The 113,842-nt window shown below is 68.1% G+C and carries 102 protein-coding genes (2 of these 102 cut by a window edge); 45 read left to right on the top strand and 57 right to left on the bottom strand.

Features of this window, described 5'->3' with window-relative positions; all coding sequences use genetic code 11:
• Positions 1-1,060, bottom strand: the 5' portion of a protein-coding gene (locus tag ACIBG5_RS36255; RefSeq protein WP_396396154.1) for an RNA polymerase sigma factor. It extends 158 nt beyond the left edge of the window; only the first 1,060 of its 1,218 coding nucleotides appear in the window; it begins with the start codon at positions 1,058-1,060; the stop codon falls past the left edge of the window.
• An 11-nt stretch (positions 1,061-1,071) separates the two neighbouring features.
• Positions 1,072-1,458 (bottom strand): YciI family protein, encoded by a 387-nt coding sequence (locus tag ACIBG5_RS36250; protein ID WP_396396153.1) that lies wholly within the window; start codon positions 1,456-1,458, stop codon positions 1,072-1,074.
• A 123-nt stretch (positions 1,459-1,581) separates the two neighbouring features.
• On the opposite strand from ACIBG5_RS36250, the gene ACIBG5_RS36245 reads away from it, so the two are divergent.
• Genes ACIBG5_RS36245 through ACIBG5_RS36235 form a run of 3 tightly spaced genes read left to right on the top strand, consistent with a single transcriptional unit; the run spans position 1,582 to position 3,152 of the window.
• Complete coding sequence (locus ACIBG5_RS36245; RefSeq protein WP_396396152.1) at positions 1,582-2,370, top strand: helix-turn-helix transcriptional regulator; 789 nt, start codon at positions 1,582-1,584, stop codon at positions 2,368-2,370.
• Between the two features lie 21 nt (positions 2,371-2,391).
• Positions 2,392-2,781, top strand: coding sequence for a VOC family protein (locus tag ACIBG5_RS36240; protein WP_396396150.1), 390 nt, complete (start codon positions 2,392-2,394; stop codon positions 2,779-2,781).
• The gene (locus ACIBG5_RS36235; RefSeq protein ID WP_396396148.1) at positions 2,781-3,152 is read left to right on the top strand and encodes a hypothetical protein; all 372 of its coding nucleotides are present in this window, start codon (positions 2,781-2,783) and stop codon (positions 3,150-3,152) included. Before ACIBG5_RS36240 ends, ACIBG5_RS36235 begins: the two co-directional genes overlap by 1 nt.
• A gap of 27 nt (positions 3,153-3,179) precedes the next feature.
• On the opposite strand, the gene ACIBG5_RS36230 is transcribed toward ACIBG5_RS36235, so the two are convergent.
• From ACIBG5_RS36230 to ACIBG5_RS36220, 3 genes are all read right to left on the bottom strand, one after another.
• Positions 3,180-4,280 (bottom strand): class I SAM-dependent methyltransferase, encoded by a 1,101-nt coding sequence (locus ACIBG5_RS36230; protein ID WP_396396146.1) that lies wholly within the window; start codon positions 4,278-4,280, stop codon positions 3,180-3,182.
• Positions 4,281-4,370: 90 nt separating this feature from the next.
• Positions 4,371-7,427 (bottom strand): ATP-binding protein, encoded by a 3,057-nt coding sequence (locus ACIBG5_RS36225; RefSeq protein ID WP_396396145.1) that lies wholly within the window; start codon positions 7,425-7,427, stop codon positions 4,371-4,373.
• Positions 7,428-7,586: 159 nt separating this feature from the next.
• Positions 7,587-8,081, bottom strand: a complete 495-nt coding sequence (locus tag ACIBG5_RS36220; RefSeq protein ID WP_396396144.1) for an AAA family ATPase — start codon at positions 8,079-8,081, stop codon at positions 7,587-7,589.
• 218 nt (positions 8,082-8,299) lie between these two features.
• Between ACIBG5_RS36220 and ACIBG5_RS36215 the strand changes: the two genes are divergently transcribed.
• Positions 8,300-9,289 carry an acyltransferase domain-containing protein gene (locus ACIBG5_RS36215; RefSeq protein WP_396396143.1) on the top strand — a complete coding sequence of 330 codons (990 nt, stop codon included), beginning with the start codon at positions 8,300-8,302 and terminating at the stop codon, positions 9,287-9,289.
• Between the two features lie 11 nt (positions 9,290-9,300).
• Here ACIBG5_RS36215 and ACIBG5_RS36210 read toward each other — a convergent pair whose 3' ends face one another.
• Positions 9,301-10,290 carry a hypothetical protein gene (locus ACIBG5_RS36210; RefSeq protein WP_396396142.1) on the bottom strand — a complete coding sequence of 330 codons (990 nt, stop codon included), beginning with the start codon at positions 10,288-10,290 and terminating at the stop codon, positions 9,301-9,303.
• Positions 10,287-15,011: a hypothetical protein gene (locus tag ACIBG5_RS36205; RefSeq protein WP_396396140.1), complete on the bottom strand. Its 4,725-nt coding sequence runs from the start codon at positions 15,009-15,011 to the stop codon at positions 10,287-10,289. The genes ACIBG5_RS36210 and ACIBG5_RS36205 overlap by 4 nt, the downstream gene beginning before the upstream one ends.
• Before the next feature lie 135 nt (positions 15,012-15,146).
• Between ACIBG5_RS36205 and ACIBG5_RS36200 the strand changes: the two genes are divergently transcribed.
• Genes ACIBG5_RS36200 through ACIBG5_RS36180 form a run of 5 tightly spaced genes read left to right on the top strand, consistent with a single transcriptional unit; the run spans position 15,147 to position 17,643 of the window.
• Positions 15,147-15,644, top strand: coding sequence for a Dps family protein (locus ACIBG5_RS36200; RefSeq protein ID WP_396396139.1), 498 nt, complete (start codon positions 15,147-15,149; stop codon positions 15,642-15,644).
• Positions 15,644-16,240, top strand: coding sequence for a sulfite oxidase-like oxidoreductase (locus tag ACIBG5_RS36195; RefSeq protein ID WP_396396137.1), 597 nt, complete (start codon positions 15,644-15,646; stop codon positions 16,238-16,240). Before ACIBG5_RS36200 ends, ACIBG5_RS36195 begins: the two co-directional genes overlap by 1 nt.
• Positions 16,210-16,959 (top strand): ferredoxin reductase, encoded by a 750-nt coding sequence (locus ACIBG5_RS36190; protein ID WP_396396136.1) that lies wholly within the window; start codon positions 16,210-16,212, stop codon positions 16,957-16,959. Before ACIBG5_RS36195 ends, ACIBG5_RS36190 begins: the two co-directional genes overlap by 31 nt.
• Before the next feature lie 5 nt (positions 16,960-16,964).
• Positions 16,965-17,222 (top strand): DUF6510 family protein, encoded by a 258-nt coding sequence (locus ACIBG5_RS36185; protein WP_396396135.1) that lies wholly within the window; start codon positions 16,965-16,967, stop codon positions 17,220-17,222.
• Between the two features lie 37 nt (positions 17,223-17,259).
• Positions 17,260-17,643, top strand: coding sequence for a nuclear transport factor 2 family protein (locus tag ACIBG5_RS36180; RefSeq protein ID WP_396396134.1), 384 nt, complete (start codon positions 17,260-17,262; stop codon positions 17,641-17,643).
• An 84-nt stretch (positions 17,644-17,727) separates the two neighbouring features.
• Here ACIBG5_RS36180 and ACIBG5_RS36175 read toward each other — a convergent pair whose 3' ends face one another.
• On the bottom strand, positions 17,728-18,645 hold the full coding sequence (locus ACIBG5_RS36175; RefSeq protein WP_396396132.1) for an NADP-dependent oxidoreductase: 918 nt from the start codon (positions 18,643-18,645) through the stop codon (positions 17,728-17,730).
• A 143-nt stretch (positions 18,646-18,788) separates the two neighbouring features.
• Entirely contained in the window at positions 18,789-20,480 is a 1,692-nt protein-coding gene (locus tag ACIBG5_RS36170) for a cytochrome bc complex cytochrome b subunit (RefSeq protein WP_396396130.1), read from the bottom strand.
• A 170-nt stretch (positions 20,481-20,650) separates the two neighbouring features.
• On the opposite strand from ACIBG5_RS36170, the gene ctaD reads away from it, so the two are divergent.
• Both ctaD and ACIBG5_RS36160 read left to right on the top strand, forming a co-directional pair.
• On the top strand, positions 20,651-22,387 hold the full coding sequence (gene ctaD, locus ACIBG5_RS36165; protein WP_396396129.1) for a cytochrome c oxidase subunit I: 1,737 nt from the start codon (positions 20,651-20,653) through the stop codon (positions 22,385-22,387).
• On the top strand, positions 22,380-22,712 hold the full coding sequence (locus tag ACIBG5_RS36160; protein ID WP_396396128.1) for a hypothetical protein: 333 nt from the start codon (positions 22,380-22,382) through the stop codon (positions 22,710-22,712). The genes ctaD and ACIBG5_RS36160 overlap by 8 nt, the downstream gene beginning before the upstream one ends.
• Here the strand turns inward: ACIBG5_RS36160 and ACIBG5_RS36155 are convergent.
• Positions 22,703-23,308, bottom strand: coding sequence for a uracil-DNA glycosylase family protein (locus ACIBG5_RS36155; RefSeq protein WP_396396127.1), 606 nt, complete (start codon positions 23,306-23,308; stop codon positions 22,703-22,705). The two genes, ACIBG5_RS36160 and ACIBG5_RS36155, sit on opposite strands and share 10 nt — an antisense overlap.
• Positions 23,309-23,688: 380 nt before the next feature.
• Here ACIBG5_RS36155 and ACIBG5_RS36150 point away from each other — a divergent pair, with 380 nt between their 5' ends.
• Positions 23,689-24,357 (top strand): sigma-70 family RNA polymerase sigma factor, encoded by a 669-nt coding sequence (locus ACIBG5_RS36150; RefSeq protein WP_396396125.1) that lies wholly within the window; start codon positions 23,689-23,691, stop codon positions 24,355-24,357.
• Positions 24,358-24,423: 66 nt separating this feature from the next.
• On the opposite strand, the gene ACIBG5_RS36145 is transcribed toward ACIBG5_RS36150, so the two are convergent.
• The 4 genes from ACIBG5_RS36145 to ACIBG5_RS36130 all read right to left on the bottom strand — a co-directional run bounded on the left by ACIBG5_RS36145 (position 24,424) and on the right by ACIBG5_RS36130 (position 27,852).
• Positions 24,424-25,287, bottom strand: a complete 864-nt coding sequence (locus tag ACIBG5_RS36145) for an alpha/beta fold hydrolase (protein WP_396396123.1) — start codon at positions 25,285-25,287, stop codon at positions 24,424-24,426.
• 149 nt (positions 25,288-25,436) lie between these two features.
• Positions 25,437-26,210 carry an SDR family NAD(P)-dependent oxidoreductase gene (locus tag ACIBG5_RS36140; protein ID WP_396396121.1) on the bottom strand — a complete coding sequence of 258 codons (774 nt, stop codon included), beginning with the start codon at positions 26,208-26,210 and terminating at the stop codon, positions 25,437-25,439.
• A 73-nt stretch (positions 26,211-26,283) separates the two neighbouring features.
• Entirely contained in the window at positions 26,284-27,333 is a 1,050-nt protein-coding gene (locus ACIBG5_RS36135) for a GNAT family N-acetyltransferase (RefSeq protein WP_396396120.1), read from the bottom strand.
• A 78-nt stretch (positions 27,334-27,411) separates the two neighbouring features.
• Positions 27,412-27,852 carry a DUF5709 domain-containing protein gene (locus ACIBG5_RS36130; protein WP_396396118.1) on the bottom strand — a complete coding sequence of 147 codons (441 nt, stop codon included), beginning with the start codon at positions 27,850-27,852 and terminating at the stop codon, positions 27,412-27,414.
• Between the two features lie 112 nt (positions 27,853-27,964).
• Here ACIBG5_RS36130 and ACIBG5_RS36125 point away from each other — a divergent pair, with 112 nt between their 5' ends.
• Positions 27,965-28,603 (top strand): TetR/AcrR family transcriptional regulator, encoded by a 639-nt coding sequence (locus ACIBG5_RS36125; protein ID WP_396396117.1) that lies wholly within the window; start codon positions 27,965-27,967, stop codon positions 28,601-28,603.
• A 145-nt stretch (positions 28,604-28,748) separates the two neighbouring features.
• Complete coding sequence (locus ACIBG5_RS36120; protein WP_396396116.1) at positions 28,749-29,486, top strand: SDR family NAD(P)-dependent oxidoreductase; 738 nt, start codon at positions 28,749-28,751, stop codon at positions 29,484-29,486.
• 30 nt (positions 29,487-29,516) lie between these two features.
• On the opposite strand, the gene ACIBG5_RS36115 is transcribed toward ACIBG5_RS36120, so the two are convergent.
• The 3 genes from ACIBG5_RS36115 to ACIBG5_RS36105 all read right to left on the bottom strand — a co-directional run bounded on the left by ACIBG5_RS36115 (position 29,517) and on the right by ACIBG5_RS36105 (position 31,619).
• Positions 29,517-29,837, bottom strand: a complete 321-nt coding sequence (locus ACIBG5_RS36115; protein ID WP_396396115.1) for a carboxymuconolactone decarboxylase family protein — start codon at positions 29,835-29,837, stop codon at positions 29,517-29,519.
• Positions 29,838-29,852: 15 nt separating this feature from the next.
• Complete coding sequence (locus ACIBG5_RS36110) at positions 29,853-30,683, bottom strand: oxidoreductase (protein ID WP_396396113.1); 831 nt, start codon at positions 30,681-30,683, stop codon at positions 29,853-29,855.
• Positions 30,684-30,758: 75 nt separating this feature from the next.
• A complete protein-coding gene (locus ACIBG5_RS36105) occupies positions 30,759-31,619 on the bottom strand; it encodes an aldo/keto reductase (RefSeq protein ID WP_396396111.1) in 861 nt (286 codons plus the stop codon).
• A gap of 103 nt (positions 31,620-31,722) precedes the next feature.
• Here ACIBG5_RS36105 and ACIBG5_RS36100 point away from each other — a divergent pair, with 103 nt between their 5' ends.
• Entirely contained in the window at positions 31,723-32,595 is an 873-nt protein-coding gene (locus ACIBG5_RS36100) for a helix-turn-helix transcriptional regulator (RefSeq protein WP_396396109.1), read from the top strand.
• A 38-nt stretch (positions 32,596-32,633) separates the two neighbouring features.
• On the top strand, positions 32,634-33,500 hold the full coding sequence (locus ACIBG5_RS36095) for an alpha/beta fold hydrolase (RefSeq protein ID WP_396396107.1): 867 nt from the start codon (positions 32,634-32,636) through the stop codon (positions 33,498-33,500).
• Between the two features lie 51 nt (positions 33,501-33,551).
• On the opposite strand, the gene ACIBG5_RS36090 is transcribed toward ACIBG5_RS36095, so the two are convergent.
• Positions 33,552-34,232 carry a hypothetical protein gene (locus ACIBG5_RS36090; protein WP_396396105.1) on the bottom strand — a complete coding sequence of 227 codons (681 nt, stop codon included), beginning with the start codon at positions 34,230-34,232 and terminating at the stop codon, positions 33,552-33,554.
• Between the two features lie 204 nt (positions 34,233-34,436).
• Positions 34,437-34,943: a MarR family winged helix-turn-helix transcriptional regulator gene (locus ACIBG5_RS36085; protein ID WP_396396104.1), complete on the bottom strand. Its 507-nt coding sequence runs from the start codon at positions 34,941-34,943 to the stop codon at positions 34,437-34,439.
• A 207-nt stretch (positions 34,944-35,150) separates the two neighbouring features.
• On the opposite strand from ACIBG5_RS36085, the gene ACIBG5_RS36080 reads away from it, so the two are divergent.
• The 5 genes from ACIBG5_RS36080 to ACIBG5_RS36060 all read left to right on the top strand — a co-directional run bounded on the left by ACIBG5_RS36080 (position 35,151) and on the right by ACIBG5_RS36060 (position 39,953).
• On the top strand, positions 35,151-35,732 hold the full coding sequence (locus ACIBG5_RS36080; RefSeq protein ID WP_396396102.1) for a hypothetical protein: 582 nt from the start codon (positions 35,151-35,153) through the stop codon (positions 35,730-35,732).
• Positions 35,733-35,879: 147 nt separating this feature from the next.
• Entirely contained in the window at positions 35,880-36,248 is a 369-nt protein-coding gene (locus ACIBG5_RS36075; RefSeq protein ID WP_396396100.1) for a muconolactone Delta-isomerase family protein, read from the top strand.
• Between the two features lie 243 nt (positions 36,249-36,491).
• Positions 36,492-37,520 carry a tetratricopeptide repeat protein gene (locus ACIBG5_RS36070; protein WP_396396098.1) on the top strand — a complete coding sequence of 343 codons (1,029 nt, stop codon included), beginning with the start codon at positions 36,492-36,494 and terminating at the stop codon, positions 37,518-37,520.
• A 13-nt stretch (positions 37,521-37,533) separates the two neighbouring features.
• Complete coding sequence (locus ACIBG5_RS36065) at positions 37,534-38,352, top strand: pentapeptide repeat-containing protein (protein ID WP_396396096.1); 819 nt, start codon at positions 37,534-37,536, stop codon at positions 38,350-38,352.
• A gap of 293 nt (positions 38,353-38,645) precedes the next feature.
• Entirely contained in the window at positions 38,646-39,953 is a 1,308-nt protein-coding gene (locus ACIBG5_RS36060; protein ID WP_396396095.1) for a threonine/serine exporter ThrE family protein, read from the top strand.
• A gap of 2 nt (positions 39,954-39,955) precedes the next feature.
• Here the strand turns inward: ACIBG5_RS36060 and ACIBG5_RS36055 are convergent, their stop codons facing one another.
• From ACIBG5_RS36055 to ACIBG5_RS36030, 6 genes are all read right to left on the bottom strand, one after another.
• Complete coding sequence (locus ACIBG5_RS36055) at positions 39,956-41,188, bottom strand: threonine/serine exporter ThrE family protein (protein WP_396396094.1); 1,233 nt, start codon at positions 41,186-41,188, stop codon at positions 39,956-39,958.
• A 15-nt stretch (positions 41,189-41,203) separates the two neighbouring features.
• Positions 41,204-42,553: a dipeptidase gene (locus ACIBG5_RS36050; protein ID WP_396396092.1), complete on the bottom strand. Its 1,350-nt coding sequence runs from the start codon at positions 42,551-42,553 to the stop codon at positions 41,204-41,206.
• 1 nt (position 42,554) lies between these two features.
• Entirely contained in the window at positions 42,555-43,001 is a 447-nt protein-coding gene (locus ACIBG5_RS36045; RefSeq protein ID WP_396396090.1) for a hypothetical protein, read from the bottom strand.
• Complete coding sequence (locus tag ACIBG5_RS36040; protein ID WP_396396088.1) at positions 42,998-44,461, bottom strand: APC family permease; 1,464 nt, start codon at positions 44,459-44,461, stop codon at positions 42,998-43,000. The genes ACIBG5_RS36045 and ACIBG5_RS36040 overlap by 4 nt, the downstream gene beginning before the upstream one ends.
• Before the next feature lie 169 nt (positions 44,462-44,630).
• Positions 44,631-45,767, bottom strand: a complete 1,137-nt coding sequence (locus ACIBG5_RS36035; protein WP_396396087.1) for an aminopeptidase P family protein — start codon at positions 45,765-45,767, stop codon at positions 44,631-44,633.
• Positions 45,768-45,795: 28 nt separating this feature from the next.
• Positions 45,796-47,301 (bottom strand): MFS transporter, encoded by a 1,506-nt coding sequence (locus ACIBG5_RS36030; protein ID WP_396396086.1) that lies wholly within the window; start codon positions 47,299-47,301, stop codon positions 45,796-45,798.
• 467 nt (positions 47,302-47,768) lie between these two features.
• Here ACIBG5_RS36030 and ACIBG5_RS36025 point away from each other — a divergent pair, with 467 nt between their 5' ends.
• Together ACIBG5_RS36025 and ACIBG5_RS36020 are read left to right on the top strand one after the other, a co-directional pair.
• Positions 47,769-48,299 carry a pyridoxamine 5'-phosphate oxidase family protein gene (locus ACIBG5_RS36025; RefSeq protein WP_396396084.1) on the top strand — a complete coding sequence of 177 codons (531 nt, stop codon included), beginning with the start codon at positions 47,769-47,771 and terminating at the stop codon, positions 48,297-48,299.
• A gap of 217 nt (positions 48,300-48,516) precedes the next feature.
• Positions 48,517-48,792 carry a DUF1876 domain-containing protein gene (locus tag ACIBG5_RS36020; protein ID WP_396396082.1) on the top strand — a complete coding sequence of 92 codons (276 nt, stop codon included), beginning with the start codon at positions 48,517-48,519 and terminating at the stop codon, positions 48,790-48,792.
• 65 nt (positions 48,793-48,857) lie between these two features.
• On the opposite strand, the gene ACIBG5_RS36015 is transcribed toward ACIBG5_RS36020, so the two are convergent.
• From ACIBG5_RS36015 to ACIBG5_RS36005, 3 genes are read right to left on the bottom strand one after another with little or no spacing between them, the layout of a single operon-like run.
• A complete protein-coding gene (locus tag ACIBG5_RS36015; protein ID WP_396396080.1) occupies positions 48,858-49,277 on the bottom strand; it encodes a hypothetical protein in 420 nt (139 codons plus the stop codon).
• Positions 49,278-49,282: 5 nt separating this feature from the next.
• Positions 49,283-50,065 carry a universal stress protein gene (locus ACIBG5_RS36010; RefSeq protein ID WP_396396078.1) on the bottom strand — a complete coding sequence of 261 codons (783 nt, stop codon included), beginning with the start codon at positions 50,063-50,065 and terminating at the stop codon, positions 49,283-49,285.
• Positions 50,062-50,874 (bottom strand): 2-oxo acid dehydrogenase subunit E2, encoded by an 813-nt coding sequence (locus ACIBG5_RS36005; RefSeq protein WP_396396076.1) that lies wholly within the window; start codon positions 50,872-50,874, stop codon positions 50,062-50,064. Before ACIBG5_RS36005 ends, ACIBG5_RS36010 begins: the two co-directional genes overlap by 4 nt.
• A gap of 253 nt (positions 50,875-51,127) precedes the next feature.
• Between ACIBG5_RS36005 and ACIBG5_RS36000 the strand changes: the two genes are divergently transcribed.
• A complete protein-coding gene (locus ACIBG5_RS36000) occupies positions 51,128-52,108 on the top strand; it encodes an Acg family FMN-binding oxidoreductase (RefSeq protein WP_396396074.1) in 981 nt (326 codons plus the stop codon).
• A gap of 334 nt (positions 52,109-52,442) precedes the next feature.
• Here ACIBG5_RS36000 and ACIBG5_RS35995 read toward each other — a convergent pair whose 3' ends face one another.
• Positions 52,443-52,742 (bottom strand): 2TM domain-containing protein, encoded by a 300-nt coding sequence (locus ACIBG5_RS35995; protein ID WP_396396072.1) that lies wholly within the window; start codon positions 52,740-52,742, stop codon positions 52,443-52,445.
• A 265-nt stretch (positions 52,743-53,007) separates the two neighbouring features.
• Here ACIBG5_RS35995 and gap point away from each other — a divergent pair, with 265 nt between their 5' ends.
• Positions 53,008-54,015 (top strand): type I glyceraldehyde-3-phosphate dehydrogenase, encoded by a 1,008-nt coding sequence (gene gap, locus ACIBG5_RS35990; RefSeq protein WP_396396071.1) that lies wholly within the window; start codon positions 53,008-53,010, stop codon positions 54,013-54,015.
• Positions 54,016-54,031: 16 nt separating this feature from the next.
• Here the strand turns inward: gap and ACIBG5_RS35985 are convergent, their stop codons facing one another.
• Genes ACIBG5_RS35985 through ACIBG5_RS35975 form a run of 3 tightly spaced genes read right to left on the bottom strand, consistent with a single transcriptional unit; the run spans position 54,032 to position 56,614 of the window.
• A complete protein-coding gene (locus ACIBG5_RS35985) occupies positions 54,032-54,835 on the bottom strand; it encodes an ABC transporter permease subunit (protein WP_396396070.1) in 804 nt (267 codons plus the stop codon).
• A 3-nt stretch (positions 54,836-54,838) separates the two neighbouring features.
• The gene (locus ACIBG5_RS35980) at positions 54,839-55,741 is read right to left on the bottom strand and encodes an ABC transporter ATP-binding protein (protein WP_396396068.1); all 903 of its coding nucleotides are present in this window, start codon (positions 55,739-55,741) and stop codon (positions 54,839-54,841) included.
• A gap of 12 nt (positions 55,742-55,753) precedes the next feature.
• Complete coding sequence (locus tag ACIBG5_RS35975; protein ID WP_396396067.1) at positions 55,754-56,614, bottom strand: universal stress protein; 861 nt, start codon at positions 56,612-56,614, stop codon at positions 55,754-55,756.
• Positions 56,615-56,775: 161 nt separating this feature from the next.
• Here ACIBG5_RS35975 and ACIBG5_RS35970 point away from each other — a divergent pair, with 161 nt between their 5' ends.
• Positions 56,776-57,828: a zinc-dependent alcohol dehydrogenase family protein gene (locus ACIBG5_RS35970; protein WP_396396066.1), complete on the top strand. Its 1,053-nt coding sequence runs from the start codon at positions 56,776-56,778 to the stop codon at positions 57,826-57,828.
• Positions 57,829-57,912: 84 nt separating this feature from the next.
• Here ACIBG5_RS35970 and ACIBG5_RS35965 read toward each other — a convergent pair whose 3' ends face one another.
• Complete coding sequence (locus ACIBG5_RS35965) at positions 57,913-58,788, bottom strand: universal stress protein (protein WP_396396065.1); 876 nt, start codon at positions 58,786-58,788, stop codon at positions 57,913-57,915.
• 188 nt (positions 58,789-58,976) lie between these two features.
• Here ACIBG5_RS35965 and ACIBG5_RS35960 point away from each other — a divergent pair, with 188 nt between their 5' ends.
• The 4 genes from ACIBG5_RS35960 (at position 58,977) to ACIBG5_RS35945 (ending at position 61,729) form a co-directional block, all read left to right on the top strand.
• The gene (locus ACIBG5_RS35960) at positions 58,977-59,537 is read left to right on the top strand and encodes a hypothetical protein (RefSeq protein WP_396396063.1); all 561 of its coding nucleotides are present in this window, start codon (positions 58,977-58,979) and stop codon (positions 59,535-59,537) included.
• 5 nt (positions 59,538-59,542) lie between these two features.
• A complete protein-coding gene (locus ACIBG5_RS35955) occupies positions 59,543-60,418 on the top strand; it encodes a universal stress protein (RefSeq protein ID WP_396396062.1) in 876 nt (291 codons plus the stop codon).
• A gap of 120 nt (positions 60,419-60,538) precedes the next feature.
• Complete coding sequence (locus tag ACIBG5_RS35950) at positions 60,539-61,471, top strand: universal stress protein (RefSeq protein WP_396396060.1); 933 nt, start codon at positions 60,539-60,541, stop codon at positions 61,469-61,471.
• A gap of 15 nt (positions 61,472-61,486) precedes the next feature.
• Positions 61,487-61,729, top strand: a complete 243-nt coding sequence (locus ACIBG5_RS35945) for a hypothetical protein (RefSeq protein WP_396396058.1) — start codon at positions 61,487-61,489, stop codon at positions 61,727-61,729.
• Between the two features lie 78 nt (positions 61,730-61,807).
• Here the strand turns inward: ACIBG5_RS35945 and ACIBG5_RS35940 are convergent, their stop codons facing one another.
• Both ACIBG5_RS35940 and ACIBG5_RS35935 read right to left on the bottom strand, forming a co-directional pair.
• Positions 61,808-62,422: a DUF4937 domain-containing protein gene (locus ACIBG5_RS35940; RefSeq protein WP_396396056.1), complete on the bottom strand. Its 615-nt coding sequence runs from the start codon at positions 62,420-62,422 to the stop codon at positions 61,808-61,810.
• A 73-nt stretch (positions 62,423-62,495) separates the two neighbouring features.
• Positions 62,496-64,871 carry a phosphoketolase gene (locus tag ACIBG5_RS35935; protein WP_396396054.1) on the bottom strand — a complete coding sequence of 792 codons (2,376 nt, stop codon included), beginning with the start codon at positions 64,869-64,871 and terminating at the stop codon, positions 62,496-62,498.
• A gap of 128 nt (positions 64,872-64,999) precedes the next feature.
• Here ACIBG5_RS35935 and ACIBG5_RS35930 point away from each other — a divergent pair, with 128 nt between their 5' ends.
• Positions 65,000-67,705 carry a GNAT family N-acetyltransferase gene (locus tag ACIBG5_RS35930; protein ID WP_396396052.1) on the top strand — a complete coding sequence of 902 codons (2,706 nt, stop codon included), beginning with the start codon at positions 65,000-65,002 and terminating at the stop codon, positions 67,703-67,705.
• Between the two features lie 79 nt (positions 67,706-67,784).
• Here the strand turns inward: ACIBG5_RS35930 and ACIBG5_RS35925 are convergent, their stop codons facing one another.
• From ACIBG5_RS35925 to ACIBG5_RS35895, 7 genes are all read right to left on the bottom strand, one after another.
• Positions 67,785-68,144 carry a hypothetical protein gene (locus tag ACIBG5_RS35925; RefSeq protein WP_396396050.1) on the bottom strand — a complete coding sequence of 120 codons (360 nt, stop codon included), beginning with the start codon at positions 68,142-68,144 and terminating at the stop codon, positions 67,785-67,787.
• Between the two features lie 264 nt (positions 68,145-68,408).
• Positions 68,409-68,855, bottom strand: a complete 447-nt coding sequence (locus ACIBG5_RS35920) for a pyridoxamine 5'-phosphate oxidase family protein (RefSeq protein ID WP_396396048.1) — start codon at positions 68,853-68,855, stop codon at positions 68,409-68,411.
• A 168-nt stretch (positions 68,856-69,023) separates the two neighbouring features.
• Positions 69,024-70,217 (bottom strand): acetate/propionate family kinase, encoded by a 1,194-nt coding sequence (locus ACIBG5_RS35915; protein WP_396396047.1) that lies wholly within the window; start codon positions 70,215-70,217, stop codon positions 69,024-69,026.
• Complete coding sequence (gene pta, locus ACIBG5_RS35910) at positions 70,214-72,292, bottom strand: phosphate acetyltransferase (protein WP_396396046.1); 2,079 nt, start codon at positions 72,290-72,292, stop codon at positions 70,214-70,216. Before pta ends, ACIBG5_RS35915 begins: the two co-directional genes overlap by 4 nt.
• Positions 72,293-72,390: 98 nt before the next feature.
• On the bottom strand, positions 72,391-72,975 hold the full coding sequence (locus tag ACIBG5_RS35905) for a CBS domain-containing protein (RefSeq protein ID WP_396396044.1): 585 nt from the start codon (positions 72,973-72,975) through the stop codon (positions 72,391-72,393).
• A gap of 241 nt (positions 72,976-73,216) precedes the next feature.
• Complete coding sequence (locus ACIBG5_RS35900; protein ID WP_396396042.1) at positions 73,217-73,741, bottom strand: DinB family protein; 525 nt, start codon at positions 73,739-73,741, stop codon at positions 73,217-73,219.
• Positions 73,742-73,899: 158 nt separating this feature from the next.
• The gene (locus ACIBG5_RS35895; RefSeq protein ID WP_396396041.1) at positions 73,900-76,653 is read right to left on the bottom strand and encodes a BTAD domain-containing putative transcriptional regulator; all 2,754 of its coding nucleotides are present in this window, start codon (positions 76,651-76,653) and stop codon (positions 73,900-73,902) included.
• A gap of 131 nt (positions 76,654-76,784) precedes the next feature.
• Between ACIBG5_RS35895 and ACIBG5_RS35890 the strand changes: the two genes are divergently transcribed.
• The 8 genes from ACIBG5_RS35890 to ACIBG5_RS35855 all read left to right on the top strand — a co-directional run bounded on the left by ACIBG5_RS35890 (position 76,785) and on the right by ACIBG5_RS35855 (position 84,659).
• On the top strand, positions 76,785-77,996 hold the full coding sequence (locus ACIBG5_RS35890) for a hypothetical protein (RefSeq protein WP_396396039.1): 1,212 nt from the start codon (positions 76,785-76,787) through the stop codon (positions 77,994-77,996).
• Entirely contained in the window at positions 77,993-79,183 is a 1,191-nt protein-coding gene (locus ACIBG5_RS35885) for a hypothetical protein (protein WP_396396038.1), read from the top strand. Before ACIBG5_RS35890 ends, ACIBG5_RS35885 begins: the two co-directional genes overlap by 4 nt.
• Positions 79,180-80,352 carry a hypothetical protein gene (locus ACIBG5_RS35880; RefSeq protein WP_396396037.1) on the top strand — a complete coding sequence of 391 codons (1,173 nt, stop codon included), beginning with the start codon at positions 79,180-79,182 and terminating at the stop codon, positions 80,350-80,352. The genes ACIBG5_RS35885 and ACIBG5_RS35880 overlap by 4 nt, the downstream gene beginning before the upstream one ends.
• The gene (locus ACIBG5_RS35875) at positions 80,349-81,554 is read left to right on the top strand and encodes a hypothetical protein (RefSeq protein WP_396396035.1); all 1,206 of its coding nucleotides are present in this window, start codon (positions 80,349-80,351) and stop codon (positions 81,552-81,554) included. The genes ACIBG5_RS35880 and ACIBG5_RS35875 overlap by 4 nt, the downstream gene beginning before the upstream one ends.
• Positions 81,555-81,632: 78 nt before the next feature.
• On the top strand, positions 81,633-83,201 hold the full coding sequence (locus ACIBG5_RS35870; protein ID WP_396396033.1) for a SpoIIE family protein phosphatase: 1,569 nt from the start codon (positions 81,633-81,635) through the stop codon (positions 83,199-83,201).
• Positions 83,188-83,553 (top strand): STAS domain-containing protein, encoded by a 366-nt coding sequence (locus tag ACIBG5_RS35865; RefSeq protein WP_132195136.1) that lies wholly within the window; start codon positions 83,188-83,190, stop codon positions 83,551-83,553. The genes ACIBG5_RS35870 and ACIBG5_RS35865 overlap by 14 nt, the downstream gene beginning before the upstream one ends.
• Positions 83,546-83,896, top strand: coding sequence for an STAS domain-containing protein (locus ACIBG5_RS35860; protein WP_396396031.1), 351 nt, complete (start codon positions 83,546-83,548; stop codon positions 83,894-83,896). Before ACIBG5_RS35865 ends, ACIBG5_RS35860 begins: the two co-directional genes overlap by 8 nt.
• Positions 83,897-83,909: 13 nt before the next feature.
• The gene (locus ACIBG5_RS35855; RefSeq protein WP_396396029.1) at positions 83,910-84,659 is read left to right on the top strand and encodes a hypothetical protein; all 750 of its coding nucleotides are present in this window, start codon (positions 83,910-83,912) and stop codon (positions 84,657-84,659) included.
• Positions 84,660-84,792: 133 nt separating this feature from the next.
• Here the strand turns inward: ACIBG5_RS35855 and ACIBG5_RS35850 are convergent, their stop codons facing one another.
• Complete coding sequence (locus tag ACIBG5_RS35850) at positions 84,793-85,608, bottom strand: alpha/beta fold hydrolase (RefSeq protein ID WP_396396027.1); 816 nt, start codon at positions 85,606-85,608, stop codon at positions 84,793-84,795.
• 217 nt (positions 85,609-85,825) lie between these two features.
• Here ACIBG5_RS35850 and hrpB point away from each other — a divergent pair, with 217 nt between their 5' ends.
• Positions 85,826-88,363 carry an ATP-dependent helicase HrpB gene (gene hrpB / locus ACIBG5_RS35845; RefSeq protein WP_396396025.1) on the top strand — a complete coding sequence of 846 codons (2,538 nt, stop codon included), beginning with the start codon at positions 85,826-85,828 and terminating at the stop codon, positions 88,361-88,363.
• The gene (locus tag ACIBG5_RS35840) at positions 88,360-88,878 is read left to right on the top strand and encodes a M1 family aminopeptidase (RefSeq protein WP_396396023.1); all 519 of its coding nucleotides are present in this window, start codon (positions 88,360-88,362) and stop codon (positions 88,876-88,878) included. Before hrpB ends, ACIBG5_RS35840 begins: the two co-directional genes overlap by 4 nt.
• A gap of 56 nt (positions 88,879-88,934) precedes the next feature.
• On the opposite strand, the gene ACIBG5_RS35835 is transcribed toward ACIBG5_RS35840, so the two are convergent.
• Complete coding sequence (locus ACIBG5_RS35835) at positions 88,935-89,801, bottom strand: LysR family transcriptional regulator (protein WP_396396021.1); 867 nt, start codon at positions 89,799-89,801, stop codon at positions 88,935-88,937.
• Between the two features lie 183 nt (positions 89,802-89,984).
• Here ACIBG5_RS35835 and ACIBG5_RS35830 point away from each other — a divergent pair, with 183 nt between their 5' ends.
• From ACIBG5_RS35830 to ACIBG5_RS35820, 3 genes are all read left to right on the top strand, one after another.
• Positions 89,985-90,719: an SDR family NAD(P)-dependent oxidoreductase gene (locus tag ACIBG5_RS35830; RefSeq protein ID WP_396396020.1), complete on the top strand. Its 735-nt coding sequence runs from the start codon at positions 89,985-89,987 to the stop codon at positions 90,717-90,719.
• A 31-nt stretch (positions 90,720-90,750) separates the two neighbouring features.
• Complete coding sequence (locus ACIBG5_RS35825; RefSeq protein WP_396396018.1) at positions 90,751-91,371, top strand: NADPH-dependent F420 reductase; 621 nt, start codon at positions 90,751-90,753, stop codon at positions 91,369-91,371.
• Positions 91,372-91,863: 492 nt separating this feature from the next.
• Positions 91,864-92,196, top strand: a complete 333-nt coding sequence (locus tag ACIBG5_RS35820) for a hypothetical protein (RefSeq protein ID WP_396396016.1) — start codon at positions 91,864-91,866, stop codon at positions 92,194-92,196.
• 146 nt (positions 92,197-92,342) lie between these two features.
• On the opposite strand, the gene ACIBG5_RS35815 is transcribed toward ACIBG5_RS35820, so the two are convergent.
• On the bottom strand, positions 92,343-92,738 hold the full coding sequence (locus ACIBG5_RS35815; RefSeq protein WP_396396014.1) for a nuclear transport factor 2 family protein: 396 nt from the start codon (positions 92,736-92,738) through the stop codon (positions 92,343-92,345).
• A gap of 132 nt (positions 92,739-92,870) precedes the next feature.
• Positions 92,871-93,215 (bottom strand): VOC family protein, encoded by a 345-nt coding sequence (locus ACIBG5_RS35810; protein WP_329476690.1) that lies wholly within the window; start codon positions 93,213-93,215, stop codon positions 92,871-92,873.
• Positions 93,216-93,490: 275 nt separating this feature from the next.
• Between ACIBG5_RS35810 and ACIBG5_RS35805 the strand changes: the two genes are divergently transcribed.
• Positions 93,491-93,820 carry a cupin domain-containing protein gene (locus ACIBG5_RS35805; RefSeq protein WP_396396012.1) on the top strand — a complete coding sequence of 110 codons (330 nt, stop codon included), beginning with the start codon at positions 93,491-93,493 and terminating at the stop codon, positions 93,818-93,820.
• A 93-nt stretch (positions 93,821-93,913) separates the two neighbouring features.
• Here ACIBG5_RS35805 and recD read toward each other — a convergent pair whose 3' ends face one another.
• The 11 genes from recD to ACIBG5_RS35750 form a co-directional block, all read right to left on the bottom strand.
• A complete protein-coding gene (gene recD, locus ACIBG5_RS35800) occupies positions 93,914-95,692 on the bottom strand; it encodes an exodeoxyribonuclease V subunit alpha (protein WP_396396010.1) in 1,779 nt (592 codons plus the stop codon).
• Positions 95,689-98,985, bottom strand: a complete 3,297-nt coding sequence (locus tag ACIBG5_RS35795; RefSeq protein WP_396396009.1) for a UvrD-helicase domain-containing protein — start codon at positions 98,983-98,985, stop codon at positions 95,689-95,691. Before ACIBG5_RS35795 ends, recD begins: the two co-directional genes overlap by 4 nt.
• Positions 98,985-102,299, bottom strand: coding sequence for an exodeoxyribonuclease V subunit gamma (recC, locus tag ACIBG5_RS35790; RefSeq protein ID WP_396396008.1), 3,315 nt, complete (start codon positions 102,297-102,299; stop codon positions 98,985-98,987). Before recC ends, ACIBG5_RS35795 begins: the two co-directional genes overlap by 1 nt.
• Positions 102,300-102,534: 235 nt before the next feature.
• Positions 102,535-103,107, bottom strand: a complete 573-nt coding sequence (locus ACIBG5_RS35785) for a hypothetical protein (RefSeq protein WP_396396006.1) — start codon at positions 103,105-103,107, stop codon at positions 102,535-102,537.
• A 23-nt stretch (positions 103,108-103,130) separates the two neighbouring features.
• Positions 103,131-103,475, bottom strand: a complete 345-nt coding sequence (locus ACIBG5_RS35780; RefSeq protein WP_396396005.1) for a carboxymuconolactone decarboxylase family protein — start codon at positions 103,473-103,475, stop codon at positions 103,131-103,133.
• 283 nt (positions 103,476-103,758) lie between these two features.
• Positions 103,759-105,156, bottom strand: a complete 1,398-nt coding sequence (locus ACIBG5_RS35775; protein WP_396396003.1) for an FAD-binding oxidoreductase — start codon at positions 105,154-105,156, stop codon at positions 103,759-103,761.
• A 96-nt stretch (positions 105,157-105,252) separates the two neighbouring features.
• Positions 105,253-106,623, bottom strand: a complete 1,371-nt coding sequence (locus ACIBG5_RS35770; protein WP_396396001.1) for an FAD-binding oxidoreductase — start codon at positions 106,621-106,623, stop codon at positions 105,253-105,255.
• The gene (locus tag ACIBG5_RS35765) at positions 106,620-110,219 is read right to left on the bottom strand and encodes a BTAD domain-containing putative transcriptional regulator (RefSeq protein ID WP_396395999.1); all 3,600 of its coding nucleotides are present in this window, start codon (positions 110,217-110,219) and stop codon (positions 106,620-106,622) included. The genes ACIBG5_RS35770 and ACIBG5_RS35765 overlap by 4 nt, the downstream gene beginning before the upstream one ends.
• Positions 110,220-110,416: 197 nt before the next feature.
• The gene (locus tag ACIBG5_RS35760) at positions 110,417-111,955 is read right to left on the bottom strand and encodes a TRAP transporter substrate-binding protein (protein WP_396395998.1); all 1,539 of its coding nucleotides are present in this window, start codon (positions 111,953-111,955) and stop codon (positions 110,417-110,419) included.
• Between the two features lie 72 nt (positions 111,956-112,027).
• Complete coding sequence (locus ACIBG5_RS35755) at positions 112,028-113,611, bottom strand: sensor histidine kinase (RefSeq protein ID WP_396395996.1); 1,584 nt, start codon at positions 113,609-113,611, stop codon at positions 112,028-112,030.
• On the bottom strand, positions 113,598-113,842 hold the 3' portion of the coding sequence (locus ACIBG5_RS35750) for a response regulator transcription factor (protein ID WP_396395995.1). It continues 130 nt past the right edge of the window; the window shows 245 of its 375 coding nt (coding positions 131-375); its start codon lies off the right edge, out of view; the stop codon is at positions 113,598-113,600. Before ACIBG5_RS35750 ends, ACIBG5_RS35755 begins: the two co-directional genes overlap by 14 nt.

The raw sequence follows: 113,842 nt of genomic DNA, 5'->3' as shown, positions 1-113,842 counted from the left end.
ACTCGGCGAGCTGGTCGGTGATCTCGTCCAGCATGGCCAGGCCGGTGAGCGGCCCTTGGATCTCGGCCAGCGCGACGGCGCGGTTGAGCGCGATCACCGGTGTCGGCATGACGGTCAGCAGCCGGTCGTAGAACCGTACGATCGTTGGCCAGTCGGTGTCTCGGTAGTGCGGGGCCGCACAGTGGATGCCCTGGATCGCCGCCTGGAGCTGAAACGGCCCCGGGCGGCGACTCCGAAGGCAGACAAGGACGAGTTCGTGGCCTTCGGCGATCAGCGATCGGTTCCAGAGCGACCTGTCTTGGAACTGCAGCAGTACTACGTCGTCACCGCGACCGCGTGCCGGCATTCTCGCCTCGTTGAGCAGCATGAGGGCCAGCAGGCCAACCGCTTCCGGCTCGTCGGGCATCAGCCCCACCAGCACACGCGCCAGCCGGATCGCCTCGGTGCACAAGTTCCGGCGGTTGCGGATGTCGTCGGCGCCGGCGTTGTAGATCAGGTACAGCACCGACAGCACCGCGCGAAGGCGGTCCGGAAGTTCGGCCTCGTCGGGAACCCGGTAGGGGATGTGTGCTGACTTGATCTTGTACTTCGCCCGCACCAGTCGCTTCGCCATGGTCTCCTCGCTCACCAGGAACGCCGAGGCCACCTCCGCGGGGGTGAGTCCGGCGATCAGGCGCAAGGTCAGCGCCACCTGATGCTCGATGCGGATGGCCGGGTGGCAGCAGGTGAAGACGAGCCGCAACTGGTCGTCACGCATGAGCTCCGCATCCTCGGATCGGACGGTGGACTCCTGCCGCCGCCGATGGTCTGACGCGACCTGCTCGGCGAGTTCGCGTCCGCGTCGCCCGCGTCGGACGGCGTCCACGGCTCGGTTACGCGCGGTGGTGACGATCCAGCCGGCCGGGTTGTCGGGCACACCGTCGCGCGGCCACCGCTGGACAGCCGTCACGAAGGCGTCCTGTACGGCGTCCTCGGCCAGCGCGATGTCACCGAAGATACGGGTCAGGGTGGCCACGGCTTGGCCGTGTGCCTCGCGGAAGGCTCGCTCGACGTCGTCCATCTACCGTTCCGTCAATGTCCTTCACCGTCCTGTAGCCGCCCTGTTGCGCGGAACGGCCGGACCTCGATCGCGTGATTGATGGCCTCGACGACTTTGTCCGCCCACTCCAGCGCCTCGTCGAGGTTCTCGGCGTCGATGATGTAGAAGCCGCCGATGTGCTCCTTGCCCTCGGCGAAGGGTCCGTCGGTGGTGACCTTGTCGAGGCCGGTGCCTCCGCGCACCACGGTGGCCGCGTCGGGGCCGTGCAGGGCGCCGCCGAACACGAACGCGCCTGCTGCGTCCATCTCCTCCTCGAGCGCGATCACCCGGCGCATGAAGGCTTGCATGTCTTCGGGTGTCGACGGCGCGCCCTCGACCTGGTTCTCCGCCTCATAGACCGACAGCAGGTAGTGACTCATTCCCTACTCCTCGTCTCCGCGGGGTCATCCCGCTCTGACCTACTGACGAACGGCAGCGCCCGGATCAGGACACCCTGGGGACAGGATCTCAGGAGTGTCCCCGCCCGCGTCTACGCTCCGAACATGAACCGCATCGACCGCCTGTACGCGTTGGTGGAGGAGTTGCGTGCGGCCGGACGACGCGGACGTACGGCGCGGCAACTGGCGGCACGTTTCGAGGTGAGCGTTCGCACCGTCGAGCGTGACCTGAGCGCGCTCGGGCAGGCTGGTGTCCCGCTGGCGACCAAGCAGGGCAGAGGCGGCGGCTACACACTCGACCGATCGATGAGCCTGCCGCCGCTCAACTTCACTCCGCGCGAAGCGGCGGCCGTGGCCGTGGCGCTGAGCCGGACCGAGCATGTCTTGTTCACAAACGATGCCCGCAGCGCGCTGCAGAAGATCGTCGCCGCGATGCCGGAGTCGGCGCTGGTGGAGGCACGCGATACCGCGGACAAGGTGCGGCTGATCGTGCGGAAGGTGCCGGACCCGGACGCGGAGGTCGCCGAGACCATCTGGCGAGCCGTGCGCGACAACCAGGTGCTGCGCATCCACTACATCGACGTCGGCGGCGTTCGCACGGAGCGTGAGGTCGAGCCGCAGTACGTGGTGGTCGGCACCAACGGCTCCTATCTCACCGCGTGGTGCCACCTGCGAGGCGACGACCGGGTGTTCCGCATGGACCGCATCATCGCGGCCGAGCGGACGCCGCGCCTCCCGAGGCTGCGGCCTGTCGTCCCCGAGCCGATCGTCGACGGTCACGAGATCAAGCTGCCGGCGTCCGTGCTTCGTCCCGAAGATTCTCTGCCGAACTCCGACATAGGGCTGTCGCGAACGACTGCCACGGTGGGTGCAGCCCGTCGTTCCGGCGGATGATCCGATCAGAAGGAGACGCACATGACCACCCCCGCTCCCGGCACCTTGGCCTGGTTCGAGGTCGCCACCAGCGACGCCGACGCCGCCCAGAAGTTCTACGGCAGCCTGTTCGACTGGACCTTCGAGGCCAACGGCCCCGCTGCATCCGGTGGATCGGACTACCGCAACATCAAGGCCTCCGGCGCTGACGGTCCGATGGGCGGCATCTTCGGCACTGGCGGCCAGGTGCCCGACCACGCCGTGTTCTACATCCTCGTCGCCGACGTCGAGAGCACGTGTGCCGACGCCGAGCATCTCGGCGGATCGGTCGTCAGCAAGCACCTCGATCCCGGCCCCGGCGCCCCGAAGTTCGCCTATCTGCGCGATCCGGCCGGGAACCAGTTCGGGGTCTTCACCCCACCTGCGGCCTGATGGACAAGCGCACCCAGGGCGCGTCCCCGTCGGAGCAGTCCGGCGGGGACCCCGCGGCTCGTGACCTGTACGACGAGCTCACTGACGACCTGCTGTACGACCCTGCCATCGGCCGCGCCACCATGATGGGCTACCCCTGCGTGCGGCTGGCCGGGCGTTTCGTCGCGTCCTACAACGACAGCGCCGGTTCCCTCGTCGTGAAGCTGCCGCGCGAGCGGGTGATCGACCTTGTCGAGACCGGCACCGGCGATCCGTTCGCCCCTGCCGGCAAGGTCTTCCGCGAATGGGTGTCGATCCCGGCACTCGACCCCGAGCTATGGCGCAGCCTCCTGGCCGAGGCCGTCGAATTCGCCCGCAAGTCCCTGGGCTGACGTGGTGTCGGGCATCGCGTTGGCGACTCAGCCCTGGAGCCGGTAGAAGCGCCAGAACGGGTGCTCGATCGGCAGGATCTCGATGCCGGCGAAGCCGGCGGTTTCGGACAGCCGTCGCATGGTGGCCGGCCGGATCTCGAGTGGCCCGACGACCTCGGAGCCGGCGTCGGTGCGGCCCTGCGGAACACACCAGAGGGTCCCGGCCGCGGCCATGAACCGTTCGACCTCGTCGCCCGGAGCGGTGAAGGTCTCGGCGACGTTCTCCTCCATCACGATCACCGAGCCGCCGGGTGCCAGCGCACGTCGGGCGGCCTCGAGTGCCGCCACCGGATGTGGCAAGTCGTGCAGGCATTCGAAGAAGAACGCGACGTCGTACCCGTCGCGGGGGAGCGGCTGGGTGATGTCGGCGACCTCGAGGTCGACCCGGCCGCCTACCCCGCGTTCGGCGACGTACTGGCGGCCGCGGGCGATGGACTCCTCGTCCAGGTCGTACCCGTCGACGGAGATGTGCGAGAACGCCTCCGCGAGCCGGATCGACGCCCAGCCCACGCCTGCGCCCAGGTCCGCGACGCGCGCCGGGCGGGTGCTGTCCGCGAGGCGGGACTGGATGTCCGGCACCTGCGGAAGCCACTCGTCGATCAGCGAGTTCTCGTAGGCGGGCCGGTTGAGCGCCTCCTGTGCGGTCACCGCGTCGGCGCCGTACGCCGTGAGCGGCACACCGTCCCCGGTGCGGAACGCGGCGACCAGTGCCGGAAGCGCTCGTCCCATCGCCGGCGCGATGTAGGCCATGCCGCCGGCATAGAACGGACTTGTCTCGTCAACCAGCGCCTCGTGAACGCCGTCGCGCAAGCTGAACACCGCCTCTTCGCTGATGGTCAGCAGTCCCGCAACGGCCTGTTGAGTCAGCCATTCCTGGGTGTAGCGGACCTCGGCACCGCTTCGCTCAGCCAGTACGGCGGCCGTCGCGGGCCCGTCCTCCGACAGCGAGCGATAGAAGCCCAGCTCGACGCCGAGGTAGATGTTGAGGAGCTCGGCAGTGGCCAGCGTCTGCAGGAAGAGGCGGCCGGACACCTCCTCTGCGGCGGATGGAGTCGGGGTCTCCTCGACCTGATCCAGCATCGTGCTCATGATGTTCTCCCTGGTGCCGCGCGGCGCCCGGTGCGCCGCCTCTACCAGGGAGGCGCCAGGTCTGATGTGGCGATGCCACACGACTGACGGCTAGCTGTGCCAGGTCGCCGTTTCCTCCGGGCGATAGACGCAGAACCGTCCGGTGGAGACGGCCAGCTCGAGGTGTCGCGCCAGCCCAGGGTGGACCTCGCGGATGGCCTTGATCGCGGTCGCGACGCGCATCGCGACGGCCTTGCGAGCCCGTTCGGCCGGGTCCCCGGTCGTCCGCGCCCGGCCACCGAGGCCGTAGGCCGCGGCCAGCTCGCGGACCAGGAAGTCCCGTTCCTCGACGAGTGTGCCGACCCGCTGAGGTGTGCCGTCCAGTTCTGCCTCGGCGATGTCGGTATCGAGTTCGGCCACTCGCCGCTTGTACGCGTCCCTGGCCACACCGTCGAGCGCCGGACCGGTGTCCCCGCCGGCCGCCGTCCTCGGCGGGCCGCCCGCAGCGGCAACGAGGTCGAGGACATGCACCGGCGTACCGGGCCGGCCCAGCAGCACGGACAGGTCGTGCATTCCCTTCGAATCCGGGACAGTTGCCTCGCCATTCCGCCAGCTCAGGTGCCAGGTTCGCCCGTCCTGTCGGAACACTCCCTCGACGCTCGTGGTCCGTCGTACGACTCCGCTGATCGCGGCCAGATCCTGCTCCGCTCGGGTCAGCCACGGGACAGTGTTGGCGCCTTGGTACGCCGAGACCGCGCTGGACAGCAGGCGTCGCGCGTCACCGATCCTGCCGCGGAACGCCGCCAGCCGGCCGAGGAGATGTGCGGTCACGCCCATCACGCCTCCGCCGATCCCGTCGATCACCCACAGGCCCTCGTACGGCGCGAGCCGCCGAGCCACTTCGTCGGCGACATCGCCGCGATCCAGGGCGATGGCCGCATCGCCGGTGTGCCACATTCCTTCGAGCCACTCGCAGTCGTCGGGGATCGCATCCAGGCCGCGGCTCATCAGCCGGTCGAAGTATCGCCCGGCTGTGTCGGCTTCTCCGGCCGCGGCGAGGTAGCTGGCCAACATGCCCAGGGCAACGGACGACTCGGACGCGGTCTTGACGGCCGCATCGATATCGTCGACGAAGTCCGCGGGGAGTACGCCGGCTGTCCGGTGGGTCCACATGCGCAGGGTGAAAACCATGAGTGCGGCGTTGGCACTGCCGGCCCGACGCCCGATCGCTTCGGTCTCGTCGGCGTACCGGGTCGCCGTTTCGAGGTCGCCGGACATCAGTGCCCGCGCTCCACGCCACAGCGGGACGTACCAGGAGTAGAGCGGCAGCATGAGACGGTTCGCCGTACGAGCGAAGGCGTCGATCTCCGCATCGACCTCGGGCCAGTCGCCTCGCTCCATCAGCGCCACCAGGCGGAGGCGACGGGCCAGCAACTGACACGGTGAATCGTGCCCGCGTTCGGCGACCGCGAGCATCCGGCTGGCTGCGGCGAACCTCTCGTCGAGCTGGGCCGGGCCGGCGATGGCGTCGCAGTACGCCGCCAGCGCACCCGACTCGACACAGGGATGGCCGACTCGTTCCGCCATCGCCACGGCGGAGCGGGCCAGGTCGAGCCGCTCGCTCTCCCGGTCGGTCCCCGCATAGGCGAGCGAGAGCCGGGCCATCACCGCAGCCCGCATACCGCCGTCTCGCTGCGGTAGGGACGCCAGCGCTTCCTCGAGTAGTTCTGTCTGCAGCTCGTCGTACTGCGGCACCTCGAACCCGCTCAGGCCGGCGCCCAGGCCGAGCGCGGCCATCGCCAGGTGACTGGCACGTCCGTTACGCCGCGCCAGTTCCGCCGTCTGCGCGAACGTCTGCCGGGCGCCTTCGAGATCACCGGCGTACATCTGTGCCTCGCCCAGCTCGAGCATCACCTTCGTTCGCTCGATGTCCTTTGCGCGCAGGGCGATCCGGTACGCATCGACCGCCTGCTCGTAGCCCATCCGGTCTCCCGCCGAGCGTGCCGCTCGCAGCGCCCATGCCGCGGCACGTTCGGCGGCGTCCGGACCGAACGCGGCGGACCAGTGCCGGGCCAGCTCACCCGCGGCCTCGTCGTCGTCTCCGGCTGTCTCTTCGAGCTGCTCGGCCAGCGCTCGGTGTAAGGTGGCCCGCCGCGCAGTACCGAGCGAGGTCTCCAGCACCTCCTGGACCAGCGCGTGGGCGAACCAGATCCGGTTGTCGACGGGCGGCCCGGCCAGCAACCGGGCGGCTGCAGCCTCCTCGAGCTGAAGGAGAACCGCATCGGCCGATTCGCCGGCGACGGCCATCACGAGTGAAACGTCGGCACCGTTCCCGGCCACCGCCGCAACCTCCAGGATCTGCTGGCAGCCCTGGCTGACGCGGGCGATCCGGTGGGCGAGCACCTCGCGCACACCATCGGGTACGCCGGTCGTGGCCGACCGAGCCGCGAGCAGCCGGGAAACCTCCCGCACGAAGAACGGGTTCCCGCCGGTGCGACGGTGCACCATGGTCGCCAACTCGTCGGCGGGGGTCTCACCGAGAACCCGCGTCACCAACTCCGCCACCTCGTCGATCCCGAGGCCGTCGAGCCGGATTCGCTGTACTGCGGTCGGTAGATCGCGGACAACGGCCCGCACATCCTCACCGGTCTTGGGCGGCTCGTCACGCCAGGTGGCCACGAGCAGCACACGAAGACCCGGGAGCGCGTCGACGACTTGACGGAGGAGCAGCAACGAGGCGCTGTCGGCCCACTGCAGATCTTCGAGGATGAGAACGACCGGACCGTCGCCAGAGACCTTCTGCAACGTGTCGATCACCGAAACGAACAGTCTGGCCCGGACACCGGCGTCGCCGCGCAGCACTCCCAGGCCGTCCGCGCCGTGACCGGCAGGCCCCTCGCCGGCGAGCCGGTGCTCAGGCGCCAGCTCACGGAGAATGCTTCGCCACGGCCAGAACGGTGGCATGCCGGCGGCCGAACACCAGCCCCAGGCAACGGTGACACCTGATGCGAGAGCACGATCCGCAAGCGCCTCCGCAAGCGTCGTCTTACCCATCCCCGGCTCACCGAGAACGATCGCGGACCGGCCGCGACCGTCGACGGCCGCAGCCAGCAGGGCGTCGAGCTCAGCCAGTGGCCGGGCCCGGCCTACCATCACCCGTCGCTCCATCCGACGCCTCCCCGCTTCACATGCTAGGCAACCTGGCTCCCGGGGTCAGCACTTCGAACGAAGCGTCCGTGACCGGTAATAGCCCGTCACTGATCGGGAAGCAGTTGCACCGGAGCGTGGTCGGGCCGGCCCGGTTCGGTGGATCGCCTGGCCCGTGTGTCAGTGAATGTGACGAAGGATTTCGTCAACGACAAGTTGGAGCGGTGCGGAGGCGTCGATTGCACGTCCCTGAGCAATGCCTTCCTTCGTGTGGTGCAACCGCATGATGATTTCTCGCTCCTCTTGCCTTCCGCCCCAGTCGCTGGGGTCAACGAGTACACGCTCATCAATCCGGCGCATCACAGTGTCAAGGTCGTCGACTTCAAGGACAAAGACACCGTCAAGAAGGTCGATGAACTCCGAAGAATTCCTGGAGCCACCGCAGAGAAACGTCACCGCCTCGTCCTGGTCGGCGAGCAGGCCCTTGACCTTCGCTAGATCCCAGAGGGGCGGTAGGTGGCTGTCGGATGCACGGCCACTGGTGTCTTCATCTGGCTCCGGGGCGCTGCGGAGTTCTCTGTCGCCATGAACAGCCTGATAGCCCCGTCGCTGCAATTCGTCGCAGACTGTGGTTTTGCCGGTGCCGGAACCGCCGTCAATCAGATAGTTTCTCATGCCCATCGGTCACCACCAGGTCGTCGCCGTCTGCGAAGCGACACCCTATCGATGCATCTGACTGATCGCACGGCAATAAGGTGCGTGATCTGTGGAGGCCCTGCAAGTCGTCGAAGCCTCGCCGGGCCAGGCGTTTCCCAAGGCTCCGGTCCAGACCGCGGACCTCTGATCGATTAGGGTCCGGTTGCTGGCGTTGGCGGCGCAGGGCGGAGGGTGCGATGACTATCGGGGTCGAGGAGGTGGCCGGATTCCTCGGGGATGATCCAGCCTTGGTGAAGTGGCTGGGGGAGTTGGAGCGAGCCGGTGAGCCTCGCGACGAGCTCGCCGTACCCACGGCCGAGACTGCACTGACACTTCTGCTTCGACTCGGCGTACCGGCGCAGGACGCGGCCGAGATCGTCGGTGAGTTGCCCGATCTGCAGCGCAATCCCGCTCTGTCCTGGTTGGTACGCCGTTGTGCTCAGCGGACCGTTGCAGACATCGGCGGGTTTCGACCGGGTGGAGCGTGGCCGACTTTGCCGGACGGCTGGGGTCGCTACTTCTATGTGTACGTCTTTCTCGCTGTTCTTCCGTCTGTCCGCGCGTACCACGAGCAACGGGGCATCCCTGACGACATCTCCTGGGCGACGCTCGCGGCACTTGGCAGCGCCGTTGAGTCCCATCGGCAACGGCTCGGCACCGGCGGGATCGACGCGCCGTTCTGGATCGACCTGCACTTCCGCGGGGGCATCTATCTGCTTGGCCGGTTGGGGTTCAACCGCGGTGACCTGGGATTCCTTGCCCCGGCGGTGCGTGCCGCCGGACTTCCGTCCGACGAGTCCGATCCGGCACTGGGTGTGCACGCCGCCCCGACCGGAGCCTTGGACCCGGCTGCCTGCGACGCTTCCTTCGCCCTCGCCGGCGAGTTCTTTGCCCGGCATTTCCCCGAGGAGACGTACCGGCTCGCGCGGTGTGGATCGTGGATCCTCGACGAGCAGCTCGCCGAATACCTGCCGGCCGACTCCAACATCATCCGCTTCCAACGCCGCTTCCACCTGACACCCGAGACGCGGGACGGCGACGCCGACATCCTGTCCAGGATCTTCCAGGCCTCACCCGATGCCGACCTTGCGACCCTTCCCCGCCGGACGACTCTCCAGCGAGCCGTGATCGATCACCTGCGCGCCGGCCGGCACTGGAAGATCGGCTTCGGCTGGCTCGAACTCTGATCCCCAGCGCATCAGTAGCGGCGCGGGCTGCGAGGGGAGGAGGTGGGGGTGGCGGGCTCCTCGTTGCCGGTCCAGTCGCCGTCGTCGAGGCGGCGAAGGCTGTTTTCGAGGTCGAGAGACAACCAGCCGGCGAGCTGCGGATGGGTGGGGTGTTGCCACATGCCGTAGGGGCCGCGCAGCGTCTCCAGGTAGTCGACGAGGTCATGGACCCGGCGGTCCTGTGGGGAGACGCCGCAACGGGAGGCGAGGTCGAGCAGGAAGGCGAGGTCGTGGGTGGCGTAGAACGTCACTTGTCCCATCGCTCGTTCAAGCCCTACCAGTCGGGACACCTCCCAACCGAGGGTCGAGGTGTCTCGGGTCTCGCGGGCGAGGAGGTGGTCGACGCCGATCCGGGCGATGTCGGATCGCTGTCTCTCAGGGTGCATCGCCAGGCAGGCGACGGCGCCGGTCGTCGCTGATCGGCAACCGAGCCCACGGGGCAGGCGGCGGTACTCCTTCTCCGGCGACGTCGGGCGGCCGGCCTGTCCGAGGTCGGCTTTCGGGCCGGACGGCCAGGATCCGTCCTCGAGGCGTACGTCGAGGAGCCACTGGTAGGCATGCTCGGCACGGGGATCAGCTGCGAAGCCGGCGGCGGCGATCCCGCGCAGCGGTACGACAGTCTGCATGGTGATGAAGCGAGGACCTTCGATCGGGCCGGAGTCGGCAGGCGGAATCGACCACGAGCCATCCGGCTGCTGCTCGCCGAAGATCTTCTCGACCGAGGTCGCCATGGCAGGCCCGCGGTAGCCGAGGTAGGCCAACTGACAGAGCAGATAGCCCGCGACATAAGGCCCGGCCGCAGCCAACCGCTCGACGAGTACGTCGACCTCCGCGCTCCGATCGATCTCGCTACGCCACGCGCTGACCTCGGCGTCGTCATCGGTGGCGCCCTCCAGTTCGCGGGCCGCCCGCCAACGCAGCGATGGGGACGGGTGGCCGAGCAGCAGGGTGCCGATATTCATGGCAGCACCCCGGCAAGATGGGGCGCGGTGGCGGTGCCGGCTTCGATGAAAGCGTCGAGCGGGCCTTCGAACACGATCCTGCCACCGTCCGGTCCCGCGCCCGGGCCGAGCTCGATGAGCCAGTCGCAGGCGGCGAGGAAGGCCGGATCGTGCTCGACGACGAGCACGCTGTTGCCGGCGGCAATGAGCGTGTCGAGCGTGTGGACCAGCACTGCGACGTCGGTGGCCTGGAGGCCGACGGTGGGTTCGTCGAGCACGTACAGGGCGGTCGACTTCGTCGTACGGGCGAACTCCTTGGCAAGCTTGAGCCGCTGCGCTTCGCCGCCCGACAGGCTCCAGCCCGGCTGGCGTACGACGAGGTAGCCCAGCCCGAGTGCGACGGCAGCCCCGCCCACTCGGCGTACCGCGTCAAGGTCGCCCCACTCGTCGACCAGTTCGGCGATCGTGAGGGCTTCGATGTCGGTGAGGCTCCGGCCCCGCTCGAGCAGGGTGGCGGCCTCGTGGCGATACCCGGATCCGCCGCAGGCATCGCAGGTCTGCGGCACCGACGGCAGGAACGACATGTCCTGCTGCCACGCCCCTTTGCCCTTGCAGGCGTCGCACTGATAGGTCAGATCCTTGATCGTGATGCCCTGCTCCACGGCCGCCTCGCTCGCGGCGAACTCCTTGCGGACGGCACCGATCAGCCCGAGGAACATCCCCGGTGAGGTGATCTCGGCCCGGGACTGGTCGGCCACGACCGTTCGCTGGGGCGCCCCGGAGATGGAGTCGTGATCGCCGGGCCGGACGCGGATCACGCCGCGGCCAGGAATGTTGGTCTTCGGTCGGGTCAGGCCCAGCGCGATGGTGTCGACGACGAGCGACGACTTACCCGAGCCGGACACCCCGCAGACGCCGACGAGTACGCCGAGTGGGACGCGGACAGCGAGTCCGTCGAGGTTGTTCTCCCGCGCTCCGGTGACCTGCATCCAACCCGCAGGCTCCCGACGGCGGTCGCGGTGTATCGCCGCTACCTGTCCTTCCAGAACCGCCCGCGTCACCGACTGCGGGCTGTCCAGCTCGACCAGGCGACCACCAGATCGGCCGGGACCGGGGCCGATCTCGATCACGTCGTCCGCCGCGCGGATGATGATCGGGTCGTGCTCGACGGCGATGACAGTGTTGCCGGCGGCCCGCAACTCGGTCAGGGTCCGGGCCAGGGCGGTCACCTCCGAGGGGTGCAGACCCCTTGAGGGTTCGTCCAGCAGGACCGTCATCCCGACCAGTCCGTCGCCGAGCACGGACGCCAGCTTGATGCGTTGCGCTTCGCCCGCCGACAGGGTCCAGGTCGTCCGGTTCAGCTGGAGATATCCCAGCCCGACGGCACGCAGGAAGGCGAGCCGACGCAACGCGATGGTCCGCGCCTCTGCCGCCTGCCGATCCTCCGGTACGTCGATCGATGTCAGGACGGCCTCCAGATCGGCGAGCGAGGTCGAGAAGAGCTCATCCCGCCCGCGGCCTTGGAGGCGGATCGCCAGGTACGGCGTACGCAGCTGCCGGCCACCGCACTCCCGGCACGGAAACACGGTCGACTCCTTGCCCCCGACGTCGTTCGCGGCCCACGCATTCAACCCGCGCCAGAACGCGTCGCCGTACAGCACGGCGTGTTGGGCCTCCTCACTCAACGCCTTCCAGGGGGTGCGGTCAAAGTCGAACCGGTAGCGCTCGGCCAGCGACCGCATCGGCGGCTCCTCGCCGCGGGTTGTGCCGAACCAGGCCAGACTGCCGCCGAAGACGCCGCCGTAGACGGGCACGTCCGGGTGCTCGATCAACTTGGTGAAGTCGAACTCCCGCTCGACCCCGAGTCCCAGGCACTGCGGACAGGTCGAGACTGGTGACCCCACCAGATGACGGGGCTCGATCGGCACCGCGGTGGTCCCGCAGTCGTCGCAGATCCACGCTGCTTCCGGCTTCTGCGATGTACGTCGTACTGTGTCGCGGCTGCAGGCAAGGCACGTGCGGACACCTGCCCGGGCGATGATCACGGCCAGCAGACGGTCGAGGTCGGTGGACCGGCCAACGGTCACCCGGTCGGCATCCCAGACGGAGAAGCCCGGCCCGTGCGCGTCGAACATCAGGCCGGACGCGTCGATGCCCATCGTCGGGCCCAGGCCGGTCAGTGACTCGACCGGAGCCTCCGGTCCCTCGCGGACCGACTGCCGCTCGTAGACAGACAGGCACTCGAGCAGGCGCCTGGTCGCCTCGGACTCGACGACGTCGTGGACCAACGACGACTTGCCCGAACCGGATACGCCCGTCACGACAGTGAACCGGCCCTTGGCGAAATCGACGTCGACTCCCTGCAGGTTGTGGGCGCGGGCGCCGCGTACACGGACGGCATCGCTGGACCGGCGGTCGGTGCGCGGCGTGGCGCGAGGCCGCACCCGCGGCTGCTTCTCGGCAACGGGCGGCCCGCAGTGCTGCAGGCGTCCACCATCGGGACCACCGCCCGGGCCCAGGTCGATGCGCCAGTCGGCGGCGGCGATCACGTCCGGCTGGTGCTCGACCACGACTACCGTGCAGCCGCTGTCCGTCAGCCGGTCGAGCACCGCGAGCAACCGATCGAGGTCGCCCGGGTGCAGACCCGTTGTGGGCTCGTCGAGCAGCACCAGGTCGCCGGACCGCGCCTTGGCCACCTCGCGGGCCAGCCGGACGCGCTGGGCTTCCCCACCGGAAAGGCTCGGAGACGGCTGCCCGAGCGTCAGGTAGCCCAGCCCAACCTCCTGCAGGGATCCCAGAATGCGGGTCACCGACGGGTGCTCGACGAACATCGCGGTGGCCTCGTCAACGCTCAGCGCCAACACATCGGCGATCGACCGACCCGCCCAGGTCGCCTCGAGGACCTCAGGTCGGTAGCGCCGGCCGTCGCAGGCCTCGCACGGGACCCAGATCGGCGCCAGATAGCTCATGCCGATCGCCACCGATCCCATCCCCTCGCAGTCCGGGCAGGCGCCCTCGGCCCGGTTGAAGGTGAAGTCCGATGCCGAGCGTCCGGTCTCGCTCGCGAAGACGTCGCGGATCCGGTCGAGCACCTTGGTGTACGTCGCCGGATTCGACCGGGGGTTGTTGCCCAGCGGCGCCTGATCCACCGCACGAGCCCGTGTCACCGGCGCGTCGAATCTCGTGCAGCCGACCGGGCCACGCTCGCGCAAGGACGCCAACAGCACCTCCTGGCTCAGGGTGGTCTTGCCTGCTCCTGACGGCCCAGTGATCACCGTCAGCGATCCGAGTGGGATCTCGCAGTCGACAGCGCGGAGGTTGCGCAGACTCGCCCCGGTGACGCGGATCCGGTCAGCGGCAACCGGACGTCGTGGTCGCTGCCGACGAGCGCCGGCGGAGAAGCCGGTGCCCGACGCCGTACCAGCCTTCCACAGATCCGCGGGCGGGCCTTGGAACACCAGTCGTCCGCCGGCGTCTCCACCGCCGGGCCCGATCTCCACGACGTCGTCGGCCATGGCGACAGCCAGCGGGTCGTGTTCGACCATCAGCACCGGACCCGGCAGGGCGGCAATGGCGTCGAGCAGTCGACGAAGATCACTGTGATGCAGCCCGATGGTCGGCTCGTCGAGAACGTGCAGGAGGTCTTCGAGACGCCCCGACAGCACGACAGCGAGCCGGGTACGTTGTGCCTCACCGCGTGACAGCGTCGGCATCGACCGGTCGAGGGCGAGGTAGCCAAGGCCCAACTCTCGCAGCGGACGCAGTCGTCGCAGCAACTCATCCTGAATGCGTCGAGCACGCGACCCGAACGGGAGCCGCTGCACGAATTCGAGGACCTCGGTCACCGATCGGCCGATCAGCTCCTGGAACGTGATGCCGTCGATGCGGTGCGACGAAGTGTCATTGTCACCGCGGAAGGCCGACGGCGCGAGTGGCCGGACCCACGCGCCGCATTGCGGGCAGATCGGCGCCCGCAGGAACGGCGTACCACCGAGCAGCACTTCGGGTCGGCCCAACGCATCGGCGCGCTCCAGGGTGGCCCGGACCTCGGCTGCCCGCAACCCGCGCCGAAGCGTGGCTACTCGTACGACGATGTCGTGAGGACGCAGCGGGTCGAGCCGCGCGGGTGTTGCTGCACACGGGCGTCCATCGACGGTGACCTGGGCGAACTCTCCTCGGATGCCGGCCAGCAGACGCGCGTGACTTCCGACCAGCCCTCGCACGATCGCGACATCGACGTCGAGACTGTCATTGTGGGCGAGCAGGTCCAGGGCGGTGGTGAGGCGCTCCTCGGCGGAGAGCGCTCGGACCGGCACGTGGCAGTGGGGGCAGGTGACCTCGGCAAACCGTGAGTACAGGATCCGCAGGAACGGGTGCAGCCCGACCGACGTCGCCAGCGTCGAGGCCGGGTTCCGGTTGAGGACGTTCTGGGCAACCGCGACCGCCGGACCCAGACCCTCGATGCGCCGGACCCTCGCAGCGGGAACCCGCGCGCTGTTGCCGCCGAGCGCCAACGACTCGACGAACCGGCGACGCGCCTCGGCATAAACCACGTCGAACGCCAACGACGACTTACCCGACCCCGACACGCCGACGACCGCGGTCAGCCCTGGCCCGAACGACACATCGACAGCACGCAGATTGTGCTCAGCCGCGCCAAGTACATCGAGGAACCGCTCGTTCCCGCGCCTCCGCACACGAGCACGCCCAACCGCACCGTCTCCCGCGATTCGGCGATCCACCCCGCCATCCTTGCAGCTCCCTACGACCAGAAACGACAAATACGACGCCCAGGCTCGGACCAGCTGCTGGGTGGGGATTGGTCCAGGTGGTGGGGAAAGGTCGAGCGGTGGCCGTGACACAGGGGAGATATGTCTATGGAATCTGTTGCGAACTCGGTGCAGTTGCCGCCGCTGGACAATCCGAACGAGCGGGTGGCGGTTGGTGAGGAGCTGCAGCTCGTGCTGCAGGATCTGATCGATCTGTCGCTCATCGGGAAGCAGTTGCACTGGAGCGTGGTCGGGGCGGCCGCCCATGGGGTGCATCTGTTCCTCGATGAGTTGGTCGAGCAGTGGCGCGAACTCGCGGATGTCGTCGCCGAGCGTGCAGTGACGTTGGGGTTTGTCCCGGATGGACAGAGCTCGGCGGTGGCGGCCGGGTCACGTGTCGAACCTGTCGTGGTGCGGTCGCTGGCCGATCACGCAGTGGTCTGGGAGCTGGGTCGGCGGGTGGCGGCGGTGGCTGAGCGGATCCGTGCACGGCTGGGCTCGGTCGGTACTGCGGACCTGGTGACGCAGGACGTACTGATCAGGGTGGTCGGGATGCTGGAGAAGCAGCAATGGCTGTTGCGTGTGCAGCTTGGCGAGAAGGCCTGATGGCTGTCACCAGAGGGTTCCAGGGCCGGCGCGCCGCAGACCCTTCGCGGGTACCGCCCGGCCAGTACGTCACGCGAGACTTCCCTGTGTTGTCGGCCGGGCCGACCCCGTACACGCAGCTGGACACGTGGGACTTCACGATCAGTGGGGCCGTGGACGAGCCGGTCTCGTGGTCGTGGACGGAGTTCCAGGCGTTGCCCCGCGAGAAGGTCACCGTCGACATCCACTGCGTGACGAAGTGGACGAAACTGGACATGACCTGGTCGGGGGTCGCTCTCGACACCATCCTTGATGCGGCGCCGACCCAGGCACTTCATGCCCTGGCGTTCTCCGACGGCGGCTACACCACAAACATTCCGCTGGCGGACTTGCGAGGTGGAAAGGCCTGGATCGCCGACGAGTACGACGGCCGGCCGCTCGATCCGGAGCATGGTGGGCCGGCGCGTCTGCTGGTGCCGCACCTGTACTTCTGGAAGAGCGCGAAGTGGATCCGTGGGTTGGACCTGCGGACCGACGATCAGCCCGGCTTCTGGGAGATGTTCGGCTATCACAACTATGGAGACCCGTGGAAAGAGCAGCGCTACTACGGCGACTGACGTGGCAGACCGGCACGGTGATCGCGACGACCATCGAGACTCCGCGGGTGAAGACCATCGCGCTCGCCGTACCTGAGTGGCCTGGGCACCGTGCGGGTCAGCACGTGGATGTGCGGCTGACAGCGCCCGATGGGTATCAGACGCAGCGGAGCTATTCGATCGCGTCGGCGCCGGGGGACGACTACCTGTCGCTCACTGTCGAGCGACTCGACGACGGTGAGGTGTCTCCCTATCTGGTCGACGAGTTGCGAGAAGGCGACGCGCTCGAGTTCCGTGGTCCGATCGGCGGGCATTTCGTCTGGGACAACGAATTCGGTGGCCCGTTGTTCTTGGTGGCCGGCGGATCTGGAGTGGTCCCGTTGCGGTCGATGCTTCGGCATCACCGTGCCATCGGTAGCCAGGTGGCCGTTCGCGTGCTGTGCTCGGCGCGCTCGCTCGAGCTGCTGATCTATCGTGAGGAGCTCATGAAGATGGCGACCTGCGACCTCATCGATGTCTCGATCACACTGACTCGTGAGGCCCCGAGTAGCTGGCGTGGGTACTGCGGACGCATCGACTCGGCGCTCTTGTCCACGGCCGGATGGGCAGCTGATGAAGAGCCGCTCACCTATGTCTGCGGACCAACAGCGTTTGTCGAGACGGCGGCGGCCGGATTGGTGGCCTTGGGGTACGACGCGGGACGGATCCGGACCGAACGCTTCGGCGGGACAGGGGTGTGACGAAGATGAGGACTCTCGATGGCAATGCTCTGGCCGGCGTCATGCATGATCTCTTCGCGCGAGACATGACGACCACGGGATACAAGTGCACGAGTTGTCGCCGCACCGGAGTCGTGGCGGAGATGGTGGTGTACATGTCAGGACCCGGCACGGTGGCCCGTTGCAGGGACTGCGACACGATCCTGCTGATGCTCACTGAACGCCACGGGATGTACTGCATGGACATGCCTGGAATGGCACAGACAGCGCTCCCGCCGGCCTAGCCCTGGCTGCCTTCACCCTTACCTTGAAAGGAACCTGATGACCATCCAGACCCCGCCTGACCCGACTGCCGCCGACCTGGCGAAGCACCTGCCGCACGCGATCACGACGTACCTGCGCGAGGCCGATCCCCAGCACAAGGCGAACGCTCACGACTTGCTGTCGGCCTTCGCGACCGACGCCACCGTCATCGACGACGACGGCAACACCTACACCGGTCACGACGAGATCCACCGCTGGCGGGAGACCGAGACCAGCGAATACACCTACACGGTCGAGGTCAGTCACGTCGAGAAGTTCGACGACACCCACTACGTCGTCACCAACCACCTGGAGGGCGACTTCCCCGGCGGCGTCGTCGACATCATCTACCGCTTCACCCTCGCCGACGACCTCATCACCAAGCTCGAGATCGCTCCCTGACTCCTGAACGTCTCGTCCCTCAACGGTGCTGAAGAACGGCCTTCGGCAGGCTGTTCCTCAGCACCGTTGTCTCCCTGATGCCGGCTACGGGCGAAGGCGGATGATCGTCTTTCCCTTGCTCCGCTCAGTGGAAGTGAATGTGGCCACGGCATCTTCGAGAGTCGCCACGGTGCCGATGTTCGTCCGCAGCCGCCCGTCCCGCACCCGCTGGACGATCTCACTCAGTTGGGTGCGATCGGCCTCGACAACGAAATCCACCGCCAGGCCGTCGGCCGGCCGCGCCTCGACCGGGCCGACGACGGACACCAGCGTCCCTCCGGTCTTGATCAGCGCCGCGGAGCGTCTCTGGATGTCTCCGCCGATGACGTCGAAGACCAGGTCAACTCCGCCGACGTCTTCGAGCGAGTCGTTGGCAAGGTCGACGAATTCCTGTGCGCCGAAGTCGAGTGCCTTTTGATGGTCGGCGGCGCGTCCGGTGCCGATGACGTAGGCGCCGGCCTCGTGTGCGAGTTGAGTGACCATCGAACCGACAGCGCCGGCCGCGCCGTGCACGAGCACGCTCTGGCCCGCCTGAACGCGCCCGTGCTGGAACAGTCCTTGCCAGGCGGTCAGCCCTGAAATCGGCAGACTCGCGCCTACCGTGAAGTCGACGTCGCCCGGGAGCGGCGCCAGGTTGCGTGCCTCGATCGCCACATAGTCCGCCAGGGTGCCGTCGCGATGCCAGTCGGCGAGACCGAACACCCGCTGTCCCACTGACAGCCCTGCCGTGCCGTAGCCGAGGGCGGTGACCACTCCGGCCAGCTCGTGCCCGGGGATCGACGGTGCTCGGCCACGGTCGGCGCGATCGGTCCAGGTCGAAGGCCACTCCAGCTCGGTCGCGACGTACCCCGAGGCATGAACCTCAACGACGACGTCGTTGATCGCCGCCGGCGGCTCGGGCCGCTCCGCCAGCGTCATCCCGGCCGTTCCCGCGGCCTCGTCCGTCACCACAATCGCCCTCATCCGGCACCTCCTTGTATCCAGTCATCGCCTACGCAATTTCAGCTCGTTAAGCGTTGGCGGCACCACACCCTCGACGTCTTACCACGCAGGGGGATGCAACACGCCGGAGGCGCTCAGGAGGATTACGGACAGCCAGTTCCGCGTCACTCGGACGGGCGGGACCGAGCGGACGTGTCGCTGGTGACCGCTCGATAGGTCTCCGTGTCCTCAGTCAGCTCGTGGATTGCGTCGGCGTCGTGCGCGTGTGCGGCCTCGATCTCGTGCGCGGTCGGCTTCTGCACCGCGTCGGCGAAGTAGAACCGGGACAAGCGGGCGCGCACCTTGCGCAGGGTCCGGCGCGGGGCGCGGACGCCGTTGTCGTCGGTCTCCACGCCGAGTTCGTGCGGTAGAACCCGTTCCCGCGCGGTGAGCGAGTACGCCTCGTACGTCGAGATCGGCTGGTGCTTCTCGGTGTACTTGCCCTCGGGCGACCGGACGATGACACCGGTCTCCAGACCAAGCAGCAACCGCTCCCGGTCGGCCCGCTGGAGCGAGATCGCCCAGCGCCGTGTGATCCAGAAGGCCAGCATCGGGCCGAGGATCACCGCGAACCGCAGAAACCAGGTGACGCTGTTCAGCGAGAGGCCGAAGTGGGTGGCGACCACGTCGTTACCACCACCGATCCACAGCAGCGCGTAGAAGGTCATGAAGGCGACGCCGATACCGGTCCGGGTCGGCACATCGCGCGGCCGGTCGAGCAGGTGGTGTTCGCGCTTGTCACCGATGATCCAGCTTTCGATGAACGGATAGAGCGCGACCAGGGTGACGAAGGCGGGCGGGACGATCAGCGCGGGGATGATCAGGTTCCAGCTCAGCGTGATGCCCCAGAAGTGCGACTCGAAGCCGGGGAAGATCCGGACCGAGCCTTCCAGCCAGCCCATGTACCAGTCGGGCTGCGATCCGGCGGTGACTTCGGCCGGGTTGTACGGCCCGTAGAGCCAGACCGGGTTGATCTGGATCAGTGCGCCCATCAGTGCGGTGACGCCGAAGTTCACGAAGAAGAAGCCGCCGGCCTTGGCGACGTAGTCAGGGAAGAACGGGTAGCCGACGACGTTGCGCTCCGTGCGGCCGGGACCGGCCCACTGCGTGTGTTTGTGGTACACGATCAGGAAGAGATGGGCAGCGATCAGGGCCAGCAGTAGACCCGGGAGGAGAAGCACGTGAACGGTGAAGAACCGCGGAACGAACGTGTCGCCGGGGAACTCACCGCCGAAGATGAAGAAGTTCAGGTACGTACCGATCACCGGTGACGCCTGGATCATGCCGTTGGTGATCCGCAGACCGGTGCCGGACAGCAGGTCGTCGGGGAGGCCGTAGCCGATGAAGCCCTCGACGATGCCGAGGAACAGTGTCCCGAAGCCGATCAGCCAGTTCAGCTCACGCGGCTTGCGGAACGCACCGGTGAAGAAGACGCGCAGCAGGTGCACCATCATCGAGGCGATGAACAGGACCGCCGCCCAGTGGTGGATCTGTCGCATCAGCAGACCGCCGCGGACCTCGAACGAGATGTGTAGCGTCGAGGCGTACGCCTCCGACATGTGCAGACCCTTGAGCAGGCTGTACGAGCCCTGGTACTCGACCTCGGCCATCGACGGCTTGAACCAGAGCGTCAGGAAGATCCCGGTGAGGATCAGGATGACGAAGCTGTAGAGGGCGACCTCGCCGAGAAGATAGGACCAGTGCTCCGGGTAGACCTTCCGCAGCCCTCCCGACCCGTCCTTCTTCGCGCCTGATCGGAGGACGCCCAAACGCGAGTCGAGCCACTCGACCGGTGTTGGGAGTTGCTGGTCAGCCATTGCGTTCACCTTCGGGTCGGAAGCGTCGAGTCCGGCACGAAGGAACTATATCGTCCACTTGTGGTGTCGTGATCCGTGGCCAGTCAACGGATCCAGGACGCTTGCCTAGGAGTCTGATGGACGATATCGTCCACTGACTCTGGGTGCCACGACAAGCTGCGGGAGACGCGATGACGACAACAACCGAGCGGGCTGCGCTCAGGGATGTGGAGACGTCGTCGGCCACGGCGTACCCCGGGACGAAACTGACCGGGTGGCTGACCACCACCGATCACAAGCGGATCGGCGCCCTGTACCTGATCACCTCGTTCAGCTTCTTCTTGCTGGCAGGCGTTCTCGCTCTGATCATCCGGGCCGAGCTGGCCAGGCCGGGTCTGCAGATCGTGAACGAGGAGGTCTACAACCAGCTCTTCACCGTGCATGGCACGATCATGCTGCTGTTGTTCGCGACACCACTGTTCGTCGGCTTCGCGAACGTGATCATGCCGATCCAGATCGGTGCCCCCGATGTCGCGTTCCCGCGGCTGAACATGTTCAGTTACTGGCTCTATTTGTTCGGCGCCCTGATCACTATCGGTGGCTTCGCTACCCCAGGCGGTGCGGCGGATTGGGGATGGACAGGCTACTCGCCACTGTCCGATGCTGCGCATTCGCCGGGCATCGGCGGGGATCTGTGGATCATGGGTCTGTGGATGTCAGGTCTGGGCACGATCCTCGGCGCGGTCAACTTCGTGACGACCATCATCACCATGCGGGCACCGGGTATGACGATGTTCCGGATGCCACTGTTCACCTGGAACGTGCTGGTGACGTCGCTGCTGGTGCTGATCGCGTTCCCGATCCTGGGCGGCGCGCTGCTGATGCTGGAGGCGGATCGAGCCCTGGGGGCTCACGTCTTCGATGCCGCGAGTGGCGGGCCGCTGTTGTGGCAGCACTTGTTCTGGTTCTTCGGGCATCCAGAGGTGTACATCATCGCGTTGCCGTTCTTCGGCATCGTGACCGAGATCCTGCCGGTGTTCAGCCGCAAGCCGGTCTTCGGCTACATGGGACTCGTTGCGGCCACACTTGGCATCGGTGCGTTGTCCACGACCGTGTGGGCGCACCACATGTTCGTCACCGGCGCGGTGAACCTGCCGTTCTTCTCGTTCATGTCCTTCCTGATCGCGGTGCCTACCGGGGTGAAGTTCTTCAACTGGATAGGCACGATCTGGGGCGGCTCGGTCTCGTTCGAGACGCCGATGCTGTGGTCCATCGGGTTCTTGGTGACCTTCTTGTTCGGCGGGCTCACAGGAGTCATCCTCGCTTCGCCGGCGCTGGACTACCAGCTGTCGGACTCGTACTTCGTGATCGCGCACCTCCACTACGTGGTCTTCGGCACCGTGGTGTTCGCGATGTTCGCCGGGTTCTACTTCTGGTGGCCGAAGTTCACCGGCCGGATGCTCGATGAGAAGCTGGGGAAGTTGCACTTCTGGTTGCTGTTCATCGGCTTCCACACCACGTTCTTGGTGCAGCACTGGCTGGGTGTCGAGGGCATGCCGCGGCGGTACGCGTCGTACGGCGCGAACGAGGGCTTCACCACGCTGAACGAGATCTCGAGTATCGGATCCTTCGTCCTCGGCCTGTCGATGCTGCCGTTCTTCTACAACGTCTACAAGTCGCGCAAGTCGCCGCTGGTGGGCGTGGATGACCCGTGGGGTTGGGGACGTTCGCTGGAGTGGGCGACCAGTTCCCCGCCGCCGCGGCACAACTTCGAGAAGGTGCCGCGGATCCGCTCCGAAAGCCCCGCCTTCGACCTGCACCATCCCCGCGTCCCCGGGACGGGGACTTCTCACGATCGCGACAACCTGCTGGTCGAGGATCCCGCGGATGAAGTCTCGAGGATGAAAGGCCTTGGACGCGATGAATGATGACCTGTTGCAGGGAATCCGAGCCGAGGACGACACAGCGGTTGCCGCTGCCGACATCCCGAAGGCGGTGATGGCCGGCCGGCTGTTGTACGTTGACGGTGCGACTCAGGTCTTCACGATCGACGGGCGGACCACCTACTCCGAACGAAGCGGTGACAGCACAGGCGAGTGGTACGTCGATGACCACGGTCGGTTCTGTTCGTTCTGGCCGCCGTCTTATCGGGCCTGCTACGCGCTTCGCTGGATGGTTGAGGACACGCGGATCGTCGGGCTCAGGTTCACCGGCTTTCGTGATGGTGTGACGTTCGAAGGCCGCTACGAGTAGCTCCTGGGCGGCCGGTCGTGGGTAGCATCCGCGACAAGCGTTTGCAGAGTGGGGATCACGTCCGTCTCGAACCACGGGTTCTTTGTCTGCCACCTGAAGTTCAAGGGTGAAGGGTGGACCAGCGGGATCCGGTCCGGAACGTAGTCTCGATAGGCGCGGACGGTTTCGGTCAGGTTCTTCTTGGCGCTGGTTCCCAGATAGTGCTTTTGGGCGTAGCTCCCGATGAGAACGGTGAGACGAAGTCCGGTCATCATCTGCAGGATTCGTGGGTGCCACAACGGCGCGAAGGCCGGGCGTGGCGGTAGGTCGCCCTGGGTGCCCTTGCCTGGGTAGTAGAAGTCCATCGGTAGCAGGGCGATCGTGTCCGGGTTGTAGAACTGTGCCTCAGTGACGCCGAGCCACTGCCGTAGTTTGATGCCGCTGGCGTCGTTCCAGGGGATCCGGCTGTCCTGAGCTTGCCTGCCGGGCGCTTGGCCGATGACAACGATCTTCGATCGCGGTGATGCGGAGTAGATCGGTTCGTACCCACGCTCCGTCGCCCACGCGTTCGAGGCGTGGTTCCTGATCTCGTCACGTATCGCCGCGAGATCGTCCACGCGGCCTGAATGCGATGTCGGCGTCTGTTCGCTCTTCGACATGGAGTTCCCTTCTCACGGTCGGAGGTGCCACGCCCCGGTGCATATTCGTGTCGGCCGGCTCGGTCGACCTTCCGAGTTTCGCGCGACCAACGACCTAGTCTGGCACGATGAGAACAGGACGATCTCGACCATTTAGTGAGTGATCTTCAGATGTCGCGCGGCGAGCCATGCCGTGCTAGATATCAAGGCAGACCTGAGGATTATGTGTTCCGACTCACTGTGCTCCGCTGGGTTGGACGCGATGCAGATTGGACTGTATCGTCCATGTTGTTGTTTCACCGTTCGACACAGACGTGCCGGACCTGTGATCACTACGTTGCGTTGATCGCCGGAGATCCATGAAGAGCGAAGGTTCTGAGTCGTTGTCGCAGGTACGGGTCGTCTGCCCAGAGGTGGCCCAGGAGAACCGTGCCTGGGTTCGCGACTTGAGCAGCGATGGAGATCGGCGTGAGCTTGCGAGCCGACGCTTGTACGAGGTTCTCCTGCGAGCCGCGAGGGCGGAGGTCGGGCGGCGGGGGGCCAGGCTCCGGCTCATGGGGCCGGAACTGGACGACATTGCGCACCAGGCCGCCGCGGATGCCCTACTGGCGATCTGCGGCAAGGTCGAGACGTTCCGCGGTGATTGCAAGTTCACCACCTGGGCGTACAAGTTCGTGATCTTCGACGTGGCCGCCAAGGTCAACCGGCACTTCTGGCAGCGGGCCGGGGTCGCGTTCGACGACGAGGACTGGGACCGCCTTCCCGCCCGGCTGGGGATCGAGCCAGAGGCGCAGGCCGAGAGCCGGGATCTGATGAACGCCGTACATCGCGCCGTCGATGAGAAGCTGACGGCGAAGCAACGGACGGTCTTCGTCGCGCTGGTGATGAACGGGATGCCCACTGATGTGCTCGCTGATCAGCTCGGCGCGACACACAACGCGATCTACAAGATGATGTTCGACGCCCGCCGTAAGCTGCGGACCGCCTTGGTCGACGCCGGCTACCTGCCGGAGCAGCAGATCGCCTGAGCATCGTCTCGACGGCACTGCATCGCTTCCTGCGTGACGCGCCGGGGGAGAGGTCGGAGTCCGGGGCTACCTGACGGTCTCGTCGTAGAAACTGTTGATCCCGTCCACGATCTCCTGCAGGCAGTCCTCGACCGCGAAGTGTCCGGAATCGAGGCGAACCAGCTGTGCGTCGGGGAGATCGCGCAGATACGCCTCTCCGCCGGCCGGGGTGAAGAAGATGTCTCCCTGGCCCCAGAAGATCAGCGTTTTGGGCTGGTCACGGCGCAGCCGACCCTGCCAGGTCGGGTACTGGGCGGTGTTCGTCTGGTAGTCGTAGAAGAGATCCAGCTGCACCCGGTGCGCATTCGGCCGCGCCAGGAAGTGCAGATCCAGGTTCCAGTTGTCCGGGCTGATCTTCGTCGGATCAGGGTGACCGGCCAGGTAGATCGCTTTCACTGTTTCCGGCCGGAGGAGAGCCTCCAGCGGCGCTTCGGTCTCGGCGTTGCGGTTGGCCCAGAGGACGTGACGAATCCTGTCCCAGATCTCGGTGATTCCCTCGTCGTAGAGGTTGGCGTTCTGGATGATCTGCCACTGGAGCCAGTCCGGATGAAGCGAGATCAGCCGGTTGCCGATCGGACCGCCGTAGTCCTGCATGTACAGCCCCATCGGTCCGGTGAAGTCGATGGCCAGCAACGCCTCATCGACGATCTCTGCGAGGTGGTCGAAGGTGTAGTCCCACTCCGCAGGATCTGGCATCTCGGTGTTTCCGAAGCCGGGGTAGTCGATCGCGACCAGGTGGAATCTGTCGGCGAGGGCCGGCAGGAGGTTCCGGAACTGGTGAGACGAGGAGGGGAATCCACCCAACAGCAGGAGTTTCGGTGCTCCAGGCTTACCCGCTTCGCGGTAGAAGACCTCCAACCCGCCGGCGAACACGGTCTGAAATCTCGTCATGGGCACTCCACACTCATTCCACAGGGACGTGATCGAGCGCTCGTCAGCGGCGTCGTTCGGGATCATCTGATCGGTCCAGCGACCGCGCTCGTACGACTTGGCCTCAGTGACAGATCGGTTTCTTACCTGACGATTTCACCGTCGCCGGGTCAGTTGCGCCCGGCCATCACGCCCCCGTCGACGTTGAGAATCGCCCCGGTGATCCAGCTGGCCTCTGGGGAGAGGAGGAAGACGATCGAGGAGGCGATGTCCTGGGCTGTTCCGACCCGTCCCAACGGGTGGAAGCCGTCGAATCCCTTCACGGTCTCCTCGAGCTGGTCGGCGGGGATGAAGCCCTCGTACAACGGCGTTGCCACCACTGCGGGAGCCACAGCGTTGACACGGATGCCGTCGGCCGCCAGTTCCATGGCCAAGTTGTGGGTCAGGGCGTGCAGACCGGCTTTCGCCATCGAGTACCCCGTCGATGGCGTCGCCGCTACCGCCTGATGTGCCCACATGCTGCCGATGTTGACGATCGCACCACCAGAGCCCGCAGCCTTCATACCCCGCACCACGGTCTGGGTCAGGAAGAACGTCGCCCGGTTGAGTTCCAGGTAGGCGTCGTAGTTCTCCTCGCCGTAGTCGAGGAACTCCCTGGGAATGAAGAATCCGGCCGCGTTCACCAGCAGCGTCGCATCGGCATGCTCCGCCGCGAGCTGCGCTTGTACGTCTTCTACCTGCTTGCGATCTGCCAGATCGGCAGTGATCCCCCAGGCCTCTCCCTTGTCGCCGAGCTCAGCGACCGTCTCGTCGACCTTCGCCTGCTGACGGCCGACGATGACGGCCTTGCCTCCTTGCGCGACAACGTCCGCCGCCGTCTGTCGCCCCATGCCACTGCTCCCACCGACCACGATGAGCTTGCGGCCTTCGAAGTATCCACTCATGAGCTTCCCCTTGATGTCTGCCAGGCCGGCTTGACCCGGATGTCCTTGTTCGTGTGCCGAACGGGTGGCGCCCTTACTGGTTCCCGAGATCCCGGTGAGTCTGAGAGGTATCGGGTCCAGCTGTCAGGTCGGCGTCGTCGGGCGTTCCGAACAGGTAATGAGAGAAGGCCGAATGACGATTCGCGTGCTCCGTCGGCTCGGCCGGAAGCCCCCGACCTTCCAGCTCGTCCCAGGTCGAGTCGGCGATGCGCCACAGCTGGTGTGCTATTCGTCCGGCCACGCCTGCATGCGGCGAGTTGGGGTGCGGTCTGGTCGGCGAGCTCCACTGCCGTTTCGCCAATGCCCGGGCCAGATCCGCGGCGCTGCCGGCATCATGGACTTGCTCGAGGCCGGACACGACTCTCGTCTCCAACGAGTCGTGCTCATCCAGTAGCCGTTCGGTCTCTCGCCAGATCTCGGATGTGCTGAGATTCAGAAAGCGCGCGTCGCCGTACACCCTGCCCTTGAGTACCCGCAGCGCTTGCTCGAACTGTTTGAGATTGTGGAGAAGGACCGCGGCGTCCTCACCGGACGATGACCTGGAAGCAGTGAGCAGTACGTCGGCGACGGCCGCGGCATGCTGTGCGGCAACAGCTGCGAACTGGTCCGTGACGCGACGTCTCTCGAACCCGTCGATGGTCGGATCCTGAGAACGTACGGCGAGCTCGCTGAGCCTGGCGTGCTGGGCCTGCACGAGCCGCTGCAGTGGAGTGGAACCGCCATCCTGATGGTTCTCGTCTGCTTGGGACGTGGAGCCGGGCTGGATTGGTGGGTGTGACGGATCGAGGACCACCAGGTACTCCGGATGGCCCTGAAGGAACCGCTCGACCGCAGGGCAGTAGTTCGTGATCCGGACTCCCTCGGCGATGAGGTCGTCGAGGACCGCCTTGATCAGTGCCGTGGCGAGTCCACGGCCCCGCTGATCCGCTGTGACTTCGGTATGCCCCAGGACACGCCGTCGGCCCAGGACACGGAAGTCGAGGGTCCCGACCGCCGTCCCCGCAGCGAGCAGCTCGTACCTTCGCAACTCGTCGTTCTCGACCACGGTCAAGTTGCGCTGGGAGTCGTTCATCAGGATTCTCATGGTTGTGCGGCCCTCCTCCGAATCCAGCACCGCACGCGCTGGTGACTGGCCGGCGTGATCGTGTCGTTGCTGCGTCGATCAGTTGACCTCATCGAGCTCCAGCGGCTCGTCGTCCACAACGTGGATGGCAGCTTCTTCGGCGCTCGCAGCGCCTGCGTCGATCCCGACGTCGGTCGCAACGAGCTCTTCCTCGAAATCGAAGTGCGACCCCTCGTCCGGAGCCACCAGTCGACCGGCACGGTCCCGGCCGATCTCCGGGCCGTCGACATACTCCGACGGTCTGGCCTGCGAGTCGATGTCCGGCTCCTCCTGCGCAAGCCGCTGCTCGAGCGTCTCACCCCGCAACGCCTCCGCAGCAGTCGTACCGAAGCCCTCACCGGCCGACCACTTCTCCGGGGGCGAGTAGCCTTCGTCGAGAAGGTCGGAAACCCCCCGCCCGTCGAGCGTGTCGGAGGGCTGGAGCTGATCCTCGTCGTCCACGCTGTAACTGCCGTAATACTCCCGGCTGACCTCGCTCACACGTCCTCCTGACCGCAGGCCGGCGACGTGCCGGCTCCTCACGAGGATTGGTGTCGGCCCCAGCCGAGGTGCTTACCCGTCGATCGTTGCTCGGTCCCGATAAGCTCTTTGCGTGCCCGAGACAGTGAACGAGCTCGATCGCCGCCTGACCGCCCGCGGCGCGGCGACGAGAGCCCGGATCGTTGCGTCCGCCGACGAGTTGATGTCCCTCAAGGGTGCTGCAGCGACCACGCTCGACGACGTGACAGCGGCGAGCGGGACAAGCAAGTCACAGTTCTACCGGCATTTCAGCGACAAGAGCGCCTTGGTCCAGGCAGTCGTTGCACTGCGGGCCAGCCGGGTGCTCGAGCGTGAGGAACAGTACCTCCGCAGGGTTGACTCGTTCAGTGGCCTCGACCGCTGGCGCCGCGCCATACTCCAGCGAGTCACAGCACGCCGCGGAGCGCTCGGCTGCGAACTGGGCTCACTGTCGACCGAACTCTCCGACCAGGACGAGGCAGCCCGCATCGATCTCGACGCAGCCCTGACGTCCTGGATCTCCCTGCTGACCGCTGCGCTCGAGCGGATGAAGGCCAACGGCACACTGTCTGAGGATGCCGATCCGCCGACGCTGGCAACGGGCATCATGGCCGCACTCCAGGGCGGATATGTTCTCGCCCAAGCGGCCCGCGACCCCGGACCGATGCAGACCGCACTCGAGCTGGCGATGGACTCGGTCCGAGCGCACGCGAAGTCGGCCGACGAGAAGTAGAGCGGCGATCCGCCGGGTTTCTACGGATCGTCCGCCGTCTGCGTGATCACCGTCGTGCAGGTAAGAGCCGGGCGTCGTAGCGACTCCAACAACCATGTACGCAGGCGTGAATCCGGCAAGACCCCTCGCCGGCAGAGTTGCCGTGGTGACCGGCGGAGGCAGCGCGATCGGACGGGCGATTGCCGGGCAGTTGGGTGCCGGCGGCGTCGCCGTCGCGGTCGTTGCCATGTCGAGGGCTCGTGCGGACGCCACGGTGGAGGCTGTACGGACAGCCGGGGGCGAGGCGGAGGGGTTCACCGCTGATCTCTATGATCCCGGGTCGATTCCTGGCCTCGTCCATGCCGTCGAGCAGGTACTCGGCGAGGTCGACATCCTTGTCAACAACGCTGCGACGGTGACACCGCTCGGCCCTGTCGCCGACCTCGACTCGGCGGCCGTACTGCGTGCCCTCACCATCAATGTGGCCAGCGTGGTGACCCTCACCGGCGTGGTGATCCCAGCAATGAGCCGCCGCGGATGGGGCCGGATCGCCAACGTCTGCGGTGTGATCGGCAACCTGGCCTCGTGGGCCGGTGGAAACATCTACGCGGCCTGTGCCGCTGCGCTGGAAGCACATACCGTGAACCTCGCCGCGGAGCTCACCGGCACCGGTATCACGGTCAACGCCCTGCGTGTGCAGAGGATGGGTACTTCACTGCGGACGTGGCTCGCTGCCGTAGATCCCGCGGCGATCGACGATCCGTTGATCCGGCGGTTCATTTTCAGCCAGACCGACGTCGGTACGGTCGACTTCGACAGGTCAGCCGCAATCCTGCTGGGTCATCTGGCGACGACGGAGACCGGCCGTGTCTGGAGTGCCGTGCACAGTGGCCCTCTGGCCTGACTGCGGCGACACCCTTCCGAGTGATCGGTGTTACTCGTGCTCGGCGAAGACGGTCTTGGCGACCTGGATGGCGGACATCGCCTTTGGCCAGCCGGCGTAGAACGCGAGGTGGATGATCGCCTCCTTCAGTTCGGTCTCGGTCAGGCCGTTCTGACGGGCGAGGCGCACATGGTTGGGGAGCTGTTCGAAGCTGCTGGAGGTGACGAGGCTGGCCACGGTGATGAGGCTGCGGTCGCGCGGGGAGAGCTCGGTCCGCTTCCAGACGTCGCCGAACAGGACGTCGTCGGTGAGTTCGACAAGCTTGGGTGCGAAGTCACCGATGGCGCGTTGGGCTGGGGTTGGTTCGGGCATCATCATCTCTTTCGGTCAGGCGTCGAAGTCGGTGCTGCGGCTGAGGGTTTCCCACGCGTCGGCCTCAGCACGGAGGGCGTCAAGGGCGGCGCGGAAGCCGTCGGAGGTGTCGTTGCCGAGCAGCAGCATGTACGGCGGGGTGTCGGACTCGACGGCCTGGATCAGCGCGGCGGCGGCCTTCGCCGGGTCGCCCGGCTGCTTGCCATGTCCGGTGTCGTGTTCCTTGCGGCGTTTGCCTGCAGTGTCGGCGTAGTCGGCGATCGGTTCGGCGGCCTGGGTCAGTGAGCGGCCGGCGAAGTCGGTGCGGAAACCGCCCGGCTCGACGACCATCGCGGTGACGCCGAGTGGCGCGACCTCTTTGCGCAGCGAGAGTGTGAGGGCTTCGATCGCGGCTTTGACCGCGGAGTAGTAGCCGGATCCTTCCGGGCAGATCCGTGCACCGATCGAGGAGAGGTTCACGATCGTGCCGGTACGGCGGGCGCGCATGCCCGGCAGGACGGCCTTGATGGTGCGGACGGTGCCGAACACGTGGGTGTCGAAGAGTTGCTGGACGGCGTCGTCCTCGCCTTCTTCGACAGCGGCGCGGTAGCCGTAACCGGCATTGTTGACGAGGACGTCGACGGCGCCGAACCGGTTCTCGGCGGCGCTGACCGCCGCGGTGACCTGGTTGTTGTTGGTGACGTCGAGCGGGAGGGCCAAGGCGGTGTCGGGGTACTTGTCGGCGATGTCTTGCACCTTCGCGACGTCGCGGGCGGTGACGACGGCGTTGTGTCCGTGTGCGAGGACTGCTTCGGCGAAGGCGCGGCCGAGGCCGGTGGAGCAGCCGGTGATGAGCCAGGTGGTCATGGTGTTCCTTTCTGGATCCTGCTCGGGTGGTGTCAGCGCAGCCTGTTCCGCTGTGGATGCGAGGCGCGCCATTCGTCAGTCGATCCTGCGGCCGCCGAGGGCGCTGACCATGGCCGGGTCGCGGTGGTCGAAGAAGAGGCTGTCGCCGGCGTCCAGGGTCGCGATCTGCTTCATCTGGTCATCGGTGAGGGTGAAGTCGAAGATGTCGAGGTTCTGGGCCATCCGGTCGGGGCGGACCGACTTGGGGATCACGACGACATCGCGCTGGACGAGCCACCGCAGTACGACCTGCGCGACCGATCTGCCGTGCGCCTCGGCGATGGTGCTGAGCACGGGGTCGGTGAACAGGTTGTTGCGACCTTCGGCGAACGGGCCCCAGGACTCGATCTGGACACCGCGCTCGCGCATCAGTTCCTGGTCGGCGGTGCGCTGGTGGAAGGGGTGGGTCTCGATCTGGTTGACCGCGGGGGTGATCTCGTTGTGCTCGATCAGGTCGACGAGCCGGTCGGGATGGAAGTTCGAGACGCCGATCGCCCGGATCCTGCCTTCGGTGTGGAGGTGCTGCATGGCTCGCCACTCGCTGTAGTAGTCGCCGAGTGGCTGGTGGATCAGATACAGGTCCAGGTGGTCGAGGCCGAGCCGTCGCAGAGAGGCGTCGAAGGCGCGCACGGTGTCGTCCTCGACGCTGCCGGCCGGGGAGTGCTGGATCCACAGCTTGGTGGTGACGAACAGGTCGTCGCGGGGGAGTCCGGCGGCGGCGATGGCAGCGCCGACGGCCTCCTCGTTGCCGTAGGCCGCGGCGGTGTCCAGGTGGCGATAGCCGGCCTCGAGCGCGGCCTCGACGGCGGCCTGGGTCTGGCCGTCGGGGATCTGGAAGACGCCGAAGCCGATGATGGGCATGGTGACGCCGTTGTTCAACGTGACGGTTTGATCCATGTCGCCAGCCAACACCTGTCTGCATCGCAGGTGGGAGTCCCCGGTGTAACGGGTACTGGTAGACCCTCCCACCGCGAACGGGCCCGCCCGTACGGTGGAAGGCGTGAGCATCAAGGAGGACGTGAAGGAGTTCCTCACCAGCCGACGCGCGAGAGTGACACCCGAACAAGCGGGTCTGCCGACCTTCGGCGACAAGCGCCGCGTGACCGGGCTGCGCCGCGAGGAGGTCGCCCTGCTCGCGGGCGTCAGCGCCGACTACTACACCCGGCTCGAACGCGGGAACCTCGCCGGCGTCTCCGAACAGGTACTCGAGGCGCTCGCGCGAGCGCTGCGCCTCGACGACGCCGAGCGCGCCCATCTGTTCGATCTCGCCCGGGCTTCCACCGGCCCGGTCCGTGGATCCCGGCGTACGGCGGTCTCGAAGGTGCGCCCCGGCGTCCTTCGGATCCTCGAGTCGCTCACCACGCCGGCGTACCTCCGCAACGCCCGTACCGACATCCTCGCCGCCAACGACCTCGCCTTCGTGCTGTACGACGGAATCCTCGACCGCGTTCGGCTGCCGCTGAACGTCGCCAAGTTCCTGTTCTTCGACTACCGCGCGCCGGGCTTCTTCCTGGACTGGGAGACCGTCGCCGATGACGCCGTGGCCGCACTCCGCGCCGAGGCAGGCCGCAACCCTCACGACAAGAGCCTCACCGACCTCGTCGGCGAACTCGCCACCAGAAGCGAGGAGTTCCGCACCCGGTGGGCGCGTCACAACGTCAAGTACCATCGCACCGCCACCAAGCGGCTCCACAACTCGCTCGTCGGGGACCTCGAACTCACCGGCGAAGCCATGGAACTGACCGGCGACGGACTGGTGATCATCACCTACACAGCGGAACCCGGCAGCCCGGCCGCCGAGGCCCTGCGCTTCCTGTCCAACTGGGCCCCCCAACACACCGGACCTCCGGCCCCACAGAACAGCACACCCTGACATCCCGGAGCTGGTCTGATCGGTGGGAGAGTGAGGTTGTGACGGTTGATGAGGTTCTGGCTGCTCATCGGGCCGCCGGCCGGGAGTTCACGGCGGACGGCGTACGGAGCTTCGTCCTCGATCACGGGGCGTCGGACGCTGAGCCGGTCGTCTGTCTGCACGGCGTACCGGCCTCTTCGTTCGTGTACCGCGCGGTATTGCCTGAGCTGGCGCAGCGTGGGCTGCGCGGGATCGCCTTCGACCTGCCCGGTCTGGGGTTGGCGGCGCGACCTGTTGACTTCGACTACTCCTGGACCGGGCTTGGCAGGTGGGCGGTTTCTGCGCTCGACGCGTTGGGGTTGGATCGGGTACACCTCGTGGTGCATGACATCGGCGGGCCGGTCGGTTTCGAGATCGCGGCCGCGGCGCCCGACCGGGTGCGCTCCATCCTGCTGCTGAACACGATCGTTGCCGTCGACACCTTTCGCCGGCCGTGGATGATGGAGCCGCTCGCCCACCGCGGTCTCGGGCGTGCGTGGCTGACGACTGCGCGAGTACCGGTGGTATTTCGCACGTTGATGCGGACGATCGGTTTCGGTCCTGATGTGCCGACCGCGGACGTCGACGCTCACCTGCGTCTGCTTCTGAGGGAGGACAACGGCCTGGCCTTCCTGCGGATCATGCGTTCGTTCGAGCGAACCGTCGAGAAGCGGCGGCGATATGAGGCCGTCCTCGGCTCCGGCGCCCGTCCGGTGGGACTGTTGTGGGGCAGCAAGGACACGGCGTTGCCGCTGCGGACGTACGGCGTACAGGCTCGCCTCGCGGCCCGGCTCGACGACGTACCGACGGTTCCTGGCAAGCACTTCCTCCAGGAGGACTTCCCGGCGGAGGTCGCCGCGGCCGTCTCGGCCCTGGCCGGCCAGTGACAGGCCGGACCTTCACCTCCGTCGCCGAGGGACCACGTCGGCCGGGGGTTGTCAGCTGGGGAAACGCGCTTGGTAGTTGCGGGTTACCTCGCGAACCTTTCGGTAACCGAGGAGGGCGAGCAGGATCACGGTCGCCACGGCGGCGAGGACGCCGATGATCGTGCGAAGCGTGGCTCCAGCGTCGGCGGCGTCGCAGATCACCGCGGCCAGCACGCCGGTGACGACGGCGTCGATGATGCCCACAATGACGGGAGATCCCGAAAGCCAGTGGGTCAGGCCGACCCGGTTGCGAAAGCTGTAGGTCTTCAACATCCCGGGCGCGTCGTCGTGGTGACTTGCGACGAAGTACGGCTCCAGCTCGGGTGCGAGCTCGAGGTAGGCGTGCCGTAGCCGGTTCATGCCGATCACCAGCCAGGCGTCCTCGATATCCGCCTCGATCAGACGGAAGTACGTGCCTACGCCGACAAGGAGGACAACGGGGAGCACAAGCAGTGCGAACGTCCGGAAGCTCTGCCCGAAGCCGGACGCGTTCGCCACCAGTGAGAGTGCGATGACGGTGGCCGAGAGGACGGTCAGATAGGTGCCGGTCCGGCTGAAGATCTCGTTCCACGTCATGCTGCGCGTGGCAAGCAAGCTCCAGTGCTCGGTCGCGAGGAACTGCGCATGCGGGCTGCCCGTGGTCTCGACGCCGTCGAGCGGTGGCGGGGTTCTGGCCGATGGTTGCTGCGTCATCCGATCTCCCATGCTGGTACTGCCCTTCCTTCGAGTGTGAATGGCGATGCGCTCCACTGCCACCCCTCACACGCATCCGCCCGCTCGAACGCGCCAACTCGCTGGCGGCCTGCGATCGCGGCGTGTCAGCACGACTCGTAGTGGCCAATAGCAACTAGGAGCGTTGCTGTCCCACAAGAAGCCTCGCCCGAGCCGTGTCGGAGACTACGCCGGTGGATGCGCGGACGGTGTTGATGGGCGTGTCCTCGTGAGGCCGTCCTTGACAGCGGTGAGGAGGATGAGGGTCGCGTCGAGGTGCGTGGTGTCGTGGTCGGCTGCCGCGCCGACGGCGGTCGCCCACTCGTGTCTTGCGAGGGCGGAGTTGTTGCGTCCGTGTTCGGTCGGGCTGACGGTGACACCGCGGCCGTCGTCGGGGTTGGCCTGCCGCTGGATGAGGCTCTTCCGTTCGAGACCGCGCAGTGTGGTGGAGAGGTTCGTGCGCTGGAGTCCGGTGGCGACGGCGATCTGGCTGGGGGCGGCGGCTTCGCCCTGGAGCAGGTACCGCATCACGATGCCCTCCGACTGGGTCAGGGAGACAGTCTGATCGTCGGTGTAGCCGCGGTACTGGATCTCGCGGCTGATGATCAGCGCCAGATCGGCGAGCTCGGCCCAGCGCTCATCGGCGCCTGGTTTGCGGGAGCGGCGCGCCGGCCGCGATGGGTTCTTCGTCACACGTCGAGGATAGATGGTTGTCGGAACATAGTTATGTGCCCATACTGATCTTGTCGTAATAGTTATCGAGGCATAATCAATTGGAGTCGATATGGCCGTCACTCTTCCGGCGCGGCGGGCCGGCGCGATGTCGCCACGTGCGGTAGCCAGGTCCGGTGGGCTGCACCCGGTCGGGGTCTTCTTCCTGCTCGCCGGCGCGTTCCTGAGATGGTGTTTGCCTTCAGCATCGGCTTCGGCGCGTTCATGTTCGTGTTCGCCCTGACCATCCAGGATGGTCTGCACGCCGACGCACTGCACGGGGGGCTGGCAATCCTGCCCATGGCGGTGCTGTTCTTCCTCGGCTCCGTGTTCGCACCGAGCTTGATCGGCCGTTTCGGTCGGGCCGCGTTGTCGATCGGCGCGATCATCCAGCTCGCCGCACTCGTGGCCGTCGTCGTCCGCGGCTGGCCGCACGTCAGTCTCTGGGACATGGCCCTGCCACTCGCCCTGGCCGGCGCCGGCCAGTCGATGCTGTTCGCCGGACTGTTCCGCAGCGTGCTCGCCGATGTCCCGACCCATCTCGGCGGCGTCGGCAGCGGCGTACTGATCACGCTGCAGCAAAGCGGCCTGGCGCTCGGCGTCGCCACCCTCGGCACTGTCTATCTCGCCCGGGCCGAGCACAACACGGCCCACGCCTTCGCCACCGTCGAACTCGTGCAGATGGCAATCATCGTCCTGCTCGCCATCGGCGTCGCTGCACTACCACCCTTCACCACAGTCTCCGCCGACACACCCATGGTCGACGCCTGACATCACCATTACACCGATCGGCCGGTACAAGCCTCCGGCCTGCGGTAGGAGGCTGCGTCTCCCAGCAGAGAGCTGATTGGTCGTGGTCTCGGACTTGGTGCCGGTTCACACTGACCGTGACGGTGCCGCGGCTCAGGAGGTTCGCAGATGGAGTATCTGGTCACGATGACGACGCACGTTCCGGCCGGAACGGCGGACGAGGTGGTTGAGGAGGTTCGTCGTCGTGAGGCCGTACGCTCCAGTGAGCTCGCCGGCCAGGGGCATCTGCTGCGTCTGTGGCGTCCTCCTCTGCAGCCGGGGGAGTGGCGCACGCTCGGCCTGTTCACCGCCGCCGATGAGGTGGAGCTCGAGGCCGTGCTCGCCTCGATGCCGTTGCGCGTTTGGCGCTCCGACCACGTGGTTTCGCTGGCGGCCCATCCCAACGACCCCGGCCTGACCTACGAAGCACCTGCCAAGGAGTTCCTGACGACGCCTCTCGCCGAGCACCCGAACGACCCGGCCAGCTCCCAGGCCTGAGCGTCCAGGTCACCCGGTACGCAGGCCGTCGTCTTGCCGGTGTGCAGTCAGCGTGCAGAGTTTCGTTCTGGCATGATCCGCGCAGTCCGATCGGGATCGCACATCATCCAATTGATTTAGTCCCATGCCCTTCGAGTTGCCGGCGGCAACGTGTTCACTGTGATGTCGGCACGGTCGTTGATTTCGTGGTGGTCTGTACCGTATGAAGAATGGCGCGTCGCGCCGGGGGCGGGGGGCTGCCTGATGAAGTCAAGCGAGCATGGCCGGAACGGGATCGCCCGGGCGGAGCGAGTCCTGCAGCTGGCGATCGACTCCGGGCACGCCGACCTGGCGCCGAAGGCGGCGTTCAACCTCGGCGTCCTGCGTGAGGATTGCGACGATTTCGCCGGGGCGGAGCGGGCCTATCAGTTGGCGATCGACTCCGGGCACGCGGAACACGCCCCGAAGGCGGCGGTCAACCTCGGGGTACTCCGCGAGGGCCGGGGCAACTTCGCTGGGGCGGAGCAGGCCCTCCAGTTGGCGATCGACTCCGGGCACGCCGACATGGCCCCGATGGCGGCGGTCAACCTCGGCGTACTCCTCGAGGATCAGGACGGGGCGGAGCGCGCCTACCAGGTGGCGATCGACTCCGGGCACGCCGACCAGGCCCCGAAGGCGGCGGTCAACCTCGGGGTCCTCCGCGAGGGCCGGGGCGACTGCCTTGGGGCGGAGCGCGCCTACCGGCTGGCGATTGACTCCGGGCACGCCGACATGGCGCCGATGGCGGCGGTCAACCTCGCGGTGCTCTGCGAGGGGCGGAACAACTTCGCCGGGGCCGAGTCGGCGTACCAGTTGGCGATCGACTCAGGGCACGCCGATCTAGCTCCGAAGGCGGCGGTCAACCTCGGCGTACTCCGTGAGGGGCTCGGCGACCTCGCTGGGGCCGAGCGGGCGTACCACGTGGTGATCGACTCCGGCCACGCCGATCAGGCCCCGCAGGCGGCGGTCAACCTCGGGGTGCTCTGCCACGCCCGGGCGGACTTCGCCGGGGCGGAGCGTGCCTTTCAGCTGGTGATCGAGTCCGGGCACGCCGACATGGCCCCGAAGGCCGCCTTCAACCTCGGCGTACTCCGTGAGGATCAGGGCGACCTCGCCGGGGCGGAGCGGGCTTACCAACTCGCCATCGACTCCGGGCATCCAGCGGCCGCTTCGTGTGCGCGAGAGGTGCTGCAGCTGCTCAGACGTGACGACGCGCCCGGCGCATCTGATGCGATCTGCGGCAGCACGCTCTAGCCTCGGCAGGGACATGTCCTCGAGCCACCAGCCCGTACGACGCCCGGACCTGCGCGCCGACTGCGCGCAGTGCGCTGGCCTGTGCTGCGTGGCGCTCGCACTGACCGCGTCCGCCGACTTCGCCATCGACAAGCCGGCCGGTGAACCGTGCCCGAACCTGAAGCACGACTTCCGCTGTGGCATCCACGCGCGGCTGCGGGACGGTGGCTTCCCCGGCTGCACCGTGTACGACTGCTTCGGCGCCGGCCAGAAGGTGACGCAGGTGACCTTCGGCGGCCGCGACTGGCGGCAGGCGGCGGACTCGGGCGCGCAGATGTTCGAGGTCTTCGCGGTAGTGCGGCTGCTGCATGAGCTGCTCTGGTACCTGACCGAGGCCCTGGTCCTAGCACCTCCCTTCCGCGGTGCACTCAGGCGTGCGCTCGACGACACCGAACGGCTAGCGCTCGGCAGCCCGGAGTCGCTTGCGGACCTCGATGTGTCCGCCCACCGCTCACGGATCAACGACCTGCTGCTACGGACCAGCGAGCTCGTCCGTGCCCGCGTCTCAGACACACCGACGAACCGCCGCGGAGCAGATCTTATCGGCGCGGACCTGCGCGGCGCCGACCTTCGTGGCGCGGACCTGCGCAGCGCCTACCTGATCGGCGCCGACCTGCGTCGCGCCGATCTCACAGCCGCCGACCTGATCGGCGCGGATCTCCGGGACACCGACCTGCGCGGCGCCCACCTCGCGCGGAGCATCTTCCTCACCCAGATGCAGGTCAACGCGACACGCGGCGACGCCAGTACGACGCTCCCACCCCGCCTGATCCGCCCGCCACACTGGTCCTAGCCTCCCGCCATCACGGCTCTGACCAGCTTCGCCGCGCGCAAGCACGAGCAGTTGCCAGGGGCAACTTGTCTGAACGCGTGTGACCGGCCGGGCGCTGACAGCGGTTTCGGCGCGCTCGTCGTGGTCCGCTCGGTCTAGCCACGACGCGGCTCCGGGGCAGGTGAGGACCCAATCACCCATACCGGACGATGACGCAGGGGTCTGAGGCTCCGACGATGGCTACCTGACAAATGTCGTCCGTCCTGCGCTCAGCGTGCGTGGCGTGACTCGGGATGCCGTGATCGGACAGGGCTATGACGGAGCGACGCGAGGTCTACGAAGCGCTCGATCTGGCGCTGCGGATCGGTGAGGTCCTCCTGTCGTCCGGGGCCGGCGCGGCCGATGTGACGGCCGCCATGCTGGCCGTGACCGAGGCTTGCGAGGTGCGCCACGTGAGCGCGGACGTGACGTTCGTGGACCTGACCCTGCGCCACCAACCGAGCCGCGACGTGCCCGCCGCCATACAGGTTCGCCGGGTGACCTGGCGCCCGGTCGACTACGCGATCCTGATCGAGGTCGACGAGACGGTCAACCGCCTCGTCGCCGGCGAGGTCACTCAGGGCGAGGCTCGGGACCAGGTCGCCCGGATAGTGTCCACCGGCCACCACCGACGCCGTTGGGCGGTGACCATCGGCTGGGGTGTGATGGGAACCGGTATCGCGCTCACCCTGGGCGGCAGCCCGGTCGTCTGCCTGCTCGCGTTCCTGACGGCCTGCGCGATCGACGGGACCCAGTTGCTGTTGCCCCTGCGCCGCATCCCGGCGTTCTACCAGCATGCGGCGGGCGGCTTCGTTGCCACGCTCATCGCGGTCGGCGCCTCAGCCACGGATCTGGACGTGAACCCGTCCCGCGTCGTCACCGCCGGGATCGTGATGCTCCTAGCGGGAGTCGGGATCATGGGTGCCACCCAGGACGCCCTGACCGGCTTCCCAGTCACGGCCAGTGCTCGGTTGATCGGAGGCGTGTTGAACACGGCGGGCATCATCGCCGGAGTGGGTGCCGGGCTCACCGTCGGCGACATGCTCGGGGTGGGCCTGACCACCTTCACGCCCGGTGCGGTCGGCCTGGCGGAGGTCGGGGTTACCGTGTTCGGCGCCGCCCTGGCCGCCGCGGCTTTCGCGTTCGCGTCTTACGCACCGCCGCGCTCCCTGATAGCCGTGGCCCTGGTCGCCGCGCTCGGACAGGGGGTCCTGCTCGCCGTCGACAGTTCCGGGGTCGGCCGGACCTGGGGTTCGGCGGTCGCTGCCGTCACCATCGGCGCTGTTTGCTACCTCGCTGTAGATCGCTTCCGGGTCCCGGCGCTCGTCGTCGTGGTTCCCGCGATCGTGCCGCTCCTGCCGGGACTGGACATCTACCGGGGACTCGCGCTCCTCGCCGAGGGCAAGGACGGCGTCCTCCAGCTGGCCTCCGCGCTCGCCACCGCGCTCGCGCTCGCGGCGGGCGTGATCCTTGGTCAGTACCTCGTGCGGCCGCTCAAGCGTGAGGCGCGTCGACTGGAGACCCGGCTCGCGGGCCCTCGGATGGTCGGTCCGTTCCGGCGCCACGGCGACAAGGACACATAGGTTCACGCGTTGGAGGCCACCCCTGGAACGTGGTGTCGTCGCGAATGGTCGCTGAGGATGACCCCGGCAGCGATCGCGAGAGCAACGGTCGGGACCTGGAGGGCGAAGTCCGCCAGGTTCTGCAGTCCGGTCACGATGTCCCCGCCGAGAAGCGCGGTCGCGCCCCGGACGCCGACCCCGCCCACGGTGAGGACGAAGAACCCGCCCAGCAACAGGATGAGGCGCGGGGGCCGCTGGGGGTGGGCACCCACCAGGTTGCCACAGGCACCGAGCACGGCACCGGCCACGAGGGTCCCGATGACCGCGCCGGCGAGGCGGGTGACACCTTGCTGGAGGAGGAACGTACCGATCACGCCGGGCACCAACCAGACGAGCACTCCGGGTTCGGCGTTGAACGCGAGCACCAGGCCCACGCAGAACACCACCCATCCGGCCAGGACGATGACGAAGGAGAGCTCCGGCGGGGGCAGCGTCTCGTCGAGAGCGTCTCCGTTGCCGGTGACCCCGGTCGCCGCGACGATGCCGATCACGATCAGGCCGAGCGTGAGGAACCCGAACACGAGACGGACCGTGCCCGCGGTGAGGCGGCCACCCAGGAGTTCCCCCGCGGCCGCCGACAGGGTGTCGCCGGGGACCACGATGAACAGTGCCGGCAGCACCATGAGCGTCACGCCCGTGCGCTCGGCGAGGCCCGACAGCACGGTGAGCCCCAGCGTTGTCACGATGAAGGCGCCGAAGAACGGGAGCAGCCCCTCCAGGGGACGCCCGGCGGTGAGGACGACCAGCACGCCCATGACCAGACCCAGGATGGCGGCCGCGCCCGCCTCGCCCCAGGTCGCCACAACACTCGGGGCGAACCCCGCTGCGAACAGCGCGACGCCGAGTACCCGCGCCCACGCGGGCCAACGGGGCCTCGACTGCGCGATCGCGTCGAGGCGGCGGCAGGCCTCGTCGGGGTCCACCGGCTGTCGCTGCGCCTGGACGAGAAATCGTTTGAGGGCGGCGACCTGGTCGAGCCGGAAAATCCCCGGGGCCGCCCTGACCACCGCCGCCCGACCGACCTCCCCGGACGACCGCTCGGTGAGGAGCATCTGCTCGGGAAGGACCACCAGGTCGACATCGACGCCGTAGGCCGAGGCCGCCGTCGAGACGGAGCGCTCGAGCGACTCGACGCCCTCGGCACTGCACGCCAAGGCGAGCTGAGCGACACGGACCACGACGTCGAACGCGGGCACGTCGCCGCCGACGTCTCAGCTACGCATGGAGGCGTAGTGCCGGAGGAACAGCGCCTCGGTCAGGGCCATGGCCTCGATCTCGGTCGGGTCCACGCTCTCGTTCGGGGCATGGATGAGCGCCAAGGGCTCCTCTACCCCGATCAGGATGAGCTCGGCGTCGGGGTAGGTCTCCTCGAACACGTTGCACAGGGGAATCGATCCGCCCTGTCCGAGGCTCGTCATCGGTTGGCCGTACGCCTCCTGCATCGCTTTGGCCATCGCCCGGTACGCCGGGCCGTCGGTGGACGCCTCGAACGGAGCACCGGTCGCCTCGACGTCGACAGTGACGTGCACGCCCCACGGGGCGGCAGCGTTCAGGTGGTCGATGAGGGCCTGCTGGGCGACCTTGGGTGACATGCCGGGCGGGATGCGCAGGTTCAGCCGCGCCGCGGTCCTGGGGACCACGGCGGCAGCCGAGCCGACGACCGGTGGGCAGTCGATGCCGAGGATGGTTACCGCTGGTCGGGCCCACAGCATGTCGGACACACTGCCGTCCCCGAGCAGCGAGACTCCCTCGAGGACGCCGGCGTCGGTGGTGAACTGGTCGGGCGGGTACGGCGCGCCCGACCAGGTGCGGGTGTTGTCCAGCCCGGTGATCGTGGTGTTCCCGTCTGCGTCACGCAGTGAGGACAGCATCGCCACCAGGGCGGCGAGGGCATCGGGGGCGGGGCCGCCGAACATCCCGGAGTGGACCTCCGATGCGAGCGCCTCGACAGTGACGACGACGTTGACCATGCCGCGCAGGCTGACGGTGGCGGCCGGGCGGCCGACCGCGGCGTTGCCGGTGTCGCAGACGAGGATCGCGTCGGCACGGAGGAGGTCGGCGTTCTCGGGGACGAAGGCCTCGAGGCCGCCGGTACCCTGCTCCTCGGAACCCTCGACCACCAGCCTCAGGTCGACCGGGACTTCATCCCCGAGGGCCCGTAGGGCTGCCAGGTGCATGACGATGTTGCCCTTGCAGTCAGCCGCTCCGCGGCCGTACCAGCGCCCGTTGACCTCGGTCAGCTCGAACGGGGGCGTGTGCCAGGCGGCGTCGTCGAGCGGAGGTTGTACGTCGTAGTGGGCGTAGAGCAGCACGGCGGGAGCCCCCGCGTCGGAGCACTTCCTGGATCCGACGACCGCCATGCTGCCGTCTGCGGTCTCTTCGAGATGGGCGTCGGTGAATCCGATGTCCGCGAACCTCTCCAGCACCCACTGGGCGGTGCGCTCGCACTCCGCGGCGGGGTACTGGCGGGGGTCGGCCACAGATCGCAGGGCGACGAGCTCGGCGAGTTCGTCGCGAGCCGCCGGCATCAGGTCCGCGATGCGCTGCCGCAGGTCGTCCATCTCAGTCGCTCGCCACGTCATCGGTCTTGAGGTCGTCGACGAACTCCTGGAACTCCTTCAGCTCATCGGGACAGTAGATCTGGATGATGAGCAGCTGGCCCTTGAGCACCCGGCTGTCGACGATGACCGGCCTGGCCCCCGGGCCTGCGGCACCGTTGGTGAGCTGGGTGAACAGGACGGCCCGGCCCAGCGCGTTGTTCGGGTTCTCGCAGGTCGCGCCTCCGTCGTTCCCGAGCACGCGGACGATCTGGTCCTTGTCGGGGGTGCGGGCCCCGGCGGCCGCGAGCGCGCCGATCAGTTGATCGGCTTTCTGGCTGGCCTCGTTGCTCTGCTTCTGGGAGCGGAAGGTGAGTAGCCCCACGATCAGCAGGACGCCGAGGATGACACAGGCGGTGATGTAGATCCACGAGCGTTCGCGTGCGGGCTGGGTCTCGACAGGCGTGGTCATGACGGAGTCACCGCCTCCGGCTCAGGCTGCTTCCATGAGGGCTTGCGGAACCGGTAGAACAGGAAAGGCACGAGCAGGCCGAGGCCGAGGGCGCCGCCGGCGACGATCAGGAGGTACAAGCCCGAGTTGCCGGATTCGAACTGCGAGGGCGGGATGAACCCGACCAGCAATGCCGCCAGCGAGGCCGCGAACCCGACGCCGCACAACCCGACCAGCATCGGCGCCCGGTAGCCACGGGCATGGTCCGGGTCCTTACGACGCAGCTGGACCGCGGCCACGAACATCAGCAGGTACATGATCAGATACACCTGCGTGGTGATGACCGAGAAGATCCAGTACGCGCTCGACACGTCCGGGATCAACGCGTACGCGAGACCGATCACGGTGGTGAGCAGGCCCTGGACGACCAGGATGTTCTGCTGGACGCCGTTCTTGTTGAGTCGCTGGAGGTACGGCGGGAGGTAGCCCTCCTGCCGGGAGATCAGCAGCAGGCCCCTCGAAGGCCCGGCCAGCCAGGTCAGCATTCCGGCGAGCGATGCCGTGACCAGCATGATTCCGACAATCGGGGTCAGCCATTGCCAGCCGAAGTTCGCGAAGACCGCGTCGAACGCCTGCATGACGCCGGCGGTGAGGGAGAGCTCCTCGGCGGGGACGATCCAGCTGATCGCCAGGGCGGGGAGGATGAAGATCGCGAGCACCAGGCCCATGGCCAGGAAGATCGACTTCGGGAACTCCTTGGCCGGCTTCCTCAGCGAGGACACGTGGACCGCGTTCATCTCCATGCCGGAGTAGGACAAGAAGTTGTTGACGATGAGCACGAGGCTCGAAAGCCCTGCCCAGGCAGGGAAGATGTTGTCAGCGGTCATGGGTGCGGCCGAGGTGTTGCCTTGGCCAAGGAAGACGATGCCGAGGGTGACCAGGACGACGCCCGGGATCAACGTCCCGATGATCAGACCGCCGCTGGCCAGCCCGGCCACGCCTTTGGTGCCGCGCGAGGAGACCCAGACCCCGGACCAGTAGACGACGATGATGACCGCCGCGGTCCACACACCGCTTGTGGCCAGCTCGGGGTTGAACACGTACGCGAGGGTGCTCGCCACGAACCCCAGGAGGCTCGGATAGTAGAAGATCGTCATCGCGAACTGGCACCAGACGGCCAGGAAGCCCATCGGCTTCGAGATACCTTTCGAGACCCAGTTGTAGATCCCGCCCTCCCAACCCGACGCCAACTCCGCGGAAACCAGCGAGGTGGGCAGCAGGAACACGACGGCCGGGAGCAGGTACAAGAAGACGCAGGCCAGTCCGTAGACCGCCATCGTCGGCGCCGCCCTGAGGCTGGCCACCGAACTCGTCGTCATCATCGCCAGCGCCACCCACGAGATCCACTGGGTGCTGGCGGCGCGCGTGCGTCCGGCGGCAACGGCTTCGGCGCCGTCGGCCGGTACATCCGCTGCGCTCATGACATTCCTCGAGGTAGTGCTCGTGCATCCATGAAAGAGCCTCCGCCTCGGGCCTCAGTAAGTAGGCCCCTGGTGACAGTCTGGAACGGGCCCAATTGCCCGAACCTCATCCGCGGTGGATGACCCGCCGGGTCGACGGCACCCCGGCATCCGCCCCGATGAGTCGGGCCTACTGGACGATGCGGAGGTCGCGCTCGGTGTTGTTGAGCCGACGACCGCCGGCGCCAGTGACGGTCACGATGTCCTCGATCCGGACCCCGAACTTCCCGGCCAGGTAGATGCCCGGCTCGACGGAGAAGCACATCCCGGGCACCAGTGCCTGCTCCTCACCCTCGATCATGTACGGCGGTTCGTGGGTCGTGGTGCCGATGCCGTGGCCGGTGCGATGGATGAACCGCTCGCCGTAGCCCGCGTCCGTGATCACCTTCCGGGCCGCCCGATCGATCTCCTGACACGCGACGCCCGGCCGGACCGCCTCGACGCCGGCCTGCTGGGCCAGTCGCACGATCTCGTGCACCTCACGAATCTCGGCGGACGGCTCGCCCACACACACGGTGCGGCTGGTGTCCGAGCCATAGCCGTACATCAGCCCGCCGAAGTCGAGGACCACTGCGTCGCCGACCTCGATGACGCGGTCACCCGCCTCGTGGTGGGGGTTGGCGCCGTTGGGACCTGAGCCGACCACGGTGAAGTCGACCTGCTCGTGCCCGAACTCCCGCAGCAGCCGGGCCAGATCGGCCGCGACGTCTGTCTCCTTCCGGCCGGCGAACCGCACGCCGAGGATCTGCTCGTACGTCGCATCCGCGGCGGCGCCGGCCGCATCCAGCCGGGCGAGTTCGTCGGAGCCCTTGACCGCCCGGAGCATCGGCAGGCTCTGCGTGAGCGATCGGTACGAGGATCCGGGCACCGCCTCCTGCAGACCGAGCAGGTGCATCGCCCAGGCCGAGTCCGCGATGCCCATGATCGCGGTCTCGGCAAGGTAGCTGCCGGCCCGCGCGAACGGGTCCTCTCCGTCGGACCAGTCCACGATCGACAGGCTCGGTGCGCCCACAGCCGCTTCAGCGTCCGGCCGCTCCAGGGTCGGCACCAGCAGCGTCGGCTCCTGGCCCGGGGTCAGGACGAGCAACGTCAGCCGCTCGGTGATGGCGGTGGGCTGGTATCCGGTGAGCCAGACCAGGTCCGGGCCGGGGGAAATGAGGAGCCCGTCCAGACCCGCGCGCTCAGCGTCGGCCACGACGCGTCGCATCCGGGCCGAGTAGTCCTCGGCCGTGAAGGGTGCCGGTGGTGTCGGCTGGGTCGTGGTCATCGATTCCTCCCGGATACAGGCTTCGCCTTCAGCCTTGCTCTGGGCCGGTTCGTCCGGCCGTTGCCGAGGTCGGCAGAGTGTGAGTGTGCGCCGCCGCTGCTGCGGCGGCGTCGTTCAACGTCCCGGTCGCCGCGCGGTGCCGGCCGATCACGAACACCATCAGAACGCCGAGGAAGCTGAAGATCGCCATCATCCACGAGGCCGCGGCCAGGCCCGAGGCCAGAGCATCACCCTGCGACTCGCCATCGGCGGTCTGGTTGCCGATCACCGTGCCGTAGATGGTGGCGGCCAGAGCGGTGGCCACCGCGGCTCCGACGTACCGGGCCATGTTGGAGACACCGGAGGCCCCGCCGACCTGGTTCTCCGGTACCGACGCCGTCGCCGCCGACGACGCGGGACCGTTGGACAGCCCCATGCCCACCGCGATGAACACCAGCGGCAGCAGGAACGCGGCGTACATCCACGAAGCGCCCACGAAGCCCACGATGACGAATCCGAGCGTGGTGAGGGCGAACCCGGCGCCGATCGTCTGCCGGCCGCCGAACTTCGCCGCCAGCCGCGGTACGAAGGGGGCGACGACGACGAGCCCGACGGTCGCCGGCAACGTTGCCAGGCCTGCCTCGAGCGGGCTGAAGTCCAGGGCGGCGGGATCCTGGAAGTACAGGCTGAGCAGGTACATCAGCCCGTTGATCGTGCCCGCACCGATCAGAATCGCGACGGTCGAGCCCACCAGGACGCGGTTGCGCAGCAGCGAGAGGTCCAGCAGCGGTACGGCGACCCGTCCCTCGACGGCGATGAACGCGTACCCGGCCGCGATCGAGATCGCGAAGCATCCCAGGGTGGCAAAGGACAGCCATCCCCAGTCGCTGCTCTTGGTGACCCCGAGGATGAGCGGCGTCAGGGTCAGCGCGATGAGCACGGTACCCGCGTAGTCGATCGTCCGCGGCCGATTCGGGTCCCTCGACTCGCTCACCGTCGCCGCGGTCAGCACCATGCAGAGCACCGCCACTCCGGCGTCGATCCAGAACAACCCCTGCCATCCGCTGACCTCGACGAGCACGCCGCCCAGCAATGGACCGGCGGCCGCGCCGACGGCCGCGGCCGCGCCCCACAGCGACACCGCCCGCAGTTGCGCGGCGCCCTCGTTGGCGACCGTGAGCAGGCTCAGGCCGCACGCGAGAATGGTTGCCCCGGCCGCGCCCTGGATGACGCGTCCGGCGATCACCATCCCTCCTGACCCGGCGAGCGCGATCATCACGCACGACGCCACGAACAGCAGAAGGCCCAGTTGGAAGACCCGCCTGCGGCCGAACACGTCACCCAGCGAGCCCGAGGTGACGATCACGGCGGCACCGACCAGCGAGTAGCCGGTCACCGCCCACTGCAGCGTCTCGACCGAAGTGCCGGTGTCCTCCGAGATGGCCGGAAGGAGAATACTGACCGCCGAGGTGTTCGCATTCACCACGAGCGTCGAGATGCACGTCGCCGCGAGCACCCCACCCGCCTGACTCCTGACCTGTACGGCGTCGCTCATGCGCGTCCTTCCCGTGACCGAGCCCGAACCAAACGGTAGGGCCGGGCATCCCTCGGCAACCTCACCCGCTACGGACGAGCCCGGGTCGCGGGTAACCCGATCAGCGCTCTGCCGTATCCGAACGCACGCAACGACCGGGCGACGTCGGGTGGGCTGGTCCTGGTTCTTGCTGTGGCCGATCGGACCGCTGTGGAAGAGCCAGACCCGGCGGTTGCGGAGATTCCTCCCAACCAGACTCTGTCGGGGGGCCTTCCCGACCCAGGCCGGAGGTCCTGAGACGGCGGGACACGTTGTGGCCCATCCGGGGTCAGTCAGGGCATACGCCGGACAAGCGCAGGCCCATCGACCCTGCTGCCGAGGCGGGACCAGCGGGAGCGTGGAGTCGAGTGGAAGGGGGTGCGGGCCAGCTGCGGCACCTGGGAATCGTCCAGGCACTGGGGCAACCACTGAAGACAGGAGGAACGACGGTGACCAAGACATCCAGGCAGGCAGAGCAGAAGGTTGCGATCGGCAACGGAGATCGCCGGAAACCGAGCAGGGAAGTGATCTGGCGACAGATTGCCAAGGCATCGTTCGCGGTGCTGAGCTACGTGACACCGAACGGCGAGCCTCGGTCGAGTGGTGTCGTCTACACGAGCGGCCGGGGCAGGCTGTACGTCGCGGTCGCGCCGGACAGCTGGAAGGCCTTGCACATCCCGGCGACAGGCCAGGTCGCGGTGACGGTGCCGGTACGGCGTGGCGGTCTGCTGGCTCTGCTGGCTCCGATCCCGCCGGCCACGATCAGCTTCCACGCCCGTGCCGTCGTTCACCCGTCCGGCCATCGCCACATCACATCGCTGTTGCCGGAGCTGGCCAAGCTGGTCCCGGCTGAACGGTTGGCCGACTGCCGGATCGTGGAGATCTTCCCCGAGGGGCACTTCCTCACCTATGGCATCGGTACGTCGTTGTCGAGCATGCGCAGCCCGGCCGCCGCCCGAGCCCGAGTGCCGGTGAACTGAGCGCAGGTGCCGTCCGAGTCAGTGGACAGGGCGCTGATCGGTCCGCTGCGCCGCATTTCATGGCCGGTTCCTTTCCTGCACCTCCAGCACACGCGCGCTTGCGATCGCACGGAAGGGCACAAGTTCCCGCCGAGGTGGACCTGACGGCCCTGGCGCGGACCCCGGCGCCTTCGGACCATGGCTCTACAGGGGTCCATCGATGGGAGGGGCGAGCATCATGATCGCGAGCAGGCACTGGAGAGTCGAGATCTTCATCGACGAGCACGAGGACGAGCGGACCACTCACGCGGAAGCCCGGCTGCACACGAACGACAAGACGCATCTGATCGGCCGGGGTACCGCCCGCCGGAATCCGAACGACACCGACATCGCCGAGATCGGCGACGAGCTCGCCGTTGCGCGGGCGCTGTCCAACCTGGCTCACGAACTGCTGGACGCCGCGGCGTCCGACATCGAGCAGGTCACCCACGAACACATCCGCCTGCACAGCTGACCGAGCGGTCCGGCGTCCTCGACCTGAACGTCTGTTGACAGCGCCGGCGCCAGATCATCTTCAGGTCAACGCGATGCGCGCTGCCGGCTGGCACGGAAGGCGTGCCGGGCCGCCGGGAGCGCGAGGCACAGGGCTGGGACGGACCAGAGCCAGAAGCCCCAGCCGAAGCACATCAGGGCGAGATGGAAGGCGATGACCGCGAGATAACCGGCGCGCGGGCTCTTGACCAGGAGTACGGCGATGGCCAGTTCGGCCACGGCGAGGAGCAAGGCCCACAGCGTCGGGTGGGCCATGAAGACGTTCTGCCAGCCGTGGTACACCCAGTCGAAGAGCGCTCCGTCGGCGAACGGGCGGTAAGACTGCGGGGTTGTCAGGGCCAGGACGAAGTGAATCACGGCTCCTGATCCGAACAGCGCGACGAAACCCCAGTGGATCGCACGGTAGACACCGGCCGAATCGGTGGACGTGGCGGACTGGGTGGTCACGAGGATCAGCCTCCGATCGCGGCTGCGGGGATGATGGCGACCGGGCAGTCGGCGTGGTGGAGGACGGTCTGGCTGACGGAGCCGATGAGCATGCCGGTGAAGCCGCCGCGGCCGCGGGCACCCAGGACGATCAGGTCGGCGTCGGCGGCGAGGCGGAGGATGTGTTCGGCGGGGTGGCCGGTGATCTGGATCAGTTCGGCATCGTGGCCGCCGCGCGCATGGACCGCCTCCCGCAGTTCGGCCTCCGTGATCCGGTGCAGCTCGGTGCCCGCGGGCTGGGCGGCGACGACACGTACGGCGAGGTCGTGGCGGCGGGCGTAGTCCAGGCCGAAGTCGAGTGCGATCTGGCCGGCGGACGAGCCGTCGTACCCGACGACCACTCGGCTGCCGGCCTCAGTGCCGAGATCGGGTCGTACGACGACCACCGGGCAGCGGCCGTTCGCGGCGAGATCGAGGCCCGTCGAGCCGAGGAGGGCGCCGACCATCAGGCCGAGACCGCGGCTGCCGATCACCACCAGGTCCGCGTCACGGGACGCCTGCACCAGGGTCGTGGATGGCGGGCCGTGCTCGATCCGTGGATCGAGGTCCACGCCGGGCGCCAGATCACGGGCCAGGGCGACCGCTTTGTAGACGACGTCGCCGGCCTCGGACGCGGATCCGCCAGGAGGGACGGCACTGATCAGTCGCAGCCGGGTGCGCAGCGAGGCGGCTTCGGCACTCGCCCACCTGATCGCGACGTCCGCCGCCGGCGAGCCATCGATGCCCACGACAACGGGTTTGGCGTTCATGCTGATCTCCTTGACGTTGTGGGAAGGCCGATCTCCTCGGCTGCCATGAGGAGGCGGCGCAGGCGCGCGACGAAGCGGGCGGCGGGTGCGCCGTCGACCACGTCGTGGTCGACGCTGATCGTCAGTTGCAGGAACTCACGTTCGACGAGCACTCCCTGGAACAGCATCGGACGCCGGGTGATGCCGCCGATGACGATGCTCAGTGTGTGCAGCTGGAACGCGATGCCCCAGCCGCCACCGGCGCCGAACATTCCGACAGCTGTCACGCCGACGGTTCCTGCCAGCGCCCGTTGGCGATGGGGCAACCGGTGCAGCATCCCGAGCAAGCGGACGCGCACGAAGCCGGGCAGGATCAGGTAGGCGCGTGCCCACGGTGCCTTGCGGACCGACGGACTGAGGTAGGGATCCGCCTTGACATCGTGGATCTCGCGGTGCAGCTCCTGGATCGTGCGGTGGCCGGCATCGCGCAGCACATGGGTGAACGCGAACGGGCTCCCGTCCACGTCGACCTCGACGGGCAGACCGACATCGACCTGGTCGAAGATCACGTCCCGTCCGCGGAGGTCGCGGTACGCCTGGACCGTGGGGTCGGCGGCGACCGCGCGAGCCACACAGGCGACGACGAAGGCGGTGAACGAGACATCCTCACCGGTTGTCTCATGATGTCGTCGCAACGCCCCGCGGGCCGAGGTCACGTCGACGTCGAACAGTCCGTGGATGGCGTGGCGGCGTTGGGCGGCCCGGCCGGCGTCGATCACGAGTCGCCGGGCCCAGGGCACGGGCACGACCTTCGAGTGCAGCTGATGCACGGTCCACCTCCGGAGCCGATCTGATTCAAGCATCGGTCGCCCGGGCAGCCTCCACATCGGCCGATCGGTCCGAGCGGACGGGGCTTTAGGCCCTACGGGGGTCGCTGGAGTCGGCGTTCGCTCGAAGGTGCACGGACTCGTCGAGGCAGGGAGAACGATCGTGCGGTACGTCGCACCCTCTTCGGTGACGCGAAGGTCGCGCTCACCGCGTTGATCAACGAGATCCAGGCCTATGTCCACTGAGGTGAGAGCGATGAAGGAAACGATGCGGCCGAGGGCCGAGCCGACGGACGCGGATCGCGATGCGATGCTGCGGGCGGCGGTGGCGGCCCCGTCCATGCACAACACCCAGCCGTGGCGGTTCCGGTTCGCCGGCTGGGAGGTCCAGGTGTACCGGGATCGTGAGCGGGAGCTGCCCGCGGAGGATCCGTCGCGGCGGATGTTGTACGTCTCGCTGGGGGCCGCGATCTTCAATCTGCGGGTGGCCGCGGCGGCCCGCGGGATCGGCTCACAGGTCCGCAATCTGATGGACCAGCGCCGGCCCGACCTCGTGGCGGTGGTGGAACTCGACGCACCGCTGACCGGTGCGATGGCCGGCCTGGCGCCGTACATCCTGCGACGCCGGACGAACCGGGAGCCGTTCAGCGACGAGCGGGTGCCGGACCAGGTCCGGGCGGAACTCGGTCTGCGTGCGCGGATCGAGGGAGCCGTCCTGCAGTGGCTCGATCGGCCGCCGGGGCAATGGTGGTTGCAGATGGCAACGAATGAGGCGATGGACGCGGACGACGAGGACCGCGGCCGCACGGCGGAGCGGCGCCGGTGGGTCGGGGGCGACCGCGCGTACGACGGCGTGCCGTCGAGTGCGCTCGGGCCCCGGATCACGGGTGGCAATCCGGTGGTGCGTGATCTGGCAGCCACTGAGGCCGATGAGTCGAGACCGGTGGCGGACTTCGAGCGTGCACCACAGTTCGCGGTGCTGGCGACCCGGTACGACGGACCGATCGAGTGGCTCCGCGCCGGCCAGGCACTCGAGGGGGTGCTGCTGGAAGCAACCGCACAAGGGGTCTCGACGTCGCTGCTCAACCAGGTGATCGAGCACGAGGGCCTGCGCTGGCAGATCAACGACCCTCTCGGACCCTGGCAACGGCCCCAGACTGTGATCCGCTTCGGCTACGGGCGGCCCGTCCCACCGACTCCCCGCCGCCCGATCGCCGACGTGCTGATCCGGGACTGACGGTTCGTCCGGCGATGGGTCGGGTGGTCCGGGAGCTCGGGACCTTGGGCCCTGACCTCGCGGTGTGGAATCGACGACTCTGGAGATGCAGGGGAACGACCGGCTCCCCGGGAGCGGACCTTGGACAGGTGGCCGCAGGCCACGAGATCCGCCGTCATCAAGACGGTTCCGGTCCGGTGAGCCGGTCCTCTGCGTCCAGTCGAGACATACCGGGTGGCCGCCGAGCACGGGAGTGGGAGAACGAGTGGCTCGCGGTCGCCCCACGCCGGCTCCACGGTCCGACGTGACGGCGCGAAGGCCTGCCCCGAGTCGGGGCAGGCCTTCCGCACTGTTGTCACCTGCGGCGGGCGATGCGATCCATCGCGGCCCGGACCGCGGTCTCGCTCGGTTGCGGCGAGAACACATCCCATGCGTGGAGGACGACTCCGATGCCCCAGCCGAACATCGGGAAGGCCGGCCAGAAGAATCCCGCACCGGTCAGGTACCAGATGACCACCAGGAAGGTGTTCACCGTCAGGTAGGCGAGGATGTGTCCCGCGAGGTCATGCCGCTTGCGGAGATCCTCGACCGCCTGCTTGCGCAGCGTCTCGTCGTTGTCGGCCGGAAGGGTCCGATCGACGACCTTCTCATCCATGACTGCCTCCTTGCTCATCACTTCCACCGTCTGCCGGTGCCGGTCGTCCGGTCAGGGCACCAAGACGCGTCCTGAGCGGGACCTTCGGCTCTGCTCGAGAACGGCGACTGGACGCTCGTGGTGATGCCGGCGGACGGCGGTTCGGCACGCTGACCGTCGTGCTGGCAGTCGTACGGCAGCCGAAGCCGGGACCTTCGACCCTCCCGTCGACCCCGGGCCCACCGGTCGAATGAAGGGACGAAGACAACCGGCTGAGGGGTCGATCATGAGCGTACGGGTTGGGATCAACGGGTTCGGGCGGATCGGGCGCGACTACCTGCGCTGCGTGCTCGAGCGGACGTCGAGCGGCATCGAGGTGGTCGCGATCAACGACGTCGCCGCACCGGCGACCCTCGCGCATCTGCTGCGCTACGACTCGACGTACGGGCCCTTGAAGGAAGAGGTCGGCTACTCGGACGACTCGATCACGGTCGGCGGCCACAGCTTGCGTGCGACCGCCGAGCGTGATCCCGCCCGGCTCGACTGGACGGCCGTCGGTGCCGAGATCGTGATCGAGGCGACCGGCAGGTTCCGCACCCGCGAGACCGCCGGTGCGCATCTCGCCGGCGGCGCCCGCAAGGTGATTCTGTCGGTGCCTGGCAAGGACGTCGACACGACGGTCGTGCTGGGCGTCAACGAGGACGACTACGACCCCGCGGTTCACCACGTGATCTCGAACGCCTCGTGTACGACGAACTGCGTGGCGCCGATGGTGTCGGTGTTGCACCGGGCGTTCGGGATCGAGCGTGGACTGATGACCACGATCCACAGCTACACCAACGATCAGGTGCTGCTGGACTCGCCGCACAAGGACTTGCGTCGCGGTCGTTCCGGCGCCGTGAACCTGATCCCGACGAGCACAGGTGCCGCCCGTGCGGTCGGACTGGTGATCCCTGAGCTCGCGGGGAAGATCGACGGCGTCGCGGTGCGGGTCCCGGTCGAGGACGGCTCCCTGACCGACCTGACGGTGCAGCTGTCCGAGGTCGCCACGGTCGCGCAGGTCAACCAGGCCTTCGCCGATGCCGCGGCCGGACCTCTCAAGGGGATCTTGCGCTACACGACGGATCCGATCGTGTCCCACGACATCATCGGCGACCCGGCGTCGTGCATCTTCGACGCCCCGCTCACGCAAGTCCAGGACCAGCTGGTCAAGGTCTTCGGTTGGTACGACAACGAGTGGGGCTACACCAGCCGACTGGTCGACCTGACGGAGCTCGTCGCCCGTTCGCTGTGACAGGAGGTCATGGGCTTCAGCCGCGGTGTGCGGTCGAGATGTCGCGGCCGTCGAGAGCCGGGACGGCGATCACGAAGAGGATGGCTGCGCCGGCGAGAAGCCAGAGGTAGCTGAGCTGGAAGCCGGCGCCGAGCGGTCCGCCGTTGAACGCCTGATGGATGGGGGAGTAGGGCTGCCACGACTCGAAGCGCGGCAGGATGAGTCCGGCGGCGTAGACGACGTACGCGGCGGTTGCGGCGGCTGAGGCGATGCCGATCGCGGCGGGTCGGCGTCCGGTGACGGCTCCGGCGGCCAGCGCCAGTACGGCGTACTCCACGCCGAGCAGGGTCATCGCGAGGGCACCGCTCGCGGCCGCGGGAACGCTGATACCGAGGCCGAAGATCAGGCTGCCGAGCGTGGTTGCGACGAACAGTGCGAACCCGAGAACCGTGATCGACAGCGTCAGTGCGAGCGCCTTGTCGGCAACGATCCGGAAGCCGGAGACAGGGGTGACCAGCAGCAGCTCGAGCGTTCCACGTTCCTCTTCGCCGGCCAGGGCGCGGGCGCCGTGCCCGATGGCGTAGAGCAGGAACAGCGCGGGCAGCATCAGGGTGAACAGTTCGGCGTTGAGAAAGCCGGCGCCGGTGTTCATCGCGTCGAGATCGAAGAACCTGCGGAGTTCCTCGGGAAACGACTGGTACAGCTCGGTGAGGTTCGGCATGTCCCGGACCGACGGCCACAGAGCGCTCTCGAGCAGCACGAGTGCCACGATCGCGATCGACCAGCCGATCAGGCCCCGGCGCGCGTCGTACATCGACTTCATGAAGACAGTGCGGAACATGGCTCACTCCCGGTCGGTGTAGTAGTCGAGGAACGCGGCCTCCAGGTCGGCCTCGTGGCTGACGACGTTGACCACCTCGTACGGCGCGACCGTCTTGATGAGCTCCGCCGTCGATCCGGTGACGACCACGTGTGCGGTCCGGCCGTCGAGCGTGAGTTCCTGCACACCTGGTACGGCGTGGATCCGGTCGCCGGGTGGGGCGCCGGCGAAGGTGAGATCGAGACGGCGGCGGGCGCTGTCCCGCAACGCCTGCACGGACTGTGTCGTCACCAGCCGGCCGGCTCGCAGGATCGCGACAGTGTCCGCGACGGCGTCGACCTCGGACAGGACGTGCGAGGAGAGGAAGACGGTCCGTCCGGCGTCCCGGGTCTCACGCAGCAGGTCGCGGAACTCGCGCTGCATGAGCGGGTCGAGACCGGTCGTGGGTTCGTCCAGGATCAGCAGGTCGGGGTCGTGCATGAAGGCCTGGACGATGCCGACCTTCTGCCGATTGCCGCGAGACAGTGCGCCGATCCGGACACCGAGGTCGAGGTCGAACCGCTTGGCCACGAGCTCGATCCGGTCCCGGTCGACACCGCCGTACAGATGGGCGAAGTAGTCCAGGTACTGCACGCCGGTGAGATCCGGGTAGGCGACGAAGTCGCCGGGCAGGTAGCCGATCCGCCGTTGGAGTACGTCGTACCGATCGTTGGCGTCGAACCCGAAGACCACCGCCGAGCCGGATGTCGGCCGGATCAGCCCGGCGAGCAGGCGGATCGTTGTGGTCTTGCCGGCGCCGTTCGGTCCGAGATATCCGAGGATGACGCCGGCCGGGACGTCCAGGTCCAGACCGTCGAGCGCGGTCCGGTGGCCGAACCGCTTGGTCAGTCGCCGGGTCTTGATGACGATGTCCCCCTTGGGTGTCATGGCAACGCGTCCTCAGGTGTGGTGGATGACGGCGACCGGGCAGTGCGAGTGGTGGAGCAGGCCACGGGCCACCGATCCGAGCCGGAGCTCGGAGAACGCGGTGTGGCCCAGTCCGCCGACCACCAACAGGTCGGCGAGCTCGGACTCGCGCGCGAGCACACGGACCGGATGATCGCCGACGGCACGCTGGTCGACGCGGACCTGGGGATACTTGGCTTTCCAATCGTCCAGCGTCTGCGCCAGGAGTTGGTCGGCCGCACCGGCCCAGGGCTGTCGGCTCGGGTCGACCCACACGTTGGGATCGGGGTAGCTCTCGCGGACCGCGACAGCATGGACGCCGAGGAGTTCGGCGTTCGTCGCGTCGGCCAGTTCGAAGGCGAAGCGCAGCGCTTCCTGGCCCTCCACCGACCCGTCGACGCCCACGACGATCCGCCGGTGTGGCGGTGCCGTGGGGTCCCAGGTATCGGGTACGACGATCAGTGGCACGTCGGTGCTGAGCGCCGTACATGCCTGGGACGTCGACCCGAGTACGAGCTCCGCGAAGCCGCCCATGCCGCGGCGGCCGACGACGAGCGCCTGGGCGCGCTCGGACAGCTCGAGGAGCACCTTGGTCGGATGGCCGTGGCGCACCTCCAGCGAGGCGGCCGTGAATCGAAGCCGCTCGAGCTCCTGGAGGGCGTCTGCCAGCACCTCGCTGCCATCGTCCGGTCCGGTGGGTGGTGTGCTCGCGGGCAGCTGCCGATGCTCATCCAGGACATACACGGCGTGCAACGGCGCCCGGCGCAGGGTGGCGTACGACGCCGCCCAACCGAGGGCGATCAGGCCGTCGAGCGATCCGTCGATCCCGACGAGTACCGGCAGTTCCGCTGACATGAGACACCTCTCGGTTCGTACTCCTGCAGTTCCAGTCAAGCCGTGGGTAGGTGCCGCGGGGAGGGTAGAAAGTCCTGCCTGGAGGTGTAGTTCGGCCGCAGTCAGGACCGGTGTGGAGGGCCATCGTCGAAGGCGGAAAGTCTCGTCTAGGGAGGTCTGTGATGAAGGCATTGGTCTACAACGGCCCGGGGCAGCGGAGCTGGCGCGAGGTGCCGGATCCGGTGATCCAGGATCCTGAGGATGCGATCGTGCGCGTCGATGCGGTCACCATCTGCGGCACCGACCTGCACATCCTGAAGGGCGACGTGCCGACGGTCGAGCCGGGCCGGATCCTCGGTCACGAGGCGGTCGGGACGATCCTGTCCGTCGGCGACGGTGTTCGTGGTGTCGCGGTCGGCGATCGGGTGCTGATCTCCTGCATCACGTCGTGCGGCCGGTGCGAGTACTGCCGGCAGGGCCACTACGGCCAGTGCCTCGGCGGTGGCGGATGGATCCTCGGTCACCTCATCGACGGCACCCAGGCCGAGCAGGTCCGGGTTCCGTTCGCCGATCGGTCCGTGTACAAGCTGCCGGACAACGTCAGTGACGAGGCGGCGGTGCTGCTGGCCGACATCCTGCCGACGTCGTACGAGGTCGGCGTACTCAACGGCAAGGTCTCGCCGGGCGACACGGTCGTGATCGTGGGGGCAGGCCCGATCGGTCTCGCGGCGATCGCCACCAGCAAGCTGTTCAGTCCGTCGCGGATCGTCGTGGTCGATGCGGCAGACTCGCGGCGCAAGGCGGCGCTCGAGCGGGGCGCGGATATTGCGCTCGGTCCGGATGAGGACGTGGAGAAGACGGTTCGCGAGCTCACCGGTGGACTCGGTGCCGACGTCGCGATCGAGGCGGTCGGAATCCCGGACACCTTCGAGCTGTGCACCCGTGTCGTCCGGCCCGGCGGGACGGTCGCGAACATCGGTGTGCACGGTACGCCGGCGACCCTTCACCTGGAGGATCTCTGGATCAAGAACGTCACCATCACCACCGGCCTGGTGGACACATCGTCGACGCCGCGGTTGCTGTCGATGCTCGCGGCGGGCCGGCTGGAGCTGCCCGAGCTGATCACGCACCGGTTCGGCCTCGGCGAGATGCAGGACGCGTACGACGTCTTCTCGCGCCCCGCCGAGACCGGCGCCCTGAAGGTCGCGCTGTTCAGCGAAGCCGGAGTCGAGTAGCAGCATGACAGCCGCGGTCCGCGACCTGGCGTCGCGGACCGCGGCTGTGCTGTTCGGGCCGGCCGGGAGAGGCTGAGGATGGGATCAGCGCACGATGGCGACGGGAGACTGGGCGTGGTGCAGGACGCTCTGGCCGACCGAGCCGAGGAGCAGACCCGTGAATCCGCCCCGGCCGCGGGAGCCGACGACGATCAGGTCGGCCGAATTCGCCCGGCGAACGAGAGCCTGGGCGGCCGACCCGCTGACCAGTTCGGTCGTCCACTGCACGTCCGGATGATCCGCTGCCGCGCCGGCCATGGACTCGGCGACGAGCAGGCGACCCTCTTCCTGGATCTTGTCCTCGTCGAACTGGAGCATCGATGCGCCGTCGGAGTACGTGAGGAACGGACTCGTCCAGGCATGCACGGCGACGACCCGGGCGTGCAGTGCCTCGGCTTGGTCGAAGGCGAAGTCGATCGCCTTGGCCGACGTCTTGGATCCGTCGACTCCGACGGCCACGGTCGGTCCCTCCTGGGCGTGCGGCCGCAGGTCGTGCGGGACCACGATGACCGGGCACGGAGCGTGCGTGGTCACCTGGACCGCGACAGACCCGACCAGGAGTCCGCTCCAGCCGCCGAGGCCACGCGAACCGAGAACGACGAGGCGGGCGTGTCCAGCCTCCTCCAGCAGGGCCGGCACGGCCGCCCCGCCGACGAGACTCGTTTCGACCTGCAGTGCGGGATGCTGCAGCCGGACGGTTTCGGCCACAGCGTCGAGCCCCTTCTGCCGCGCCGTTCGCAAGGCGTCGAGCGGAACGACGTGCCCCGGCGTGGGGCGCACGGTGACGATGAGCTCGAACGCCTCCAGGATCCGCAGCGGAGCCAGTTCGCGGACGGCTTCGCCGACGGCCCAGCGCAGAGCGCTCTGGCTGCCCGGCGAGCCGTCGTAGCCCACGACGATCGGAGCGGGTTGTGACGACATTGTGTTGACCTCCTGTGCTCTCAGAGCCCTGTTCCAGCCTGGGGCCGCGTGGTGGTCCGGTCCTAGCGGCAAGAGTCCCGAGGTGACGGGCCGTTCGGCTGATGATGCTGAGGTGAGACGGCCCTGACCGGCCTGGGGGGGAGCGGACAGACGATCGAGGTGTCCGAATCGAGTGAAAGGAAGACACCATGACCACCACGCCGAACCGGGACCGCCTACCGGCTCCCACGATCACGCCCGACGGTGATCGGTACCCAGTCATCACCACGGCGGCTGGGCGTGCGCTCGCCGTACTTCGGATTGCCTTCGGCCTGACCTTCTTGTGGCCGTTCTTCGACAAGCTGTTCGGGCTCGGCTACGCCACTCCGGCCGGTAAGGGCTGGGTTGACGGTGGCGACCCGACCGCGGGTTTCTTGGGTAAGGGCACCAGTGGCCCGTTGGCGGACTTCTACCAGTCTCTGGTCGGTGATTGGTGGGTGACTCCGTTGTTCATGGTCGCGCTGACCGGTATCGGTCTGGCGCTGACGTTGGGTATCGGGATGCGGATCGCGGCTGTCAGCGGTGGGCTGTTGTATCTGATGATGTGGTCGGCGAATCTTCCGCCGGAGAACAATCCGGTGCTGGATGAGCACATCCTGGGTGCTATCACGCTCGTCGTTCTCGCGCTCGTTGCTGCTGGCAATGTGTGGGGCCTGGGCGGTTGGTGGGGCAAGCTCGACATCGTCCGCCGCTACCCATGGCTGCGGTGACCACGATGCCTGTCAGGCCGGTCATCCACGTGGGAGTCGACGGCTCCTGGCGTGACACCGGTGCCCTGGAGTGGGCCCTGCAGGAGTCCCTGCTCCGGCACGAGCCCCTCCAGGCGGTGCACGTGATCGAGGGCAAACTCCGGCACGCGCGGGGTTGGGACCTGGACGTCGTCGACGACTCCTCGATGGAGATCGTCAGCGAGGTCCAGAAACACCTGGACGAGAGCCCCGGCTCGCTCGACCATGAGGCCGATCTCGTGGTCGGGCCACCGGCCCGGACACTGACCGAACTCGCCGCCGGCAGCAGGCTGCTGGTGGTCGGCCGCCGGGGGATGGGGACGTTCAAGCGACTGCTGATCGGATCCACCTCGGAGGCGGTCGCGGGCACTGCGATGGTCCCGGTCGTGATCGTGCCCGAGCACTGGCAGCCCGGCGACCACTCCGGTCCGGTGCTGGTCGCGGTGGACGACTCCGAGAACAACGATGCGATCATCGAGTTCGGCATCCAGGAAGCGACTGAGCGTGGGCTGGCCGTGCGGCTGGTCCATGTGTGGGACCTGCCGGCGATGTACAGGTGGGACGCGATGAACGTCGCCGGCGTCAGCGCCGAATGGACCGAGAACGCCAAGGGCCACTTCGAGAACGTGATAGCCGAGTGGCGGCAGAAGCACCCCGGACTGGAGATCCACGCAGATGTCCGCCGTGGCCACCCGGTCGACGGCGTCGTCACAGCGGCATCTGAGTACGACGCGCAGCTCCTGGTCGTCGGCACTCAACACCACACCAGGCTGCGTTCCTTTGTGGTCGGCTCCGTGACCCGGGGCGTGCTCCACCACGCGACATGCCCGCTGGCCGTCGTACCGGCGGGCCACGAGCGGTAAAGAGCTCATGGCCGAAGGTCCTCCACACATCCATCCATCTGGCGGATGCACGGGGCATCGTCGGCTCTGCCGAAGCCGCCGAGATTGCGTCAGGCTCGAATTGACAGAGAGGTGACAGAGATGAGCACGTGGACACGGACCGGGCCGGTAGTGGTTGAGGTCGACGGAAGCGCGGAGAACCTGCGGATCGTGGATTATGCGGCCGCGGAGGCGCTCCGGAGTGGCGCTGAGCTCGTGCTGGTGGCGCCGTACTCGGCGCATGGTTCGTTCTCGCCGATGATGCCGGGGTATGCGCCGAAGGCGCCGGCCGAGGTCGCGGATGCCGCCTTGAGGGCGGCTGTCGCGCATGTGCGGCATCGAGACGGATATGCGATGGAGTTGGCCGCGGTCGCCGGCGAGGGCTCCCGCATGCGAGTGCTTGCGCATGCGGCGCGGAAGGCGCGGATGCTGGTGGTCGGCAGGGCGCGCAGCCGCGGTCCGCAGCGGCTGATCAACACGCACGCCAGCCTGACGCTGGCCAGTCGGGCCGGCTGCCCGGTGGTCGTCGTACCGGCGTCGTGGAAGCCGTCACTGGTGGATCGGAAGGTTGCCGTCGGCATCGATGGTACGACGCTGTCGTCGGAGGCGCTCGAGTTCGCCTTCGGTGTGGCGGCGGGCCGGGAGGCGGACCTCATCGTCGTGCACGCTGGTCTGCCCACCGACCATGCCTGGAACGCCGAAGACCCCGAGCACTCGTGGATCAGCCGAGCTGATCACCTGCTGTCGGAGACCCTCGCCCCATGGACGAGCCGGTTCCCGGACGTGAAAGTGACGCGGTTCCTGAGCAGCCGTCAGCCGGCTGCCGCTCTGGTGCACGAAAGTCGCGAGGTCGGACTGATCGTGGTCGGATCGCACGCTGGTCCTTTGCCGGTGGATCCGGTCGCGCGCCGTTCGGTGGCCGCGATGACGTGCCCGGTCGCGATCGTGCCACATGACCTGACTACAGCTGAGCGCGAGCACGTGACAGTGCAGCGCGATGCCCGGCGCGGCGAGCTCGTCGTACCGACGTACTGACTTGAGGAGGTGGCCATGGTGATGCATTCGACAGGTCTTGGCGCGGGCTGGATCATCCTCCTGGTGGCGCTGTGGATTCTTCTTGCCGGAAGCGCTACCTGGGTCACGATCTCCCTGATCTCCCGTCCGCGTCCGCACCCGGCCAGCCTCCCGTCGCCACTCGACATCCTCGAGCGCCGCTTCGCCGCCGGCAAGATGACCCGCGAGGACTTCGACGAAGCTCGCGCCCGCCTACGCACCCACGACCTGGACCGCTGATCTACCAGGACCAGACCCGGCCGGCCACCGGGGACTGGCGCTCACCCGACTATCTGCTCACCGCGGCTTGATGAGGCGTCAGGTTGTGGGTGGCACGTACCAGGCCGCTTCGAGCGGTATCTCGTGGCCGATCATGAACTGGATGTCGCGCGTTGGTTCGGCGCGTTCGTGCAGTCGTGGGAAGTGCTCCCGTCGGTACTCGTCGTGGGCCTCGGCGCTCTCCCATTGCGTTACCACCAGGAACTCGTTCGCGTCCCGCCGAGCGAAGAGGCCGCCTTGAAAACCGGGCGCTCGGATCATGCCCGGACTCCAGACCGAGGCCTGAACGTCGATGAAATGGCTGGCCCGTGGCTGGTAGACCTCGCAGCGCGCCACCCGCAGCATCTCCCGCCCGGCGACGTCTCCGGGAGAATGACCGATGATCTGCAAGGTCTCGTACACCCGTACATCTATGTCCGTATACGTCCCAACTTGGCGCTTGGCGAGCAGATCGTGCGGTCCGCGCATGAAGGCCTGATAACTTCCACGCTCCGCCCACAGGCCGAAGACGTGGGCGGCGCTCGAGGCATTCGTGTCCCAACCGCCGCGTTGACCGAGAAACCCCGGGACGCCTTCGAGATCTGCCCAATCCTGTTGCCCCTGATCGAAAAGATCCCGATCACCCACCGCGCACCGGATCCACTTCAGCAGCACTCGGCCAACCTATACCCCAACGACCGCGCGGCCGCCCTGGCGTCATCGATGCCTACGACGACCATCTTCTCGGTTACGTCGTTCCGGTCCACTGCCAGTTCGTGATCTCAGGCATGTCCTCACCGTGGGCCAGGATGTAGGCGTGGTGCCGGGCCCGCTGGTCGATGAGCCACTGGCGTACGTCGGCGGCACGCTGACCGAGACCGGGGACGCGGTCGATGACGTCGAGGGCCAGGTGGTACCGGTCCAGGTCGTTGCGTACCACCATGTCGAACGGCGTCGTGGTCGTACCTTCCTCCTTGTACCCGCGGACGTGGAGGTTGCGGTGGTTCGTCCGGCGGTAGGTGAGCCGGTGGATCAGCCACGGGTACCCGTGGTACGCGAATATGACGGGCTTGTCCGTCGTGAACAGCGCGTCGAAGTCGGCGTCGGCCAAGCCGTGTGGGTGCTCGCTGGCGGGTTGCAGGCGCATCAGGTCGACCACGTTGACGACCCGGACCTTCAACGACGGCAGGTGCTCGCGCAGCAGGCTCACTGCGGCGAGCGTCTCGAGCGTCGGTACGTCGCCCGCACACGCCATCACCACGTCGGGGGCGCCGTCGTCGTTGCTGGCGAAGTCCCAGATGCCGAGGCCGCGAGCGCAGTGCAAGGCGGCAGCCTCCGGGCCGAGCCAGTCCGCCTGAGGCTGCTTCCCGGCGACGATCACGTTGATGTAGTCGTGGCTGCGCAGGCAGTGCTCGGCGGTCGACAGAAGCGTGTTGGTGTCCGGCGGCAGATAGACCCTGATCACCTCGGCCTTCTTGTTCACCACGTGGTCGATGAATCCAGGGTCCTGGTGGGAGAAGCCGTTGTGGTCCTGCCGCCAGACGTGCGAGGTGAGCAGGTAGTTGAGTGAGGGGATCGGTCGTCGCCACGGGAGCGAGCGGGTGACTTTGAGCCACTTCGCGTGCTGGTTGACCATCGAGTCGACGATGTGCACGAACGCCTCGTAGCAGGAGAACCAGCCGTGGCGGCCGGTCAGCAGGTAGCCTTCCAGCCAGCCTTGGCAGGTGTGCTCGCTGAGGATCTCCATCACCCGGCCGTCCACCGTCAGATGCTCGTCGGTGGGCAGGACCTCGGCGTTCCAGGCCTTGCCGGTGACCTCGTAGAGCGCGTCGAGCCGGTTGGAGGCGGTCTCGTCCGGACCGAAGACGCGGAAGTTGCGGTGGGCCAGATTGTCGCGCATCACATCGCGCAGGTAGTAGCCGAGGACTCGGGTCGGCTCGTGCTCGGTCTCGCCCGGAGCGGCCACCGGTACGGCGTACCCGTCGAGCTCCGGCAGCTCGAGATCCCGGCTGAGCAGGCCGCCGTTGCTGTGCGGACTGGAACCCATCCGGCGGTCATCGGGCGGAACCTGTGCGAGGAGCCGCTCCACCGGCCGGCCCTCGGCGTCGAACAGTTCTTCCGGCCGATAGCTACGCAGCCATTCCTCCAGGAGGCGCAGGTGGTCCGGCGATGTTCGTACCTGCGACAGGGGCACCTGGTGCGACCGCCACGTCCCCTCGACCAGTACGCCGTCGACCTCGTGCGGTCCGGTCCAGCCTTTGGGCGTGCGCAGGACGATCATCGGCCAGGGCCGGCGGGGTGTCTCATGGCCCGTGCGTGCCTCGGCCTGGATGTCGGCGATCTCGTCGAGGACCTGGTCGAGGGTGAGTGCCAGCGCCTGGTGAACGTGTTCGGGTTCGTTGCCTTCGACAAGGTACGGACGGTAGCCGTATCCCTCGAAGAGACGGGTGAGTTCGTCGTCGCCGATGCGCGCCAGGATGGTGGGGTTGGCGATCTTGTAGCCGTTGAGGTGCAGGATCGGCAGGACCGCGCCGTCGGTGCGGGGATCGAGAAACTTGTTCGAGTGCCACGAGGTGGCCAGCGGTCCGGTCTCGGCCTCCCCGTCGCCGACAACGCAGGCGACCACGAGGTCGGGGTTGTCGAGGACGGCGCCGTACGCGTGGCTGAGGGAGTAACCCAGTTCGCCGCCCTCGTGGATCGAGCCGGGCAGCTCGGGCGCGACGTGACTCGGGATGCCGCCGGGGAACGAGAACTGCCGGAACAGCTTCGCCATCCCGTCCGCGTCACGGGACACGTCCGGGTAGGTGTGGCTGTAGCTGCCTTCGAGCCAGGTGTTCGCCGCGATGGCCGGTCCGCCATGTCCCGGACCGATGACGTACATCATGCTCAGGTCGCGCCGCCGGATGACCCGGTTGAGATGCGTGTAGAGCATATTGAGCCCAGGCGTAGTGCCCCAGTGACCGAGCAGGCGCGGCTTGATGTGCTCTGGGCGCAGTGGCTCGGTGAGCAGAGGGTTGCCGAGTAGGTAGATCTGGCCTGCGGACAGATAGTTGGCCGCCCGCCAATAGGCATCGAGGTTGGACACCTCGTCGGCGGACAACGGCTTACCGGTGAGCTCATCCATGGCTCCCAGCGTCCCGGTAGCGGCATGCGGTCACCCAGAGTCAAAGGTCCCGCCGTCGCGGGACCGATCGGCACTGGCCCGGCAGGCGGCGCCGCGGTGAGCTGGTGGGGCGTCGGAAGGAGACGCCCATGACGTCGATCGAGCAGGCGGCCGGACGGCCGGGCGCGGGCTGGGATGTGCTGGCGTCGGACGGGTCGGTGGTGCGGATCCGTCCGCTCCGGGAGGACGACGAGCCTGCGCTGGACGCGATGAACGAGCGGGTCTCGGATCGCTCGATCTATCTTCGCTTCTTCGGGATCAGCCGATCGCTGGCCGGACAGTTTTCGCACCACCTGGCGACAGACCACGACGGTCATGTCGCGTTGGTGGCGGAGTACGGCGATCAACTGGTGGGTGTGGCGAGCTACGAGCCGCTGCGCGCGGGTGAAGCCGAGATGGCCTTCCTGCTCGAGGATTCGGTCCACGGCCGGGGGATCGGGACGCTGCTTCTGGAGCAGCTCGCCGCGACGGCCCGGGAGAACGGGATCCAACGGCTGCGCGCCGACACACTGGCCGAGAACGCCCCGATGCTGCGCGTGTTCGCCGGCTCCGGCTTCGAACAGGTCCGCAAGCTCGACAGCGGGGTCGTCGAGCTGGTTCTCGACACGGCGTACCGCCCGTCCACGCTGGAGCGGATGGCCGACCGCGAGCGTGCGGCCGGGGACCGTTCGTTGCATCGGCTGTTCTCGCCTCGCGCGGTGGCGGTGATCGGAGCCGGCCGGACTCCGGGCGGGATCGGCCACGAGGTCCTGCTGAACGTTGTCAAGGGCAACTTCACCGGATCGGTGTACGCCGTGAATCCGCACGCGGACCGGATCGCCGATGTTCCGTCGTACCCGTCGGTCGTGGAGGTGCCCGGCGTGGTTGATCTGGCGGTGATCGCGCTACCGGCCGAGCAGGTGCGAGACGTGCTGACGGACTGTGGCGCCAAGGGCGTCGGGGGAGCGGTGGTGCTGACCGCCGGCTTCTCCGAGCTCGGGGCCGCCGGGCGCCAGCTGCAGCGGGAGATCCTGGAGACTGCCCGCCGGCACAGCATCCGGCTGATCGGTCCGAACTGCCTCGGGTTGGTGAACACGGACCCCGCGATCAGCCTGAACGCGACCTTCGCGGAGGTGTCACCGATGCCTGGAGCGCTGGCGATCGCGGCGCAGTCCGGCGCTGTCGGCATCGCCGTACTCGACCAGGCCGCCCGGACCGGGCTGGGCATCTCGGAGTTCGTCTCACTCGGCAACAAAGTCGATGTCAGTGGCAACGACCTGCTGCTGCACTGGTGGGGCGACTCGCGGACCGCGGTGATCGGCCTGTATCTGGAGTCGTTCGGGAACCCGCGCAAGTTCGGCGGGCTGGCCCGGCTGGTCGGCCGGACCAAGCCGATCCTGGTTGTCAAGGGCGGCCGATCGGCGGGCGGGCGCCGGGCCGGTGTTTCGCACACTGCCGCGGCGGCGACGCCGGAGACCGCGGTGGACGCGCTGTTCGCGCAGTCCGGCGTGCTGCGGATGGACACCGTCGAGGAGCTGGTGGAGACGGCCCGGGTGCTCGCGGTCCGGCCGTTGCCTCGTGGCCGTCGGCTTGCTGTTGTCGGAAACGCCGGTGGTGCAGGCGTACTCGCGGCGGATGCGGCCGGTCGCCTGGGCCTCGAGCTGCCGGAGCTGAGTGAGACCGTTCAAAGGGAGTTGGCTGCGATTGGCGCCGTGGGCAGCGGGAATCCCGTCGACCTCGGCGCCGCCGCGTCACCGACGGGCCTGGCGCAAGCCTTGAAGATCATCATCGACAGCGGCGAGGTCGACACCGCGCTGGTCTGCTACGCGGCCACGCGCGCCGGCCGGGTCGAGCGCATCTACGACGCTGTCGCCGGCGCCGCGGTCCAGGCCGATGTGCCGATCGTCGTGAACTGTATCGGTTCAACCCACGCCGCGCCGGAGATCGCGCTGGCGGACGGTCGCCGGTTGGCGGTGTTCCCGTTCCCGGAGAGTGCCGTCCGCGCCTTGGCCCACGCCGTGCGGTACGCCGAATGGCGGTCCCGGCCGCAGGGCGTCGTACCGGATCTGCCTCGGGTCGATGCGACCGCGGCGCGGGCTGTGGTGCGGTGGTTCCTCGAGCGCAACCCGGAGGGCGGCTGGCTGGAGCCCCTACACACCGGTCAGCTTCTGCAGTGCGCAGGAGTTCCGGCGATCCCGGTTCTATCCGCTTCGAGTCGCTCTGAGGCGATCGCGGCGGCTGAGTCGGCGGGCTATCCGGTCGCGCTCAAGACCGACGCCCCCGGCGTACTGCACAAGACCGACATCGGCGGCGTCCGGGTGGGATTGGTCAACTCGGCGCAACTAGGCACCGCGTACGCCGAGGTCACCGCGGCGACCGGGGATCCGCGTGTTGTGGTCCAGGCCATGGCGCCCAGCGGAACCGAACTGGTGATCGGCGTCGTTCGAGACCGGCTGTTCGGCCCGCTGCTCATGGCCGGCAGCGGCGGCATCCTGACTGACATCCTGGCCGACCGCCAATGGCGAGGCCTGCCACTCACAGACCTGGACGCCACCGACATGCTCCACTCCCTGCGCTGCGCACCACTCCTGGCCGGCTACCGCGGCGCACAGGCCGCCGACGAGGAGGCTGTCCTGGATGTCATTCATCGCATCGCCTGGCTCGCCGAGCTGGTCCCCGAACTGGCTGAACTCGACATCAACCCGCTGATCGCCGGCCCGTCCGGTGCGTTCGCGGTCGATGTCAGGATGCGCCTGACGCCGACCACCCCTGAGCCCGATTGGTACGCGCGCCGCATGCGCGCAGGCGGCGCCTGATCAGAGCCGGACCCGCTCGGGGTGGCTCAGGAACTGGTGCGGGTCACCGTCCCGGCGGTGCCGAGGAAGGTGAGGCTGGTCATCGCACGTCTTCGAGTGATCGCTCGACCCGGAGAGCAACTCGCGACAGGGCGCGCAGCGCGGCCATCGTCTCGGCGATCTCCTGGTGGGAGGTGGGCGGGTGGACAGTGCGGTAGAGGTCGTTGCGGAGGTCCTCGAGGTGGTCGACGAGGTGCTCGATCTCGCGCGAGACGATCGCGTCGTGTGGCTGCTGGTGCGCGACGAGGGGCAGGATGTGGCCGCGAAAGGCCGTGATCGTGTGCTGCGCTTCGGCGAAGCGCCGCTCCTCCAGGAACCAGTTGTCCGACGCGCTGTTCTCCGCGATGCGCTCGAGGTCGGCCTCCCAGCGCTCGATCTCCTGTTGCAGGGTGGTGGTCATGACTGCTCCTCCCATTGCTGATACTTCAGCGTTGCGCCGGGGAGGATGGTGGCGCTGCGGGCAAGAGTCCCGACTCGGGAAGCCGTTCGGCGGTCGGTCGGTCGCCGGTCGGCGCCCTGAACTCCACACGACGGTGTCGATCGGGCCGGAGCAGATCAACTGCGGCCGGAAACCGAGCGGTTCGGCGTACTCCGTGACCAGTGCCTGGAGGTCTCCGCGCAAGGCGCTGGAATCAGGTGTCTGCTGTAACTGGAAAAGCGTGGCCTAGACGCGTGCTCGCGGACGCTGTCCCCACGGGAGAAGGCGCCGGCCGTCGAGAGACTCGATGCCCAGCCGGACCACCTGCGGATCGTCCAGCGGCAGCCAGGAACGCAGCGGCAGGGCAGCGCGGAGCGCCGCGGTCTCGTCCGGGGTTGCGACGGACAGGTGGCCGACGGCGGTGATCGTCCAGCCGATGTGCCGCTCGAGGTCCACATCGTCGGCCTCGAAGGCGACCACATCGCCACGTTCGGCGGCCCTGAGCTTGTCACCCGGGCCGGTGCTGAACACGATGGTGTCGTCGTCCAGGACGAAGTTGACCAGCCGGACCGCCGGGAGGCCGCCGTCGGTGTAGACGAGCCGCCCGAGAGGGACGGATCGGAGCAAATGCAGACAGTCCGCGTTGCTGACAATCTCCAGGCGAGAGTGATCGAATGCTCGCTGCGTGGTCACTTGGGGCCTCCAAACACTGGACAACTGCCTTGACCTGTCCGTGCGCCAACGATCGCTCGGGAAGACTGACCGATGTAGGGCCGAAAGTCCTGCTTTGCATGGACCCGGTGAGCGGACAGCATGTCGAGATGCCGCGAGTCGATCGACTCCCTCGCCCCTGACGAACCATCAGGCGAGTACGACGCCGAGCGCCTCGCGGGCGATCTGCCACTCCTCGTTGGTGGGGACGACGAAGACCGCGACCTCGCTGTCATCGGTGGAGATCCGGCGGGCTCCTGTGGCCGGCTCGTTGTTGCGGTCGTTGTCGATGCAGATCCCGAGGCGTTCCAGGCCGTTCAGTGAGGCGGCTCGGACTTCGGCCGAATGTTCACCGACACCGGCGGTGAAGACGACGGCGTCGACTGTCTCCAGGACGGCGTAGTAGGCGCCGACGTACTTGCGGATCCGGTGGCAGTAGACGTCGAAGGCCAGACCGGCGTGTTCGTCACCGGACGCGCGCAGTCGTTCCAGTTCACGGAAGTCGTTCTCGCCGGCGAGGCCTTTGAGTCCTGATGCCGAGTTGAGAGCCAGGTCGATGTCCTCCGCGGACAGGCCCACCTCTCGCATCAGGTACGCCGGGATCGCGGGGTCCAGGTCTCCGGATCGGGTCCCCATCACGAGCCCTTCCAGCGGGGTCAGGCCCATGGACGTCTCCACCGACCTGCCGCCCCGGACGGCAGAGGCCGAGCAGCCGTTGCCGAGGTGCAGCACGATGGTGTTCGTCTCGGCCGGATCGCGTTCGAGCAGTAGAGCGGTCTCCTGGGAGACGAACGCGTGCGAGGTGCCATGGAAGCCGTACCGGCGGATCCCGTGATCCTCCAACCAGGCCAACGGCACCGCGTAGGTGTAGGCCTGCGGAGGAAGGCTTTGGTGGAACGCCGTATCGAACACGGCGACCTGTGGCAGGTCGGGGAACAGCCGGAGGGCGACTCGGATTCCCTCCAGGTTCGCTGGATTGTGTAGCGGGGCGAGTGGCACCAGTTCGGTCACCTCGGCGATCAACGCGTCGTCGATCAGTGCCGAAGCGGAGAACCGGGACCCGCCGTGGACAACTCGGTGGCCCACCGCCGCCAGGTCGAGGCCGTCGAGTGACGGCCCGTGTGACTCGAACGCATCAATCGCCAGGCGCAGCGCGTCCTCGTGGCCGGGAATCGACCGCGTCGTCTCGGTCTCACCGTCCGGGCCGCGATGGAGGTGGCGGCCTTGTCTTTCGCCGATGCGCTCAGCCAGGCCGGAGGCGGCAGCTTCACCGGTGCGGGCGTCGACCAGGCTGTACTTGAGCGATGAGGATCCGGTGTTGATCACGAGGACGTGGTCGCTCATCGGGCGCCCTTCTGAGCCTGAACGGCGGTGATGGCGACCGTGTTGACGATGTCTCGCACCGTCGCACCCCGGGAGAGATCGTTGACAGGTTTGCGCAGACCCTGCAGGACCGGTCCGACCGCGACGGCGTTCGCCGATCGCTGCACGGCCTTGTAGGTGTTGTTGCCGGTGTTGAGATCGGGGAAGACGAACACGGTTGCCCGGCCCGCCACCGGCGAACCGGGTAGCTTCGTCCTCGCCACGGCGCTGTCGATCGCGGCGTCGTACTGGATCGGTCCCTCGACCGGCAGTTCCGGCGCCCGCGCGCGGATGATGGCGGTTGCCTTGGACACCTTTTCGACATCGGTGCCCGCGCCGGACGTGCCGGTCGAGTACGACAGCATCGCGAGCCGTGGTTCGATGCCGAAGGCCACTGCTGTCGCGGCCGACGAGATCGCGATGTCGGCGAGTTGCTCGGCGGTCGGATCGGGGTTGACGGCGCAGTCGCCGTACACGAGGACTTGGTTCTGCAGGCACATGAAGAACACCGACGAGACGACGGATACACCCGGCACCGTTTTGACGATCTCGAGCGCCGGCCGGATGGTGTGGGCCGTGGTGTGCGCCGCGCCGGACACCATGCCGTCGGCCAGGCCGAGCTGGACCATCATCGTCCCGAAGTACGACACGTCCCGGACCAGTTCGCGGGCGCGGTCCAGGTCGACCCCACGATGCTGCCGGAGCTGGTGCAGTTCCGTCGCGAGTCGCTCACCGAGTTGATCGCGCTCCGGGTCGACGAACCGGGCGGTGGAGAGGTCGGCCCCCAGTGCAGCCGCCTTGGCGCTGATCACGACCGGGTTCCCGAGCAACGTCAGGTCGGCCACGCCCCGGCGGAGCAGAACGTCCGCGGCCCGCAGGATACGGTCCTCCTCACCTTCGGGCAGGACGATGTGTTTGCGTTGGGCAACTGCTTCGTCGATCAGCTGGTGCTCGAACATCAGCGGTGTGACAGCGCTGCTGCGGGCGACCTCGAGCTGGTCGAGGAGGGCGTCGCTGTTCACGTGCTGCTCGAACAACGCCAAGGCCGCGTCCACCTTGCGCGGCGAGTTCTTCGTGAGCCGGCCGCGGACAGCGGTCAGGGCAGCCGAGGTCGCCTGCGTGTCGAGCGTGGTCTCGATGATCGGCAGGGTCACGCCAACGCCGTCGAGGAGCCGCTGCACCTGGGTCGGCAGCGTGAAACCACCGTTGAGGACGACGACGGAGATCTGCGGGAAGTTGAGCGAGGCGTGCGCGACCACGACCCCGAGAACCACCTCCGGCCGGTCCGCGGCGGTCACCACCGCGGCTCCGTCGAACAGCCTGTCGAGCACGTTCGGCATTGTCATGCCGGCGACGACGAGGCCGGTGACCTCTCGCGTCAGGAGGGCGGGGTCACCGCTCAGCAGGCGACCGTTGACCGCGGGCAGCAGGTCGGCGACCGTGGGTTGGCTCAGCAGCGGCTCCTCCGGCAGAGCGAAGGCCGATCCGCCGACGCCGGCCAGTGCGGCGACCGCATCGTCGAGCTGCTGCGGGTCGACGCGATTGGCAAGCACTGCCGCGAGTGAACCGTGGTTCTCCCTGAGCTCACCGACCGCCATGTCGGCGATGGCTCGAAGGTCATGCGGGCTGTGCTGGAACCCGTTGAGGACCAGCAGGACCGGCGTACCCAGGTTGGCGGCGATCCTGGCGTTGTAGGAGAACTCCGTCGGACTACCCACATCGGTGTAGTCGCTGCCGACGACGAGTACGGCGTCGGCCCGGTCGGCGACCTCGTGGTAGCGCCGCACGATCTCGTCCAGCGCGGCGTCGGGGTCCGCGTGCACCTCGTCGTACCTCACACCGAGGCAGTCGTCGTACGCGAGCTGGACTGCGTCGTGCGCTGTGAGCAGATCCAGGACGTAGTCACGGCCACCGTGCATCGCCGTGTCCGGGCGAACGATGGGGCGGAACACAGCCACGCGTTCGACCCGCCGCGACAACTGCTGAAGTACTCCGAGGGCCACCGTGGACTTCCCGGTCGACCCCTCCACCGACGCGATGTAGACGCTGCTCCCCATGCCTGAACCCTAACCACTCTCCGAGCCGGGCGGCGCGGACCGAGCGGCCGGTTCCGGTCGGGACCTTCGGCGCTGTAGGCGGCGAGCCGGGCGTCGTGTCAGCGGATGTGAACGGCGATGACGCCGCGGATGCTGCCGGCCAGGACGCCGGCGAGGTTGCGCTCGCGCGGGTCGGCCGGGCCGGTGACCGTGACGATGCCGTCGTGGGCTTCGATCTGCCAGTCCGGGTTCTCGGGCCGGATGATTTCGTGAACCTCGGCGCGGATCCGGTCGTCACGGCCGGCCAGCAGGTGGATGACGTCGCTGCGGCTGATCATGCCGACGACGCGGCCGTGATCAAGTACCGGCAGGCTCTTCACCATTGTGGACCACATCAGGTCGATCGCGACGTCCAGTTCGTCGTCCGGGTCGACGGTGACCACCAGATGGCTCATCACGTCGGCGATCCGCCGCGGTGGCGTGTCGGTGGTCGTCCAGACGGCGGCGTTCGGGACGTGGCCATCAGTGGGGGCAGTGTCCTGCACGATGTCGGCTTCGCTGACGATCCCCACGAGTACGCCGGTCGCATCGACGACGGGCATGGCGGTGATCTTCCGATCGTCGAGAAGCCGGAGCGCGAGGGTGATCGGCGTCTCCGCTGTCACGGTCACTGCGGGTGCGGTCATCAGGTCCCGGATCAACATCGTCATCACCTCGTTCTGCCGACGGTTCCGCCGTCCACCTCCACGATGTGCTCGCGTGGAAAGCGATCCCAGAGTCGAAGGTCCCAGGCAACGCGGGACCACTCGTCAGTCGTCGTGTCTGATCCGTACCGCGTCCCCGCCGCCAGCCGTGCCGGCGAAGAGCTGTACGCCGGGTGAGCGAGGACATCCGAGGTTGCCTCGAGAAGCTCCTCGCGGAATCCGTGGACGCCTGTGACCCGGGTCAGTTCGGCGGGCCGGTCACGGTGAGCTGGCGGCGGTGGAAGTCGTAGTGCTGGGTGGGGAAGTGATAGATGTCGGCCAAGGTCATATAGTCCTTGAAGAACGGATCCCATCGGGTGGGGTAATGCATTCCGCGAGCGAGATCGGTGTCGGACTCGGCATCGAGCCGTTGATGCAGTTTGGCGATGACATGGTCGAACATGACCGCCATACGCTCAGGACTCACCGTCTGCCCGGCGGCGTACGAACCGAGGAAGTTGACCTGGTCGAACGGTCGGGTTGCCGCGTTGAGCAGTCGGGCGTAGGAGCGGCTGGCCCCCTGCGGTAGCCGGCCGAACAGTCGCACGAGCCGCAGCAAGGCACGGATGATCAGGTAGCCGAGCAGCATGTGGAACAGCAGTTGGCGGTTGTTCCAGCGAGTCCCGTTCGTTGCCCTCAGCAAATCCGCTCGATCGGCCGACTCGACCAACTGGCGAAAGTCCGCACGAGCCCGTTCAAGCTCCGCGTGCACCAACTGCCTGTCCATGTTTCATGTCAACACCTGTCCGGCGCCGGCACCAGATCCCGCACTGCCTGCTCCGATTGTGCCTGCCGTAGTGGCGAGCACTGTCAGTACTGCGTTGATCGCCATCGGTGTCGTCTCTCTCGCCAGCTGAATTGACTGGTAGCCCGAGTGTCTTTCCGTTACCAGCGGACGAGTTTCCACACCTCTGGTCGGGGTTCGTCGGCGGCGTCGATGTTCGTGCCGTGCGGGGCGCCTACTTCGGCGAAGATCGCCACCGCTGATTTGAGGTGTCGCATCGTCTCGTCGGGGTGGCCCAGGGCGTGGTGCAGGTCGGCGAGGTTGTTGTGCAAGGCGGCCTCGCGGTGGCGGTCGCCTTCCTGGGTGCACAGAGCGAGTGCGGTGGTGGCCAGTTCGAGCGCGGGTTCCAGTTCTCCGCGGGCGCGATGGGCGAGGGCGAGGTTGTTCAGGGCTGCGACGCGACCGGGCAGGTCGCCGATCTGTTCGGCGAGGTCGCGGCCGGTCCTGAGGTGCTGGAAGGCGTCGTCGATGCGGCCGCCGGCGGTCGCGAGCATGCCGAGCATGTTGTGTGCCTGGCCGAGGGCCCGTCGGTCGCCTGACTCGGCGGCGAACGCGAGTGCCTGGCGGGCGAGTTCCGTCGCACCTGCCGTGTCGCCGGCGTCGTGGCGGGTGAGGCTCAGGTCGGCAGTGACGCGGGCGTGCTCGGCGGGTTGGTCAGGCGGCAGGGTGTCCAACGCGGCGCGGAAGTGTGCCTCCGCGAGTGCCCACTCCCCGCGCCGGTGACGCAGGCGCCCAAGCCGGTGTTCGATCCCGGGCAGGTTGGCGGTGGCCGCGTCGGCGGCCGCCAACTCATAGCTGCGTACTGCGGCGGCGTAGTCTCCGGCGAGTGTCTCGAGGTCGCCGATCAACGCGTGCAGCGTGGACGGACTGTCGTGCCCGAGAGCTAGCGCAGCGTGGAGGTGGTCGAGGGCCTCAGCGTTGGCGTAGACCTTCCGGGCTTGGTCGGCGGCGGCAGCGTACGCCTGGGCGGCCTCTTGGTCCTGGCCGGCGAGTTGGAGGTGGTGGGCAACGACTGCTGCCGGGGCGTGGACTGCATGAGCCGCCCGTGCGTGCAGCAGGCGCCGCCGAGCGAGGCTGGTGTGGTCGGACACGAGCCTCCGCAGTTGGTCGTGGACGAAGTCGTAATCGAGGGCACCTTCGCGGATCAGCCCGCGGCGTACCAGTTCCTCCAGCGAGGCGACGGTCTCCTCGTCAGTGCGTCCGCCGACCGCACGGACCGTGTCGACGTCGAAGGATCGCCCGAGGACTGCCGCGGCGGCCAGCACTTGCCTGCCGGTGTCGCTGACCCTGGCGAGGCGTGCGCGCAGGAGGTCGTTGACGCCGGTCGGCACCGGCCAGCTCTCATCAGCACCGGTGGTGAGGGCGTTGAGGTATTCGACGACCAGCAACGGCACGCCTTCGGTCTCGTCGTACAACCGGAGCGACAGTTCGTGGTCCATCGAGGGCCGCGCGGTGGCGAGCAGCTCACCTATCGCTTCCAGGTCGAGCCGTCCGAGCCGATGGACGACGCCACCGCCCTCTGCGACGACACTGCCGAACGGGTGGTCGGCCGGGGTTCGCGAGGTGAGCGTGATCAGCAGCGGCCGACCCGCGAGCCGGCGCAGGCCGTACCTGAGCAGGACCAAGGACGCCTCGTCCAGCCACTGCGCGTTGTCGAGGTGGATCACGCCGGGGACAGGCCCGGACACAGCCGCCGCGAGGGTGTCCCAGACGGCGGCCAGGAACCTGGCTTCGGCTCCCGGACCTTCGGCCTGGGGTTCGGGACGGATGTCGGCAATTTCCGGCAGCAACCGGGACACTTCGGCGATCGTCTGGTGCGGTACGTCGTCGACCCAGCGGGCGTCCTCGCGCAGCCGGGCCCGCAGCGCGTCGACCAGTGGCGCGTACGCCAACGCCGCCTCGTCCTCGTACGCGCGGCCGGCCAGTACGGCGGCGCCGTTCTTGCGCAGGTCGAGGACAAGCTCCTCGACCAAGCGGGTCTTTCCGATACCGGCCTCGCCCTCGACCACGACCAGCCGGCCGTCGTGATCGATCGTGTCGTAGACCGCGCGGACAGCCCGGATGTCGTCGTTCCTTCCGACGAACGGTGTCTGCGTCTCCTGCGCCGGAGCCTCCGCAGTCTCCGCAGTAGGCGGCGACGCGATCAGCGTGCCCGTGTTGACGGCCTCATAGAGCTCGGTCGTCTCGGGGAGCGGTGGAACCCCCAGCTCGCGGGAGAGAGTACGGACGCACTGGCGGTACTGGGCCAGCGCTGCGGCCCGATCTCCACTGAGTGCGTACAACCGGATGAGTGCGCGATGGGCCGGCTCGTGCAGGGGGTCGAGCGACAGCCACCGGCGTACGTGAACAAGCGCGGCCGAATAGTTGCCGTCCGCCTCCAAGCCTGTAGCCAGTCGGGCCAGGGCGCCGGTCAGCTCGCGGCGCAGAGTGTCGGCCTGACTACGTGCCCACTCCTCGAAGCCGGGGGCGTCCCGTAGACCGAAACCCTCCAGGAATTCGCCGCGGAACAGCCCGACAGCCGTCTCCAGGTCGCCTTCCGTCACCAGGTCCCGGAAGCGGTCGACATCGACGTAGAGGCCCTGTTTCTTGATCAGGTGTACGTGATCGCGGGTGGTCTCCAGGCACTCGGGTCCGATCGCGGTGCGCAGTGTCGACAGGGTCCGCCGTAGCGCACCGCGGGCGTGCTCGATGTCGGTGTCCGGCCACAGCAGATCAGCCAGGGCGTCACGCGGGCGCGGCCGGTCGGCCAGCGCCAGATGGGCGAGCAGCGCCACCGCCTTGCGGGTGTCGAATCCGACACGCCTTCCCGCTCGCTCGACCCGAGGCGGACCCAACAGGCTGACCTCGATCACCACACCCCCGCCTCGTGCGCCGGCGGCGCGGCGGACCGCGCACCGAAACCGTAACGATTCTTGCACGGTGGAGCGCGAACATGTCGTGCGTCGGTGGATCAGGAGTATCCGTGCCTGAAGGGGGAGGGGAGGCCATGGGGGTTCGAGTCGGTGCTGCCCGCCTGGCCTGGCCGGTGTGGGGGCTGTGTGTCGCACTGACCGCAGTCGCCCTCGTACTCTTCGTCATCAACGGGGACGCCCGGCCGGCGGGGTCCTACGGCACCTTGGACGCCGTGGTCGACGTGGCGATCCTGGGCTTTCCGACGGTCGGCGTGGCGATCACCGGACGGCAGCCGGGCAACGCGATCGGCTGGCTGTTCCTCGCCACCGGGCTGGGCAACACCCTCGCGCAGGCCCTGCTCGAGTACGGCGCGTACGCCCTGCTCCGGGCGCCGGGGACGGTGCCCGGCGGCGCCTGGGCCGGCCTGGTAGCCGATGCGGTGATCTGGCCCTCTGTCGCGGCGACCTCGCTCCTGGTGTTCCTCCTCTTCCCGACCGGGCACGTGCCGACGCGAAGGTGGCGGTGGCTGGTCTGGGCGGTGGCGATCGACGTAGCGGCCTACGTCGCCGGTACGTTCCTCAGGCCGGGGGAGCTGCACTACTTCCCGACAGTCTCGAACCCGTTCCCGATATCGATCCCCGTCCTGGCGGAGATCGGCGGTCTCGCCGCACCCGCCCTGGCCGCCGGGCTCGTCCTCGCGCTGGTGGCCATGGCGCTGCGCTTCCGGCGATCGCGCGGGATGGAACGGCAACAGATCTCGTGGATGTTCTACCTCGGAGCCCTGCTGATCGGGTCCATTCCCGTCACGACGGCGCTGTCGTTCACCAACCTTGACGTCGGCGGCATCCCGATCTCCGAGCTGGCCTTCGCGGGTCTCCTGGTGGCCATACCTCTGGCCGTCGGCGTGGCGATCCTGCGTTATCGCCTGTACGACATCGACGTCGTCGTCAACCGGACGCTGGTGTACGGCGCTCTGTCGGTGACACTGGGCGCGGCGTACGTCGGGAGTGTCTTGTTGCTGCAGTTGGTGTTGAGCCCGGTGACGCAGGGATCGGGCCTGGCGGTGGCGGTGTCGACGCTCTTGGTAGCTGCGCTGTTCCGCCCGGTGCGGTCGCGGATCCAGGCAACGGTCGACCGGCGATTCTTCCGCCGCCGGTACGACGCGACCAGGACCCTGGAGGCGTTCGGTGCACGGTTGCGGGACCAACTCGATCTCGATGCCCTAGGCACTGATCTGCAGGCCGTGGTGCGCGACACCATGCAGCCGGCCCACGTGACGCTGTGGCTGCGAAAGGCCGACCGATGAGCGCGCGCCGGCTGGCCTGGAGCCTGTTCGGGCTCTTCGTCGGACTGGCTGCGGCAACGCCTGTGCTTGTTGCGGTTCGCGACGGGAACGCATCGGACGCGCTGGTCGCGATCGGGATCGGCTTCGCCCTCGTCGGTGCACTGGTCGCGTCACGGCAACCCGCCAACGCGGTCGGATGGCTCCTGCTCGTCGCCGCTGTTGCCCTGGGCATCGACACGTTCATGACCGTCTACGCCAGCCCGGCGTCGTTGCCCGGCGCGGCGTTGGCGGCGTGGCTGAGCAGCTGGTTGTTGTTCGTGTGGCTCTATCTCCCCGCGCTCTTCCTCACCTTGTTGTTCCCGACCGGTCGGCTGCTGTCGCGACGGTGGCGGGCAGCCGTCTGGCTCGGAGTGGGCGCTGTCGCGGCCAATATCGCCGGGGCCGCTTTCGCGCCGGGCCTCCTCGAGATCACCACTGACCGCCCGATCCGCAACCCGCTCGGCATCGGAGGACGCGTCGGCGAGGCGATCCCCTGGCTGTCTGGCATCGGCGAAGTGCTCGCGGCCGGCACGCTCGTTCTCGGTGGGGTCTCCGTGGCGCTCCGGCTGCGTCGAGCGCGTGGCCGTGAGCGTCAGCAGGTCACGTGGTTCGCCTACATCTGCCTGCTCGCGCTGGTTCCGTTCATCGTTCTCGCGATGGTCAGCATTGTCGCGGGTGATGACGTCGCTCCATGGCTGAGCGTGCTGAGCGTGATCGCCTGGTGGTCGCTCGTCGTCCTGGTCCTTGTCGGTTTGCCGGCGGCCATCGGCATCGCGATCCTTCGTCATCAGCTGTACGACATCGACGTCGTCATCAACCGGACCCTCGTGTACGGCGCTCTGACCCTGACGCTCGGTGGGTCGTACCTCGGGAGTGTGCTGCTCCTCCAACTCGTGCTGAACCCGCTGACGCAAGGGTCGGATCTGGCGGTGGCGATGTCCACACTCGCGGTGGCGGCACTGTTCCGCCCGGCGAGACGCCGGATCCAGCTGCTGGTGGATCGGCGGTTCTTCCGGCACCGGTACGACGCGGCCCGGACGCTGCAGGCGTTCGGCTCCCGGCTGAGAGACCAACTGGATGTCGATGCACTGGGCAACGACCTGCAAGTTGTGGTCCGCGACACCATGCAGCCCACCCAGGTGACGCTGTGGCTGCGGGGTTCGCGATGAAGCGGTGGGTACCGATCAGTCTGCTCTGGCTGCTCGCGGTCAGCGTCCCGACGGTCGATCTGGTGGACGAGATCACCAGCAGCGACGGGATTCCGACGTCCGCCGGCTGGTTGGTGTTCGTCCTGGCCTTCGTCTCGGTCGGCGCGCTGATCGTGTCGCGGCGCCCCCGCCATCCGATCGGCTGGATTCTGCTGTTGGCTGGAGTGAGCTCGGTGCTGGTGGGATCCGCCGGCTACGTGGCCGACGAGCTCATCCGGCTGGGAATGGACCAGCCGGCCCTGGTGATCGGTTGGGTCTCGACGTGGGCCTGGCTCCCGGTGTGGCTGGCGCCAACCTTCGGTCTGCTGCTCTTTCCGACCGGCCGATTGCCGTCCAGGCGCTGGCGTCCGGTCGCCTGGCTTGCCGTCGGTGGCTTCCTGGCGGAGTTTGTCACCGCCGCGTTCGCACCGGGGCCGATGGTGGACGTCGGGGTGGACAACCCGTTCGGCGTCGACGTCGGCGTCGATGTGTGGAATCCGCTGAGAGCGGTGGGGATAGCCGCCCTTCTGATCGCCGTCGCAGCCTCCATCCTGTCGCTGGTGGTCCGCTTCCGCTCCGCGCGGACGGTGGAGCGCCAGCAGATCCAGTGGCTCATGTACGCCGGGATGCTCGTCGCCGCCGCCCTCTGCGCGGTGGCCGTAGTGGAGACGGTGGGCGGGCCGGCGACCGCCCCCTACGGAGAACTGATCCCCTCCTTCGCACTTGCCACCGTGCCGGTCGCGACCGGGATCGCCATCCTGCGGCACCGGCTGTTCGACATCGACGTCGTAGTCAACCGGACACTCGTCTACGGCGGCCTGACGGTCTCACTGGGCGCGGCGTACGTCGGTAGCGTCCTCCTGCTGCAGTTGGTGCTGAGCCCGCTGACCGAGACGTCGGGCCTGGCGGTGGCGGTGTCGACGCTTGCAGTCGCGGCGTTGTTCCGGCCGGTGCGGTCGCGAATCCAGGTCGTGGTGGACCGGCGGTTCTTCCGGCGCAAGTACGACGCGGCCCGGACACTGGCGGCGTTCGGCGTACGGCTGCGCGACGAACTGGATATCGATGCCCTCGGCGATGACCTGCAGGCCGTGGTGCGCGACACCATGCAGCCGGACCACGTGTCCCTCTGGCTGCGGGCGGCCGGCCGATGAACGCCCGTACCGCGCGGCTCCTTGCCTGGGCTCTCGGCGGCGTGGCCGTGGTGCTCACTGCGGTCGGCATCGGTCTGACTGCCGCAGCCGGGACGATCGGGTTGGGCTGGGGAGACCTGACCGTTGTGATGGTACTGGTGTTCTGTACCGTCGGGATCCTGATCGCACGACGGCATCCGCGTAGTCCGATCGGCTGGATCTTCTGCGCGTCCGCGGTGGCCTACGGCCTCGGATCCTTGGCCAGGGGCTACGCCGACCTCCGGGAGGCGGGGGCAGGTTCGGCGGGCTCCCTGGCGGAGGCGGCGGCCGCGTACGCGACTGTTTCGTGGATTCCGGCCATCCTGGTGCCGGCGGCGTACCTGCCTTTGCTGTTCCCGGACGGCCGGCTGCTGTCCGGACGATGGCGACCGGTGGCGTGGTGCGGTGTGCTCGGTATCGCCGGGTTCTTCCTTACCAGCCTGACGAAGCCGGGTGCGCTCGAGGACTTCCCTACCTTGGCGAACCCGTACGCGATCGACAGCGTGGTACGGGCGATCGGCCAGGGCGTGAGCGCGCTGATGGTACTGGCTGTCCTCGTCGCGTCGCCGCTCTCACTGATCCTGCGGTTCCGCAGAGCCGGCTACGAGCAGCGCCAGCAGATCAAATGGCTGGTCTGGGCCGGCGCCTTGGCCGCCGCGACGATCGCGATCGGCACAGTCGGCTACGAGCTACTCACTCCCGCGGTGGCCAACACCGCGATCATGCTCAGCGTCCTCGGCCTGCCGGTCGCGACGGGCATCGGCATCCTGCGCCACCGCCTGTACGACGTCGACGTGGTGATCAACCGCACCATCGTGTACGGCGCCCTGACCGTCACGCTGGCCGCCGGATATCTGGGCAGCGTGCTGCTGCTCCAGCTGCTGTTGCGCCCGGTGACACAGGGCTCGGGACCGGCCGTGGCGGTGTCGACGCTGGCGGTCGCAGCCCTGTTCCGCCCGGTGCGCACCCGGATCCAGGCCACGGTCGACCGCCGGTTCTTCAGGAGCAGGTACGACGCAGCCCGGACGCTGGCCGCGTTCGGCGTACGACTGCGCCACGAACTGGACTTGGAAGCGCTGGCCACCGACCTGCGCGGCGTTGTGTACGACACCATGCAGCCGACCCAGGTCTCGCTGTGGCTGCGAACCGATGATCGTAACGATTCCCGGACGACGGATCAGTAGAAAGGGCTTGTGATGGTCGCATTGAGCAGCACCTTCCGCCGACTCCGCGGGCGAACCGCCGCCGGGGCAGGTCGGCCGATGCCCGAGCACCACGCGCAACCGGTCCCGGGCGACGAGGCGACGCCGGTCGACATCGCACCCAACGACCCCCTCCTGGCCTACCTGCAGAGCGCGAGCGGCGCGGTGGACGTGGAGGCGCTGAAGCTTGACTCGCCTGCGCTGGCAGAGCTCAAGGCCGCGGGCGTCAAGCTCGCCGTGCCGCTGGTGAGCCAGGGCGAGCTGATCGGCGTACTGAACCTCGGCCCGCGCCGGTCGGAGCAGGAGTACTCCAGCGACGATCGCAAACTGCTCGACAACCTGGCCGCACAGGCTGCGCCGGCCCTGCGGGTCGGCCAGCTGGTCCGCCAGCAGGAGGCCGAGGCCCGCACCCGCCAGCGCTTCGAGCAGGAGCTCGAGGTCGCCCGGCTGATCCAGCAGAACTTCTTGCCCAAACAGCTTCCCGAGCTGTCCGGCTGGCAGGTCGCGGCCTGCTACCAACCGGCCCGCGAGGTGGGCGGCGACTTCTACGACGTGATCCCGCTGGCCGGCGGGCAGGTCGGCTTCGTCATCGGCGATGTCACCGACAAGGGCGTACCGGCAGCGCTGGTCATGGCGGCCACTCGCAGCGTGCTGCGTGCCTCCGCCCAACGACTGATCGAACCCGGCGAGGTGCTCGAGCGGGTCAACGAGCACCTCTGCCCGGACATGCCCGCGAAGATGTTCGTCACCTGCCTGTACGGCGTTCTCGACCCGACGACCGGCCACTTCCGGTTCGCCAACGCCGGGCACGACCTGCCGTACGTCAAGACAGCCCTGGGCTCGGTCGAGCTGCGCGCCCGCGGCATGCCGCTGGGTCTGATGACCGGGATGAAGTACGAGGAGCGCGAGACACTCCTCGCGCCGGGCGACTCGTTGCTCCTGCACTCCGACGGCATCGTCGAGGCACACGACCCACAAGGGCAGATGTTCGGGTTCCCGCGCCTCAAGGAAGCGGTCGCACAGTACCCGGGCGGCGGCGAGCTGATCGATCTGGTGCTCGCGGATCTGCACGCCCACACCGGACCTGATGCCGAGCAGGAGGACGACATCACCATGGTCGTCCTGCAACGGGAGCCGGCTCAGGGCGACAGCCCGAACGGCAAGGTCGTCGGGAAGCTGCTCGTCGAGTTCGAGGTGCCGAGTGTGCAGGGCAACGAGCGGCTGGCGCTCGAACGAGTCGCCGCCACGGTCGCCTCACTCGGCCTCGCACCCGCCCGGCTCCGCCGCCTCGAGACCGCGGTCGCCGAGGCCACGATGAACGCGATGGAGCACGGCAACTCCTACCGCGCCGACCGCCCCGTCACGGTCCGCGTACACGCCGAGCCGGACCAGGTCCGCGTCGAGGTCGCCGACCTCGGCGGCGCCCGCCCGGCCCCCGGCGAGACCGAGGTGCCCGACCTGGAGGCGAAGCTCGCGGGTCTCCAGCGTCCGCGCGGCTGGGGACTGTTCCTGATCAAGAACATGGTCGACGAGGCGCGGGAGACCAGCGTCGGAGAACGCCACATCGTCGAACTCGTCATGCACCTCGAACCGGTGCTGGAGGAAGGAGACGGCGATGACGACACGTGAAGCGCTCGCACACGTACGCCGGCGGGACGGCGTCGCGGTGATCGAACTGGTCGGTGACCTGAACGCCGCGGCCGAGTCCGCGCTGGACCAGGCGTGGACCGCCGCGACGGGCGTACGGCCGGATGCCGTGGTGCTCAGCTTCGAGAACAGCGGCTACATCAATTCGACCGGTATCGCTCTCGTGGTCGGCCTGCTCGCCCGCGCGCGGGCGCACGGCATCCCGATCCGGGCGTACGGACTCACCGACCACTACCGCGAGATCTTCGAGATCACCCGGTTGGCCGACTTCATGGCGATCGAGAACGACGAGGACAGCGCCGTACAGGGCGTGGGAGGGGACGGACATGGCTGAGGCAACAGCGACGTTCGACGTACGCCGTAAGGGGACGGCCGGCGTCGTCGACATCCAGGGAGATGTGACAGCAGGCTCAGAGGAGGTGCTCATGCAGGCCTACGAGGGCGCCGGCGACGTGACGGCGGTGATCCTCAACTTCGCGGGACTGTCGTACATGAACAGTGGCGGAATCGGCCTGCTGGTGACGCTGCTGGTCCGCGCCAAGCGGCGTTCGCAGCGGCTGCTGGCGTACGGCCTGTCCGAGCACTACCGGCAGATCTTCGAGCTGACCCGTCTCGACGAGGCGATCGGCATTCACGACACCGAACAGGATGCGCTGGCCGCGGCCGGCGCGGCGTAGAGGGGCGCACACCATGACCGGCAGCAACGACGAAGAGCCCGTCGCGGCCAACCGCGACGCGGCCCACTGGGCGAAGATGGTCTCGCGGCTGAAGGTCTCGCAGGTGCCCGACGGTGCCACGAACCTCAATGTGGACGGCCGGCAGCTCACCAGCCCGATCCAGGGCTTCGGGAAGATGTGGCAGAAGACGTACGTGATGCGGCTGCCGTCCGAGCGCGTCGCGCCGGTCGATCTCATCGCCGCCTGGCGCAAGGACTTCGGTGAGTTCTGGCCGCCCGGCAACCACTTCTACGCACCGCTCACCGGCATCGAACCCGGTGATGTCGCGCTGCTCAACATGAAGATGCCCGGCCTGAAGCTGTCGACCGGCGTGATGATGCTGTACGCCGACGACGAGTCGTTCACGTTGATGACGCCGCAGGGTCACATGTTCGCCGGCTGGATCACGTTCAGCGCATCGCGGCAGGACGACGCGACCGTCGTACAGACCCAGGTTCTGATGCGTGCCTCGGATCCGATCTTCGAGCTGGCCCTGATGATGGGTGGCCATCGCCAGGAGGACCGGTTCTGGAGCCAGACACTCGGCAACGTCGCCGCACACTTCGGCCATCCGGAGGCAGCTGTCGACACCAAGGTCGTGTGCGTGGACAAGAAGCGCCAATGGTCGCGGTGGCGCAACGTGTGGCACTCCTCGGCGATCCGCTCCGCGATCTACATGCTGGAAACCCCCGTCCGCGCTGGGCGGGGCCTTGCACACCGGTAACGGGCCGGCACCTGAACCCTCCGTGGGCCGGCGGCAGACGTTCAGATTCCTGCCCTGCCATCACGGACGGATGAATGTCGCGTCGATCCACGATCTGGCGGCCTGCCCCGGCGGCGTCCGCTGAGGGTGGGCTCTAATGGGGTGGCTGATCGCGGTGTCGCTGGAGGAACTCGATGATGGCTCGGGCTGCGGGTTCGGGTTCTTGTTCGGCGGGGTAGTGGCCGGATCGTTCCAGGATGAGGCCGGTCACGTTGGTTGAGAGCCCGCGGAGGCCGTCCGCGACGGCGGAGCCCATCGCGTAGCGTCCTCCGATCGCGAGCACGGGCGTGTGGATCGGATTCTCTCGGAGTCGCTGAACGTCGGCGATGTCGTCGGCCCGAGATCGGTAGTAGCCGAGCCCGGCTTCCAGAGCATCGTCCGTCGTGTAGGCATCGATGTAGGAGCGGACTGTCTCCGGGGCGAGCCCTGGCGGGCCGGCGCTCTGCCGGAGGAAGGTCCCGTAGTAGGCGTCTTCCCGTCCCGGGACGAGCTGCTCGGCGAGGCCGGGTGCGCGGTTGAACGGGCCATGCCAGGACGGGTAGTGCTCAGCGCCTGGTGCGGGGATGTCGATGTCGATTCCGGGGAGGATCTCCTCTTCGACCACGATCGCGCTCACCGCCCGGGGCATTGCAGCGGCCAGGAGAAACGCGACCGTGCCACCCCAATCATGGCCTACCAGCGAGAAACGGGTGAGCCCGCGCTTGCTGAGATCGTCGCCGAGGCAGTCGGCAAGGTCGCTCTTCCTGAAACTAGGTGCGCTCCCCGCCGGCCTGCCGAGCCCTGGCAGGGCGACCGGAACCGACGCGAAACCGCTCCGACGCAGGAGTGGCAGCAGACCTTGCCAGTGCGTCTCTGTGACGGGCCACCCGTGAAGGAGCACGACAGGCCAACCGTTCGGCGATGCACTCATCGTCCCATCATCTCTCGCGGCTCTCGCAGCGGACTGATCCATCAACTCATCCCTGGTCTGACCGTTGAACCTCGCGCCCAGGGGTTGCTCGACGCGGTTCTGAGTTCGGAAGCGGAGGTGTGGCCTCGCTTGAGGAGGTCGGGCTTGGCGGGGACGCGGTGAATCCGCTTGCGGGTAGGTGAGGGATTCTGCCGCATTGGTCGGTTAGCGTCGGGGCGTGTTGCTGCCTGAGTCGTCGGTGCCGGGGGCGGATCTGCCTGTCCGGGCGGTTTTGCCTGCCACGGTCGATGCGGTGCGTTCGCGCGGTACTGCGGTGTTGGTTGCGCCGCCCGGATCGGGGAAGACCTCGCTGTTGCCGCTTGCGCTGGGCGACGCGCTCGGGGGCACGGTCATCGTCGCCGAGCCGCGGAGGATGGCTACCCGCGCGGCTGCGACCCGGCTGGCGACGCTGGTCGGCGAACCGCTCGGGCAGCGGATCGGCTACGCGATGCGCGGCGAACGCAGCGGCGGCAAAGGACTCCGTGTCGAGGTGGTGACGACCGGGCTCCTGGTACGTCGTCTGCAGCAGAACCCGGAGTTGCCGGGTGTCGCCGCGATTGTGATCGACGAGTGCCACGAGCGACACCTCGATGCCGATCTGCTGCTCGCGTTCTGCGTCGACATCCGGGCGAATCTTCGGGAAGACCTGGCGATCGTTGCGACCTCGGCCACGGCGGACACGAACAGGCTGAGTCGCGCATTGGGCACCGACACTCCGGCGCCAGTGATCACCGCGTCCGCGGCGCTGTTCGACGTGGCGATCGAGTGGGTCCCACCGCCGGTCCCCGTGCCGCTGCTTCCCGGTGGGCGGGTCGACCCGCGACTGCTGGATCACATCGCGGCCGTCGTCCGGCGTGCACTGACCGAGAGCGACGGCGACATCCTCGTGTTCGTCCCGGGGGAGGCCGAGATCAACGGTGTGACTCGCCGCTTGGCCGGTCAGAATGTTCTGCCCTTGTTCGGTCGCCAGTCCAGGGCTGAACAGGACCGCGCGTTGACGCCGGCCGCCACTCGTCGGATCGTGGTCACGACGTCGGTCGCGGAGAGTTCGCTGACGGTGCCTGGAGTCAGGGTTGTGGTCGACTCGGGTCTTGCCCGGGAGCCGCGGACCGATCAATCGCGTGGCCTCGGTACGTTGGTCACCTGCCGGGTTTCGAGATCGTCGGCCGACCAGCGAGCGGGTCGCGCCGGACGGGAGGCGCCTGGCCGGGTCTATCGGTGCTGGTCTGCCACCGACCACTCGCATCTCGACGATCACCCGGCGCCGGAGATCGCGATCGCCGATCTGGCAGGCTTCGCCCTCGACCTCGCGGCGTGGGGTGCGCCTGCCGGTGACGGTCTCACGATGCTCGAGGCGCCGCCGGTGGTGGCGATGACCGCGGCCACCGAATTACTGCGCCGCCTCGATGCGGTTGACGACAACGGCCGGATCACCGAACGGGGACGGCGGATGGCGGCGATCGGGGCGCATCCCCGGTTGGCTCGTGCGTTGCTGGACGGGACGCCGCGGGTCGGCGCCGACCGGGCGCGCGAGGTCGTCGCGATGCTCTCGGACGACTCCGGCCGCGACTTCGGCGATGATCTACCGGCCCGCTGGCGAGCCCTCCGCCGTGGCGAGGACCGCGGAGCCACGGCCCGCTGGCGAGAAGAAACGAAGCGCCTCGGCCGAGGCGCGACCGGCGACCCGTTGGGTGGCGATCGAGTGCGGCCGGCGGTTGGTGGGGGGACTCGCGTACTACCGGATGATCTTGCGGTGGGGGTTGTGGTGGGGCTGGCGTATCCGGATCGGATTGCGCGGGCCCGGGGGGCCGGCCTGGCGACGTACCAGATGTCTGGTGGTACCGGCGCCGCGCTGGATCCGCAGTCGCCGCTGCGGACCACGACCTGGCTGGCCATCGCGGCTGCTGACCGGGCACCCGGTCGCGCCGACGCCAGGATCCGTTCCGCGGCGCCGATCGATGAGCAGACCGCGCGAGACATCGCCGGCGACCTCGTCTCGACCACCGACCAGATCCGTTGGGACGACGGCCGGATCGTGACGCGGCGCGTCGAGGCACTCGGCGCGATCGTGCTCAACGACGTCCCGCTGGCAAAGCCCGACCGGCTGCTCGTCCAGGCGGCCGTCCGCGACGGTGTCCGGCACAGCGGTCTGTCCGTACTGCGCTGGTCGGAGGCCGCACTCGCCTTGCGGGAGCGGCTCGCGTTCTGCCATGCCCACCTCGGATCCCCGTGGCCCGCGGTCGACGACGAAGCACTGCTGGCCGATCTTGACGAATGGCTGGGTACCGACCTCGCCGCGGTGCGAGGCTCGCGCGATCTCGCCCACATCGACGTGGCTTCGGCGCTCCGGCGACTACTGCCATGGCCCGCAGCAGCCCGGTTCGGCGAACTCGCACCGGAACGGCTCCAGGTCCCATCGGGCTCCGAGGTGCGACTCGCGTACGACGGTGCCGAGCCACCGGTCCTCGCCGTGAAGCTGCAGGAGGTATTCGGCTGGACGGCGACTCCAGTCGTCGCGGACGGTCGTGTCCCGGTCGTTCTGCACCTACTGTCGCCCGCACGGCGCCCGGTCGCGATCACGAGCGACCTCGCCTCTTTCTGGAAGCAGGGCTATCCCCAGGTCCGAGCCGACCTGCGAGCCCGCTACCCCCGCCATCCGTGGCCGGAGGATCCACTCACCGCCATCCCGACCAAGCGACCAAAACCTCGCCAGTGAAAGGCGTCGACTACGCCCTGGAGACGCAGAGCCGACCGGTGTACGACCAGCGCACCGGCCGTGTCGACGGTGACCTGCTCGCCCACGAACTCGGACACCAGTGGTTCGGCGACAGTCTCACTCCGGTGCGGTGGTCGGACATCTGGCTGAACGAAGGCTTCGCCAGCTACTCGGAGTGGCTCTACCAGGAAAAGTTCAATGGCATCCCGGTGGAACAGAGCTTTGCGGAGGCTTACGCCGACGAGAAGGACTGGAGTGGCGCGGTGGCGGACCCCGGGCGGGATCACATCTTCGACGACCTGGTCTACAACCGCGGCGCGATGACGTTGCAGGCGCTCCGCCTGAAGATCGGCGACCGCGCCTTCTTCCAGGTGCTCAAGCAGTGGCCGACGACCTACCGGCACGGCAATGTCTCGACGCAGACTTTCATCCGGTTCGTCGAGCGGCTGACCCACCGCGACCTCGGCACGTTCTTCCACACCTGGCTCTACCAGCCAGGCAAGCCGACGCTCTGACGGAATCGGTAGTCAACCAGATCCTCACCTACAGCGCGGGCGTCATGAAGCTCTGACTACTGCCCACATTCTGCCGTGATCTCGGCCGTCGCTTGCGCCGCGGCGAAGAAGTCGTCGGCCAGCGGCGAGGTGCGCGATGCCGCCATCGCGAGGCACACCTGGTCGGGCGCGAGTTCCGGGATGGGGACGTAGCTGATGTCCGGACGTGAGTAGAACACTGTCTCCGAACGCCCCACGAACGAGATGCCCCGGCCGGCTGCGACGTGCTCGAGCTTCTCCTCCACGCCGCGCACCCGGAGCCCGGAGTCGGGGTGCGGGCGCCTGGTGGGCTGCGTGCTCGGGTCGCCATGCCATACCAGCGGTTCACCGGCCAGGTCGGCCTCGGTGACCTCCTCCTTGCCGGCCAACCGGTGGCCTGCGGGCAGCACCACCATGAGCGGCTCGGTGTACAGCGGGGTCACGCGCAGGCCGGTCTCGTCGATGGGCAGCCGCACATAGCCGATGTCGATGCGGCCGTCGAGCAGCATCAGGGCCTGGTCGTCCCATTCGATCCGCTGCACGTCCACGACCACGTCCGGATGTCGGGCCTCGAACGCTCGGGCCGCCGGGATGACCGGGATGCCGGTCCGGAAGCCGACCGCCAGCCGCCGGCTGCCGCGGGCGGCCACGGACACCCGGCGGCGGACCGCGTGTGCGGAGGCGAGCAGCGGACCGGCGTCGTCCAGCAGTTGTCGGCCCGCGTCGGTCAGCGCTACGCCGTGGCTGTCCCTGATGAACAGCGAGGCGCCGAGATCCTGTTCCAGAGCCCGGATCTGCCGACTGAGCACCGGCTGCGCGATGTGCAGCTCATCGGCGGCGCGGCCGAAGTGCAGCCTGTCGGCGACGGTGACGAAGTAGCGCAACTTGCGCAGGTCCAGATCCATGGAGCCTCCCGGTCCGGCGATGCCTCCAGGGTATCGCCACGGCTGAAAGAGGTCTTGGACACCCACTCAAGCCAATGGCATCGTTAATGGGGCGGGAGCGAATTCGGTATAAGGAACCTTTTTCGTTGGCGCGAATATAAGAACCGAATTGTTGCAGATACCCATCAATTCTGCGGAGTGATCGTGGCAAAGCTCGATGGAAAGGTAGCGGTGATCACCGGCGGATCCACCGGAATGGCACTGGCCGGCGCCAAACTGTTCGTCGAGGAAGGAGCGCACGTCTTCATCCAGGCCCGGCGGCAGGAAGCACTGGACGACGCCGTCAAGCTGATCGGCCGCAACGTCACCGCGGTCCAGGGTGACGCGGCCGAACTGGACGACCTGGACCGCTTGTACGACGCCGTCAAGCGGGAGAAGGGCTCGATCGATGTGCTGTGGGCCAGCGCCGGGATGGGCGAACCCGCCGTCCTCGGCGAGATCACCGAGGAACAGTTCCACCGCGCCTTCTGGCTGAACGCACGCGGCACCCTGTTCACCGTGCAGAAGGCACTGCCGCTGATGAACGACAACGGCTCGATCTTGATGACCGGATCCAACGCCTCCCTCGGCGCCTTCCCCGGCTGGAGCCTCTACGCGGGAAGCAAAGCCGTCCAGCAGGCCTGGGCCCGCGTCTGGCTCAACGAACTCCGCGACCGCAAGATCCGGGTCAACGTCCTGACCCCCGGCCAGGTTGCCACCGCCAAACAGGAAGAACTGTTCGACGAGGCAACCAAGGCCGCATTCGAGTCCCTCATCCCCCGCGGAGCGATGGGCCGTCCCGAAGAAATCGCCACCGTGGCCCTGTTCCTCGCCTCCGACGACTCCAGCTACGTCAACGGCCTGGAACTGGTCACCGACGGCGGCACCACCGCCATCTGAACCACAACACCCCAGGAAGAGAGCGCACCTCATGAACAGCATCACCCTCATCGGTACGGGGAACATGGCCCGTACCATCGGCACGCTCGCGGTGGCGGGCGGCAACACCGTCGAGGTCATGGGACGCGATCAGTCCAAGGCCGACGACCTGGCCAAGGCTCTGGGCGGCGGCGCGACGACGGGCAAGTGGGGCGCCGTCCCGGCCGGGGACATCGTCATCACGGCCCTGTTGTACGACGGTGTCGTTCCGGTCGTCGCCGAATACGGAGACGCACTCGCGGGCAAAGTCATCGTCGACATCAGCAACCCCTTCAACGCCACGTTCGACGGACTGGCTCACAGCGAGGAGACCTCGATCGCGCAGGAAGTCGCCAAGGTGGCGCCGGCCAGCGCCAGCGTGGTGAAGGCCTTCAACACCATCTTCCGCAACGTCCTGGAGAAGGGTCGGCCCGACGTCTTCATCGCCGGCGACGATGCGCAGGCCAAGGCTGATGTGGCGGCATTCATCGAGAGTCTCGGGCGGCGCCCGCTGGACGTCGGCGGCCTGAAAATGGCGCACTGGCTGGAAGGCGCGGGCCTGCTGATGATGGGCCTGGCAGGCCACGGCGTCGGGAACTTCGACTTCTCCCTCGGTGTCAGCCTTCTTAGCTGAGCGCGCTGTCTGCGCTCGGCGCGAAGGTGCGTCGCGGCGACCTCGAGGATCTCGACGGGCTGAGGGAAGCGGCCGCGGACTCCGACGGGGTCATCCACGTCGCATACACGCAAGACCTGCTTCCGTCCGGCGGGATCGACGCCGTAGCCGCCGCGGAGCTCCCGATCATGCTCGCGTACGGCGAGGCACTCGCGGAAACCGGAAAGCCGCTGGTCGCGGGGGGAGCATTGGCTCGCTCGGGAACCTGGGCCGGCCGGCCACCGAGCAGGACCCGGCCATTCCCAGCGGCGATGAGTACAAGGGCAAACTCCGGGTTCGTAACGTCGTGGAAACCGCCGTAGTCGGCCTCGCCGAGCGGGGAGTGCGGTCTTCGGTCATGCGGATTGCCAACATCGCGCACAGCACGACCGATCGTGCGGGCTTCCTCGCGCAGCTGATCGCGCTCGCGAAGGAGAAGGGCGTCGTCGGCTACCCCGGAGACGGCGCGAACCTGTGGAACAGGGCGTCGTCGGCTACCCCGGAGACGGCGCGAACCTGTGGAACGCCGTGCACACCCGCGACGTCGCCTCCCTGTTCCGCTTGGCGCTGGAGAAGGGGTCGGCTGGCAAGTATTGGCACGCAGTTGGGGACGGGGCCATCCCGCTCCGCGAGATCGCCGAGGCCATTGGCAGCCGTCTGGGCCTGCCCGCCGTCAGCATTCCCGCGGACGTACTGATGGTGCCGGGATACGTTGGGTTCCTCGCGAACATCGTCACGCAGAACGAGAAGGGCCAGCCGGTCGACGAGGACGCTATCCGCGCGGAACTGGCCACCGCAATGTGGTAACCGCTGATTTCCGGGCGAGAACAGTTGGAGACGTACGTCGACCAGCTCGACGACATCTCGAGAGACCTGGACACTGCCGAGCCCGAGGAGCTGAGGTAGTCGCCACCTTGTTCACCGAGTTGCCGAGCGGTCGTTGCCCGTACCGTTCAGGGGCGGCGGACGTAGTACTCGGTGAACTCACGGCAGCGTCCTTCGCCGTCGAAGCGCATGATGAAGCAGTTCTCGTAGGTGCGGACGATGGGTCCGTCAGGCACTTCGCGGTACCGCGAAGTGCCGGTGGCCACCACGGCGTCATCGTCGACCGCGACCGGAGAGTACTCGGCCTCGTAGGTGCCGGGCGCGTCGCGGGTGGAGGCGCCGCCCGACGCGCTCTGTCCGAGCCAGGATGCGACGACCGCGTCCCGACCGGCGATCGGCTCGTCATACGGGTGGTAGCGGTACGCGACGTTCTCGCTGAACAGCTTTGAAATGTCGCTCGGATCGTAGGACATCCACGCCTCGACGTACTGGTCGAGCCAGTCCTGAGCGGTCTGCTTGTCCATTGGCCCACCTTAGTCCGCTCATCTCGGTGCGAAGAACGCAAGTGCAGGCAGCCAGATCTGTCGCGAGCCGGGGTCGCGCAGGATCCATGGTGGTCCTCGGCAGGCCGCGGCGGATGCGCCATCCGGCGGGGGTCAGGTGGTCTCGAGGAGGCCGAGTTGGTTTCCCTCGGGGTCGGTGCACGTGACGAGTCGCTGGCGGCCGCTCGCCACTACCAGAGGATCGGCGGTGGCGATGTCCGTCGCGGTCAGCCGGCCCACTCGCTCGTCCAGGTCGTCGACGAGGAAATTGACCGTCGTACGGCCGGCCTTGCCTGGATCGTGGAAGACCTGAACGATGCCGGCGTCGATCAGATGCCATTCGGCCAGGGAGTCCATCGGTCGCTGATCGGCTGGACGTCCGAAGAACGACGCGTACCAGTCGCATGCTGTGTCGAATTGCCCGACCGGTATCACCGCCAGTACCGCGTTGATCGCCATCGGTGTCGCCTTTCTCGCCCGGCTGAATGACTCGTCGTGATCGTCTGTACCCAGAACTTGCGAACTGATCTCGTCGGGACCGGCGACACGCTGATGCCGAGCCCCCTGGGTCGATGTTCGCGTTATCGACCAGGTGTCGCACATCGGCGTGCGCCGCTGTCCCGACGGTGATGACTCTGCTCCTGCACCCGCACCTGGCGAGTGTCTGCTGACCTGTGCTCGCCGGCCGTGACCTTGTGCACCGGCGTTCAGGCTCGCCGTGCGATCATCGACGGATGGATGTCTCGTCGATCGACGATTTGGCTGCCGAGCGGCTTGCCAAGGCAGTGTCGGCCGAGAGTGGGCGCAGCTCGGTCACGGTCTACAGCAGGCCTGGTGCCCGTCTCCGGCAGACGCTCACGGCGCTTGCCGCAGGTCGGGTGATGGGCGAGCACAAGAGTCCCGGGGATGCCTCGCTGCTCTGCCTACGTGGCCGTGTCCGGGTCCGTGCGGGTGACGCGGAGGTCGAGCTCGGTCCAGGTGATCTGGTCGCGGTGCCGCCTCAGCGCCATGACGTCGAAGCCCTGGAATCGTCCGTCCTACTGCTCTCGGTCGCACTGCACTGATCCTCTCGCGCTGAGCCCCGAGTGCGATCGTGCGATTGCTGACGGCAACTGATTCCCTGTGCGAGCGGGCGCACGGGGCATGAGGTACGCGGCTCACGCTGGTCGAGGTCCGCCGATCAGGCGTTGGCGGAGGCCGGTTGCGCGTAGTGCTCGGTGGCCCATGGCCAGGCGTACGGAAGTTTCGTTCCCGACGACGCGTAGTCGGTCTTGGGCACGGGTTATGGCTGTGTAGAAGAGTTCGCGAGTGAGTAGCCGGGACTCTTCGCCTGGCATCAGGACGGTGACTTCGGCGGCCTGGCTGCCCTGGGCTTTGTGGATGGTCATCGCGTGCAGCGTTTCGATGTTGCCGAGTCTGCTGGGGGCGAAGTCGAGACGGCCGCGGGAGCTGTCGATGCAGACTCGTAGGGAGCCATCGGGGCGTCGGATTGTCACTCCCACGTCGCCGTTGTAGATGCCCAAGGCGTAGTCGTTGGCGGTCACCAGAACCGGTCGGCCGACGTACCAGGTGTCCCAGAGTGGGTCCTCGGTTTCTTCGGTGATCCATCGCTCGATGGTTCGGTTCCAGTGGTCGACACCCCACGGCCCTTCCCGATGCGCGCAGAGTAGGCGGTGCCGGTCGAGCGCGGCCAGTGCGGCGTCGGCGTCGCCGGCTTCGGCGGCGGTCCGGATCGCGAGTACGTCGGGAAGCAGCGCGGACCGCAGGCTCTCGCGTGGGTCGTCGTCCTCGACGAAGTGGACCCGTTCGCCGCTGCTGCGGAGTACGGCAAGGACGTCCTCGGGCCGGTCTTCGCGCACGGCCAGAGCCAGCTCACCGATCTCGCTGCCGAAGCGGTGCGAGGTGCGTAGTTCGGCTCCTTCGATGTGTCCGCCGGCGACCAGCCCGTCGACGAGGTCGGCGAGTACCGCGCCGGCTTCGATGGACGCGAGCTGGTCGGGGTCGCCAACCAGTACGAGCCGGGCCTCCGGTCGCACCGCCTCCAGCAAGCGCGCCATCATCGTCAGCGAGACCATCGAGGTCTCGTCGACGACGATGATGTCGTGCGGCAGCCGGTTGTCTCGGTCATGGCGGAACCGGGTGGACGAGTCGGGGCGCCGGCCGAGGAGCATGTGCAGGGTGCGGGCGTGGAAGTCGCCCAGCCTCTCGGTGTCCTGTTCGGAAAGGCGGTCGGACATCTCCCGCCGTACTGCCTCTTCGAGCCGGGCCGCGGCCTTGCCGGTTGGTGCCGTCAGCGCGATCCACGGGCGGCGCTCCCCGGCGATCTCCGCCTGCTCCGCGAGCAGAGCCAGCAGGCCGGCGACGGTGGTGGTCTTGCCGGTGCCAGGGCCACCGGTGAGAACTGTCGTCCATTGCCGGGCTGCGGTCTGTGCAGCGGTCCGCTGTTCGTCGTACGAACTACCTGGGAAGAGCCGGTCGAGCCCTGCGACCAGTGCAGCTTCATTGGCGATCGGTGGCGCCGGCTGAGCGGCGCGGCGCCGAAGGTCCTGCTCGACCTGCTCCTCTTCGCGCCAGTAGCGATCGAAGTACAGCCGTGCGCCCTCGAGGCGCAGTGGATGTGGAGTGGCGAGCAGGGGGCTGGCCGCGATTGCCGCGAGCCATTCGTCCAGGACGGGCCAGGCCAGATCGTTGCCGTCATCGCCGACTTCGTTGCGGACCTCGGTGAGGTCGAGGCAGATGGATCCGGCCCGGACGGCTCGCGCTGCCAGCGCACACGCGAGTGCCACTGACTCGTTGGTTTCGTTCAGCATGGTCGTCAGACGGGACGCGACATGGACGTCGGCGGCCAGGATCACGCCGGCCTGGTTGAAATCGCGCAAGATCCCGGTAGCGGCGAGCGCAAAGGCCGGATCGAACTCGTCGACGGTCGCGGTCATGCGGTCCTCCCATCGAGCAGGTCGGACAGGGCCAGTACGAGCGCCGCCGGCAACGGCCAGCTGAACACCCCGGCCGAATGCCCATCAACGAGAGGCGTCTCCGGACCGCACATGCCGCGCAGGTAGAGATAGATGACCCCACCGAGATGCACCTCGGGGTTGTACGCCGGCAGCCGCCAGCGGAGGTATCGGTGCAGCACGACCGAATAGAGCATCGCCTGCAAGGGATAGTCGGAGTGCAGCATCGCGGCGCTCAGCTGAGCTGGTCCGTACTCCGCCGACGTAGCAGGCTGCTCGGGGTCGCCGAGCCGGTTGGTCTTGTAGTCGACCACGACGAATCGGTGGCTGTCACCGTGGGGGACACGCAGGACGACGTCGATCGATCCGGTGAGATAGCCACGCAGACTCTGCCGGCCGAGCAGCGGTTGTTCGAGTCGGTCGGCGTACGCGCGGAGCGGGTCGTCGGCCGGCAGATGGGTGCGTAGCAGTGGCGCCAACTCGGCCAGCCGTACGTCGCCGGCAACCGCGTGATCGCCTCCCGCCAAGGGGATCTCGAAGTCGAGTTCGCGGAGCCGGTCGGCGCGGCCGAGGCCGCCGAGGGTCAGCCCAGGAACGAGCGGACCGAGCGGCGTGGTGTGCAGCGGCAGCATCGCCGTGGCCAGGGCATCGGGTGTCACATCGACGCGCCAGAGCCGCAACTGGTCGCGGACCTGTGCCGCCAGTTCGGCCTGCAGATCGGGCGCGTGCGGGTCGGCCTCCTCGAGCACTGCATGCACCAGCGACCCGAACGTCGCCCCGACCGGCAGTCCGTCCATCGGTGACGGCAGCGCATCGGCCGGCGGGTTCTCCTGTGTCGGTACTGGATCCACCGACTCGTCCTCGAGTTGGCTCTCCTCCTGTTCGCTGACTACACCGCCCACCTGCTGGTCGGCCGCCCGGATCAGCCCGGAGTACGACGTACGGCGCCAGGCGAGGTCGACCTCGCGGGAGAAAGTCCCCACTGCGAGCCCGCCGGGCAAGTCCTCGCCCGGGGGCTGGGCATGCTCGGCGATCACCGACTCCTCGACGGCCGGGCCGCCGGCCTGCTGCCAACGGCGCAGCCAGGTCAGCACGTCGTCGTCGGACGATGCCCTGTCCAGGCTGTCGGGCACGACCGGTTCGCCCTGCTTACGACCGCGCAGGAGGCGGGAGATTCCGCCGTTGACCTCGTCCCAGGACGGCGCCCACCAGGCCACCACCTGTGACTGGGCGCGGGTCAGCGCGACGTACGTGAGCCGGATGTCGTCACCGGCGACCTCGGTCCGCCAGAGTTTCTCGTTGGCGTGGTAGCCGGTGCGGTTCTTGCCGCCGATATCGAGACTGCGGACGCCGTTCTCGTGGAAGAGGAGCAGGTCGTCATCGTCGAAGATGTGCCGGTTGAACCCGAACGGCAGGTAGACGACGGGGTACTGCAAGCCCTTACTCAGCCACACCGTCATGATCTGCACCGCCGCGGCGTCGCTGTCGAGCCGGCGGGTTCGCTCCGTCGTACGCCCCTTGCCGGAGCACTCTTCGCGCAGCCAGTCGAGGAGCGCGGGCAGTCCGAACCCCTCGCGGTGCGCGGTCTCGTGCAGCAGTTCGGCGAGGTGCGCGAGGTCGGTCATATCGCGTTCGCCGCCGCGCCAGGCAAGTACTCGTTGCGCCATCCCCTTCACCTGGGCGGCTTCGAACACGGCGGCCACACCACGGGTGCGGAGGTGGTCGGCCCACCGGCGCAGGGTTTGGCCGATCCGGTCGGTGAGATCGTCCCCACCGGCCTGCAGAGTGGCCGCGGTCTCCCCGAAGAACATCGTCGTCGCAGCGGCCCGGACCAAGCCGGATCGGTGCGGTTGCTCGAAGGCCTCGAGCAGGCACAGCCAGTCCTGGGCGGCCTGCGACGAGAAGATGTCGAGATCGCCGGAGTAGACCGCGGGAATGCCGGCCTGTGCGAGTGCCTCCCGGCAGGCCCGCGCGTCCTTGTGTGCCTCGACGATCACCGCGATGTCACCGGCCCGGAGTGGCCGTTCGTCGTACGTCGCGCCGGCCGCGAGAAGTTGACCGATGTCGGAGGCGAGGTCGCGAGCGATGTGGTCGCGCAGGTCGTCCATGGGGATGCTCTTGCGCGTCGCCGATCCGAACTGCTCCCGTCGCACGACCCTCAGCCGGACTGGCGCGTCGGACGGTGCGCCGGTCAGCCGACTTCCTGGGTGATGGGCACTGACCTGGTGGACGACGATGTCCGAGTGGCCGAGCCGGGCGCCGCCGAGCACCACTTGTAGGCAATCGACCAGCGGCTGGTCGCTGCGCCAGTTGATACCGAGAGTGCGCCGCTGACCCGCGGTCTCCGCCGCCGCGAGGTACGTCGCGATGTCGCCACCGCGGAACGCATAGATCGCCTGCTTGGGGTCGCCGATCAGCACCAACGTGCTCTGACCGTTGAAGGCGGCGTCGATCACCCTCCACTGCACCGGATCGGTGTCCTGGAACTCGTCGACCATCACCACCGACCAGCGGCGCTGCATCCGCCGGCGGGCGGGGGCGTGGGGATCCTCCAGCGCGGTGGCCAACCGGGTCAGCAGGTCGTCGTACCCGAGGATGCCGAGGCGGCGTTTGCGGCGCTCCAGCTCGGCCACGACGGCCTTCGCGAACTCGACGCGGATCCCCGCCGGCGAGGATTCGTCGTACTGCTCGGGCACCAGCCGGGTGTGAGGGTTTCCGACGACCTTGAGGGCGAGCTCCAGGGCCGTGGAGCGGGTGATGGGCGGTTGCTCCGCGGAACCTCCGAAGCGATTGAGGTACAGGTCGTCGACGACCTCGGCGACAAGCTCTCCGAGGTCGTCGACCAAGGTGACGCCGGCGTCGGTGTCACCGGCAACGCCGAGCGAACGCAGTACGAGCTGGCAGAACTGGTGGGTCGTCGCGATGGTGGCGGCGTCGAAGTTAGCCAGCGCGTCCCGAAGCCGGCTGTGTCGTACGGCGACGTCGGCCGCGCTGCCGTCGACGAGGTGACCGAGCAGACCGGGATCGTCGCGCCAGCGGTCCGGATCCGCAAGGGCACGTTCGGCTTCGAGCAACTGGGAGCGGACGCGTTCACGAAGCTCCTGGCTGGCGGCGCGGCCGAAGGTGATCAGCAGCATCTCGTCCAGACGGACGGCGCCCTCTGCGACGTAGCGGGTGACCAGGCCGGCGAGGGCGTATGTCTTGCCGGTGCCGGCGCTTGCCTCCAGCACAGTGGTGCCCGTCGGCAGTGGACCGAGGAGGTCGAAGGGTTCCATCACGGCGCCCCTTGCTCGAAGCGCAGCATCGGTTCCCAGACCCGTTTCGCATAGGCGCCGAGCCGGGTCGGCTCGCCCGGCCGTTCCTCACCGGGCCGAGCCGGCTCGAGAAGAACCTTGAGCTGTGTGTTGGGTCCCCAGACGCGGACGTGTGCGGGATCAGTGTTCTCGCCGTCATAGTTCGCGGGGCGCCACCGACGCCCGGCAGCGACGATCGGGTCGTCGTCCGTTCGGCGCGCCTGGCACCAGGCGAACGAGGTCTTGAGCGGTAGCGGCAACGGTTCGCGGCGACCGGCGTCGTAGACCGCGACCAGGTCGGCGAGCAGGTCGCGGCCGAGCGGCCCGACCGGCCCGAACAATCGAGTCGCGGGGTTGCGACCGCTGCGCGGGCGGCCGATGGCCAGACCCGTCCAGTTGTGGTCTTCGTCATCGGCGGACAGCGCGAGCAGTTGAATCCAGGAGGTCAACAGTTGCTTGGCGTCGAGCCGCGAGTAGCTGACCGAGACGAGCCGGTAGGCATACACGCCTGGAACTGTCCCGGTGAGGCGCCGGCCGCCGCCGAGGTCGACGTCTACATCGAACGCCTGTGGAGTCGTCTGCCGATGCGGGTACGCACTGATCGCGAGACCTCGAGCGATGTCACGGATCTCGGTCGCGGTCCGCCAGCCCAGCCGTCCCGGTGGGAGTACGCCCCGTCGCCACTCTGCTTGGAGGGCCGCGTCGGGGTGGATGCCTGCGAGCATGTCGCGGAGCATCCGGTCGCCGACCGACCACTTCTGCAGGTTGTCGATCTCCACCGGCATCACGTCGGAGACGCCGTCGACCTCCCACGGCAGGGTCAGGTCGAGTGCCCGGAAGTACCCCTTCACCGGATCGCGGAAGAACGCCAGGAGATCTGACAACGCGACATCGTCATCCGCCGGTAGTGTCAACTGCCCTGTGATGAACTCAGGGCGTGGCGGCCGGGAACCCGCCGCGGCCCGCGCCGCGACCAAAGCGGTCGGATCGAACGTGAAGGGCCCCGGCGTACCAAGACGACCAGCCTCCAAGTTCTTCCGATCGAAGGGCTGGAGCGGGTGCTTCACCACGACAGCTTGCCGAACCTCCGACTCGGTGGTGCGGTCGAGGACATCGAGCAGCTCACCCAGCGGCACGGCGGGCGGCCGTGGCTGACCGGAGTACTCGTTGGCGCCGGTGTAGGTGATCACCAACGACTCGGTCGCGGCGAGGATCGCGTCGAGCATGAGTTGGCGGTCTTCGCTGCGAACGTCGCGCTCCCCGGTGATCGGTGACCTGGCCAGTACGTCGTCTCCGTCAGCGAGCCCGAAGCGTGGAAACACACCGTCGTCGAGGCCCAGCAGGCAGACCACCCGGTGTGGCACCGAGCGCATCGGCACCATCGTGCAGACGGTCAGCGTGCCGGTCCGGAAGTTCGCGCGGGTCGGCCGCCCGGCCAGATGGGTCGACAACAGGGCTCGGACGTCCGGCAACGTCAGCGAGGTCGCGGCCAGGGGACCGGCCTCGGCCGCGACCTCGGCGAACTCGCGATGGACCTGGCCGACCTGCCAGCCGTCGTCGCGACCGACCCGGGTCAGCTGGTCGATCCCCTCGCGGAGCGCGTCCAGCCAGTCCGCGAGAGGCCGGGTGCCGCTGAGCCGATCAGTTGCCGCCAGCAACCGATCGACGTACTCGGCGAACCGGCCGGCCAGCTCGATGCGAGTGCTGCCCACGTCGTCGAGCGGCAATGTCGTGTCGATCCACGCGTGCGCGTCGGCCGACATCGTGACGCCCGCGAGTACTCGATCAAGGCCGAAGCGCCAGGTGTTCTGCGGGTAGCCGGCCAAGCCGAACGGGTCGCGGTGGTCCTGGTCGAACGCCCACCGCACGCCTGATTCGCGGGCCCAGGCGGTGGCGATGTCGATGTCGTCGTCGGTGAACCGGAAGCGGCGGCGTACCGGCTCGGTCTCGGCGAGGTCGAGCACCTGGCTCGCCGTCGCTCTGCTGCCGGCGAGGTCGAGGAGTTGAGCGGCGACGCCGAGCAGGGGATTCGTCTGGGTGAGTGACCGGTCAGCCAGTTGGACTCGGAGGCGATGCGCCGGGTGGCCGTCGTTGTCGACCTCCCCGAGGCCGAAGCGGGCGCTGATCAACGGCGCGTAGGTCTCGATGTCGGGGCACATGACGAGAATGTCGCGCGGCTCGAGCGTCGGGTCTGCCTGGAGCTTCCCGAGCAGCACCTCGCGCAGTACGTCGACCTGCCGGGCAGTGCCGTGGCAGGCGTGTACCTGCACGCTGTGGTCGTCGGGGGAGAGGTGGCGGCCGTCAGCGGCGACGGTGTTGCCGCGCAGGTCGTGCTGAAGCCAGCCGAGAAGTGTGTCGGGCGCTGGTGGTGACGGTAGGTCGCAATCAACGGCCGGCGCTGCGGCGAGGGCCAACTGCAGCTCGCGACTGTCCCGCCCGAGGGTGGCGAGCAGCGGGTTGTCGGCCTCCTGATGGCTTGTGTCGGCGGCTCGGTCGCCCGCGGTAGAACCCGCTCTCCTCAGCCGATCCCAGAGAGCGCCGCTGGGGTGGGGGAGCCAGAGGTGTATGTCGCGGTGTTCGGTCAGCGCGGAGAGCAGCTCGATCTCCGTGAGCGGCAGTCGAGTGTGTCCGAACAGTGAGAGGCGTTCCGGTAGATCGAAGGACTCTGGCTGATCCCGGAGCCGGCCGAGCGTGTCGGCGTGGCGAGTGTTCGGTGGCTGTGCATCGATACGGCCGATCAGTCGCCGCCAGAGCTCGGGTTGCCAGTTCAGGTCATCGTCGATCGGCACTCCGCGACCGTCGGTGTCGCGACCTTCGCTCCAGTCAGCGAGGAGGATCGGCCGTTGGACGGCGTATGTCGCGAAGAGCCGAGCCAACCGCGCTGCGACGGCGTACCTGCGTCCCTGGCGCAACTCGGCTTCGGCTCCGGTGTCGAAATGGCCGAGGTGTCGCGCGACAGGCTCGCACCAGACCTCGTCGAGAGAATCGTCGAGCACCGCCAGCAGCGGCCAGGCCATCGCCTCCGCGGCCCAGGGGTCGTCGTCTGCGAGGCCCAGCACCGCGGACACCAGCGAGCGCGGTGTCGCAAATCGGACCCCGGCGCACACTCCGTCGCCTCGCCCCGTGGCAGCGCCCAAACGGTGTGCGAGTCGCTGGGAGAGCCACCGCTCTACGCCCTTGGCCGGCACCACCACCAGTTCCTCGGCGAATGGATCGGCCAGAGGAGCGGCGAGCAAGTCACCCAGCCCGTCGGCGAGCACGTCTGTGCGCTCGGCACGGTGCAGATACAAGACCACCGACGCAGCATGCCACGTGGCGCCTGCGCCTCGTAGGCACCACGGGTACTTTGCTCCCCGCAGACGATGGCCGCCGACTGTGCAGCAGCGTCGATCAGGAGGCGCGGTTGCCGTTGGCAACTTGAGCACGTGACACGGATAGTGTCGCCACCGATTTCACGCAGTTGTCCGGTGGTGGGTCTGCGCCTGTTCGACGCCCGCCAGTCCCGGACCCAGTCCGGGCGTGGTTGTCCGGTCAGGGGACGCTGACGCCGATTCCTTGAGTACAGTTGGCGGGCTGGTCGTTGCCGCTGATCTTGAAGTCTTCACAGGTCAGTAGATGGGGATGCTGGGTGCCCAGCGTGAAGGACAGTACGACGACCAGCGTGATCGCTCCGATCGCCACGATATTGTCGCGTGGGCGACGTACAGACTCCACGCCCGGAACGACCATGATGAGGACGAGCGCGACCATCGCGGGGAACCCCGCGAGCGTGACGACCACGCCGAGCCAGAACAGGACGTCGTGGCCAGGGTTGGTGGTGTCGGCGGGGGTCAGCAACGTCAGCAGAATCCAGGCCGTCGGGAGCAGAAGCGAGTAGACGGCGGGTTGGGCCCGTCGTCCGAGCAGCAGTACGGCGACGATGAACGCCGCTGTTGCCGCCGCCCAGAGTGCAAGGATCTGTTCGAAGAAGATCACCCGGTACACACCAAGGGTGAACGCCGGCCACCACACGATGAGCGTTGTCGCGACCGTAATCGTGGCCAGCCGCCGCAAACCCACGTCCGTCTGGCGGGCCTCGCGTGCAGGGATCGGTTGGTCAGTCATCAGGTCGCTCGGCGTGAGTGTGCTTACTCGCTCGTGTCCAGGTCGGCTTCCAGGTCTGCCGACGCCACTTCGATGGCGACCCGGAGCGCCAGCGCGATGCGGCCTGTGGCCGCCGCGACTCGAGAGGTTCCGACGATGGGTGCGATCGCGGCGAGGACACCGCGTACGTCGTCGGCGTCGAGGCCGACCTCGGCATCGACGGTCAGGTTCAGGGCGTACGACGCGGCAGGTGCGTCGCTGGCCACCAGCGCGGCGAGTCTGACAAGCGCGATGGATTGCACGTCGAGGCTCGAGGTGGCCACCGAATCGACGGTCATGCGCTCCAGGAGGTCGAGAACGGGCGTGTCTGATGCAGCGAGGTCCGACATGGCTTCTCCTTAGAAGGTCTGCTGGAACGGCGGGTCCGGCGTCACAGTCCACCCTGCGCGTGCGGTCACTTCGAGACATCACACAGATCGAACGAACCAAGGCTGCTGGCGTATATGTGTTCGCCGATGGCCTGGAGGAGGATTGCCCGGTCTACAGCGCCACGCCGCTGGTACGTGTCCACGGAACTACCACCAGCAGAACCTCGCTCGGTGCCAGGAGGCGGCGGCCTTTCGGCCCGCGCGGTGGTTGGGGCCGCCGCGCGGGCTTCAGGCTGTGCAGATGTCAGCCGGCGATCGAGCGGGCGTACTCACCGATCTGCAGGACACCGTCCGGGTCGTACTTCCGGCTCACCTCGGCGATTCGCCGAAGTGTCTCCTCGTCGTACGCGCGACGGGCCGTCCGGGCGTCGTGCGGGGGTCCGAAGTTCGGCCAGACACCGCCGGTGTCCCATTCGGACAACGCCGCGTAGAGGCGGTCCCAGTGCGGTAGGATGCGGGGGTCTTCCGCGATGCCGACGGCGAGCACGCTGAAGCCGGCGGCGCGGTGCGAGAAGGCGTTCGGGTGCTCGGCTTCCCGGGCGTAGGCGCCACCCAACTGACGGACCTCGACCATCAGCTGGGGTGACCCGGAGTCGTAGCCGGCCACATCGAGCAGGCGCTTCGCAGTCACGTCGGTGAACTCGGTGAGCAGCATGGCCGGGTCGACAACGGGCATCGGATCGACCGGGTCGGCGTGGACCGAGTCGACGGCCGTGTACGGCTTCAGGTCAGCATCGTCGAGGATCACCGGAGCGACGGCGCGGATCTGATCCAGCAACTCGCGGCCCTCGTCCGCGGCGCCGGTCCAGAGGAACCGGATGCCGAGGGTCATGCGGCCCGCCAGCGCCGGCGGTACGCCGAGCTCGGGGGCATCGGGGAGCTGGAAGAGCACGAACGACGTCGTCGCCTGCTCGGGAAGCGACCCCGACCAATCACGCCACCGGTCGATGACCCGCGCCGCGTCGGCACCGTCGAAGTACACCGGGCCGCCGTAGAACGTCGGCAGGTGCACGAGGTCGAACTCCACCGCCGTCACGATCGCGGTCGCACCCTTGCCGCCTCGCAGGGCGAAGAACAGGTCGGGGTGCTCGGTCGGGGTGACGCGGCGGAACTCGCCGTCTCCCGTGACGACCTCGAACGCGCGCACCTTGTCCGCGGCGAGACCGTACGTGCGGGCCATCGGACCGACGCCGCCACCGGTCGTGTATCCGACCACGCCGACGTCGCTGGTGGACCCGTTGAGCGGGGCCAGCCCGTACGGCGCGGCCGCCTCGATCACCGGAAGCCACTTGACGCCGGCTCCGACGCGAGCCCAGCCCTCGGGGTGCACCGTGACCTCGTCCAGGCCTTTGGTCACCACGAGCAGGTGTCCGGCGTACGAGCTGTCGGCCCCGTGGCCGGTGGCTTGTACGCCGACGGTGAAGCCGTGCTGCCGAGCGAAGCGGACGGTGGCGACCACGTCCTCGGCAGTGCGTACGGCGACAACCGCAGCCGGCTGCATAGGGACGGCGAGGAGCCACGGTGTGGACAGCGCGGCGTACTGCTCGTCGTCGGGTGTGTAGACCTCGCCGGTCAGGCGACTGCGAAGCTCCTGGAGGGAGTCGTGGTGCCGGATAGTGGCGCGGTCGAGAGCGATCGTCATCGAACTTCTCCTGTTCGGTCTGTCGTTGTTGTGATGACGGACCGACGGTGTCGCGAAGCACTTGACGACGACTTGTGACCGGCTTGAGGCGCCGGCTCAAGTCTGATGCGGCGCCATGAAGAGCCCCTGCGGATCGACCTTGCGCCGGACCGCGGTCAGCTGCGCGTGGACGTCCGGCGGGAAGGCTTTGCGCGTGTCGCTGCTGTCGTCGAGCATCGGAAGATAAGTGCTTCCGGTCGACCAGGGTGCGACCGCGGCCAGGAACCGCTCTGCGTCGGCGCGCTGCCGCGGCCAGTCGTCGGGTTCGAATCCCAGCCCGACACCCAGTGCCAGAAACGCCCCGTCGAGGGACGACAGGATGCCGCCATCCGGGTCCGGCCGGGACAGCGCGCCGCCGAGCTGGCGCAACTCGGCCACCGTGAGGTTGCTGTCGGAACGCGGACCGGCATTCTCGATGACCGCGGCGATCGCCGCCTCGGGAAGCTCGGACACCAGGGTGCTGCTCGCGTACGCGGGGGTCGGCTCCTCAGGCTCGAGGTGCAGCCTGACCAGGTCGGCGGCCGGTACCCGGGCGACCGTGTCGAGTTCCGGAGCGAGTGCGCGCAATGGCGCCAGTACGTCGTCCGCGAACGCGTCGTCGCCCAGCACGGCACCGTCGATGATCGCCAGCCGGCGGCCCCGGACGTCGGCCGGCACCGAGTCCCGGTCCGGTACGTCGACGAGGCGGAACGACGACGTCACCTGCTCGGGGGCGTCCGCGCACCACTCCACCCACCCGGGCAGCACGTGATCGGCAGCCGTCCCGTCCCACGCGAGGAAACCGGCGACGACAGTCCGGATCGGCTGGAGTTCGAACTCGAGCGAGCAGACGACGCCGAGCGGCGTACCGCCACCCCGGAGGGCCCAGAACAGATCAGCGTCGCTGTCGGCGGTCGCTCGTACGAAGGTGCCGTCGGCAAGGACGACTTCGACAGCCGTGACAGAGTTGCACTGGAGACCGAGTCGCCGGGCGTACCAACCGATCCCACCACCGAGCGAGTAGCCGACTACGCCGACGTCGGGAGACGACGGATGCAGCGTGGCGAGTCCGTGCCTCCCGGCCGCCACCGCCACATCACCCCACAGCACGCCGGCGCCGACGCGGGCGATCCGGTTCTCGGCATCGATGCTCAGTTCGGTCATCGCGGAGGTGCGCAGCAGTACCGCGTCGGCCAGCCTGCCGCCCAGGGCCGGAGCGCCGTGGCCGGTGCCCTGCGGCGCGACCGACAGGCCGGCGGCCTGGGCGGCGCGGACGACCTCGGCGACCTCCTCGGGGAACGCGGGATAGGCGACTGCCGCGGGATGGTCGGAGACCACCAGGTTCCACGGTGCGCGCGCCATGTCGTACGCCGGGTCGCCGGGAAGCTGCACGGCGCCGCCGCAGAGCCCGCGAAGGCTCGCGGCCCGGAGACTCTGCTGCACCGTCACTGGAGGCTCCCGTTCTGGTCGTGCGTCATGGTCGCTCGTCCGACTTGAGAGATTCTTGAGCTGCCGAGCTCAGCTGTGACGCCGGACCCGTCCAGTACGTCCCGAACGGTCCCCGGTGTGACGAACAGCCGCTGCGCGACTTCGTGAACGTCCAGACCGGCTGCGGTCAGGTCGAGGATCTGCCGGTCGGTCCGCGACAACCGAGGCACTTCGTCGGTGCGGGGCTCGATCCGGCGCCCGCGCCGCTTGAGCTCAGTCAGTGCCCGCTCGCGAACCTGGCGAGCGCCTCGCTGCTCCGCCGTCCGGCCCGCAGCTTCCAGCAGCGCGATCGCATCCTCGCCGCCCACGTCCGGGTGGCTGCCGAGCGCGCATTGTGCTCGGGCGAGGTCGACCGCGGCGGTCGTCGAGGACAGCAGATCCACCGCCTCCACGAGGTTGTCGAGGCCCGCGCGACCACGGAACTCGCCCAGCATGGACAGTGCCCTACCGAGGTAGCTCGGTGCGCCCCAGACCCGAAGCAGAGCCAGTTCCTCCTCGGCTGTCTCGATCGCTTCCGACGTACGTCCGAGCCCTGACAAGGCCGCGGCCTTGATGGACCGCCACGGGTTCCAGGCCGGATTGACGATGGCGATCCCATCGATGGCCGGGTGAGGATTGCCGAGCACGAGAAGGGCTTCCTCGCAGCGGCCCTCGGCGACGAGCAGGCGCGCCACGGCCTGCTGGTAGACGCGACCGCCCTCGCCGAACGCCGTACTGTCAGCGAAGGTGTCGGCCGCCCGGCGGGCGGCCTCGAGGTCACCCCGATCGAGATGGCAGCCGATCTGGAAGGCGCGGGCGAAGGGCTCGCCCACCCGCGTACCTCCCCAGAGGCGATCCTGGTCGAGCGCGGCCCGCAGACACGCGAGGGCCTCATGGAGCTCGCCGCGCCGCCACTGCCAGAACCCCTCCCACAGACTGGTGGACAGCGCCGCGAACAACGACCCGCGCGCGTGGCTGGCCGCGCGCGCCCGGCTCCAGAAGTCGCCGATGTCGTCGTCGGACAGGATCCGGACCGCGGCGGCATTGACCCAGAACAGCCCGTCGTCGACGGCGATCAGCTGGTCGCCGTCGAGCGCGAATCGCGCCATCGCGATGGCGCGTTCCCGGTCTCTGCCGGCCAGAACCGCTTCCAGCGCGACCGTGGCGGCCAGCATCCGCGCACCCGGTCCTTGCCCTTCTGGCTCCTGAGCGGGTGTCCGCCAGCCGTCGCCGATGCTGTGCATGAACCCACTGATGCGCTGGATGGCGATGAGCGCCTGGTGCTGGTCAGCCAGTCCGTCAGGGAGCGCCGCGGCAGCCTCCCGGGCGAAGGCCGTCGCGACTCCGGGCGGACTCGCGAATACTTGGGTCGAGGCGGCCGCGATGGCGATCTCGCTGCGGACGCGCGGGTCGTCCTGCAGCCGGTACGCCTGCACCAGGTGCTCAACCGCTGCCGCCCCGTCCACTCGCGCTTCTCGCATCCCGAGTTCGAGCACTACATCGCCTCGACCCGAACCCATCGGCACCTCGGCGAGTGCCCGGCGCAGGTAGGTCACCGCGCTCTCGGACGCCCCCCGCTCGGCAGCCCCGCGCGCTGCCGTACGTAGCAGTGTCACGACGCTCTCGTCACCCCGGGGCGGCGCCAGCAGCAGGTGTGCCGCAACCAGTTCGTCATTCGTCCGCGCGTACCGCAGGACTGACGCGGCCCGCTCGTGGCAGAGCTCCCGCTCGGCCGCCGACTGCCCTTGGTACACCGCGTCCCGCACGAGCGGGTGCGCGAATGCCACTGGTTGCTCGTCCCTGACGATCTCGGCACGCGCCAGTACGGCCAGCGCTTCCGCGGTACGGGCCTCCGTGACCCCGGCCAGTGCCGCGACCGCCGGCAGGGCGGCACCGTCTCCAAGGACGGAGGCCGCCCTCGCGACGACCACGACGTCTGGTGGCAGCCTGCGGAGCTGCAGCAGGACCCGGCTCGACACCGCCCGCGACCCGACCGCAACGGCTCGGTCGGCGTGGGAGGCATCCGGCCGGACTCCGTCAGCCGCAAGAGCCTGGAGCAGCTGACAGAGCAGGAACGGATTCCCCGCGGTTGTCCGCTCGCAGGCGGTGACGAACAAGGGTGCGGGTCGTGCGCCGAGCCGTCGCTCCACCAGCTCCGCCGTAGCTTCAGTGGACAGCGGCGCCGGCCGAACGACGAGCGCCTCGGGTTCGAGCGCCAGCTCCGCGATCAGGTCGTCGTGATCGTGTTGCTCGCCTGTGCGCAGGGTCGCGACTACCAGTACAGGTACCGAGGCGAGCCGTCGCATCAGATAGGCCAGGAAGCGGAGCGAGGCGCCGTCACACCACTGCGCATCGTCGACAGCGAGCACCAGTGGTCCCTCCGTCGTGAGGTTGACCGCCAGCCAGTACAAGCCGTGCAGAACGGCGAAGCCTTCGGCCCGGCTGCCGTCGGCGATGTCGAACACCGCCCCGGCTCCTGCCGCCGCACCACGCAGCAGCTCGTCGCGACGCGCTGGGTCGCCGAGTTCTGCCTCGAACAGCTGGCGCACGACCCCGAACGCGAACGCACTCTCCAGGGCGCTCCCGCGCGCCGAGAGCACCCGCACGGATCGCTCGGCCGCCAGCCTGCGCGCCTCGGCCAGCATGCGCGTTTTTCCGATCCCGGCCGGGCCCTCGAACAAGAGCAGACCAGGCTGCCCGCCCGCGAGGCCGTCCAGCTTCGACCGGAGGGCGGCGAGCTCGCGGTCCCGGTCGACGAGACCGTTGCCGTCCGTGGCCGTTGCCCGCACTGTCTCATCCCGCGGTTGCTTGGCAGGAATCAGTCCGGGCGACTGCGCGAGTACCTGCGCCTCCAGCTCGCGGAGAGCCGGGCCGGGGTCGACGCCGAGTTCGTCGGCGAGGGTCTCGCGGGCCCGCCGCAGCGCAGCCAAGGCGTCGGCCTGACGATGGGCGCGGTACAGCCCGAGCGCGAGCAGCCGCCACCGCTCCTCCCGCAGCGGCTCCTCGTCGACCATCCCCTCGAGCTCTCCAACGACGAGGGCCGCCTCCCCGAGATCGAGACGGGCGGCGAGCAGGCGTTCACGGCCGACGGCTCGCAGCTCGGTAAGGTGGGCGATCTCGGCGCCGGCCCACGGCTCGTCGGCGTACTCCACCAGCGCCGGACCGCGCCACAGCGCGAGCGCCTCCTGCAGGTCGGCCGCCGCCTCCGCAGGCGAGCTTGTGACCTTCTTCAGCAGGCTCTCGAACCGCCAGGCGTCGACTGCGTCGGACGGGAGTCGTACGGCGTACCCGGGACCCTCGCGGACGACTACCGCGGACCGGGCGCGAGCCGGTGACCCCGGCTGCAAGCTGCGGCGCAAGTGCGAGATATAGGACTGCAGGGCGCCTGCTGTGTTGCCAGGCGAATGCTCTCCCCAGACCGCGTCCGCGAGCCGCTCGGCCGGGACGACCTCGCCGCGTGCGAGGACCAGCACGGCGAGTACGGCGCGCTGCCGCCGCCCGCCCAGATCCAGCGCGGCGCCGTCGTAGGACGCCGTGAACTCGCCGAGCAGACTGATCCGCAACTGGTCCGCCCCCACGCCACCACCCCCACCGCCACGGTAAACGAAGAAGCCTCATTTCGGCATCGCCCCCGAACCCGGTGATCACGCCACTACCGAACGCCCCGGATCGCGTTCGCAATCGGCGCGAGTGTGTCCTGCAGCACGCCTGTGCGGCGGTCTGATCCATGGTGGGTCTCCGTGGGAGCGGCAGCCCGCCGCGTGGCTGTGCTCGGTCAGGCGATCTGCGTCCACGGGTGTGCGGTGAAGAGGGCCTTCAGGAGCAGCTCTGTCTCGCCGTCGAGTTGGAGAGTGAGCACTTTGTCCGAGATCTTCCAAGTGAAGGTCACTTGCAGGTCGTTGACCCAGGACAGCTGGAACGTGACGCGGTTGCCGGCGATGGTGTATTTGCCTTCTTGGTGGTCCGTCTCTCCTGGCGCAGCCTGGTCGAAGGTGTACCGCCCGTCGTGCAGTCTCCAGGTGAACATGCCCTCGTTCCTGGCCAGGTCACGGGGGTTGGTCACGCCGAGGCCGCGCAGTTCCTGCTGCGTGATCTCGTACCGATAGACGCCGTTGAGGATGCTCTGGCTACCGGTGGCTGGTGGCGGGGTGGCTCGGGCGCGGGCCTGGCACGGGGTGGCGACCCCTTGCGCGGAGACTCGTACGGTCCGCTTGAGCTCACGGATCCGATCGAGCAGGCGTTTCGTCGCGGCGTCACGCTCCAGTTGGTCGTACACCGGTTGCACCGCTCGCACGAGCGCAGTGAGGTCGGCGTCGCTCGCGGCGACGATTGCGCCGCCCCCGCTGCAATACATCCTCGCCGCCTCGGCTTCGGTGACCCGATGGTCCAGTACCCAACGCTGGGTGGCCGAGGCCGCGTCCTTCAACACCCTTTTGGCTGTCGGCGCCAGTTCGCTCAACACCTTGGAGTTGATGACGAGCGAGTTCACCTTGGTGGTAAAGGTGACGTTGCCTGTTGCGATGGCGGGAGCCTGCAGAGACTCGGCGAGGACGAACGCGGTATCGGAGCCGCCCACCCTTCCAGCCTGGATGGCCTCCATGCCTACCTCATCGTCCGCATCTGACGGCTTCGCGCCGAGTGCGGAAATTGTTGCGTCGCCCAGCTCAGACCGGGGGGTGCGGAAGGTCTTGCCGGCGTAATCCTTCGGCGACAGGAGGGCGCGGCCGTAGCCGAACGGATGTCTCAGGCTCTCCGGCAACAATGCCAGTCCGGCGACGCCGGCCTTGTCCAGACCGGCCATCATCTCGTCGGCCAGGTCGGCGACGACGATCTGGTCGGCCAAGGCGTCGGAGGTGACGAGGAACGGAGCGTGCAGAGCGCGCAGACTCGTCACCCCCTCGGTGTCCCAAGCCCTCGTCGGGATCACGCCGAGATCGAGCCGGCCGTCCTTGACCATCCGGGCAACGGCCTGGTCCCAGTCGTCCGCTTTTTCACCAGCCGCCTGCCAGACAGGCTCAATAATGAGCCGGCCACCGGACCGGGTCTTGGCCTGACGAGCGAACTCCTGGATCGCGTCGGCTGACGGCCGGCCGAGGTAGTCGGCGGTGCCAATGCGGAGGGTTACAGGTCCGGCATCGCCGCCGGCCTTGTTTCCGGACGGGCCACTGGTGCAGGCCACGAGAGAGCCTGAGGCGATGGCGAGAATCGCCAAGCACCGTAGGGGTTTCGCCGTCTTACCCATTGCTTCCTCCCGAAGTCGATGGACGAGATCGACGGTAGGAAACGCAGAACCTGCGCACATCGCGGCGAGCACCCGGTTGTTGTCGCCGTCGACTGTGGCCAGCCACAGTCGACGGCAGCGATTGCACCCGCGACGCACATGCACTCATTGGTTGTCCAGGGGCAGTTCGGCGACGATGCGGGTACCTGCGCCGTGCGGTGAGTGCACGGTCAATCTGCCGCCGAGTGCCTCTACGCGGTCGGTGAGGCCGACCAGTCCGCTTCCACGGGCGGGGTCGGCGCCACCGGTGCCGTCGTCGGCGATCGTCACCCAGAGCCGACCGCGTCGCTGCGCCACCTCGACCGTGACGCGTGACGAAGCAGCGTGCTTGGTGACGTTGGCCAGTGCCTCGGCACAAACGTAGTACGCCGTGACCTCGACCTCGGCCGGGAACCGCTGGCTCGTCGTCGTCAGCTGCGCGGGCGTCGGATTGCGTTCCAGCAGGGCCTCGAGCGCGTCGCCCAGGCCACTGGCGAGTTCACGAGGATGAAGACCTCCAGCCAGTTCACTCAGGTCCGCGAGGGACCCGTCCAGATGGCCGCGAGCTAGCCCCATAGAGTCGTCCGCGTCCGCATCCGCAACAGTGGAGCGTAGTGCAGTTCTCATCCGTACCAGCCGCCCACGGGCACCGTCATGGAGGCGCTGCTCGATGCGCTGCCGTTCGGCGTCACCGGCGACGAGCAGCCGCCGCCGGGATGCGGCCAGCTCGGCCAGTTGCGCGCGTACTGCGGCCTGCAGTGCGACGTGCGACGCTGTGAGCCGAGTCGTGTCCGCGACAGCCTTCTCCAGAGCAGGATCGTCGAGGACGGTCGCGTCGTGCACGAGAACGGCGAACGGATCACCATTCCGCCTGACGAAAGTGGCCGATTGCCCCGCGCCAGGCGGCGGTACTGCGACTGGAACGCCTGCCGGGTCGGCGTACGCGCGGCTGTGTGCGGACCAGAAGCCAATTTGCAGCGTGGGGTCGCCGAGGGCGCGCGCGAGCGCATCGCGCAGCGTGCCCGATTGGGTCTCGCCGAGTTCGACAACGAGGTCGGCGACCTTCCCTGGCCGCGACCGCCGTATGCCCGCGGCAGCGCTGACCGCGACGGCACACAACACCGCTTCGTACGCCCAGAGCGCAGGCTGCACGGCAGTACCGGCGGGGACGGCGAGCCGGGTGACGGCACTGGCGACCAGCACTACACCGAGAGCCACGGCACCCCAAACCGCTGCGTGAGATCCTCGCGCAAGGCCCGTGGCCGTTCGGTGCTGGAGAATCACCCCCACGACGAGCACGATGGACAGCGCGATGGTTGCAGACTCGCTACCCCATACGGCTGGAAGGACGGCAGCAACATAAGCGAGGAGAACCATGGCCCAGCCGAGCCGGCCACTCACCCGCCAACCCGTGTAGGCCAACAGCAGGTGGAACAGCGGGCCGCGATGCCAATACAACGCTGGCCCGGCGAGATTGCCTGCGAACCACGTGACCGCCACTGCGCCCAGCAGGATGGCTGATCCCATCGCAGGTGCGGCGCTGCCGATCGCCGTCGTCCGGCTGACCAGCAGGGCAGCAGCGAGGAACACCATGCCAACCGCGAGGTCGGGCAGCCAGACCCCCGTTTGCCCATCGACGATCGTGACGCGCTCGCTGAGCACCCCGAATCCGCCAATGGTCACCACGACCATCAGGTCACGGCCGGGCACGTGGGCCACCGTCCAACAGGCGGCGTAGGGCGGCGCCGCTCAGCTCATTCTTGGTCAGGAACCCCAGGGCAGAGGCGCGCGTCAGGCGTGGGCCGTACGCACGTGCGTCCCGGCTCGAAACCAGAACGACGACGGGCGGAGCGTCCAACTCGGCAATCCGAGCCGCAACAGCGAACCCGTCCAGGTCCGGGAGTCTGATGTCGAGCAGCACCAGATCCGGCTGGAGGGCAG

This window comes from Kribbella sp. NPDC050241 (assembly GCF_044459685.1).
Lineage (GTDB): Bacteria > Actinomycetota > Actinomycetes > Propionibacteriales > Kribbellaceae > Kribbella.
The sequence above is the reverse complement of the archived record's forward strand: the minus strand, read 5'-3'. Positions and strand labels throughout refer to the sequence as shown.

Excerpts from the sequence above, each read along its gene's own strand:
- ACIBG5_RS36250 (WP_396396153.1), bottom strand. The coding sequence starts at position 1,458 with ATGAGTCACTACCTGCTGTCGGTCTATGAGGCGGAGAACCAGGTCGAG.
- ACIBG5_RS36245 (WP_396396152.1), top strand. The coding sequence starts at position 1,582 with ATGAACCGCATCGACCGCCTGTACGCGTTGGTGGAGGAGTTGCGTGCG.
- ACIBG5_RS36240 (WP_396396150.1), top strand. The coding sequence starts at position 2,392 with ATGACCACCCCCGCTCCCGGCACCTTGGCCTGGTTCGAGGTCGCCACC.
- ACIBG5_RS36235 (WP_396396148.1), top strand. The coding sequence starts at position 2,781 with ATGGACAAGCGCACCCAGGGCGCGTCCCCGTCGGAGCAGTCCGGCGGG.
- ACIBG5_RS36230 (WP_396396146.1), bottom strand. The coding sequence starts at position 4,280 with ATGAGCACGATGCTGGATCAGGTCGAGGAGACCCCGACTCCATCCGCC.
- ACIBG5_RS36225 (WP_396396145.1), bottom strand. The coding sequence starts at position 7,427 with ATGGAGCGACGGGTGATGGTAGGCCGGGCCCGGCCACTGGCTGAGCTC.
- ACIBG5_RS36220 (WP_396396144.1), bottom strand. The coding sequence starts at position 8,081 with ATGAGAAACTATCTGATTGACGGCGGTTCCGGCACCGGCAAAACCACA.
- ACIBG5_RS36215 (WP_396396143.1), top strand. The coding sequence starts at position 8,300 with ATGACTATCGGGGTCGAGGAGGTGGCCGGATTCCTCGGGGATGATCCA.
- ACIBG5_RS36210 (WP_396396142.1), bottom strand. The coding sequence starts at position 10,290 with ATGAATATCGGCACCCTGCTGCTCGGCCACCCGTCCCCATCGCTGCGT.
- ACIBG5_RS36200 (WP_396396139.1), top strand. The coding sequence starts at position 15,147 with ATGGAATCTGTTGCGAACTCGGTGCAGTTGCCGCCGCTGGACAATCCG.
- ACIBG5_RS36195 (WP_396396137.1), top strand. The coding sequence starts at position 15,644 with ATGGCTGTCACCAGAGGGTTCCAGGGCCGGCGCGCCGCAGACCCTTCG.
- ACIBG5_RS36185 (WP_396396135.1), top strand. The coding sequence starts at position 16,965 with ATGAGGACTCTCGATGGCAATGCTCTGGCCGGCGTCATGCATGATCTC.
- ACIBG5_RS36180 (WP_396396134.1), top strand. The coding sequence starts at position 17,260 with ATGACCATCCAGACCCCGCCTGACCCGACTGCCGCCGACCTGGCGAAG.
- ACIBG5_RS36175 (WP_396396132.1), bottom strand. The coding sequence starts at position 18,645 with ATGAGGGCGATTGTGGTGACGGACGAGGCCGCGGGAACGGCCGGGATG.
- ACIBG5_RS36170 (WP_396396130.1), bottom strand. The coding sequence starts at position 20,480 with ATGGCTGACCAGCAACTCCCAACACCGGTCGAGTGGCTCGACTCGCGT.
- ctaD (WP_396396129.1), top strand. The coding sequence starts at position 20,651 with ATGACGACAACAACCGAGCGGGCTGCGCTCAGGGATGTGGAGACGTCG.
- ACIBG5_RS36160 (WP_396396128.1), top strand. The coding sequence starts at position 22,380 with ATGAATGATGACCTGTTGCAGGGAATCCGAGCCGAGGACGACACAGCG.
- ACIBG5_RS36150 (WP_396396125.1), top strand. The coding sequence starts at position 23,689 with ATGAAGAGCGAAGGTTCTGAGTCGTTGTCGCAGGTACGGGTCGTCTGC.
- ACIBG5_RS36145 (WP_396396123.1), bottom strand. The coding sequence starts at position 25,287 with ATGACGAGATTTCAGACCGTGTTCGCCGGCGGGTTGGAGGTCTTCTAC.
- ACIBG5_RS36140 (WP_396396121.1), bottom strand. The coding sequence starts at position 26,210 with ATGAGTGGATACTTCGAAGGCCGCAAGCTCATCGTGGTCGGTGGGAGC.
- ACIBG5_RS36135 (WP_396396120.1), bottom strand. The coding sequence starts at position 27,333 with ATGAGAATCCTGATGAACGACTCCCAGCGCAACTTGACCGTGGTCGAG.
- ACIBG5_RS36115 (WP_396396115.1), bottom strand. The coding sequence starts at position 29,837 with ATGCCCGAACCAACCCCAGCCCAACGCGCCATCGGTGACTTCGCACCC.
- ACIBG5_RS36110 (WP_396396113.1), bottom strand. The coding sequence starts at position 30,683 with ATGACCACCTGGCTCATCACCGGCTGCTCCACCGGCCTCGGCCGCGCC.
- ACIBG5_RS36105 (WP_396396111.1), bottom strand. The coding sequence starts at position 31,619 with ATGGATCAAACCGTCACGTTGAACAACGGCGTCACCATGCCCATCATC.
- ACIBG5_RS36090 (WP_396396105.1), bottom strand. The coding sequence starts at position 34,232 with ATGACGCAGCAACCATCGGCCAGAACCCCGCCACCGCTCGACGGCGTC.
- ACIBG5_RS36080 (WP_396396102.1), top strand. The coding sequence starts at position 35,151 with ATGGTGTTTGCCTTCAGCATCGGCTTCGGCGCGTTCATGTTCGTGTTC.
- ACIBG5_RS36075 (WP_396396100.1), top strand. The coding sequence starts at position 35,880 with ATGGAGTATCTGGTCACGATGACGACGCACGTTCCGGCCGGAACGGCG.
- ACIBG5_RS36070 (WP_396396098.1), top strand. The coding sequence starts at position 36,492 with ATGAAGTCAAGCGAGCATGGCCGGAACGGGATCGCCCGGGCGGAGCGA.
- ACIBG5_RS36065 (WP_396396096.1), top strand. The coding sequence starts at position 37,534 with ATGTCCTCGAGCCACCAGCCCGTACGACGCCCGGACCTGCGCGCCGAC.
- ACIBG5_RS36060 (WP_396396095.1), top strand. The coding sequence starts at position 38,646 with ATGACGGAGCGACGCGAGGTCTACGAAGCGCTCGATCTGGCGCTGCGG.
- ACIBG5_RS36050 (WP_396396092.1), bottom strand. The coding sequence starts at position 42,553 with ATGGACGACCTGCGGCAGCGCATCGCGGACCTGATGCCGGCGGCTCGC.
- ACIBG5_RS36045 (WP_396396090.1), bottom strand. The coding sequence starts at position 43,001 with ATGACCACGCCTGTCGAGACCCAGCCCGCACGCGAACGCTCGTGGATC.
- ACIBG5_RS36040 (WP_396396088.1), bottom strand. The coding sequence starts at position 44,461 with ATGAGCGCAGCGGATGTACCGGCCGACGGCGCCGAAGCCGTTGCCGCC.
- ACIBG5_RS36035 (WP_396396087.1), bottom strand. The coding sequence starts at position 45,767 with ATGACCACGACCCAGCCGACACCACCGGCACCCTTCACGGCCGAGGAC.
- ACIBG5_RS36030 (WP_396396086.1), bottom strand. The coding sequence starts at position 47,301 with ATGAGCGACGCCGTACAGGTCAGGAGTCAGGCGGGTGGGGTGCTCGCG.
- ACIBG5_RS36020 (WP_396396082.1), top strand. The coding sequence starts at position 48,517 with ATGATCGCGAGCAGGCACTGGAGAGTCGAGATCTTCATCGACGAGCAC.
- ACIBG5_RS36010 (WP_396396078.1), bottom strand. The coding sequence starts at position 50,065 with ATGAACGCCAAACCCGTTGTCGTGGGCATCGATGGCTCGCCGGCGGCG.
- ACIBG5_RS36000 (WP_396396074.1), top strand. The coding sequence starts at position 51,128 with ATGAAGGAAACGATGCGGCCGAGGGCCGAGCCGACGGACGCGGATCGC.
- ACIBG5_RS35995 (WP_396396072.1), bottom strand. The coding sequence starts at position 52,742 with ATGGATGAGAAGGTCGTCGATCGGACCCTTCCGGCCGACAACGACGAG.
- gap (WP_396396071.1), top strand. The coding sequence starts at position 53,008 with ATGAGCGTACGGGTTGGGATCAACGGGTTCGGGCGGATCGGGCGCGAC.
- ACIBG5_RS35985 (WP_396396070.1), bottom strand. The coding sequence starts at position 54,835 with ATGTTCCGCACTGTCTTCATGAAGTCGATGTACGACGCGCGCCGGGGC.
- ACIBG5_RS35980 (WP_396396068.1), bottom strand. The coding sequence starts at position 55,741 with ATGACACCCAAGGGGGACATCGTCATCAAGACCCGGCGACTGACCAAG.
- ACIBG5_RS35975 (WP_396396067.1), bottom strand. The coding sequence starts at position 56,614 with ATGTCAGCGGAACTGCCGGTACTCGTCGGGATCGACGGATCGCTCGAC.
- ACIBG5_RS35970 (WP_396396066.1), top strand. The coding sequence starts at position 56,776 with ATGAAGGCATTGGTCTACAACGGCCCGGGGCAGCGGAGCTGGCGCGAG.
- ACIBG5_RS35965 (WP_396396065.1), bottom strand. The coding sequence starts at position 58,788 with ATGTCGTCACAACCCGCTCCGATCGTCGTGGGCTACGACGGCTCGCCG.
- ACIBG5_RS35960 (WP_396396063.1), top strand. The coding sequence starts at position 58,977 with ATGACCACCACGCCGAACCGGGACCGCCTACCGGCTCCCACGATCACG.
- ACIBG5_RS35955 (WP_396396062.1), top strand. The coding sequence starts at position 59,543 with ATGCCTGTCAGGCCGGTCATCCACGTGGGAGTCGACGGCTCCTGGCGT.
- ACIBG5_RS35950 (WP_396396060.1), top strand. The coding sequence starts at position 60,539 with ATGAGCACGTGGACACGGACCGGGCCGGTAGTGGTTGAGGTCGACGGA.
- ACIBG5_RS35945 (WP_396396058.1), top strand. The coding sequence starts at position 61,487 with ATGGTGATGCATTCGACAGGTCTTGGCGCGGGCTGGATCATCCTCCTG.
- ACIBG5_RS35935 (WP_396396054.1), bottom strand. The coding sequence starts at position 64,871 with ATGGATGAGCTCACCGGTAAGCCGTTGTCCGCCGACGAGGTGTCCAAC.
- ACIBG5_RS35930 (WP_396396052.1), top strand. The coding sequence starts at position 65,000 with ATGACGTCGATCGAGCAGGCGGCCGGACGGCCGGGCGCGGGCTGGGAT.
- ACIBG5_RS35925 (WP_396396050.1), bottom strand. The coding sequence starts at position 68,144 with ATGACCACCACCCTGCAACAGGAGATCGAGCGCTGGGAGGCCGACCTC.
- ACIBG5_RS35915 (WP_396396047.1), bottom strand. The coding sequence starts at position 70,217 with ATGAGCGACCACGTCCTCGTGATCAACACCGGATCCTCATCGCTCAAG.
- pta (WP_396396046.1), bottom strand. The coding sequence starts at position 72,292 with ATGGGGAGCAGCGTCTACATCGCGTCGGTGGAGGGGTCGACCGGGAAG.
- ACIBG5_RS35905 (WP_396396044.1), bottom strand. The coding sequence starts at position 72,975 with ATGTTGATCCGGGACCTGATGACCGCACCCGCAGTGACCGTGACAGCG.
- ACIBG5_RS35900 (WP_396396042.1), bottom strand. The coding sequence starts at position 73,741 with ATGGACAGGCAGTTGGTGCACGCGGAGCTTGAACGGGCTCGTGCGGAC.
- ACIBG5_RS35890 (WP_396396039.1), top strand. The coding sequence starts at position 76,785 with ATGGGGGTTCGAGTCGGTGCTGCCCGCCTGGCCTGGCCGGTGTGGGGG.
- ACIBG5_RS35885 (WP_396396038.1), top strand. The coding sequence starts at position 77,993 with ATGAGCGCGCGCCGGCTGGCCTGGAGCCTGTTCGGGCTCTTCGTCGGA.
- ACIBG5_RS35880 (WP_396396037.1), top strand. The coding sequence starts at position 79,180 with ATGAAGCGGTGGGTACCGATCAGTCTGCTCTGGCTGCTCGCGGTCAGC.
- ACIBG5_RS35875 (WP_396396035.1), top strand. The coding sequence starts at position 80,349 with ATGAACGCCCGTACCGCGCGGCTCCTTGCCTGGGCTCTCGGCGGCGTG.
- ACIBG5_RS35870 (WP_396396033.1), top strand. The coding sequence starts at position 81,633 with ATGCCCGAGCACCACGCGCAACCGGTCCCGGGCGACGAGGCGACGCCG.
- ACIBG5_RS35865 (WP_132195136.1), top strand. The coding sequence starts at position 83,188 with ATGACGACACGTGAAGCGCTCGCACACGTACGCCGGCGGGACGGCGTC.
- ACIBG5_RS35860 (WP_396396031.1), top strand. The coding sequence starts at position 83,546 with ATGGCTGAGGCAACAGCGACGTTCGACGTACGCCGTAAGGGGACGGCC.
- ACIBG5_RS35855 (WP_396396029.1), top strand. The coding sequence starts at position 83,910 with ATGACCGGCAGCAACGACGAAGAGCCCGTCGCGGCCAACCGCGACGCG.
- ACIBG5_RS35850 (WP_396396027.1), bottom strand. The coding sequence starts at position 85,608 with ATGAGTGCATCGCCGAACGGTTGGCCTGTCGTGCTCCTTCACGGGTGG.
- ACIBG5_RS35835 (WP_396396021.1), bottom strand. The coding sequence starts at position 89,801 with ATGGATCTGGACCTGCGCAAGTTGCGCTACTTCGTCACCGTCGCCGAC.
- ACIBG5_RS35825 (WP_396396018.1), top strand. The coding sequence starts at position 90,751 with ATGAACAGCATCACCCTCATCGGTACGGGGAACATGGCCCGTACCATC.
- ACIBG5_RS35815 (WP_396396014.1), bottom strand. The coding sequence starts at position 92,738 with ATGGACAAGCAGACCGCTCAGGACTGGCTCGACCAGTACGTCGAGGCG.
- ACIBG5_RS35810 (WP_329476690.1), bottom strand. The coding sequence starts at position 93,215 with ATGGCGATCAACGCGGTACTGGCGGTGATACCGGTCGGGCAATTCGAC.
- ACIBG5_RS35805 (WP_396396012.1), top strand. The coding sequence starts at position 93,491 with ATGGATGTCTCGTCGATCGACGATTTGGCTGCCGAGCGGCTTGCCAAG.
- recD (WP_396396010.1), bottom strand. The coding sequence starts at position 95,692 with ATGACCGCGACCGTCGACGAGTTCGATCCGGCCTTTGCGCTCGCCGCT.
- ACIBG5_RS35795 (WP_396396009.1), bottom strand. The coding sequence starts at position 98,985 with ATGGAACCCTTCGACCTCCTCGGTCCACTGCCGACGGGCACCACTGTG.
- ACIBG5_RS35785 (WP_396396006.1), bottom strand. The coding sequence starts at position 103,107 with ATGACTGACCAACCGATCCCTGCACGCGAGGCCCGCCAGACGGACGTG.
- ACIBG5_RS35780 (WP_396396005.1), bottom strand. The coding sequence starts at position 103,475 with ATGTCGGACCTCGCTGCATCAGACACGCCCGTTCTCGACCTCCTGGAG.
- ACIBG5_RS35775 (WP_396396003.1), bottom strand. The coding sequence starts at position 105,156 with ATGACGATCGCTCTCGACCGCGCCACTATCCGGCACCACGACTCCCTC.